This window comes from uncultured Cohaesibacter sp. (genome assembly GCF_963556055.3).
GTDB lineage: Bacteria > Pseudomonadota > Alphaproteobacteria > Rhizobiales > Cohaesibacteraceae > Cohaesibacter.
This window is the reverse complement of sequence record NZ_CAUVYE020000008.1, coordinates 230,686-346,028: the sequence shown is the minus strand read 5'-3', so window position 1 is coordinate 346,028 and position 115,343 is coordinate 230,686. Positions and strand designations below refer to the sequence as shown.

The 115,343-nt window shown below is 53.2% G+C and carries 97 protein-coding genes, 1 tRNA gene and 3 pseudogenes (2 of these 101 only partly in view); 38 read left to right on the top strand and 63 right to left on the bottom strand.

What is annotated here, in order from left to right:
• From ACHZB8_RS03710 to ACHZB8_RS03665, 10 genes are all read right to left on the bottom strand, one after another.
• On the bottom strand, positions 1-596 hold the 5' portion of the coding sequence (locus ACHZB8_RS03710; RefSeq protein WP_316858771.1) for a ribonuclease D. Its footprint begins 25 nt before the window's first position; 596 of the gene's 621 nt are visible here — the first part of the coding sequence; the start codon lies at positions 594-596; its stop codon lies beyond the left edge, outside the window.
• Positions 597-857: 261 nt separating this feature from the next.
• Entirely contained in the window at positions 858-1,196 is a 339-nt protein-coding gene (locus ACHZB8_RS03705; protein ID WP_316858770.1) for a hypothetical protein, read from the bottom strand.
• 120 nt (positions 1,197-1,316) lie between these two features.
• Positions 1,317-2,498 (bottom strand): cellulase family glycosylhydrolase, encoded by a 1,182-nt coding sequence (locus ACHZB8_RS03700; protein ID WP_316858768.1) that lies wholly within the window; start codon positions 2,496-2,498, stop codon positions 1,317-1,319.
• On the bottom strand, positions 2,498-3,256 hold the full coding sequence (locus ACHZB8_RS03695; protein WP_316858767.1) for a WecB/TagA/CpsF family glycosyltransferase: 759 nt from the start codon (positions 3,254-3,256) through the stop codon (positions 2,498-2,500). Before ACHZB8_RS03695 ends, ACHZB8_RS03700 begins: the two co-directional genes overlap by 1 nt.
• 51 nt (positions 3,257-3,307) lie before the next feature.
• Complete coding sequence (locus ACHZB8_RS03690) at positions 3,308-5,782, bottom strand: GumC family protein (RefSeq protein WP_316858766.1); 2,475 nt, start codon at positions 5,780-5,782, stop codon at positions 3,308-3,310.
• A 209-nt stretch (positions 5,783-5,991) separates the two neighbouring features.
• Positions 5,992-7,455, bottom strand: a complete 1,464-nt coding sequence (locus ACHZB8_RS03685; RefSeq protein WP_316858765.1) for a hypothetical protein — start codon at positions 7,453-7,455, stop codon at positions 5,992-5,994.
• Positions 7,456-7,508: 53 nt separating this feature from the next.
• Positions 7,509-8,711, bottom strand: a complete 1,203-nt coding sequence (locus ACHZB8_RS03680; RefSeq protein WP_316858764.1) for a glycosyltransferase family 4 protein — start codon at positions 8,709-8,711, stop codon at positions 7,509-7,511.
• A 13-nt stretch (positions 8,712-8,724) separates the two neighbouring features.
• Complete coding sequence (locus ACHZB8_RS03675; RefSeq protein ID WP_316858762.1) at positions 8,725-10,137, bottom strand: polysaccharide biosynthesis C-terminal domain-containing protein; 1,413 nt, start codon at positions 10,135-10,137, stop codon at positions 8,725-8,727.
• A 210-nt stretch (positions 10,138-10,347) separates the two neighbouring features.
• Entirely contained in the window at positions 10,348-11,145 is a 798-nt protein-coding gene (locus tag ACHZB8_RS03670; RefSeq protein ID WP_316858761.1) for a YdcF family protein, read from the bottom strand.
• 4 nt (positions 11,146-11,149) lie between these two features.
• A complete protein-coding gene (locus ACHZB8_RS03665) occupies positions 11,150-11,842 on the bottom strand; it encodes an SDR family oxidoreductase (RefSeq protein ID WP_316858760.1) in 693 nt (230 codons plus the stop codon).
• 339 nt (positions 11,843-12,181) lie between these two features.
• Here ACHZB8_RS03665 and ahcY point away from each other — a divergent pair, with 339 nt between their 5' ends.
• The 3 genes from ahcY (at position 12,182) to tsaE (ending at position 18,547) form a co-directional block, all read left to right on the top strand.
• Positions 12,182-13,573, top strand: a complete 1,392-nt coding sequence (gene ahcY / locus ACHZB8_RS03660) for an adenosylhomocysteinase (RefSeq protein WP_316858759.1) — start codon at positions 12,182-12,184, stop codon at positions 13,571-13,573.
• Positions 13,574-14,103: 530 nt separating this feature from the next.
• A complete protein-coding gene (locus ACHZB8_RS03655; protein WP_316858758.1) occupies positions 14,104-16,788 on the top strand; it encodes an ATP-binding protein in 2,685 nt (894 codons plus the stop codon).
• Positions 16,789-16,957: 169 nt separating this feature from the next.
• Positions 16,958-18,547, top strand: a complete 1,590-nt coding sequence (gene tsaE / locus ACHZB8_RS03650) for a tRNA (adenosine(37)-N6)-threonylcarbamoyltransferase complex ATPase subunit type 1 TsaE (RefSeq protein WP_316858757.1) — start codon at positions 16,958-16,960, stop codon at positions 18,545-18,547.
• Between the two features lie 93 nt (positions 18,548-18,640).
• Here tsaE and ACHZB8_RS03645 read toward each other — a convergent pair whose 3' ends face one another.
• Positions 18,641-18,844, bottom strand: a complete 204-nt coding sequence (locus ACHZB8_RS03645; protein WP_316858756.1) for a hypothetical protein — start codon at positions 18,842-18,844, stop codon at positions 18,641-18,643.
• Between ACHZB8_RS03645 and ACHZB8_RS03640 the strand changes: the two genes are divergently transcribed.
• The 4 genes from ACHZB8_RS03640 (at position 18,843) to trxA (ending at position 26,815) form a co-directional block, all read left to right on the top strand.
• Positions 18,843-19,526 carry a nucleotidyltransferase family protein gene (locus ACHZB8_RS03640; protein WP_316858755.1) on the top strand — a complete coding sequence of 228 codons (684 nt, stop codon included), beginning with the start codon at positions 18,843-18,845 and terminating at the stop codon, positions 19,524-19,526. The genes ACHZB8_RS03645 and ACHZB8_RS03640 overlap by 2 nt on opposite strands.
• A gap of 156 nt (positions 19,527-19,682) precedes the next feature.
• On the top strand, positions 19,683-22,805 hold the full coding sequence (gene addB, locus ACHZB8_RS03635; protein WP_316858753.1) for a double-strand break repair protein AddB: 3,123 nt from the start codon (positions 19,683-19,685) through the stop codon (positions 22,803-22,805).
• A gap of 2 nt (positions 22,806-22,807) precedes the next feature.
• Positions 22,808-26,368 (top strand): double-strand break repair helicase AddA, encoded by a 3,561-nt coding sequence (addA, locus tag ACHZB8_RS03630; protein ID WP_316858752.1) that lies wholly within the window; start codon positions 22,808-22,810, stop codon positions 26,366-26,368.
• 129 nt (positions 26,369-26,497) lie between these two features.
• On the top strand, positions 26,498-26,815 hold the full coding sequence (gene trxA, locus ACHZB8_RS03625; RefSeq protein ID WP_316858751.1) for a thioredoxin: 318 nt from the start codon (positions 26,498-26,500) through the stop codon (positions 26,813-26,815).
• Between the two features lie 404 nt (positions 26,816-27,219).
• On the opposite strand, the gene ACHZB8_RS03620 is transcribed toward trxA, so the two are convergent.
• The 15 genes from ACHZB8_RS03620 to aroA form a co-directional block, all read right to left on the bottom strand.
• Complete coding sequence (locus ACHZB8_RS03620; protein WP_316858750.1) at positions 27,220-27,375, bottom strand: DUF1127 domain-containing protein; 156 nt, start codon at positions 27,373-27,375, stop codon at positions 27,220-27,222.
• A gap of 560 nt (positions 27,376-27,935) precedes the next feature.
• Positions 27,936-29,246, bottom strand: coding sequence for a folylpolyglutamate synthase/dihydrofolate synthase family protein (locus tag ACHZB8_RS03615; protein ID WP_316858749.1), 1,311 nt, complete (start codon positions 29,244-29,246; stop codon positions 27,936-27,938).
• A gap of 273 nt (positions 29,247-29,519) precedes the next feature.
• On the bottom strand, positions 29,520-30,623 hold the full coding sequence (accD, locus tag ACHZB8_RS03610; protein ID WP_316858748.1) for an acetyl-CoA carboxylase, carboxyltransferase subunit beta: 1,104 nt from the start codon (positions 30,621-30,623) through the stop codon (positions 29,520-29,522).
• A gap of 413 nt (positions 30,624-31,036) precedes the next feature.
• A complete protein-coding gene (locus tag ACHZB8_RS03605) occupies positions 31,037-31,378 on the bottom strand; it encodes an acyl-CoA thioesterase (protein WP_316859188.1) in 342 nt (113 codons plus the stop codon).
• A gap of 286 nt (positions 31,379-31,664) precedes the next feature.
• Positions 31,665-32,495 (bottom strand): tryptophan synthase subunit alpha, encoded by an 831-nt coding sequence (trpA, locus tag ACHZB8_RS03600; RefSeq protein WP_316858747.1) that lies wholly within the window; start codon positions 32,493-32,495, stop codon positions 31,665-31,667.
• A 21-nt stretch (positions 32,496-32,516) separates the two neighbouring features.
• Positions 32,517-33,749 carry a tryptophan synthase subunit beta gene (gene trpB, locus ACHZB8_RS03595; RefSeq protein ID WP_316858746.1) on the bottom strand — a complete coding sequence of 411 codons (1,233 nt, stop codon included), beginning with the start codon at positions 33,747-33,749 and terminating at the stop codon, positions 32,517-32,519.
• Positions 33,750-33,793: 44 nt separating this feature from the next.
• On the bottom strand, positions 33,794-34,453 hold the full coding sequence (locus ACHZB8_RS03590) for a phosphoribosylanthranilate isomerase (RefSeq protein WP_316859187.1): 660 nt from the start codon (positions 34,451-34,453) through the stop codon (positions 33,794-33,796).
• A 272-nt stretch (positions 34,454-34,725) separates the two neighbouring features.
• Positions 34,726-35,133, bottom strand: a complete 408-nt coding sequence (locus ACHZB8_RS03585) for a LapA family protein (RefSeq protein WP_316858745.1) — start codon at positions 35,131-35,133, stop codon at positions 34,726-34,728.
• Positions 35,134-35,165: 32 nt separating this feature from the next.
• Complete coding sequence (locus ACHZB8_RS03580; RefSeq protein WP_316858744.1) at positions 35,166-35,459, bottom strand: integration host factor subunit beta; 294 nt, start codon at positions 35,457-35,459, stop codon at positions 35,166-35,168.
• An 85-nt stretch (positions 35,460-35,544) separates the two neighbouring features.
• Positions 35,545-36,510 carry a signal peptide peptidase SppA gene (sppA, locus tag ACHZB8_RS03575; RefSeq protein ID WP_316858743.1) on the bottom strand — a complete coding sequence of 322 codons (966 nt, stop codon included), beginning with the start codon at positions 36,508-36,510 and terminating at the stop codon, positions 35,545-35,547.
• A 183-nt stretch (positions 36,511-36,693) separates the two neighbouring features.
• Positions 36,694-38,394 (bottom strand): 30S ribosomal protein S1, encoded by a 1,701-nt coding sequence (rpsA, locus tag ACHZB8_RS03570; RefSeq protein ID WP_316858742.1) that lies wholly within the window; start codon positions 38,392-38,394, stop codon positions 36,694-36,696.
• Positions 38,395-38,732: 338 nt separating this feature from the next.
• Positions 38,733-39,356, bottom strand: a complete 624-nt coding sequence (gene cmk / locus ACHZB8_RS03565; RefSeq protein WP_316858741.1) for a (d)CMP kinase — start codon at positions 39,354-39,356, stop codon at positions 38,733-38,735.
• Between the two features lie 38 nt (positions 39,357-39,394).
• Entirely contained in the window at positions 39,395-40,147 is a 753-nt protein-coding gene (locus ACHZB8_RS03560; protein ID WP_316858740.1) for a helical backbone metal receptor, read from the bottom strand.
• A gap of 66 nt (positions 40,148-40,213) precedes the next feature.
• On the bottom strand, positions 40,214-40,912 hold the full coding sequence (gene plsY / locus ACHZB8_RS03555) for a glycerol-3-phosphate 1-O-acyltransferase PlsY (protein ID WP_316859186.1): 699 nt from the start codon (positions 40,910-40,912) through the stop codon (positions 40,214-40,216).
• Between the two features lie 56 nt (positions 40,913-40,968).
• The gene (gene aroA / locus ACHZB8_RS03550) at positions 40,969-42,318 is read right to left on the bottom strand and encodes a 3-phosphoshikimate 1-carboxyvinyltransferase (protein ID WP_316858739.1); all 1,350 of its coding nucleotides are present in this window, start codon (positions 42,316-42,318) and stop codon (positions 40,969-40,971) included.
• Between the two features lie 256 nt (positions 42,319-42,574).
• On the opposite strand from aroA, the gene ACHZB8_RS03545 reads away from it, so the two are divergent.
• The 3 genes from ACHZB8_RS03545 to ACHZB8_RS03535 all read left to right on the top strand — a co-directional run bounded on the left by ACHZB8_RS03545 (position 42,575) and on the right by ACHZB8_RS03535 (position 43,397).
• Complete coding sequence (locus tag ACHZB8_RS03545) at positions 42,575-42,952, top strand: TIGR02300 family protein (protein ID WP_316858738.1); 378 nt, start codon at positions 42,575-42,577, stop codon at positions 42,950-42,952.
• A 69-nt stretch (positions 42,953-43,021) separates the two neighbouring features.
• The gene (locus ACHZB8_RS03540; protein ID WP_316858737.1) at positions 43,022-43,261 is read left to right on the top strand and encodes a hypothetical protein; all 240 of its coding nucleotides are present in this window, start codon (positions 43,022-43,024) and stop codon (positions 43,259-43,261) included.
• A 60-nt stretch (positions 43,262-43,321) separates the two neighbouring features.
• Positions 43,322-43,397, top strand: a tRNA-Ala gene (locus ACHZB8_RS03535).
• A 447-nt stretch (positions 43,398-43,844) separates the two neighbouring features.
• On the opposite strand, the pseudogene ACHZB8_RS03530 reads toward ACHZB8_RS03535, so the two are convergent.
• Positions 43,845-44,595: pseudogene (locus ACHZB8_RS03530) on the bottom strand (IS5 family transposase); the annotation flags it as partial.
• Between the two features lie 73 nt (positions 44,596-44,668).
• Positions 44,669-45,601 (bottom strand): LysR family transcriptional regulator, encoded by a 933-nt coding sequence (locus ACHZB8_RS03525; protein ID WP_316858736.1) that lies wholly within the window; start codon positions 45,599-45,601, stop codon positions 44,669-44,671.
• Positions 45,602-45,922: 321 nt separating this feature from the next.
• On the opposite strand from ACHZB8_RS03525, the gene ACHZB8_RS03520 reads away from it, so the two are divergent.
• The 5 genes from ACHZB8_RS03520 to ACHZB8_RS03500 all read left to right on the top strand — a co-directional run bounded on the left by ACHZB8_RS03520 (position 45,923) and on the right by ACHZB8_RS03500 (position 50,844).
• Positions 45,923-46,825, top strand: a complete 903-nt coding sequence (locus tag ACHZB8_RS03520) for an alpha/beta hydrolase (RefSeq protein WP_316858735.1) — start codon at positions 45,923-45,925, stop codon at positions 46,823-46,825.
• Between the two features lie 109 nt (positions 46,826-46,934).
• Positions 46,935-47,396, top strand: a complete 462-nt coding sequence (locus ACHZB8_RS03515) for a tripartite tricarboxylate transporter TctB family protein (protein WP_316858733.1) — start codon at positions 46,935-46,937, stop codon at positions 47,394-47,396.
• A 12-nt stretch (positions 47,397-47,408) separates the two neighbouring features.
• A complete protein-coding gene (locus tag ACHZB8_RS03510; RefSeq protein ID WP_316858732.1) occupies positions 47,409-48,947 on the top strand; it encodes a tripartite tricarboxylate transporter permease in 1,539 nt (512 codons plus the stop codon).
• Positions 48,937-49,872: an alpha/beta hydrolase gene (locus tag ACHZB8_RS03505; RefSeq protein ID WP_316858731.1), complete on the top strand. Its 936-nt coding sequence runs from the start codon at positions 48,937-48,939 to the stop codon at positions 49,870-49,872. The genes ACHZB8_RS03510 and ACHZB8_RS03505 overlap by 11 nt, the downstream gene beginning before the upstream one ends.
• A 12-nt stretch (positions 49,873-49,884) precedes the next feature.
• Positions 49,885-50,844, top strand: a complete 960-nt coding sequence (locus ACHZB8_RS03500) for a tripartite tricarboxylate transporter substrate binding protein (protein WP_316858730.1) — start codon at positions 49,885-49,887, stop codon at positions 50,842-50,844.
• A gap of 802 nt (positions 50,845-51,646) precedes the next feature.
• On the opposite strand, the gene ACHZB8_RS03495 is transcribed toward ACHZB8_RS03500, so the two are convergent.
• Positions 51,647-52,765 (bottom strand): iron-containing alcohol dehydrogenase, encoded by a 1,119-nt coding sequence (locus ACHZB8_RS03495; protein WP_316859185.1) that lies wholly within the window; start codon positions 52,763-52,765, stop codon positions 51,647-51,649.
• A 401-nt stretch (positions 52,766-53,166) separates the two neighbouring features.
• Here ACHZB8_RS03495 and ACHZB8_RS03490 point away from each other — a divergent pair, with 401 nt between their 5' ends.
• The 6 genes from ACHZB8_RS03490 to pdxA all read left to right on the top strand — a co-directional run bounded on the left by ACHZB8_RS03490 (position 53,167) and on the right by pdxA (position 59,138).
• Entirely contained in the window at positions 53,167-53,628 is a 462-nt protein-coding gene (locus ACHZB8_RS03490) for a tripartite tricarboxylate transporter TctB family protein (RefSeq protein ID WP_316858729.1), read from the top strand.
• Between the two features lie 39 nt (positions 53,629-53,667).
• A complete protein-coding gene (locus tag ACHZB8_RS03485) occupies positions 53,668-54,633 on the top strand; it encodes a tripartite tricarboxylate transporter substrate binding protein (protein ID WP_316858728.1) in 966 nt (321 codons plus the stop codon).
• Positions 54,634-54,744: 111 nt separating this feature from the next.
• Positions 54,745-56,247, top strand: a complete 1,503-nt coding sequence (locus ACHZB8_RS03480; protein ID WP_316858726.1) for a tripartite tricarboxylate transporter permease — start codon at positions 54,745-54,747, stop codon at positions 56,245-56,247.
• A gap of 3 nt (positions 56,248-56,250) precedes the next feature.
• Positions 56,251-57,135 (top strand): dihydrodipicolinate synthase family protein, encoded by an 885-nt coding sequence (locus ACHZB8_RS03475; RefSeq protein ID WP_316858725.1) that lies wholly within the window; start codon positions 56,251-56,253, stop codon positions 57,133-57,135.
• Positions 57,136-57,182: 47 nt separating this feature from the next.
• Complete coding sequence (locus tag ACHZB8_RS03470) at positions 57,183-58,094, top strand: phosphoglycerate dehydrogenase (RefSeq protein WP_316858723.1); 912 nt, start codon at positions 57,183-57,185, stop codon at positions 58,092-58,094.
• A gap of 57 nt (positions 58,095-58,151) precedes the next feature.
• A complete protein-coding gene (pdxA, locus tag ACHZB8_RS03465; protein ID WP_316858722.1) occupies positions 58,152-59,138 on the top strand; it encodes a 4-hydroxythreonine-4-phosphate dehydrogenase PdxA in 987 nt (328 codons plus the stop codon).
• Positions 59,139-59,296: 158 nt separating this feature from the next.
• On the opposite strand, the gene ACHZB8_RS03460 is transcribed toward pdxA, so the two are convergent.
• The 9 genes and pseudogenes from ACHZB8_RS03460 to ACHZB8_RS03420 all read right to left on the bottom strand — a co-directional run bounded on the left by ACHZB8_RS03460 (position 59,297) and on the right by ACHZB8_RS03420 (position 69,735).
• A complete protein-coding gene (locus tag ACHZB8_RS03460; protein WP_316858721.1) occupies positions 59,297-60,037 on the bottom strand; it encodes a FadR/GntR family transcriptional regulator in 741 nt (246 codons plus the stop codon).
• Positions 60,038-60,065: 28 nt separating this feature from the next.
• Positions 60,066-61,097, bottom strand: coding sequence for a four-carbon acid sugar kinase family protein (locus ACHZB8_RS03455; RefSeq protein WP_316858720.1), 1,032 nt, complete (start codon positions 61,095-61,097; stop codon positions 60,066-60,068).
• Between the two features lie 900 nt (positions 61,098-61,997).
• Entirely contained in the window at positions 61,998-63,998 is a 2,001-nt protein-coding gene (locus tag ACHZB8_RS03450; protein ID WP_316858719.1) for a methyl-accepting chemotaxis protein, read from the bottom strand.
• 332 nt (positions 63,999-64,330) lie between these two features.
• A pseudogene (locus ACHZB8_RS03445) lies at positions 64,331-64,588 on the bottom strand (IS3 family transposase); the annotation flags it as partial.
• A gap of 271 nt (positions 64,589-64,859) precedes the next feature.
• A complete protein-coding gene (locus ACHZB8_RS03440; protein WP_316858718.1) occupies positions 64,860-66,377 on the bottom strand; it encodes a tripartite tricarboxylate transporter permease in 1,518 nt (505 codons plus the stop codon).
• 1 nt (position 66,378) lies between these two features.
• A complete protein-coding gene (locus tag ACHZB8_RS03435; RefSeq protein WP_316858717.1) occupies positions 66,379-66,828 on the bottom strand; it encodes a tripartite tricarboxylate transporter TctB family protein in 450 nt (149 codons plus the stop codon).
• A gap of 17 nt (positions 66,829-66,845) precedes the next feature.
• Positions 66,846-67,793, bottom strand: coding sequence for a tripartite tricarboxylate transporter substrate binding protein (locus ACHZB8_RS03430; RefSeq protein ID WP_316858715.1), 948 nt, complete (start codon positions 67,791-67,793; stop codon positions 66,846-66,848).
• Between the two features lie 41 nt (positions 67,794-67,834).
• A complete protein-coding gene (locus ACHZB8_RS03425) occupies positions 67,835-68,509 on the bottom strand; it encodes an RraA family protein (protein ID WP_316858714.1) in 675 nt (224 codons plus the stop codon).
• Positions 68,506-69,735: a pyridoxal phosphate-dependent aminotransferase gene (locus tag ACHZB8_RS03420; protein ID WP_316858713.1), complete on the bottom strand. Its 1,230-nt coding sequence runs from the start codon at positions 69,733-69,735 to the stop codon at positions 68,506-68,508. Before ACHZB8_RS03420 ends, ACHZB8_RS03425 begins: the two co-directional genes overlap by 4 nt.
• A gap of 308 nt (positions 69,736-70,043) precedes the next feature.
• Here ACHZB8_RS03420 and ACHZB8_RS03415 point away from each other — a divergent pair, with 308 nt between their 5' ends.
• Positions 70,044-70,952, top strand: a complete 909-nt coding sequence (locus ACHZB8_RS03415; protein ID WP_316858711.1) for a LysR family transcriptional regulator — start codon at positions 70,044-70,046, stop codon at positions 70,950-70,952.
• Positions 70,953-71,433: 481 nt separating this feature from the next.
• Here ACHZB8_RS03415 and ACHZB8_RS03410 read toward each other — a convergent pair whose 3' ends face one another.
• Genes ACHZB8_RS03410 through ACHZB8_RS03385 form a run of 6 tightly spaced genes read right to left on the bottom strand, consistent with a single transcriptional unit; the run spans position 71,434 to position 75,588 of the window.
• A complete protein-coding gene (locus tag ACHZB8_RS03410) occupies positions 71,434-72,201 on the bottom strand; it encodes an IclR family transcriptional regulator (protein ID WP_316858710.1) in 768 nt (255 codons plus the stop codon).
• Between the two features lie 26 nt (positions 72,202-72,227).
• The gene (locus ACHZB8_RS03405; RefSeq protein ID WP_316858709.1) at positions 72,228-72,617 is read right to left on the bottom strand and encodes a RidA family protein; all 390 of its coding nucleotides are present in this window, start codon (positions 72,615-72,617) and stop codon (positions 72,228-72,230) included.
• A 14-nt stretch (positions 72,618-72,631) separates the two neighbouring features.
• The gene (locus ACHZB8_RS03400; protein WP_316858708.1) at positions 72,632-73,399 is read right to left on the bottom strand and encodes an amino acid ABC transporter ATP-binding protein; all 768 of its coding nucleotides are present in this window, start codon (positions 73,397-73,399) and stop codon (positions 72,632-72,634) included.
• A gap of 8 nt (positions 73,400-73,407) precedes the next feature.
• Entirely contained in the window at positions 73,408-74,070 is a 663-nt protein-coding gene (locus tag ACHZB8_RS03395; protein ID WP_316858707.1) for an amino acid ABC transporter permease, read from the bottom strand.
• A gap of 5 nt (positions 74,071-74,075) precedes the next feature.
• Positions 74,076-74,738: an amino acid ABC transporter permease gene (locus ACHZB8_RS03390; protein ID WP_316858706.1), complete on the bottom strand. Its 663-nt coding sequence runs from the start codon at positions 74,736-74,738 to the stop codon at positions 74,076-74,078.
• Positions 74,739-74,763: 25 nt separating this feature from the next.
• Entirely contained in the window at positions 74,764-75,588 is an 825-nt protein-coding gene (locus ACHZB8_RS03385) for a transporter substrate-binding domain-containing protein (RefSeq protein ID WP_394706114.1), read from the bottom strand.
• Positions 75,589-75,760: 172 nt separating this feature from the next.
• Here ACHZB8_RS03385 and ACHZB8_RS03380 point away from each other — a divergent pair, with 172 nt between their 5' ends.
• The gene (locus tag ACHZB8_RS03380; RefSeq protein ID WP_316858705.1) at positions 75,761-76,816 is read left to right on the top strand and encodes a D-TA family PLP-dependent enzyme; all 1,056 of its coding nucleotides are present in this window, start codon (positions 75,761-75,763) and stop codon (positions 76,814-76,816) included.
• A gap of 521 nt (positions 76,817-77,337) precedes the next feature.
• Here ACHZB8_RS03380 and ACHZB8_RS03375 read toward each other — a convergent pair.
• Together ACHZB8_RS03375 and ACHZB8_RS03370 are read right to left on the bottom strand one after the other, a co-directional pair.
• Positions 77,338-78,135 carry a substrate-binding domain-containing protein gene (locus tag ACHZB8_RS03375; protein ID WP_316858704.1) on the bottom strand — a complete coding sequence of 266 codons (798 nt, stop codon included), beginning with the start codon at positions 78,133-78,135 and terminating at the stop codon, positions 77,338-77,340.
• Between the two features lie 60 nt (positions 78,136-78,195).
• Positions 78,196-78,339: pseudogene (locus ACHZB8_RS03370) on the bottom strand (LacI family DNA-binding transcriptional regulator); the annotation flags it as partial.
• A gap of 204 nt (positions 78,340-78,543) precedes the next feature.
• On the opposite strand from ACHZB8_RS03370, the gene ACHZB8_RS03365 reads away from it, so the two are divergent.
• The 5 genes from ACHZB8_RS03365 (at position 78,544) to ACHZB8_RS03345 (ending at position 85,163) form a co-directional block, all read left to right on the top strand.
• Positions 78,544-79,773, top strand: a complete 1,230-nt coding sequence (locus ACHZB8_RS03365) for an ABC transporter substrate-binding protein (RefSeq protein WP_316858702.1) — start codon at positions 78,544-78,546, stop codon at positions 79,771-79,773.
• A 92-nt stretch (positions 79,774-79,865) separates the two neighbouring features.
• On the top strand, positions 79,866-80,756 hold the full coding sequence (locus ACHZB8_RS03360; protein WP_316858700.1) for a sugar ABC transporter permease: 891 nt from the start codon (positions 79,866-79,868) through the stop codon (positions 80,754-80,756).
• Positions 80,749-81,666 carry a carbohydrate ABC transporter permease gene (locus ACHZB8_RS03355; RefSeq protein ID WP_316858699.1) on the top strand — a complete coding sequence of 306 codons (918 nt, stop codon included), beginning with the start codon at positions 80,749-80,751 and terminating at the stop codon, positions 81,664-81,666. The genes ACHZB8_RS03360 and ACHZB8_RS03355 overlap by 8 nt, the downstream gene beginning before the upstream one ends.
• A gap of 4 nt (positions 81,667-81,670) precedes the next feature.
• Positions 81,671-82,741 carry a sn-glycerol-3-phosphate ABC transporter ATP-binding protein UgpC gene (locus tag ACHZB8_RS03350; RefSeq protein WP_316858697.1) on the top strand — a complete coding sequence of 357 codons (1,071 nt, stop codon included), beginning with the start codon at positions 81,671-81,673 and terminating at the stop codon, positions 82,739-82,741.
• Between the two features lie 142 nt (positions 82,742-82,883).
• The gene (locus ACHZB8_RS03345) at positions 82,884-85,163 is read left to right on the top strand and encodes a glycoside hydrolase family 3 C-terminal domain-containing protein (protein WP_316858695.1); all 2,280 of its coding nucleotides are present in this window, start codon (positions 82,884-82,886) and stop codon (positions 85,161-85,163) included.
• 261 nt (positions 85,164-85,424) lie between these two features.
• On the opposite strand, the gene ACHZB8_RS03340 is transcribed toward ACHZB8_RS03345, so the two are convergent.
• From ACHZB8_RS03340 to ACHZB8_RS03315, 6 genes are all read right to left on the bottom strand, one after another.
• The gene (locus ACHZB8_RS03340; protein ID WP_316858694.1) at positions 85,425-86,579 is read right to left on the bottom strand and encodes a mannonate dehydratase; all 1,155 of its coding nucleotides are present in this window, start codon (positions 86,577-86,579) and stop codon (positions 85,425-85,427) included.
• Positions 86,580-86,767: 188 nt separating this feature from the next.
• Positions 86,768-87,763, bottom strand: a complete 996-nt coding sequence (locus ACHZB8_RS03335) for a DctP family TRAP transporter solute-binding subunit (protein WP_316858692.1) — start codon at positions 87,761-87,763, stop codon at positions 86,768-86,770.
• 33 nt (positions 87,764-87,796) lie between these two features.
• The gene (locus ACHZB8_RS03330) at positions 87,797-89,074 is read right to left on the bottom strand and encodes a TRAP transporter large permease subunit (protein WP_316858691.1); all 1,278 of its coding nucleotides are present in this window, start codon (positions 89,072-89,074) and stop codon (positions 87,797-87,799) included.
• A gap of 2 nt (positions 89,075-89,076) precedes the next feature.
• The gene (locus ACHZB8_RS03325; RefSeq protein ID WP_316858689.1) at positions 89,077-89,592 is read right to left on the bottom strand and encodes a TRAP transporter small permease; all 516 of its coding nucleotides are present in this window, start codon (positions 89,590-89,592) and stop codon (positions 89,077-89,079) included.
• Positions 89,589-90,338, bottom strand: coding sequence for an FCD domain-containing protein (locus ACHZB8_RS03320; protein WP_316858688.1), 750 nt, complete (start codon positions 90,336-90,338; stop codon positions 89,589-89,591). Before ACHZB8_RS03320 ends, ACHZB8_RS03325 begins: the two co-directional genes overlap by 4 nt.
• Positions 90,335-91,264, bottom strand: coding sequence for an SMP-30/gluconolactonase/LRE family protein (locus ACHZB8_RS03315; RefSeq protein WP_316858686.1), 930 nt, complete (start codon positions 91,262-91,264; stop codon positions 90,335-90,337). Before ACHZB8_RS03315 ends, ACHZB8_RS03320 begins: the two co-directional genes overlap by 4 nt.
• A gap of 434 nt (positions 91,265-91,698) precedes the next feature.
• On the opposite strand from ACHZB8_RS03315, the gene ACHZB8_RS03310 reads away from it, so the two are divergent.
• Together ACHZB8_RS03310 and ACHZB8_RS03305 are read left to right on the top strand one after the other, a co-directional pair.
• Positions 91,699-92,019, top strand: coding sequence for a GlpM family protein (locus ACHZB8_RS03310; protein WP_394706078.1), 321 nt, complete (start codon positions 91,699-91,701; stop codon positions 92,017-92,019).
• A 2-nt stretch (positions 92,020-92,021) separates the two neighbouring features.
• Entirely contained in the window at positions 92,022-92,867 is an 846-nt protein-coding gene (locus ACHZB8_RS03305; protein WP_316858684.1) for a hypothetical protein, read from the top strand.
• Positions 92,868-93,121: 254 nt separating this feature from the next.
• Here the strand turns inward: ACHZB8_RS03305 and ACHZB8_RS03300 are convergent, their stop codons facing one another.
• From ACHZB8_RS03300 to ACHZB8_RS03280, 5 genes are all read right to left on the bottom strand, one after another.
• On the bottom strand, positions 93,122-95,119 hold the full coding sequence (locus tag ACHZB8_RS03300) for a CocE/NonD family hydrolase (protein WP_316858683.1): 1,998 nt from the start codon (positions 95,117-95,119) through the stop codon (positions 93,122-93,124).
• 55 nt (positions 95,120-95,174) lie between these two features.
• Positions 95,175-96,806: an ABC transporter ATP-binding protein gene (locus tag ACHZB8_RS03295; protein ID WP_316858681.1), complete on the bottom strand. Its 1,632-nt coding sequence runs from the start codon at positions 96,804-96,806 to the stop codon at positions 95,175-95,177.
• Positions 96,799-97,626 (bottom strand): ABC transporter permease, encoded by an 828-nt coding sequence (locus tag ACHZB8_RS03290; RefSeq protein WP_316858679.1) that lies wholly within the window; start codon positions 97,624-97,626, stop codon positions 96,799-96,801. The genes ACHZB8_RS03295 and ACHZB8_RS03290 overlap by 8 nt, the downstream gene beginning before the upstream one ends.
• Positions 97,623-98,624 (bottom strand): ABC transporter permease, encoded by a 1,002-nt coding sequence (locus ACHZB8_RS03285; RefSeq protein ID WP_316858678.1) that lies wholly within the window; start codon positions 98,622-98,624, stop codon positions 97,623-97,625. Before ACHZB8_RS03285 ends, ACHZB8_RS03290 begins: the two co-directional genes overlap by 4 nt.
• A gap of 76 nt (positions 98,625-98,700) precedes the next feature.
• Positions 98,701-100,287: an ABC transporter substrate-binding protein gene (locus ACHZB8_RS03280; protein WP_316858676.1), complete on the bottom strand. Its 1,587-nt coding sequence runs from the start codon at positions 100,285-100,287 to the stop codon at positions 98,701-98,703.
• Positions 100,288-100,775: 488 nt separating this feature from the next.
• On the opposite strand from ACHZB8_RS03280, the gene ACHZB8_RS03275 reads away from it, so the two are divergent.
• The 4 genes from ACHZB8_RS03275 (at position 100,776) to ACHZB8_RS03260 (ending at position 103,763) form a co-directional block, all read left to right on the top strand.
• A complete protein-coding gene (locus ACHZB8_RS03275; protein WP_316858674.1) occupies positions 100,776-101,342 on the top strand; it encodes a transcriptional regulator in 567 nt (188 codons plus the stop codon).
• 66 nt (positions 101,343-101,408) lie between these two features.
• Entirely contained in the window at positions 101,409-101,531 is a 123-nt protein-coding gene (locus tag ACHZB8_RS03270) for a hypothetical protein (RefSeq protein WP_316858673.1), read from the top strand.
• 36 nt (positions 101,532-101,567) lie between these two features.
• On the top strand, positions 101,568-102,401 hold the full coding sequence (locus ACHZB8_RS03265; RefSeq protein WP_316858672.1) for a GNAT family N-acetyltransferase: 834 nt from the start codon (positions 101,568-101,570) through the stop codon (positions 102,399-102,401).
• 6 nt (positions 102,402-102,407) lie between these two features.
• The gene (locus tag ACHZB8_RS03260) at positions 102,408-103,763 is read left to right on the top strand and encodes an MATE family efflux transporter (RefSeq protein ID WP_316858671.1); all 1,356 of its coding nucleotides are present in this window, start codon (positions 102,408-102,410) and stop codon (positions 103,761-103,763) included.
• Positions 103,764-104,046: 283 nt separating this feature from the next.
• Here the strand turns inward: ACHZB8_RS03260 and ACHZB8_RS03255 are convergent, their stop codons facing one another.
• From ACHZB8_RS03255 to ACHZB8_RS03240, 4 genes are all read right to left on the bottom strand, one after another.
• Positions 104,047-105,159, bottom strand: coding sequence for a sn-glycerol-3-phosphate ABC transporter ATP-binding protein UgpC (locus tag ACHZB8_RS03255; RefSeq protein ID WP_316858670.1), 1,113 nt, complete (start codon positions 105,157-105,159; stop codon positions 104,047-104,049).
• Positions 105,160-105,248: 89 nt separating this feature from the next.
• Complete coding sequence (locus tag ACHZB8_RS03250) at positions 105,249-106,613, bottom strand: Xaa-Pro aminopeptidase (RefSeq protein ID WP_316858669.1); 1,365 nt, start codon at positions 106,611-106,613, stop codon at positions 105,249-105,251.
• Positions 106,614-106,621: 8 nt separating this feature from the next.
• Complete coding sequence (locus ACHZB8_RS03245; protein WP_316858668.1) at positions 106,622-108,109, bottom strand: M81 family metallopeptidase; 1,488 nt, start codon at positions 108,107-108,109, stop codon at positions 106,622-106,624.
• Between the two features lie 40 nt (positions 108,110-108,149).
• Positions 108,150-109,310, bottom strand: coding sequence for an ROK family transcriptional regulator (locus ACHZB8_RS03240; protein WP_316858667.1), 1,161 nt, complete (start codon positions 109,308-109,310; stop codon positions 108,150-108,152).
• 18 nt (positions 109,311-109,328) lie between these two features.
• On the opposite strand from ACHZB8_RS03240, the gene ACHZB8_RS03235 reads away from it, so the two are divergent.
• The 4 genes from ACHZB8_RS03235 to ACHZB8_RS03220 all read left to right on the top strand — a co-directional run bounded on the left by ACHZB8_RS03235 (position 109,329) and on the right by ACHZB8_RS03220 (position 112,724).
• Positions 109,329-109,541, top strand: a complete 213-nt coding sequence (locus ACHZB8_RS03235; protein ID WP_316858666.1) for a hypothetical protein — start codon at positions 109,329-109,331, stop codon at positions 109,539-109,541.
• Between the two features lie 95 nt (positions 109,542-109,636).
• A complete protein-coding gene (locus tag ACHZB8_RS03230; RefSeq protein ID WP_316858665.1) occupies positions 109,637-110,929 on the top strand; it encodes an extracellular solute-binding protein in 1,293 nt (430 codons plus the stop codon).
• A 68-nt stretch (positions 110,930-110,997) separates the two neighbouring features.
• Positions 110,998-111,903, top strand: coding sequence for a sugar ABC transporter permease (locus ACHZB8_RS03225; protein WP_316858663.1), 906 nt, complete (start codon positions 110,998-111,000; stop codon positions 111,901-111,903).
• Positions 111,900-112,724 carry a carbohydrate ABC transporter permease gene (locus tag ACHZB8_RS03220; RefSeq protein WP_316858661.1) on the top strand — a complete coding sequence of 275 codons (825 nt, stop codon included), beginning with the start codon at positions 111,900-111,902 and terminating at the stop codon, positions 112,722-112,724. The genes ACHZB8_RS03225 and ACHZB8_RS03220 overlap by 4 nt, the downstream gene beginning before the upstream one ends.
• Positions 112,725-112,989: 265 nt before the next feature.
• Here ACHZB8_RS03220 and ACHZB8_RS03215 read toward each other — a convergent pair whose 3' ends face one another.
• Positions 112,990-114,549 carry an ATP-binding cassette domain-containing protein gene (locus ACHZB8_RS03215; protein WP_316858660.1) on the bottom strand — a complete coding sequence of 520 codons (1,560 nt, stop codon included), beginning with the start codon at positions 114,547-114,549 and terminating at the stop codon, positions 112,990-112,992.
• A protein-coding gene (locus tag ACHZB8_RS03210; RefSeq protein WP_316858659.1) for an ABC transporter permease crosses the window boundary here: on the bottom strand, positions 114,549-115,343 show its 3' portion. It continues 36 nt past the right edge of the window; the window shows 795 of its 831 coding nt (coding positions 37-831); its start codon lies off the right edge, out of view; it ends in the stop codon at positions 114,549-114,551. The genes ACHZB8_RS03215 and ACHZB8_RS03210 overlap by 1 nt, the downstream gene beginning before the upstream one ends.

Here is a 115,343-nt window from a genome sequence, read left to right as displayed (position 1 = left end):
TCTTCCCAACCGGCCAGATCAAGCTTGGCACGCGTTGGCAGGAAGTCGAAGCAGGATTGCGCCAGATCCTTGCGGCCTTCCCGCGACAGACGAGCACGGAAGATGCCCATCAAGCCATGCAAATGCAGAACATCGGTCGCGGCATATCGCTTCTGGGCGTCGCTCAGGGTATCGGCACCCCAATCGGAGCTTTGCTGCTGTTTGGAAATATCGACATCAAGAAATTCGCGGCAGACATCCTTCAGACCATGGCGATCAGTATAGGTCCGGGTCAGCTTGGAAGCGATCTTGGTACAGAAAACCGGATCAGGCATCACCCCGAAGGTATGGTAGAGAACGGCAATGTCAAAGCGGGCGAAATGGAAAATCTTGGTAAGATTTTTGTTGCCAAGAAGCGTGCACAGATTGGGGGCCTCGGTCTGGCCCTTGGCGATCTGAATCAGATCCGCGCTCCCATCTCCGGGAGACAGCTGCACCAGACAGAGGCGATCCCGATGCGGGTTGAGGCCCATCGTCTCGGTGTCAATGGCAACAGCTGAAACATTGTCATAATTGTTGAGGTTGGGAAGATCTCCCTGATGCAGCCGAATAACCATTGATTTATAACTTCCTGGAATTTGACAAGAAACGCGCCCTTGAGCTTGCGCCCTTGTGAAGAGAAACAAAGTGGTACCGCCATCCCGGGGATCGCGATTTCTGGCGACACCATAGAAGGTTCGTTTCAGAGCTTCAAGCATTGCGGACGAGTTTGAGGCAATATGCGGGAATTGTCACACTGTTACACATGTTTGAACGCAAAGGGCATGCAATTCGTTAATAAATACCAACAAATTGAACATGCCCGCGATCTGTTCCGGTCAGTAACGATCCGGGCAGATGTAACGCTCGAAAACCCATCCTGAAGGATAATTGCCCCCTTGTGGGGCGGTCGGATAGGGCAGGACATCAACCTGACGCCACCCATTGGTGCCGTAGGGTTCCCAACTGAGCAGGGGCGTATCCGGGCCAAGACGCATGATTTCGGCGCATCGGGTGGATCCGCAGGTGCGCAGAGAGAGAAAATTGTCGCCGTGAGGATTGAGCCCACAAACAAAATAAAGCTCGCCGCTATAAGCCTGGGCCTTGCCGATAAACGAGATAGGCAGAAGAAGGAGCAAAAGCAGAGCGAGAATTGCTGTCTGCGATCTTGTTGACATTTCATGTCTCCTTGCGATGAAAAGGGATGGCAGCCAAACGCTTTTGAGCCTTCAGTCTATCATGGCCAGAAGCCCTGTCGCAAAGGGTGAGATGTACCGGTTCTACGCTGTTCAGGCTCGCTATTTTTCCCGATTCGACAATAGCGCATCCATGACGAACGGATCAGGCAGTGTTGTTTGCGGATTGACCATGGCGAACCCATCGGAGAAATCCCAATGGGCCCAGCCGATACAGTTTTTCTCGGCTGCTAGACGCACGGCCCGGAGCCAGTTGATCCGGGAGCGGCGATCGACATCAAAGTCCAGGACACCGAATTCATTGACGATAACCGGCACCTTGTGATGCTTTGACCATTGCCCCAGGGCTGCAAAATCTGTGGCGATGCGCGCCGCGTTCCACGGCTGTTGGAACGTTTCCTGAAGCGCCCTGACAAGATCGGGAGCCCCTCTTGCCTTCATGTTTTCGATCTGCGCCACAACTGCCGGGCTTTGTGCGTCCGCAGGAAAGGGCAGTTGACGAAGAAATCTGATCGCCGACCCCTCTTCCCAGGTCATCGCCTGATGGGTGAAGAGAAAAGGATCATAATAGTGAATTGCATAGACCAGATTCTCGCCATTGAGCGGTTCGGACGCAATCAGCACCTCGTGGCGCTGGAAAACCGCCGGGCCGATGATCAGCTTTCGCCCTTTCGCGATGCGATTGAGATGGTGAACAAGGGTCTGGGCCTGTGGCCACCAGACATCCTGATCCGGTATCGGCTCGTTGAGCAATTCGAAATATACGCTCTCCTGAGGCCAGCCTTCCGAGATTGCGGCAATCTTGTCCCAGGCTTCGACGAGATAGGCGAGACCGAGATCGGGCCGGTTTTTGTGCGTGATCTGAAAGGGCTGATCGGGAAGCAGGTCAACCGAGACCGCAAAGTCCAGAGCCACCAGCCTTGTGATCATTTGCCCAAGCGCCGACAATTGGGCTTCGATCCCGTCCTTTGAAGAATAGCGCCCCACCAGACTTTCCAGACTGACCGGCAGACGGATGTGTGAAAAGCCCATTTCACGCAATTGCCGCAGAAGACCATCGTCCGGTTTGTAACCTTCATAACCCGGATCCCAATTGGGCAGATTGAATCCCCTTGCAAACCGGGCATCCGAGCCATTCGGGGCAAAGGCATGGGATGGCCCGCACTGATCAAAGCCCGCCTTGAAAGGTGCGGCCATGGCGGCGAAGGTCAGAAAGCACAGCGCCAGCACGCTCGAAAGCAAGAGCGACCGAAATTGATGTTTGTATTTGCCAGACGCAGCCATTATCGGGTCCTTGTCAGCAGCAACCAGATGGCATGGGGGTTGGTCGTCAGATAGCGCCAGAACAGCCGTTTGGGTTCCTGACAGATGCGGAAGGCCCATTCCAGAGAAGCCTTTTGCATCCAGTCCGGGGCACGCTTGTTCTTGCCCGAAAGAAAGTCGAACAGGCCACCACTGGTCTTGATCACACCGACGCCCGTCAATCGTTCGCGATTGCGCACGACAAATTGCTGCTCTCTTGGCACCCCCATTCCGATCCAGAGAATATCGGGCGCGACCTTGTTGATTTCCTCAATGAGACCGGCCTCTTCATCCTCGGCAACATATCCGTTGCGATATCCGACGAAATCAAGATCGGGATAAAGCTGTTTCATGTTGGCAACCGCCTTTTCGATCCCGTCCTGTGTGGCTCCCAGAAAGTAGAAAGTCACCTTTTCAGCCGCCGCCATCCGGGCCGTGTCATGCACTAGATCTGTGGTGGCCACTCGCTCGGGCAAAGGGCATTTGGTCAGATAGCGGGAAGCCTGGACAAGGGGCCCCCCGTCGGCATGAATGATGTCGGCTTTCAGAAACAGCTCACGGATTTCCGGATTGCTTGCGCATGAAGAAAGCACCTGCCCGTTGGCCGAGGTGACATAGAGCGGCGGCTCCATTTTTCCCCGAGCGGCCACGGCATGGTCAATCATGGTCCGGGCTGCTTCGTCGCAAGTCTCAATCGCGATTGGCAGACCGCCCACAGTAATCACTGGAATGTCCTTCATCAGTCCCCTCAACTGGTTTGCACCCTGAAGAGAGGTTATATCAGGAAAGACTTAACTTTCAGTTTGATCAAAAATCAGACCGACCTTGGCTTCGCGAGCCCATTCCTGCCAGTCGGCAAGGTCTGCCTCGTCGCGATCCGCCTTGTCCAGCACCAGAAGTGATTGATCGGCCAGATCAATCAGATCTTCCAGAGTGCGCGGATTGAGAATCTGTCTGGCTTCCAGAATGACAAACCCGTAGGTCTCTCCGCAAATCCTGATCAGCTCGGACAATTCGCTCGACAGAATGTTGCTGAGACCTTCGGGACTGGAAAATCCCTGTTTGGAAACGAAGGGCACAAAGTCGAAATTCTCATATTCCTCGATGCGCGTTGCCTGCTCGGGAAGCTGGCTTGCTCCGGCAACACGGGGCCATTGGTCGGGACGGTCCTGAAGCGAGATGACAACCGGGTGGAACCCTTTTTCAATCGCGAAGTCCAGAATGATGTCGGATGCGATGGCCAAACCGTCACCGGGCTGGGCGGTGGTGATCAGCATCGTCAGGTTGCTATCGTCTGAAAGCTCGGTGCCGATGAACCTGTCGATGGCCTTGAAATGTGCCTCGGCACTTGCACTGGGGGCGAAGAGATTGCCCTGAGCGGGATTGCGGCGCGGTAGTCGGATGATGACCGGATCCTCTCGCAATCCTGTAACCCGCCGGTCGGGGGCATCATTCGGCTCGCGGCTCGCCGGTTCTGACGGGTGCCCGACATGCTCAGGTTTCTCGTCAGTCTGATCCGGTTGGGACATGGCAGCAACATCGGCAGTCGCGTCAAGTTCGGTCGGAGCGGAGGGCTGGTCTTCACCCTTGACACCGGCCTCGGCCTTGAGTGGCTCGCCTGCCCGAGCAGCCGGGGCTCTTTTCCTCGAAGGAACGGCCGGGAACTCGGCCCTGTCAAAACTGAAACGGGCCGAGACATGGGCATCATCGAGCTGCCGCGCTCCGTCAAATCCCGAGCGTGAAGAGGCACGGGATGCCGCGTCTCGCCCATGGTCTGCATGCTCCCATTCAGCATAGGCCGGCACGGCAGAGAAAGCCGTCTTGAGAAGCGCCACCAGAAGACCAAAGCCAAAACCAAGACAGATCAGACCAACCCCAACGATCTTGATTGTCGGTTTCGTCGAACGGACGGGAACCGGTGCTTCGGAGACCAGACGTGCTTCATTGAACTGAAACTGGCTCTGCTCATCGGTGATCTTGTAGCGGGCAAGAAACTGCTCATAAAGATTGCGGTTCGCGGTTGCCTCGCGTTCGAGATTGTCAAGTTCAACACGGGCCTTGTTCAGCTCGATGGAGCGTTGGCGGGCATCGGTGAGCTGGGCCTGAAGGGCCTGCTTCTTGGCCATCGCCGTTTCGTAAGACTGCTTGGCACGACCGACCAGTCGGTTCTGCTCCTTGCGAATCTGATTGGCGATAGTGGTTTGCTGCTGCCGGTTGGCCAGAATTCTCGGGTGGCGAGAGCCAAGGGTCTGGTTGAGCTCGGCGGCTTCACGACGCAGGCGGTTCTGCTCCTGCATCAATTGATCCAGATTGGCAAATTCGGCAGACTGGTAAGACGACGAAGAAGAAGGAATGCCATCCTTGCGGGCCTGATCATAACGGGCCTCGGCCTCAGCCAGTTCGGTGGTCGCAGCGGACAGCTGACTCACCAGAGAGGTCAATTGCTGATCATCAAGCGAGCCTTGAGCGCCTGCATCGACAAAGCCATTGCGAGCACGATAAGCGGCGACCGCCTCCTCTGATTTTTTGAGGTTCGAATGCAGTTCTTTCAGGCGTTCGGATAACCAGCGCGAGGCTTCCTGATTGGCGGAACTGCGATAGTTTTTCTGATCCCGGATAAAGGCTTCTGCCACTCCATTTGCATATTTGGCGGCATTTTCCCTGCTGCCGGATTTGAAATAGACCTCGACAATATAGGTCGCCCCCTGCCTGTTGGCAGCCAGATTGCTCTGGAACATCGAGATCAGCTCTGTCTTGTTCCGGGCCTTTTCATAGTCCGGGTCATCCTTGACATTCAACTCATCGACGACTTTAGAGAGAAAGCCGACGCTGTTCATGATCTGGACATAGCTCGTCAGAGCCGCTGCATCGCCACCGATACCGGCCAGAACATTTTCGCTATCCGTAACCCGTGGCTGACGCGGATCGACAAGAACGAGCGCGCTGGTGCCGTATTTTTCGGGCAGAAAGTGATAGATCGAGAGACCGGAAAGCGTCACGAAAATGGCAACGACGGTGATCAGCAGCGCCTGTTTGCGGATGAAGCGGATGATGGAGGCAGGGTGAATGAGCCCATTGCGCATGGCAAACTGGTCATTATCAGCCTGAGGAGACCAGGCAAGTGCGCCAGCTTTGTCCACCGGCTCGCTTTTGAGAGGTGGATCATGCCTGTCCACTTCACCGGACAGCATTTCCGTTTCAGGCGTTTCGTCTTCGAGATCCGGCGTCCAATCCAAATCCGATCTGGTTTTCCTGCGTCCGAACATTACCCATTCCTGCAACTGCATACTTATGCATTAATGGCGCATGGCCACATGTATCGATGCTTGCAGTATCAGGGGATGATATTGAGTTTTGGTTAACCATAAATCGGTTTTTGCGCACCGTGCCTGTAAAAAGATGCGGCCGACTGTCAGACCGGCGAACCTGCTCCCCCCCTGGACCGGCCTTCGGATCGCGCGACGTCTTTGGCGGGTCATTTCGGCCTGTAGAACCAGTTTGCAAGATGCTTGAGAGGGTTGAATTTCGGCCTCAGAATGATGCCGTCGATCACTTCGAGATTGCCTGCACGATTGAGCGTATGCAGGTTTCGACCGGGCCAGTGGCTGTTGGGTGCGAGCTTTGCCAGTGAGCGCTGCTCATAATGCTCCGGCGAGAGATGAGTGACCTCGACCAGTTGCATGGCTGCACCATATGAAATCGAGCAGTCTTGTACGGGGCGAAGCAGGCGCCCTTCCTTGCGGAGAAAATTGCCACCGGGTCTTGCGGTTGCCTTGTCAATCAGAACAGGATTTTGCGCGTGGGGCTGCCAGGGACCGAACAGGTCATCTGCATAATAGAGTGACAGACAATCGGAGTAACCGCCTGCTCCGTCCCGCGTTACGCAGAAGATCCACCAGAGGCCATCCTGTCTGGTAAGGGTCACATCGGCGGCATCGATATCACTCAGGATGACTTTGACCCGTTTCCAGCCAAAGGGAAAATTGGTTGCCTTGTAGATCGCAACATCCCTGTTCTGAGCGGTTTCAGGGATCATGTAGATCTCGCCCTCATGCTCTATCAGGAACGGATAGGATAGGTGAAACGGTTCTTCCAGACAAAGTCGGGCCGGACCGGTCGGTCCCTTGTCATCGAATTCCATCACAGAAATGACGCCCTTCTGGGTGGTGCGATCAAGATCTTCGAAAAACAGATAATAGCGATCTCCGACCTGCCATGGCACAGGATCCGCATAGAAGCGCAAATCGCGATCTGGCAGGACCGTCCACTTTTCGCCATCAAGAGAAAAGCGGCTCCAGACATCTTCATCAGTGACAAAGCGCCAACCCGTGCGCCAATGGCCAAAATGGAAGAAAAGGTAATAGCCTTTTTTCAGGTAAAAGATGAAAGCCGCTTTGGCCATGCGTTTGGTCACATGAGCCTGAGAAGGAAAATCTGCCCGTTTCTCGACAAGGGGCTGAAGCCAGCGGTCGGGATGGCCAAGATAGGCTCGCAAAAGCGTAATGACGCGGGCAAATGTCTGATCCATGGCCCCGAAGGCACCGGCAGCCAGCTCGCCCGAAGGCATGGCAGTCGCCACGATCTGTCCCTCATTGTCTCTCAAGGCAATCTGGGGCATGCCTGTCTGCATGATCGAGGCCAACAGGGCGGTTGCTCCGGGATAGCCATTGAACAGAATGGTCAAGTGCCGGGACGCATCAGGGGCATGACCGTCGCCCACCAGATCAATGACGAGATCGAACCTTTGGGCGCTCACAGTCTGAGCAAATTCGGTCTCCAGATCCCCAAGGTCGCAGCGCGTTGCCCCATTTGCCTTGTTGGCGGGATAGAGCCCTTCTTCGAAGGTCAAAAAGCGCTCGATATACGTCGGATAGGGTTGGGGTATTGAGCTGCGAATGGCAACCTGTGCTCCCGATTTTTCCTCCAGATCACGCGCCATTTGCCCAAGCCAGCGGCGGCAGTGGGCCGGATCAATATATAGGCAGCAAAGCATTAAACCGGCAACTCCCCAGATTCTTTCGTTGCCTCAGCCACATCCAGAATGAGCTTGTCATAGCGATCAATCATCGCGCTCATGGAATAGATGGCCTTGAGTTTTTGACCGGAAGAAACAAGCTGTCTGGCCAAGTCCTGATCGGTCAGCAGGGAGCGCACCTGTGTGACGAAGCTTTCGGGATTGTCGCTGTTTGCAAACAGGGAACAGGGGCCCTCACTGGTCTGGAGCACTTCCCTCAGAACCGGAATGTCATTGCTGACGACCGGCAAGCCTGCCTGTGCAGCCTCTACCGCCGCCAGACCGAAGGTTTCAGCTTCGGTCGGGAAGACAAAGATATCCATGGCAGCGAGGAGATCCCCGATCTCGTTCGATTCCATCTCGCCGGTAAAATGAACCCGGTCCTCGACGCCGAGCCCTTTCGCGATGCCCCGCAGGCGCATTTCATCGGGCCCCTGCCCTCCCAACACCAGATGCCAGCAGTCATTGTAAGGCAACATCTTGATGGCCACATCGAGCCGCTTGAGCGGATTGAGCCGCGCAACCGAGCCCAACAGAATGACGCCTTCAGGCAATTTGAATTTCTTGCGGGCCGCCAGTTTGGTGAGCTTCGAGCGCTTGTCCTTGAAACCATGGGGAACATGAATGATACGCCTGGTGTAGGCGGGCGGGAAATCGGCATATTCTCCGGCGGTATCGACGGAATTGACCGTAATGACATCGAACAGACCGATCTTGCCGAAAAACTTGTCAAACTTCCTTATGGTGTCATTCATGGTCGCCTGTGCGGAAACCTGATTGGCAATGACATGGCGGACGCCCGCAAGTCGCGCGGCAGGAGCCCCGAACAGATTGCCATAATGCTGGAATGTGAGGACGACATCGGGCTTGAGAGCGCGAATCTGAAAGACGAGCCTGATGAAAAAAATCAGCAGTGAAAACGGATTTCCCGGTCTTTTGTCGCGGCAGAATATCGTTTTGGGGGCAGCATCGAACGCGTCTGTCTTGCGATAGAAGAAAAGATGGTGGACATCATATCCGCGCGGTTCAAGCCCCTCCCCCAACAGGCGCGAAATCTCCTGCGCTCCGGCATTCTCGGCCTGCGTCTGGATGAAGAGGATACGGGGTCGTGGTTTCAGCCCGGTGAGCGGGGTCTCTGCAACATCGTCACGAGATGTTGCAACCTTGGCAAACTCGGTCATGTCAATCGCCCTTTCAGTTGCCTTCAGGGATGAGGTCAGGTGCTTGCGTTTCGGGAGGAGGCTTGTCCTTGCTCGAGACAAAGAAGCGCAAGATGGAGGGATCCATACCGGTGAATTTTCGGCATGTGTAATTGATGACCATCGACATGGCGATCATGACACCGCTTGAAACCGCAGCTGCGCCGTAGATTCCGAAATGCGGAATGATGAGGAAGAAGCCGACAATCCGGATGACCACTGCGGTGGTGACGATGGTTACATAACGGCCTTCGTAGCCGGTAAACATCAGGAAGCTGGGCGATGGACCGTTGGCTGCGTTGATGCCGGTGCCAACCGCAAGCATCAAGAAGACCCAGTGATATTGCGCATAGGTTTCGCCAAAGATCATCAGCATGTAATTGCCGACCGCGGCGACAGCCGCCAGACCGATCACGACAATGATCAGGCTCATGCCCGCCATCATGTCGAGGGTCTGCTTCAACTCGTCGACCTTGCGCGAGAAATAGAGATCGGGGACGCGGCGGGTGCCGAAGGTGTGCAGCCCACCGGCAGCAAGAGCAAAGGCATTGGCCAGACGCACGACGACGAAATAGGCTCCGGCGGCGATCGGATCGAGCAAGAGGCCGATCAGAAAGACTTCCATATATTGGTTGGACGATTCCATGACGGCAGCAAGCCATAGCCGGACAGAGCGCGGCGTCCATTCCCGCAATCGATATTCTGCCTTGGCATCGCCGACTTCCTTTTTGACATTTCGTACGACAAGATAGACTTGCGAGAAGACCACCAGAAAAAGACCGACGGCAAAAACGGCCAGGATTTCTGTTGTCGTGACGGCATGTCCAACACTCATGCAGGCGATCAGATATATGACGGCGATAGCACGCCAGGTAATTTCATAATTGGCATCCCCGGCATTGATCCCGACAATCGCCCTTGCCGCATGGGCACTGTAGAGCGTGAATGTGTTGAAGACCAGAAAGGCCAGGGCGGCTACGATCAAATATCCCGAATTGTCGATGATATCGGCCAGCGCCGACGGCTCGAAGCCGACGATGACGGCCAAGATCAGCGCGATTATGGCAGCCCCGCCGATGGTCACGAACCAGCCATATTGCAGGGCACCCAACGCAAGACCCGGGCTCTTTTCGGCCAGATATTCGCTCCAGGAACGCACGACCTGCATCTCCTGCCCGGCGACGGCAACGACCGAGAGCACGAAGAGCGCGGAAAAGAGGATGGAAAAGCGGCCGAACTCTTCAGCCCCTGCCGAGCGGGCCGCAAGCGAGAAGAGCGCAAAGGCAACGACCGCACTGCCAACCTTCAAGAGCATGGCCCAAATGATGCCTCTGACATCCTTGTTGCCAATCAACCGCTTGATGGTGGCAATCGCTGCATTTGGCGTCGAGGGAACCATATCTGACATTCAAATCAATACCTGCATTCACCCGCGAAACACGGGACATATGAGCCAATGGACCTTGTGAGGAGCGCATGGTCCTTTTGAACGCTCATGTCATCAATGGATCAATCCTGTCATATTTTAAGAAATTTTCGGTTACGCACTATGCTTAACAAATGCAAAATTTGATTTCAGCCAAAGGCTTCCGGCTCCGGACAGGAGACCGCCAAGCGCTCACCGTCCCGTCAGACCGTAGACGAAGAGCCCGACCAGTTCCTTGATCGTGAGGTCGGCACGGAGAAACTTGGTTTTCGGATACCAGCTAAAAGCGGTGTTTGCCAGATTGGTGCGATGATCCACCGGATAGGGGATAAGATTGGTAAAGCCCGCCCTTTCAAAACTGCGCACAGAGCGGGGCATGTGAAAGGCGCTGGTGATGAGAATCCAGCGTTTTGTCTTGTCATCACCGATCAAAGCGGCCGACAGTGTGGCATTCTCGGCGGTGTTGCGTGAGCCGGTTTCGATGAGAATGCGATTGGTGTCAAATCCCAGATCGACAAACAGGTCACGCGTGATTTCGGCTTCACTGCGCAACCGGCTTTGCCTGACGATGTCCAGAGGTGACGCACTGCCACCGGAAATCAGTATCTTTGCCTCGGGCAGACTGCGCGCCAGCCTTGCCGCTTCGATGACCCGCTCAACGGATGCATTGACCTCGATCTGATGCCAGCGTTCCGTGTGACTGGGGATGATGCTGCCGCCAAGGATGATGATGCCTTCGACCGGTCCGCCGTTGATGAGTTCCGGATTGGCGGGGTAAGCGGTTTCCAGGCGCATCATGACGATATCAGGCAAGGGCGACAGGATGATGACCAATAGAAGGAAGGTCAGGGACAGCACTGCCCTTGCCACGCCCAGTGCCCTGCGCCAAAGGGCAATCAGGGACACGAGAATACCGATGAACAACCAGCTTTCGACCAGCAGCAGCAAGGCCACGATTTTCGAAAGAACATAGAAAAATGTTGCGATCATTGCATTACCAGTCGTGTGACTCACCGTTCCACTTGAGAAACCGCCCCGTATCCTTGAGGCCCATGTTATCGGTCGTCGAAGCAATGCCCTCGGCGCTCTCGCGGGCCGTGATATCGGCTTGCTCGCCCCCCATGTCGGTTTTCACCCAACCGGGATGGAACAAGAGACACGTTATCCCCTCTGGCTTGAGGTCCCGCGCCAGAAGGGTCATGACCATATTGACCGCGCCTTTGGTCGAGCGATAGACGTAGCGCCCCCCACCGGGATAGCTGAGTGCTCCGAGCTGGCTGGAAATGGTCACGATCTTTGCATTGTCGGACGCCTTGAGATTTGGCAGCAGAGCCTGAACAACGCGCAAGGGAGCCATCGTGTTGACGGCAAAGACCTCGGCCCATTCCCCATAGTCGACATCATCAAGTGATTGCCTGTCGCTTCCCTTGATACCGGCATTGTTGATCAACAGATCGATGGGCTTGCCCTTCAGCGTCTCGGCCAGGGCAGCAACAGCGACGTCCTTTGTCACGTCAAGGCTATGCAGGGTCACCTTGCCAAGATTGTCGGCCACCAGTTGATGCAGATCCCCGGCTTTTTGCGGGTTTCGGCAACAGGCATGGATGTGCCATCCGCGCCTCAGATAGGAGCGAGCCAGTTCGAGCCCGATGCCACGGTTGGCACCTGTGATGAGGCACTGTTTCATTTTTCAATCTCCTGTCTGCGTCGCGCCGATTGGGCGGGGCGCTTTGTCATGCGCCTCTGAGCCAGCTTTTTCAGATCCATTTGCTATCATTGATCTGTCTGTAAATCGTAAAAATTGCCGGTATATGGTTCAAGCCAATATTTTGCCGTTCCCGGTCCGGTATTTTTGTTCTTATTTAATCATATAAAGATTTCTTTATATCCTTATTGCTTTATTGAGACCTGCACTGTATAGCTGTTGCAAATTCTCAAGGTCAGGCGGCCATGTCTCATGCCCTGACCGATATGGATGACTGGGTGTCACGTCAAGCGATACCGCAATGATATTTAAGGAGTCAGTATGGCCGATTATGTCGTCAAAGACCTGTCCCTGGCCGATTGGGGACGCAAGGAAATAGCCATTGCCGAAACCGAAATGCCGGGCCTCATGCAGACACGCGAAGAGTATGGCCCCTCCCAGCCACTCAAGGGCGCGCGCATCACCGGTTCGTTGCACATGACCATTCAGACGGCCGTGCTTATCGAAACCCTGCAAGCTCTGGGTGCCGAAGTGCGCTGGGCGACCTGCAACATTTTCTCGACCCAGGATCACGCCGCAGCCGCCATTGCTGCCAGCGGTACGCCTGTCTATGCGGTCAAGGGCGAAAGCCTTGAGGAATACTGGAACTATGTCGATCGCATTTTCGACTGGCCAGATGGTCAGGGTCCGAACCTGATCCTTGATGACGGTGGCGATGCGACCATGTATGTGCTGCTCGGTGCCAAGGCCGATGCCGGTGAAGACATCATTCCGAATCCCGAAAATGAGGAAGAGGAAGTGGTCAAGGCGCAGATCCTGAAACGGGCCAAGGCAACTCCGGGCTGGTTCACAAAGATCCGCGACGGTATTCTCGGTGTCTCCGAGGAAACCACCACTGGCGTTCACCGCCTCTATCATCTGGCAAAAGCGGGCGACCTGCCCTTCCCGGCCATCAACGTCAATGACTCTGTCACCAAATCGAAATTCGACAACCTTTATGGCTGCCGTGAATCGCTGGTTGACGGCATCAAACGCGCGACCGACGTGATGATCTCTGGCAAGGTTGCCGTGGTTGCCGGTTTTGGCGACGTGGGCAAGGGGTCAGCTGAAAGTCTGCGCTCTCAGGGTGCGCGCGTTCTGGTCACCGAGATCGACCCGATTTGCGCCCTTCAGGCTTCCATGCAGGGCTACCAGGTCGTGACCATGGAAGAAGCCGTGCCTCAGGGTGACATCTTCGTGACCACAACGGGCAACAAGGACGTCATCACCCACGATCACATGCGTGGCATGAAAGATCGCGCAATCGTCTGCAACATTGGCCATTTCGACAGCGAGATCCAGATCGGTGCGCTGCGCAATTACAAATGGCACAATGTGAAGCCGCAGGTGGACGAAGTGGAATTCCCGGATGGCAAGCGCATCATCGTGCTGGCCGAGGGCCGTCTGGTCAATCTGGGCTGTGCCACCGGGCACCCATCCTTCGTGATGTCCGCAAGCTTCACCAACCAGACCCTCGCACAGATCGAACTGTTCCAGAACCATGACAAGTATGGCAAGGACGTCTATGTGTTGCCCAAGCCGCTTGATGAGAAAGTTGCGATGCTGCATCTGGAAAAACTGGGTGTGAAACTGACCAAGCTCAGCAAGGAACAGGCCGACTATATCGGCGTCCCTGTGGAAGGACCGTTCAAGCCGGACCATTACCGCTACTGATGTCTCGATTAACAGAATGTTAAGGATTGGCGGAAAACCAAAGGGTTAGATGCCGGATCCGATCATTTGAAATGAAGCGCCCTTGTTCCAATGTGAAAAGGGCGCTTTTTTTTGCGGCAATTTTCCTCTGGACTCTTCTTTCCGAGTCCTGAAGAGGGTAACGTAAAGTGATTCGATTTGGAACGGAGGAGGCCCCGAACCAAATCACAGTGGCGTAGTTTCAAGCAGTATCCATAGCGTTTATTCCTGATCCATTTTGGCTGATCTTCTGTTGCGGGTCCGGGGTCGTCTGTTGGCTTTGGGAAAAGCCAAAGCCGGGATGAGGGAGGAGTCTCCGGGCTCACCAACTTCGCTTTCATGGCGAGGGGCGCATTGGAACCGGATGCAAGGTTTGAAACACCACTGTTGGCGTAGGCAACATAGCAAAGGCTGATCAGGGTGAGCAGGCGACATTCAACTGGTCCCCGAGTAATTGAGACAAGATCAACTGGTAAAAGCAGTTGATCTCAGCGGCGGAAAGGACGAGCAAGATGCCGGAGAGCGGCCTGTTCGGAGAAAGCAAGAAAACAAAACGTCTCGATTTGCACAAAGCCAGCCATGCCATCCCCGGCATTCTGGACAGGGGGGGGATGCCCCTGCTGATTTCTGCTGCACTTCTGGGTGGATTGCATATCCAGACGGCTCTTGCAGAAACGGGAGATGCCGGAAATGAGGCCGCAGACGCGCTTTTTTCCAAAACCGCCCCTGTAACAGATTCGTTGCTACCCTCGATCCCGGCCCTGCCCGAACCTGGGCAGGCAAGCCTGCTGTCCAATCTGGGCGAAAATCCCGACCTGATACAGATCATCGGCTTTGCCCTCATCTGCGCTTTGGCCTTGTTCTCATTGATCGCGGGATATACCGCCATTCGGGAGCGGCGTCGCAGCCGCAACCATCTGCTGTCCGCCATGGAAGCCATTCAGACCCTTCAGGCAAAGCTCGACCGCGCGGAAAGCCTGCTCACTGCCATGGATCAATTGATGATCATATGGAGTGGCTCGGACGAAAGCCCCACGGTGACCGGTCATCTTTCCGGCAAACGCCAGCTGCTGCCGGAAGGCAAGGCCATTCTGGCCTTTGGCAACTGGCTTCAGGCTGATTTCGTGCCAGAGATCGAAAAGGCTGTTATCCAGTTGCGGTCAACCGGTCAGCGTTTCGTTATGTCTGCCCAAACCCTTGAAGGCAGTCTTGTCGAGTTCCGGGGACGCACATCGGGTGCACGAGCGCTGGTGCAGTTGCGCATTCTGGAAGGGGACGAACAGGATCGGGCTCACATGGAGCATGAGGCTGCGCGGCAGGGCAAGGAACTGCAACGGCTCAGAAACCTGCTCAATGGCATGCCGATGCCTGCCTGGACCCGCGAAGATGATGGCCTGATTGCCTGGGTCAATCAGGCCTATCTCAAGGCGGTGGAAAGCGAGAGCCTGCAAGAGGTTCTCGAAAATCAGACCGAACTTCTCGATCTGCGGGGCCGCGAGGCCGTGTTGCAGGCCCATGACCGACATGCTCGCTCCAGCGGCAACAAGGATCTGACGATCAAGCGATTGCCAATCATCGTACAGGGGCAACGGCGGATTTTCGATGTCGCCGATATCTATCTGCATCCCGGCTCGGTTGGGATCGCCACGGACGTTTCCGAATTGGAAGCCGCTGAAAAGGCTCTCGACCGCATGCATCTGTTCCATGCCAACACCATGGATCAGCTCACGATTCCGGTTGCCATCTTCGATTCCGCCCAGCAATTGCAGTATTACAATGCGGCCTATAGCAGCCAGTTCAAGCTTGATCCGGCGTTTCTGGATACCAATCCGGATGAGAATACCATTCTGGAGAAGCTGCGGACCAATCGCTGTCTGCCCGAACAGGCGGATTTCCATAGCTGGAAAGCGGATTTTCTCTCCTCCTACCGGGATGTGGAAGCGCGCGAACAATGGTGGCATTTGCCAGATGGTCAATCCTTGCGGGTTGTCTCTGCCCCCAACCCCGATGCGGGCGTGACCTATATTTTCGAGAATGTCACCGAGCGGCTCGATCTGGAAAAACGCTACAATGCCCTTATCCGGATGCAGAGCGAAACGCTCGACCATCTCAATGACGGGGTCGTGGTGTTCGGCTCCGATGGCCGCCTGCGCATGTCGAACCCGGCTTTCTCCCGGCAGTGGGAGATCCAGCCCAAGCTTTTGGAAGAACAGCCTCATGTGGGTGCGGTGCTGGAATGGTGTCGCAGAAAATATGACGAGCAACCCGTCTGGGCCAAACTGATCGGCAGCGTTGTCGGGCTTGAGGACAAGCGCGAAGGCGTCATCGGGCGGATGGAATGTGCCGATGGTCGATTCCTCGATTATGCCTCCATTCCGCTGCCTGACGGTGCAACCATGATGACCTTTGTGGACATCACGGCCAACGTCACCGCAGAACGCAACCTTCAGGAGCGCAACGAAGCGCTGCTTGCAGCCGACCAGTTGAAGAACACCTTCATTCAGCATGTATCCTATGAGTTGCGTACACCGCTGACCAACATTGCCGGCTTCACGGACCTTCTGAATAACGAGGCCTTCGGGTCTCTGAACGACAAGCAACGCGAATATATCGATCATATCGCCACCTCCAGCTCATCGCTCAAGGTCATCATCAACGATATTCTGGATCTGGCCACCATTGATGCGGGCATCATGGCGCTGGACCTGTCGCAGGTGGATCCGGTTGATTCCATCCGCGCGGCTGCCGAAGGGCTTCAGGATCGCCTCGCGGAGAAGAATATCAAGCTCGACATTTCCGTGGCCGAGAATATGGGTGAGTTTACCGGCGACGCCCAGCGCGTGCGGCAGGTGCTGTTCAATCTCATTTCCAACGCCATTGCCTTTTCCGATCAAGAATCCTCCATTTCCGTTCTGGCGGATCGCAAGGATAACGACATTGTCTTCACCGTCAGCGACGAAGGCTGCGGCATGGCGGACAATTACAAGGATGTTGCCTTTGACCGGTTCGAAAGCCGCAATGCGGGCAACAATCGCGGCGGGGCCGGTCTTGGCCTGTCGATCGTCAAGAGTTTTGTCGAGCTGCATGGTGGTCATGTGACCATCACCAGCCATGAGGGAAAGGGTACGAGCGTTGAATGCAGCTTTCCCATCAAGCCCAAAATGATTGCCGAAAGCTCCGATGAAGCGGCTGAATAGGCTCCGACAGTCCGGGCTTTCCGCCTGTCTTTTCAGGATGCGTTTATCAAAAGAAAATGGAATTGCCTCCTGCCCCCCTGTTCGGGCTCGACAAAATGGTTGCGGCTGCTATATCAAGTGGCCTTGAAAGATGCATATCCAATAAGCAGACCTCGCTTCAGGATGGCCGATGCCCGACAATTTCCCCTCTTGCGATCAGAGTGATCAGCCTTGGCTGTTCACTTTCGATGCCCTCGATGAACAAGCCAGTCTGGCACTGGCCGCCGATCTGGCGCCCTTGTTGATCAGGGGCGATGTTCTTGCCCTTGATGGTGATCTTGGCATGGGCAAGAGCACCTTTGCCCGTGCCCTGTTGCGCGCACGGGCCGAAGATCCCTTGCTTGAAGTGCCCAGCCCGACCTTCACTCTGGTGCAAAGCTACACCATGTCAGGCGAACAGAATGAGCTGGAAATCCACCATTTCGATCTTTACCGGATCAGCGATTTCGAAGAGCTTTACGAAATCGGCTTTGAAGACGCCACCGAGACCGGCTGCGTTCTGGTGGAGTGGCCAGAACGTGCTGAAGAGCTGTTGCCGGAGGACTGCCTGTGGCTGCATTTCACCCCCGGAACCGAGGATACCCATAGATGCCTTGTCCTCTCTGGCTCCAGGAACTGGGGTGAGCGGCTTGAGCGACTTTGCCAGAAACGGCGTTTGCTGATCGCCTCGGGCTGGGGCGATGGTGTGAGAAAGCCGATTGCTGGAGATCTTTCGCCACGGCAATATGATCGCGTCTTGCGACCGGAAGAAACCGAGGGCCTGCGAATTCCGGACACTGGCAACGCCCCCTCCCCTTGTCGCGCAATCCTGATGGACATGCCGGAACGCAAACCGGGTCCCAGACTTGAAGATGGTCGGCTTTATGATCTGGTTGCCCATCGGGTCACCAGCCTTGCGCCCATGCTCTCCATTTGTGAAGGGCTGAAGAAACTGGGGCTGCACGTGCCCGATCGATATGGCGTAGCGCCAGATGAGGGGCTGATGCTGTGGGAGGATTTTGGAACGGAGACCCTTGCCAAGGGCCCCGAGGAGCCATTTGCAGAGCGCTATCTTGCGACCACCGAGGCGCTGGCGCGTTTGCATCTGTTGCCCTGCCCGTCTGTCTTTGAGGGATCAGGCGGCCTTCATCGCCTCGCGTCATATGACAAGGCGGCCTTCCTGGTCGAACTTGACGTCTTTCTCGATCATTATTGGCCTCATATCAAGGGAGTATCATGCCCATCGAGCAAACGGGAGGCATTTTCATCGCTTTGGCATCCTCTGCTTGAGGTGCTCTGCAATAGCGAGCAAGGCCTTGTGTTACGCGATGTTCAGGATCCCAACTGCTTCTGGCTCGAGACGGAGGCCGGGGTGCCTGATGTGGGCTTTATCGATTTTCAGGATTGCCTCATTGGCCCTGTCGCCTATGACCTGTCGGCTCTTGCGATGGATGCGAGAGTGACCATTCCTCCGGAGCAGGAACGGGCGATGCTTGCGCGATACCGGGCCATCCGTGGCTTTGACGAGGAGCAGACCACGCGCTTCATGATCGCCTATCGCCTGTGCGGGGCGCAGCGCATTCTCAAGAATATCGGAGCCTTTGCGCGTGCGGCCCATCAGGCCAACCGCCCCGTCTATCTTGAGCATATGCCAAGAAGCCTTTCCTATTTGCGCAGGCTGCTCGAAGCGCCTCCGCTTTCGGGGCTGGCGGACTGGCTCAAACGGGAAGACCTGATCTAGGGTCAGGAATCAGGCCTGCCGCAGGTCGGGAAGCGACAGGAAAAGCCAGTTAGCCACCATTCTTTTTCGAAAGGGTCTTCACACTTTTCCAGATTAGCGATAGACCCTTGGTGCCCACTCGGCGGAGATGATTTCACCACGCGCGCGGGGGCAAGACGCGCTAGCCAACAAAAGGCCTTTCCGAACCGCAACCAGCACCGGCAAGGCAGCAAGAAACGACAAACGGACGTCAAACATGAGCAATTTCAGTCGCCCCTCAACCGGAATGATCCTTGCCGCAGGGATGGGAAAGCGCATGCGCCCTCTTTCTGCTATCACGCCTAAACCGCTGATCCCGGTTGCCGGACAAGCGATCATCGACCGCCCGATGAAGGCTCTGAAAGAGGCTGGTGTCGCCCGCACGATCATCAATGTACATTATCTGGCTGATCTTATCGAAATTCACGCAAGGCAGTTTGACGATCTCGACATCGTGATTTCCGATGAGCGGGAGCAATTGCTGGAAACCGGTGGTGGCGTCAAGAAGGCCTTGCCGTTGCTTGGAGATGATCCCTTCTATCTGCTCAATGCGGACAGCTTCTGGATGGAAGGCTCGGTGAACAATCTCGATCTGCTGGCCCAGCACTGGGATGAAAAGGCAATGGACGGGCTCCTCTTGCTGGCGCCTACCGTTACATCGATCGGTTATCGCGGACGCGGCGATTTCCTGATGGACCCTTATGGGCGGCTACGCCGTCGCAAGGCGCACGAAGTCTCACCCTATATCTATAGCGGCGCGGCCATTTTCCATCCCCGTCTTTTCGAGGCCTCTCCGACAACGCCTCATTCTCTCAACGAGGAATTCAACAGGGCGATGAAGAATGGCCGGTTGTTCGGACTGATCATGGACGGGGTGTGGATGCATGTTGGCACTCCTTCGGACATCAGACGCGCAGAAAGAGCCCTTGAGGAAAGTTCAACCGGTGGACGGTACGACTGATTTTCAGTCCTGCCACCTTGAACTGCTCTCCATTCTGCTTTCAAATGCCGCAAAGTGAAATCCGTGTCGCGGGACTGATTCTGTCTGGACGTTGCTCCTGAAAATGCAGGAACCGGATTTTTCGAGACAAGCGATCTATGCAGGGAGAGCGCAAGAATGGAACCGGGAGCCAATGTCTTTTCAATCGCTCCATCGAGCCCGTTTCTTGCAACATTGATCGATGCATTGTCGGACGGCAGGCTTGTCTCCGGCTTTGACGCCAGTAATCCCTCGGACCTTGGCCGCGCGATCATCTATGTGCCGACGCGCCGGACAGCAGACGCCCTGAAAGCGGCCCTGTTGCCCCACTTCAGACAGCGGGGCTGGCAAAGCGTCATCTTGCCCAAAATTCACGTGATCGGCGATGTGGACGAGGATCTGATGCCCTTCAAGGTCGCGGCGGGTGCATCGGATGGCTTCTGGGATCTGCCCGTCGCCATGGACAATGTCGAACGCCGCCTGTCGATGACCCGGCTCGTGCATCATTGGGCCCAGACGCTCGCCCGCTCGGTCCTTGGCATTGGCAAGGACCAGCCTCTGCATGTTTCTTCCACACCGACCGATGCGGCCTATATGGCCATTGATCTCATCGCCCTTGTCGATGCGGTGCATCGGGAACGCTCAAACTGGGATCATCTCAATGATCTGGTGCCAGAGGACTATGGTGCCTTCTGGCAAATGAGCCTTGAATTTCTGAAGATCGCCACAGCGATCTGGCCCGAACATCTGAAGGAAATGGGACTTGTGGATCCGGTCGAGCGTCGCAATCTGGTCTTGCAGGCTGAAATCGGGGCGATCAAGGCGCATGACGGGCCTGTGATTGCGGCAGGTTCAACCGGTTCGGTTCCGGCAACCTCGGATCTGCTTGAGGCTGTCTCTCGCCATCCCAGAGGGGCGCTGATCCTGCCAGGTCTTGATTTCCACCTTGATGAGGCAAGCTGGCAGATGATCGGGCAATTGTTCCCCGAGGCCGGCGGAGTGGACCCCGTCGCCGGGCATCCGCAATTCAACCTCAAGCAACTGCTGGACCGTTTGGGACTAGACCGCGCCGATGTCATCAATCTTTCCGAACCGGATGCCTCGCTTGCCTTGCGCGAGACGCTGGTGAGCGAAGCCCTGCGCCCGGCAGAAAGTTCCGAGATTTGGGCACAAACGCTCGGCGACTTCTCAGACGAGACACGACATGAGGCCTTCTCTGGCGTCCTGATGGCAGAGGCTGCCAATGAGCAGGAGGAGGCACGGGTTGCCGCTCTTGCCTTGCGGGAAGTGCTTGAAGTCCCCGGCATGCGCGCGGCTCTTGTGACGCCAGACAGGGCGCTTGCCCGGCGGGTGCTGATCGAGCTCAGACGCTGGGGTGTCGAGGTGGAAGACACCGCCGGGATGCCATTGGCTGAAACGCCTCCCGCTCTTCTGTTGCGATTGATGATCGAGTGCCTTGTCGATACCTATGATCCGGTCAAGCTTCTGGCACTGTTGAAGCATCCTCTTGCCGCCCTTGGCATGCCTCGCAGCGACGTCAGGCGGGCGGCCCGTTTTCTCGAGGTCCATGTCCTGAGAGGCCCAAGACTTGGTGCGGGCTTTGATCCGCTCCTTGCGGAATTCGAGCGCAAACGAAACGTCGCGCAAGACCGTCTCTCCGACGGAATTTCTTTGCCCGACGTGTGGTCGCAGACTGCCGATCTGCTCACCCGGCTTCAGCTTGCCATAGCGCCTCTTGATGCTCTGATGAACGCGAGCGAGCCACCTTCTTTTGCCGAATGGATACAGGCAGTGATTGTTTCTGTCGAGGCGATCGCCACGGATCAGGAGGGCACGCCGGATCGCTTCTACGAGGAAGCGGCGGGCCGCTCCATGCGCAGCTTCTTCGAGCGGGCCAGTCAGGCCGGTGCCAACAGCTCTGCCCTCTCCCCTCGCGATCTCGAACCCTTCCTCGTGGCCATGATGAGCGGTGAGACCGTGCTTTCTCACAATGAGGGTGACCCGCGGCTGCAATTGCTAGGCACCCTGGAAGCGCGTCTTCTGGATGTTGATCGCGTGGTGATTGGCGGGCTCAATGAAGGATCCTGGCCTGCGGAAACCAAGACGGATGCCTGGCTATCGCGTCCGATGCGCGCCAAAATGAAGCTCGAGCCTCCCGAAAGACGGACCGGTCTTGCCGCTCATGACTTTGCACAGGCCATGGGGCGCAAGGAAGTTGTGCTGATCCGCGCCGTCAAGTCGGGCGGAGAACCCACCGTTCCGAGCCGCTGGCTGCAAAGGCTGGAAGTCGTAGCGGGCTCAAGGACGCGGGATGAAATGAAAGACCGGGGGCAGGTCTATGTCGATTGGGCAAGGCGACTTGATGCGCCCAAGCGGCAAATCAAGATCGAACGCCCCTGCCCGACGCCACCGCTTGAAGCACGCCCGCGCAATCTCTCGGTCACCGAAATCGAGACCTGGGTCAGAGATCCTTACGCCCTTTATGCCAAGCATGTTCTGGCTTTGCGTGAACTGGACCCCATCGGCACCGCTCCGGGCGGGGCGGAGAAGGGATCAATCATTCACGACATACTGGGCCGCTTTGCCGAGGAATGGCAGGGACCCTATGATGACAGCGCCGTTTCCTGCCTGATCGAGATGGGCCGGGAGGCCTTTCTTCAATGGGAGAATTTCCCGGATTTGCTTGCCTTCTGGTGGCCGCGCTTCGAGCGCATTGCCCATTGGTTCATCTTTGAATGGGAAGCCCCGCGAGCGGACAGCATCGCTCATCGCCATGCGGAGATTTCAGGGCGCATATCACTGCCCATGGCGGGCGGAGATTTCATCCTGCGCGGTCGGGCCGACCGGCTCGATATCGGATGCGACGACATGTTGCGTGTCATTGACTTCAAGACCGGCCAGCCCCCTACAGCCAAACAGGTTTTACCCGGCTTTGCACCCCAGTTGGCGCTTGAAGGCTATATGGCAAAAAATGGCGGCTTCAGAGACGTGCCCGCCAATATCGAAGTTGCCGACATGGCCTGGATCCGGCTTTCAGGCGGTCGTACTGCTGGCGAGGTGAAAACCGGGGTCGAGAAGGATTATGCCGCCGAGGATATTGTCGAACTCATTGGCAAACGCCTATTGGCGCTCATCTCCGCCTATGATGACCGGGAGCACGGCTATCTCTCCCGTGCGCGACCGATGTTCGAACGCTTTGAAAGCGCCTATGACCATCTTGCTCGCATCAAGGAATGGTCACAACATGGAGGGGAGGAATAGGCATGGCATTTGATATTCCCGCCCATACCAAAGACTCTCAGGCTCGTGCATCGGATCCGGCAAATTCGGCCTGGGTTAGCGCCAATGCCGGATCCGGCAAGACCTTTGTTCTGGCCCAACGCGTGACGCGCCTGTTGCTCGCAGGGACAGAGCCATCCAAGATCCTGTGCCTCACCTTCACCAAGGCGGCTGCGGCGGAAATGTCCAACCGGGTTTTCAAACAGTTGAGCGCCTGGACGGAACTCAGCGACGACGCTCTTGGCGATGTTCTTTGCGAGCTGGAAGGCAAGAGGCCGGAAAGAAGCCTGCTGAACCGGGCCAGACGCCTGTTCGCCCGCGCCCTCGAGACGCCCGGCGGGCTCAAGATCCAGACCATTCATGCCTTCGCCGAGAGACTGTTGCATCAGTTTCCGTTGGAAGCCAATGTCCCGGCACATTTCGAAATTCTCGATGATCAGCTGGCGAATGAGCTGCTGGCATCGGCTTTGGGCTCTGTAATGCGCAGCGCAAGGCTCAGAACGCGCCCCGACTGGTCCGAGGCTCTCGCCCGACTGATTGACCACATGGGCGACATGGACATTCAGAATGCCCTCATCTCTCTGGTGCGCGACCGGGAGGGCTTTGCACGCTTCATGGAAATGAGCGAGCAATCGCCTGCGGGCGGTGGAGCGGTGGCTCTGGAAGCCGCGCTTGCCAATCTTTCTGAAGCGCTGGGGATCGTGCCGGGGTCCACGCTTGAAGCGCTCAATGCGAGCATTCCTTTCGGGCCGGGCTTTGACAGGGCGCGACTTTCCGCGCTTTGTCCGCTTTTTGCCACAGGCGGCAAGAGAGACAAGGCTCAGGCAGCACTGATGCAAGAGCTTCTGGCAACAGGCAGCACGGAAGAGACCATTGCGCTTTGGCTTGCCCTTTTCAGGAAAAAGGATGGCGCGGCAAAGGCCCTCTCCTATATGGCGTCGAAAAAGATGCTGGAGGCAGAGCCGACCCTTGAACTCGATATCGAGCGGGAACAGGCACGGCTTGATGCGCTGTTCGAGACGAAAAACGCACTGCTCACTTTGGACATCAGCCGAGCCCTGTTCACCTTGGCTGAAGGGGTGATCAGTGCCTATCAAAGGGCGAAGTCTGCAAGGGGGCTGATGGATTTCGATGACCTGATCCTCAAGGCGGCCGATTTGCTGCGCCCGGTCAATGCTGCCGCCTGGGTGCATTACAAGCTCGATCAGGGGATCGACCATATTCTGGTTGACGAAGCACAGGACACCAACCCGCGCCAGTGGGAAATCATCCGTCAGCTCGGAGAGGAGTTTTTCGCCGGAGACAGCGCGAGAGACAACAATCGAACGATTTTTGCAGTGGGCGACGAGAAACAGTCGATCTATTCCTTTCAGGGGGCCGAACCGAAATGGTTCGCCGATATGCGGCGCTTCTTTTCCTCCCGCGCGCATGAAGCCCAAAAACCGTTTCACGATATCAAGTTGCGGCTGTCCTTCCGCTCAACACCCCATGTCCTGAAGTCTGTTGACGAGGTATTCTCCGTTGCGGCCACTTACGAAGCGCTGTCTTCGGACAAGGAGCAAACCGATCACGAACCGATTCGCAGTCACGATCCGGGCCTTGTCGAGGTTTGGCCACTCTATGAGAAAGTGGATCAGGATGTGGACGAGGACTGGGCCAAGCCGCTTGACGCGCAAGGAGATACCAGCCCCTCGGTGCGCCTTGCAAAGACGATTGCCAACACGGTCCGGTACTGGATCGATCAGGGCGAAATCCTGCAAGGGAGCGGGCGGAAAATCACGCCCGGCGACATTCTGGTGCTGGTGCGCAAGCGCGATGCTTTCGTGACCGCTGTCAACCGGGCACTGAAAGAGGCCGATCTGCCAGTAGCGGGGGCCGACCGTCTGGCGCTGCTCGATCATATCGCCGTGATGGATCTTCTGGCGCTTGGCGATGTAATGCTTTTGCCTGAGGACGATCTCTCGCTTGCCTGTGTCTTGAAAAGCCCGCTTTTTGGCCTTTCCGAAGATCGCCTGTTTGACCTTGCCCATGAGCGAGAAGGGCGGCAGCGAAGCCTGTGGGACAGCTTGCGGGCTCGGGCTGATGCGGCTTTGCCCGGAGACGAGGATTTTGTCGAGATCTTCGCACAGCTCAGCCGCTGGCAGGGGCGGATCGACTTTCAGCCTCCGTTTGACTTTTTCTCCCAACTCCTGGGACCAGAAGGCAAAAGGCAGTCTTTCATCGAGCGTCTCGGGCCAGAGGCAGACGAGGTTATGGATGAATTGCTGTCGCGAGCGCTCGATTTCGAGAAGAAGCAGACGCCGAACCTTCAAGCTTTTCTGCATTCCATGCGACAAGGTGGCGCAGAAATCAAACGCGATATGGGAGCAGCCGAAGGGCAAATTCGCGTCATGACCGTGCATGGCTCGAAGGGTCTCGAGGCTCCCATAGTCTTTTTGGTGGATGGCACCGGCCAACCGGCAAGCGCTCGCCACCATCCTCATCTGGTGCCACTTGCCGCCGAGGATGGCGGTCCGGACATGATGGCATGGAAGGCCCCTTCGGTTCAGCAGCCCGGCCCGGTCAAGTCCAGTCTGGCGCAGCTGGATGCGCAGGCCGAAGAGGAATATTTGCGTCTGCTTTATGTTGGCATGACGCGGGCGGAAGACCGCCTCTATCTGTGCGGTTTCACTGGCCAGCGTGGCCCGGCTGACAATTGCTGGTATGAGGTGACAAGGCGTGCGCTTGCGGACAATCTTGAGGAAGTAGCGCACCCGGTGACAGGTGATGGGATTCATCGCTGGCATCTGGATGGCGCTTTCACGGCCAAGGATCCAGGCGCTGCCGACAAGGCCTCAAATGCACCTCTCGAACGTCCACTTCCCGATTGGGCAAGGCGGCCCGCGCCTCAAGCTCATGGCCAAACGCCCCTCATCCAGCCGTCCAGGGCTGCGGAAAAAGAAGAACTGGAACAGAGACTTAAGGGCCCATATGCACAAGGGGGCAACCCCAGTCCCGTCCATGACTGGGAGCCAAGGCGGCGGGGCACCATCATCCATGCTCTGATAGAGCATCTGCCGCAAATAGTTCCAGCCGAGCGCAAGAAGATCGGCCTTGCCTATCTGGAACGCACCGCTACGGACATGCCCCTTGCCGCCCGTTTGGCACTGCTCGATGAGGTGTTCCAATTGCTGGACAATCCTGATCTGAGGGCGCTGTTCGGCCCGGGCAGTCAGGCAGAATTGTCAATCGGCGGCTATGTGTCCATAGAGGGCGACGAGCATATGGTATCCGGCCAGATCGACCGGCTGCTCGTTGAAGAGGAGCGGGTGATCGTGATCGATTACAAGACGAATCGTCTGGTCCCCAAAGATCCTCGTGATGTTCCCCTCGCCTACCAGACCCAAATGGCGCTCTATGCGGCCTTGCTGGCGCAGCTCTACCCCGAAAAAAGGATAGAGACTTATCTTTTGTGGACTGTTGAAGCCAACATAATGGAGGTTGACGCGATCCTGCGGCAGAATGCACTCAAACAGATTGGCATCAATCGACCTTTTGCGCCTTGACGTTATCGAGTTGAATACCTACTTTCAGAACAACACACTTATATTCAAGTATCAATGACTATTGATACAAACGCACCCATTCCGTTCGCTTTCCCGGGTTCGGGGGGTGGCAAAGCAAAGAGGCAAGATATGGCTATTGTAAATGCGACCGACGCAACCTTCGCTCAGGATGTTCAAGGGGATGTTCCTGTTGTCGTCGATTTTTGGGCTGAATGGTGCGGTCCATGCAAAATGATCGCGCCTATTCTGGATGAAATCGCATCAGAAAAAGCGGATTCCGTGAAAATCGTGAAGGTCAATGTGGATGAAAACCCGAATACCGCAGCCCAGTTCGGTGTTCGCTCCATCCCGACCCTGCTGCTGTTCAAAGGCGGCGAAGCGGTTGCCATGAAAGTTGGCGCAGCTCCTAAATCCGACCTCGTAAAATGGATTGAAACCGGCGCCTGATACGCCCGCTTCTCCTATTCGAGATTGAAATCGACCCGGTCAGCTCTCTGGCCGGGTTTTTTATTACCAAGAGGGAGATGTCAAAAGACCTGTTGCACTCCCTTTTTGCCACATCATGCCCGGATCCAAGCCGCGACTTGCGCAGAGATGCAAGACCGCCCGGACGTCCAGATGCCCGACGCCCAATCGCAGTTGCCAAGCGACGATGAAAACATGAAATAGACAGAAAGCTGGCTCAGAATACACGAAAGCCCACCGGGGGAGGAGGTCCGGTGGGCTTCGTTGGAGGATCCAAAACCGGGAGGAGGTAGTTTTGGATCGGATCAGGCTTTGGGAGGAGGTAAAGCCTGAATCTGAGAAACTCGTGGCTTTCGCTTGGGCCTCAGGCTTCAGCGAAAGACTTTTTATTTTGCAGTAGCGGCTTCGCGTGCAATTTCGTTGATGTCGCCGCGGGAAATACCCAAGTCGTTCAGGTCACGGGCGCTCAAGCGGTTCAGCTCGTCAACGGTGTCGCGATAGTTACGCCACTGACGGTAGTTTTTAACAACAGCATCGATCATCGGTGTCATTCCTTTGTTGCTATGTGGCTTCGTTCAGTTTCACTGCTTTTCAAAAGCGCTGGTCTGTAACTCGTTTTAAAGACCGTCATCGCTTTCATGAGTATGTATATAGATCATGGCTCAAACTTTTGCACCACCCAAGTTTGCATAGCTGTCTTGCTCGACATGCAATTCTTGCTTATCTCTTTTTTTGGTTATGCATATTCTGCATGTCGTTATTTTTCGCCTTAAATTATCTTTACAATTCAAATACTTAGAAATTTTTTTGATTTACGACTTTAGTCATATGAGTTCAGTCGGAGCATAGAACAAGCACCAAACCTTTCATTCGGATTAGATCCTTTATCGAGATTTAGCCACTTGAAGTATCCGTTTCGCGCATATTTCGTCGCAAATTTTTCTCTCTCAGCCGTCCAACATTGGATTGCAACGTTATAATTCCATTAACAATCTCTTCATCATGCGGCATGAGCATAGCGGCAGGAAGGCGCTCCTCATGGGTAATGAAAGAGCGCCAACGTCAAAACATATCAGCAAAAAGGAATGCGCCGGATGAGCGCCTAGTTTGGTGGGGTGCCATTATCCCGCAGGATATTCCCTGCAAGATAAAGAGAGCCGGCGATCAGGATGCGCGGAGCGGGTTTCAGATTTTGCAGGGACAGGCGCTTCAGGGCTTCCTCCACGGATGCAGCTGCTGACGCGGGAATGCCGGTTGCCTGAGCGATGCTTGAAAGCTCGACCGGATCAATTGCCGCTTCGCTGCCTTCGATAGGCACGGTGATGATGTCCTTTGCCAATCCCTTGAAAGGTGTGAAATAGCCTGTTGGATCCTTGGTGTTGAGCATTCCGACAATCATATGCAGAGGTCTTGGTGCCTTTTCCTCAAGATCCGCAAGTGCGGAGGCAACCGCCAACCCGGCATGAGGATTGTGTCCTCCGTCAAGCCAGAGCTCTGCATCTTTGGGCACAAACTGGAAAAGATTGCCTTGCGTCAAACGCTGGAGCCGCGCAGGCCAGTTGACAGATCCAAGTCCCTTGATGATGTCATCATCGCTGATCTCGGGCATCACCAGCTTTGCTGTCGCAATGGCCGACCCGGCATTGATCAATTGGTGCCGTCCCCCAAGACGCGGGATCGGCAGATCCATCAGGCTGGTCTCGCCCTGAAAAATAAGGCGGCCATGTTCTTCAAAGGCCATCCAGTCCTGGCCACCAATGGAGAGCGGACCTGCTCCCGCCTTAGCGGCTTCCTGCTCGAGAACATCCCTCACCTCCTGCTTTTGAGGAGCCCAGACAGAAGGAATGCCCTTTTTCATGATGCCCGCCTTTTCCCAGGCGATGCGGGAGATCTTTGTTCCGAAAAAGCCCTCATGATCATGGGCGATGGGTGTGATGACCGTCGCGACCGGGTCGGTGATGACATTGGTTGCATCATAGCGACCGCCAAGCCCGACCTCGAGCACCAGAAGGTCTGCCGGATGCTCCGAGAAAAGCAGAAAAGCGGCAGCGGTGGTGATTTCATAGAAGGTGATCGGGTCGCCGTTATTCGCCTTTTCACAACGCAGTAGGGCATCGATCAGGGTCTCGTCGGAAACCAGTGTTCCGGCGAGGCGAATGCGTTCGCGAAAATGGACCAGATGGGGCGAGCTATAGACATGGACCCTCTTGCCGGATGCTTCTGTCATGGCGCGAAGAAAGGCACATGTGGAACCCTTGCCGTTGGTGCCCGCAACATGGATGGTTGGCGGCAAGGACCGGTGCGGATTGCCCAGACGGGCCAACAATTGCTCGATGCGCCCAAGCTCCAAATCGATGCTCTTGGGATGGAGACCGACAAGGCGTTTCAATATGGCTTCAGTTTGTTCCGTCATCTGTATTTCGCAAAAAAACATTGGTGCAGCCATCGGCCGCTTCATGTCCGGGATTGTTTGATCAGGCTTTGGACAGCCGTAAAGGCCTTGTGCAACAGACTGACCAAATTGGAAAGAGAGTGGAATCGCGACCTCGTTCACCTGCAATCAGGTAAAACGCACCATCTGCAACGCCCCCCCCAAGAGAGGCCATCCTTTCCAAAAGACTGGAAAGGATCGTTTCAAGGCTCAAACAGCACCCGAGCCTCCCAGTTGGCCGAGAAGAAAGACGCTTCAATGCGCCTTCTTCTTGTCCTTGTCCGTACCAGCCTCTTTGGCAGCATTGGAACTTTTGGTAGCCTTCTTCTCTTCGCCCTGAGCCTCGCTTGCACGATGCTCGCCGACACGGGATTTTTCAGAGCCGTGCTTGTGGTCTCCGGCAGCCAGAGCGGATGCAGCAGCATTCTCGACTTCCGAGGACACTTCGGCAAGCGCGGCTTCCAACTCGCGCTGCTCGGGCAACAAGTCCGGCTCAACAGCTTCCGGCAGATCGCTTTTGGTGAAGAAACGGCACAACCGGGCGATGACCTTTTTGAGATCATGGCGGTGGACAACCATGTCGACCATGCCATGTTCCTTGAGATATTCGGCGCGCTGGAAGCCTTCGGGCAGCTTTTCACGAATGGTCTGCTCAATCACTCGCTGGCCAGCAAAGCCGATCAGGGCGCCGGGCTCGGCCAGATGCACATCCCCGAGCATCGCATAGGATGCCGTCACGCCACCGGTTGTGGGGTCGGTCAGGACGACGATATAGGGAAGGCCGGCCTCGCGCAGTTCCTGCACAGCGATTGTCACGCGCGGCATCTGCATCAGCGAGAAAATGCTCTCCTGCATGCGAGCACCACCGGACGCGGAGAAGAGCACGAATGGGGTCCTGTCCTCAACCGCCTTCATCATGCCCTTGATCAGCGCTTCACCTGCGGCCATGCCCAATGTGCCAATGAGAAAGTTCGGATCCTGCACGGCGACGGTTATAAGCAATCCTTCCATATCGCCCTGTGCAACCTGAACCGCGTCCTTGTAACCGGTTTTGGTGCGCGCTTCCTTCAGGCGATCGGAGTAGCGCTTGATATCGCGAAATTTCAGCGGATCTTCCGCAACTTCCGGAGCTTCCAGTAGCGAGAAGTCACCATTGTCGAAAAGATATTTGAAACGCTGCATCGCGTTGATGCGCATATGGAAATTGGAATTGGGAACAACATACTGATTATTCTCGAGATCCCTGTGAAAAACCATTTCCCCGGTAACCGGGTCCTTGATCCAGAGATTTTCCGGGACATCCCGACGATTCAAGAAAGACCGAATTTTCGGGCGAACGACAGTGTTAATCCAGTTCACGAACCAATTCCTGATTTGAGCCTAAGTGCGGCCGCCTTTGAGGCGAAGCCATCAATCTCACCCTGTCATAAAGCATTGCGGGGCGCGATGCAATCTGAAGGCTTATGGTCAATATCTTCAAGGACCCGTTTGGCCAGCCCGCCATTCAAGGATTGATGTCAGTCCGGAGTTGGACCATCCCAAACGGATTCCGTTCAGCCTTCAGACCTAGCATTCAATTGTGGTCATAGCACGAGATAATTATGCTCGCGTCACATATTTCTGCGACAGGCTCAATGGGGCAATCTCCGAGCCCCAAACCGCTCATGCAGCCGATCAGACCACATGTTTCATCGCTGAGCTGCTTCCCTACGGGCAATATCCAAGACAACCAGACCCCGGATATTGTGACGCATGAAGGGGCCGGTGCGGTTTCATTCCCGGCCTTGCTTGACCGGTCGCGGTTTACCCTCATCATCCAGAGCGACACAGACAAAGTCGGCTTCGGTCACAAGCACTGCCTTTTCAATGAAGTTGGCGCGAGACCAGGCTTTGACATGAAGACGAATGGAGGTGCGTCCCAGCCTGTTGATGGACCCGTAAATGGTAACCTCATCGCCGACATTGACCGGATGGTGAAACTGCATGCCTTCAACGGCGACGGTTGTCACGCGGCCCAGAGCGACGCGAGCGGCCATGTTGCCTGCCGCCAGATCCATTTGCGACATCAACCAGCCTCCGAAAATATCACCGGCCGGGTTGGTGTCTGCCGCCATGGCAATTGTGCGGATAACAAGGATCTCATTTCCCCTCTCCTCGCATTCATTATCCTCACATTCCTCAGACCGTCTTTTGTCTGCCGGGGCTTTATTGCTCATATTGTTCACTCCTAATGAAAAAGGTGGAGCTGTCCAACATTTGACAACTCCACCCGTCCATAGAGTAACGGCAATATTGACAGGTGTCACCTGTTATTGATCACGCTCGACCAAAGTCATGCGTGCAATGAAAAAAGCCCCTTTACGGGGCTTTCTGTCTTTTGTCGAGATCAGCACAGTGCCATCAAGCGCGTGCCTTCTTGCATCCCTTGGCAAGACCGGAAACGATACTGGTCACCGCGGAGATGGTTGCCTGCGTGGCCTTGCCATCCTCGGTGAGGCTTTCCTTGATGGCGTTCACCAAAACAGATCCCACTACGACACCGTCGGCATTGCGCCCCACAGCCTCAGCCTGTTCAGGGGTCTTGACGCCAAAGCCGACCGCGACGGGCAAGTCCGTATGGTCCTTGATCCGGTCCACGGCAATGGCAACCTTGTCGGCATCAAGGGCCGCCGAGCCGGTGATGCCGGTAACCGAGACATAATAGACAAAGCCCGAGGTGTTTTCGAGCACCTTGGGCAGACGCTTTTCGTCGGTGGTTGGCGTTGCCAGACGAATGAAATTGAGGCCCGCGTCCTTGGCCGGAATGCACAGCTCATCATCATGCTCGGGCGGAATGTCTACGACAATCATGCCATCGACACCGGCCTCCTTTGCATCTACAACAAAGCGTTTGGGATCCCGCACATAGATGGGATTGTAATAGCCCATCAGAATGATCGGGGTTTCGTTGTCCACCTTGCGGAATTCCCGGACCATCTGGAAGGTCTTTTCCATGGTCTGGCCGCTGGCCAGTGCACGTTGGGTGGCGTGCTGAATGGGAATGCCCTCGGCCATCGGATCTGAGAAAGGCATGCCAAGCTCGATGAGATCAAGCCCGGCCTTGGGCAGAGCCTTCAGAAGTTCGAGAGAGGTGTCGTAATCCGGATCACCGGCGGTGATAAAGCCCACAAGGGCTGGTCTGTTCTGAGCTTTGCAGGCAGCAAAGCGGGTATCAATGCGTGTTTTTTCCATTGTCCTGATCCTTGCTGCTGCTTATTCGGAAATCGGCCCTTGGCCGAGATGCTTGCTGACCGTGTTGACATCCTTGTCGCCTCTGCCGGACAGGTTGATCACGATGATCTGGTCCTTGTCCATTTTCGGCGCGCGCTTGATGACTTCGGCCACAGCGTGGGAGGATTCCAGAGCCGGAATGATGCCCTCTTTCAGGCATAGAAGCTGGAAGGCGTCGAGCGCTTCCTTGTCCGTTGCAGAAACATAGTCCACGCGTCCGGTATCCCTGAGATAGGAATGTTCCGGCCCGATGCCCGGATAATCGAGTCCTGCGGAAATGGAATGCCCTTCCAGAATCTGGCCATCGTCATCCTGAAGCAGATAAGTGCGGTTGCCATGCAGAACGCCCGCCTTGCCAGCATTGAGCGAGGCACAATGCTTGTCGGTATCAAGGCCGTAACCGGCCGCTTCCACGCCGACAATCTGAACCTTCTCATCATCAAGAAACGGATGAAACAGGCCGATGGCGTTGGAGCCTCCCCCAAGACAGGCACAGATCATGTCTGGCAGACGACCTTCCTGAGCCATGATCTGTTCTTTCACTTCCCGGCCGATGATCGACTGGAAATCGCGCACCATTTTCGGGTATGGATGCGGGCCAGCAGCAGTACCGATGATGTAATAGGTATTCTCGACATTGGTCACCCAGTCGCGCAGGGCTTCGTTCATGGCATCCTTCAAGGTGCCAGCCCCGGCGGTTACCGGATTGACCTTGCCACCCAACAAATTCATGCGGAAGACGTTCGGAGCCTGACGCTCGACATCCGTAGCCCCCATATAGACCTCGCAAGGGAAGCCAAAGCGGGCGCAGACAGTGGCCGTCGCCACCCCATGCTGACCAGCGCCGGTTTCGGCAATAATGCGGGTCTTGCCCATCCGCTTGGCAAGCAGGATCTGGCCAAGGCAGTTGTTGATCTTGTGGCTGCCGGTGTGGTTGAGATCTTCGCGCTTGAGATAGATCTTCGCGCCGCCAAGATGCTCGGTCAGGCGCTCGGCAAAATAGAGCGGGCTCTGGCGGCCGACATAATGCTTGTGAAGATCTGCCAGTTCCGCATGAAAGGCGGGATCATTTCTGGCGGCCTTGTAGGCCTCATTCAGCTCGAGAATGAGTGGCATCAGGGTTTCGGACACGAAGCGCCCGCCGTAAAGCCCGAAAAAGCCGCGATCATCTGGGCCCTGGCTGACGCTGTTGGGCAGGATTGTCGGGTCAGTCATATCAGTTTCCTTTTGCAAGGTGTCCATGCCCGACCGCATTATCCCTAAAGATCCTTGGCGGCCCCTTTGGCAGCATGGACGAAATCCATGATTTTTTGCCGGTCCTTGATACCCGGCGCACTTTCGATACCCGAAGAGACGTCGACCCCTTGCGGGCGGGTCAGGCGGATGGCCTCGGCAACATTGTCCGGATTCAGGCCACCTGACAGAACGAATGGCTTTTTGAGCTTGAGATTTTGAATAAGGCGCCAGTCGAAGGTGATGCCGTTACCGCCGGGAAGCTCGGTATTCATGTCCCGCGGGGGTTTGGCGTCGAACAGAAGAATGTCGCAAACCGCCTCATAGAGAGGAATGGGGGCGAGATCTTCCTTGTCCCTTATGGAAAGCGCCTTCATGACCGGTCGGCCATAGCGCTTCTTGATCTGCTGGATGCGTTCGGGTGTCTCGGCACCGTGCAATTGCCAGATATCGGGATTGATCGACTGGTCGATGGCCTCAAGCTCATCGTCACTCGCATTGACAGTGAGGGCGACTATGGACGCTTTGCCGCGTACCGGACCCACCAATTCCTTCGCTTTCCCATAATCTACATGCCTCGGGCTTTTCGGAAAAAAAACAAATCCAATCCAGTTGGCACCACATTGCAGGCCTGTTTCAATCGTTTCTGGCGTCGACAGACCGCAGATCTTTACATACATGGCAATCGCTCTCCTTGCAATGGATTTGTCGCTGACCTCTGGCTGCCCTCGTGGCAAGGAGGGGTGTTGGGCGCTGCCTCCCACCTTTTCTCTTGCTGGCTGTCATCTTCCTGTCTGTCCCCCTCGTGCGATATCATGCCGACAGGCAGAGCAGAGCAGGCCAGATATAGGAGGTACTTCCGGCAGCATCGAGAGGCTCGGAAAGACACGCAAAAAGCTACGGGCATGCTCTCCCTTGCGGCAGGCCACCCGCACCCCGGTCCTTGAGCGAAATGCGCCTAGAAGGCCACGGAGGATTGCTTTTTATCCGGGGCCATGGGCAGTGCAGTCAATTCCTGCCGGCCAATTGCAACGGGCTTGTCTTCGGTCGTCAATTTCTCGACCCGCTGCTGTTGACGGTCCGCCTCGCTACGCCATTTCTTCGCTTCGCTCTTGTGTTGACGCGCTGCGCGGCGATGGCGCCCCTGTTTTACCCAGGCCATGAAACCACCAATGAAGACGCCAATCAGAAGCGCTCCGAAAATGATGACATAGAGTGGCACCGAGAAATCCAGAACCGGCTGTTCTGGCGAGAATGGATCAAGAGCAAGCTTGACCTCGTGGCGGTTGGCAACCGCCAGAGAGACAAGAACAACACCAATAGGCAGCAAAATGATGAGCTGCAGAAAACGTTTGATTGTTCTCATGTTCAAAACATATCCGATTTAAAGCGACGGCGTCACTCGCTGGCGTCGCCATTATTGAGACGCTCGCGCATTTCCTTGCCGGTCTTGAAGAACGGGACGAATTTCTCGGCCACAGGAACTTTTTCACCGGTTCGTGGGTTTCGCCCGATACGGGCTGGACGATTTTTAACTGAAAAAGCGCCAAATCCGCGCAACTCGACCCGATCTCCGCGCGCCAGGGCGTCAGAAATTTCATCGAGAATGGCATTCACAATATGTTCGACATCCCGTTGATAGAGATGTGGATTTTGTTCTGCGATATGTTGTACCAATTCGGACTTGATCATCGTCCGCTCCCCTTCATTGCTACGCTTACAGATCTGTTTTCAGCCGTGAGCCGGTCTCCGCATGTAGAATCTGCGTAAAACGCTCTTATTGTTCAATTTTTTGAGCCTGCCAAACTGAAACCAGTCCGTCAAGTTTCCCGGCCAGTTTTCGCTCTTCAAAAAGATCAATAATTGGTTGTGGAAGCAAATTTGTGAGCAAAGAGCTCGCAAATCCGAACGGGAAATCGTTGGAAATCGGTTCGGGCTTCCATTCAATCATTTCGAGCTTGGAATCAAGATTGTGCTTTTTAATCAACCAGTTCATGGCTGCGTCAGGCCCTCCGATCTCGTCGATCAGCTGTAATTTGAGGGCTTGCCCACCGGTTGTAACGCGTCCATCGGCAAGTTCCAACGCCCGTTCCCTATCAAAAGGGCGATGTTTGGCAACAAGATCAACAAACCATTGATAAGAATCATCAATCATGCGGGCGATCATCGCTTCGGCTTCCGGATTCCGCTTCGAAAAAGGATTCGGTTCGGCCTTGAGCGGGGCGCTTTTGATCGACCGCATTTCGACTCCGACCGTCCCCATCAACTCGGTGATGTCGGTATATTGATAGAGAACACCGATGGATCCGGTGATGGTTGAGCGACGGGCGAAAATGCGCTCGGTGGGTAGCGCGATCATGTAACCGGCAGAGGCGGCAACGCCATCCATGCTGGTCACGACCGGTTTCGTCTGGCCAAGCTCGGTGAGGGCTTCATAAATGGCCTCACCGCCAGAGGTGGCACCGCCCGGACTATTGATCGAGACCACAACGCCTTTGACCGCCTTGGTCTTGGCGAGCTTCTTGATCAGCTTGATCTTGCGCTCCTGCCCGAGAATGGTACCAGTGAAGGAAATCTTGGCAATGTGATCCTTCTTCCGGTCAAGATCAGCATCCTCAAGAACATAGGTCAGGGCAGAGGCGACGACGAGAATGATGAGCACCACAATGGCAATCATGCGCCAGATGGAAAGCTTGCGCTTCAATTGCCGTCGTTCGACCAGGTGGTCCAGTTCAAAAGACATGGTTGTAATCCTCTGCGCGGTTTCTCATTAAGGGTTATCGCCCGTTACGTCAAAATTTTCAACGGCAATATAGGGCGCGTTTCTAAAAAGAGTTTGAAACACAACATAAAAAAACCGCAAGTGACGAACACTCGCGGTTTTTTACAATGTTTAGGTCTGGCTTTTGCCAGCTTGGCAAAAGGCTTATTCTTCGTCGTCGCCGCGCGCTTTGAGGGCTGCGCCGAGAATGTCGCCAAGGGATGCACCGGCATCGGAAGATCCGAACTGTGCAATAGCTTCTTTCTCTTCTGCAACTTCCAGAGCCTTGATGGAGACGCCGAGTTTGCGGTTCTTCTTGTCAAACTGGGTGACGCGCGCATCAACGGTTTCACCAACCTGGAAGCGGTCGGTGCGCTGGTCGCCACGGTCACGGGCCAGATCGGCACGGCGGATGAAGGAGGTAAGGTCGGAGCCAACGACTTTGACTTCAAGACCGTTTTCTTTCACTTCGGTGATCTCGCAAGAGACAATCGAGCCGCGTTTCATTTCGCCCGAAGCATCTTCGAACGGATCGGCTTCAAGCTGTTTGATGCCAAGGGAGATACGTTCTTTTTCGACATCCACATCAAGGATGACGGCTTTGACCATATCGCCTTTGTTGTATTCTTCCAGCACCTGCTCGCCAGGACGGTTCCAGTCCAGATCGGACAGGTGAACCATGCCGTCGACTTCGCCTTCGAGGCCAATGAAAAGACCGAATTCGGTTTTGTTCTTCACTTCGCCTTCGACGACGGTGCCCGATGGGTGGTTGTCGGCAAAGACAGCCCATGGGTTGTCGAGGGTCTGTTTCAGGCCCAGAGACACGCGGCGTTTGACCGGATCGACTTCCAGGATCATCACTTCCACTTCCTGAGAGGTGGAGACGATTTTGCCCGGATGGACGTTTTTCTTGGTCCAGGACATTTCGGAAACGTGGATCAGGCCTTCGATGCCCGGTTCCAGCTCGAGGAATGCACCATAGTCGGTGATGTTGGTCACGCGGCCGGTGAATTTGGAGCCGACAGGATAACGCTGTTCGATTTCTGACCATGGATCAACTTCAAGCTGCTTCATGCCCAGAGAAATACGATGTGTTTCCTGGTTGACGCGAACGATCTGAACCTTGACGGTCTGACCGATGGTCAGCACTTCGCTCGGATGGTTGATACGCCGCCATGCGATGTCGGTGACATGCAACAGGCCATCGATACCACCCAGATCGACGAATGCGCCGTAATCGGTGATATTCTTGACGACACCCTCGACGGTCTGGCCTTCCTTGAGGTTCTGAACCAGCTCGGTGCGCAGCTCGGCGCGGGTTTCTTCCAGAATAACACGGCGGGAAACAACGATGTTGCCGCGGCGCTTGTCCATTTTCAGGATCTGGAAAGGCTGCGGGTTGTGCATCAGTGGGGTCACGTCGCGAACGGGACGGATATCGACCTGGGAACGAGGCAGGAAGGCAACGGCGCCATCCAGATCGACGGTGAAGCCACCTTTGACCTGGTTGAAAATGGTACCCATGACCTTTTCTTCTGCTTCGAAAGCTTTTTCCAGCTTGCCCCAGCTTTCTTCGCGGCGGGCCTTGTCGCGCGAGAGCACAGCTTCGCCCATCGCATTTTCGATACGCTCGAGGTAGACTTCGACCTCGGAGCCAATCTCAAGACCACCGTCTTTTGCCTGTGCACCAAACTCCTTCAGTGCCACACGGCCTTCCACTTTCAAGCCAACATCGATGATAGCCATGTCTTTTTCGATGCCAACGATGGTCCCTTTGATCACAGTGCCTTCATGGGGCTCTGCTTCGCTGAAGGACTCGTCAAGAAGGGCGGCAAAATCTTCCATGGTCGGATTAAGATCGCTCATAAAATCTCCTAAATAAACCCGTGGACGGGCTTCTTCGCGCCAATTGGTTTGTGTTTCACCATGCTCCTTTCCCGACCATGTCTATTAACAAGACAAGTCCATCCTTTGGTATAAAGGTATGGTCCGGCGCGTATGCGATCGGTGGGGAGCTCAATTTTCAAGATATTCCGCAACCGGCTGCGTCCAAACCCGAACATGTCCGACGAGTGATAGTGGCCCCGCCTTTCCCATTCCTGACTTTTTCGTAACCAACTGATAGAGAAGAGAAAACACAGCGACAATGAAAATAATCGACGAACAAGACGAATCCTCAGGTTCCTTGTCGCCGCGACACCTCGCTACCCCCGAATTTCCTCAACAATGCTAACAGCTTGCTGGAATGCGCTTTCTATATCCAATTTTGATGTATCAAGCAAGTGGGCATCTTCAGCTGGTACAAGCGGAGCAACCGCCCTGTTGCTGTCGCGTTCATCCCGTTTCCTGACATCGGCGAGAATTGTCTCGAAATCAGCCCGGCCACCCTTGCCAAGAATTTCGTCGGTGCGGCGCTGGGCCCGCACTTCCGGACTTGCGGTGACGAACAGTTTCACATCTGCATCGGGACAGACCACCGTGCCGATGTCACGCCCGTCAAGAACGGCTCCGCCAGGCTGGCTGGCAAAGCTGCGCTGGGCCTCCAGAAGCGCCTGTCGCACCCTTGGCATGACCGCAACCCTGGACGCCGCCTCACCAATCTCATGGGCAGAAAGGACAGAACGATCCAGAGCACCCAGATCGAGACTTTGTGCGGCAGCCTCTGCCAGATTTTCATCATCAAGGGGCTGTTCTGCAACAAGCAGGGCATGGGCAACCGCGCGGAACGTCAGCCCGGTATCGAGATGGGGCAAGTTGAAATGCTCGGACAGCAATCTTGCCATGGTGCCCTTGCCCGATGCGGCGGGGCCGTCAATTGCGATGATCATTTTCTTTCCTTCACTGCGCGGCTCCGCTTGCCCTTGCATCAGGCCTGACGTGCCAGCGCTTTCTCCAAAAATCGCAAGGATCTTATCCCGTACCAGCTTATGCTTTCGCCATCAACAAAGGCATGGGGAAATTGCAGCTCGCATAGCTCCTCTTTCTTCTGCCAGAAAGGATAGGGTTCCGAAGCAAGAAGTAGCAGGGTCGTCTCCTGATCAAAATCACTAAGCTCTATTCGGGGATAGTGGGTCTCGAAGCGCCCTATGTCCAGATCAAGCAAGCCAAGCAGGCTGCCGATGAAGGTATCCCGGCTGACAGCCACCCACGGCTCACACCAGACCATGTAAAGTATCCGATCTATCCGCCTTTGCGGCCTTTTGCCCCAGCCCAGCAATCCGGGAAACGGATCGCCGAACGCTCGCCTTCGTGGCTTTTGGGCAAGAACTGCTCGCCATCGGCTCGCCATATCCTCAAGACCATCAGAGGCGAAAAGCTCCGCCAGCTCGGTGAGTGTTTGCGGCATGGAGTGGATGGAGGTCACATGGGTTGCAAACCAGTCTATGTCCGTCTGCTCGCTCATGAAGCTGACATTCTCTTCCCTGTCGAGCAGCAACAGATCAGGCTCAAGAGCGACAATTTTCTGCCAGTCCCAATCCTTGGTGCCACCAACTGCCGGAATATCGGCAACAAGATCTGCGGGATGAATGCAATAGCGTGAGCGACCGACAGGCGTAATGCCAGCTGCCAGCAGGGTTTCGGTCCAACTGGGAACAAGAGAGATCACGCGCTTCTTCATCCGCCCCTCCATTGCCGATCAATGACAGACCGAGGCCCTGCCTCACAGCCTCGCGCTCACATCACCCTAATTTGGGTTTTTCTGACCCGGATTCTTTTGATCTGAACTCTTCTGGCCGACGCGCGGTTCGGTTCCGGCCAAAAGCCGCTTCACATTGGCCTTGTGGCGCCAGATGACATAGAGGGCTCCGAGATAGACCAGAATGAGATAGGCCAGTGGCAATGCCAGAAGGGTCGCAACGATCATCACGGTCAGTGCCGCAAGAATGGAGCTGAGTGAAACGATCCGGACAATTGCAAGCACAATGATGAAGACAGCCAGACCGCTCAACCCCACGGGCCATGAAATCGCCAGCAGCATCCCCAAGCCGGTGGCGATGGATTTGCCTCCTGTGAAATTGAGCCAGAGGGAGCGGCTATGGCCGACAATGACCATCAGTCCGGCAAGAGCAATGATCCAGGATGCCCATTGATCAGGATCATTGGCGGCACCTTGCACAGCCCCGGTCTCGCCTCCCAGAAGCCACTGACACAGCCAGCGAGCCAACAGGATGGCGGCGACGCCCTTGCCCACATCAAAAAGGAAAACAGCGAGCGCCGGCCCCTTGCCCAGAGTGCGCAGCACATTGGTGGCACCCGTGGACCCCGATCCATGCTCGCGGATATCAATGCCCTGAAGCAGTTTTCCCGCCAGAAAACCGGCAGGAATGGAGCCGAGCAGATAAGCGGCACTCGCGGCTGTGGCCATTGCGATCCAGACATTCATCATCGCGTTCTACCCTCCCCTTGTATTTGCTCTTGTGATGCAACTGGTCTCAAACGCTATTCTACAGCCTTTTGAAAGTCCGCGCCCAGATCCTTCATCAGATCGGCAAAGCCGGGGAAAGATGTGTTGATGATGGCGGCATCATCAACGCTCACGGGCTTGTCAGAGGCCAGTCCGAGCACCAGAAAGCTCATGGCGATGCGGTGGTCGAGATGGGTGGTCACCCTGCCGCCACCGGTTTTATTGGCTCCGCCCTTGACGACCAGATAATCCTTGCCCTCTTCGTGGGGCACGCCATTGGCCTTGAGACCGGCGGCAACAGCGGACAGGCGATCACTTTCCTTGACGCGCAGCTCTCCCAGACCTTCCATGCGAGTCTCACCGGAGGCAAAGCTGGCGGCAACGGCGAGCACGGGATATTCGTCGATCATCGAGGGAGCCCGCTCGGCGGGAACGGTCACTCCCTTGAGACAAGAGCTTCTGACGCGCACATTGCCAATACGCTCGCCGCCGCTGTCGCGTTCGTCTTCTATAGTGATGTCCGCCCCCATCTCCAACAATGTGGTCAGGAGTCCGGTGCGGGTTTCATTGAGCAGAATGTCCTCGATCAAAAGATCGGAGCCTTCAGTGACGAGAGCGGCAACAATGGGGAAGGCTGCGGAAGACGGATCGCCCGGAACCGTCACATCCTGAGCCGTCAGGTCCTGAAGTCCTTCGATGGTCAGAACGGTTTCCCCCTGTTCATTGACCTCTTCACCGAGGGTTGCGCCGAACCCGCGCAGCATTTTCTCGGTATGATCGCGGGTCTTGACCGGCTCGATCACCGTAGTGGTACCGGCCATATTGAGCCCGGCGAGCAGGACACAGCTTTTCACCTGCGCCGAGGCCATCGGTACACGGTAGGTGATGGGCGTGGCAGGATCGCTTCCCCTCAGCGTCAGCGGCAGGCGGTCTCCAGACCGGGAAAGAACCTCGACACCCATCTCGCGCAAGGGATTGAGCACGCGGGCCATCGGACGCCCGGACAGCGAGGCATCGCCCATGAAGGTGGTGGAAAACGCATGGGCACCTGCGATGCCCATGACAAGGCGGGCTCCGGTTCCGGAATTGCCGAAGTCAAGCACATTGGAAGGCTCGACAAGCGATCCGGTGCCCAACCCCGTGACATGCCAGATCTCGTCTTCGTCCTTGCGCACAATGGCTCCGAAGGCGGCCATCGCCTTGGCGGTGTTCAAGACATCTTCGGATTCGAGGAGACCGGAGATTTTCGTCTCACCGCGCGCCAGAGCCCCAAAAATCAGGGCCCGATGGGAAATGGACTTGTCGCCAGGCACGCGCATGCGCCCCTTGAGGCCTTGTGACTTACGGGCAGTCAGCGGAGACAATCGGGTGGTATCGTGAGCCATTTCAAACCTTGCAGCCAATTCGCTTGACGATCCGATCAGAAATTTGCGTTATGACAAACCTCAAAGGGACCCAATATGTTGAAGTAAAATCGGCATCGACTTACACCATATTAACCTCTGCGTCACGCCGCCATCCAAAGAAAAGCGACAATTGACCGGTTTTTCATTTTAGGTTTTGACAGGCAAGAAAAGGTTAGCTAATGGAGTTGGTCAAAATCATCCGAATCGTCAACCCTCTAGGTGAAGAGGCAAAGCTGTGGCACGACCAGAACTAGGAACAAAACGCGTCTGTGCGGAATGCGGCGCTAAATATTACGACTTGAACCGCGATCCAATCACATGCCCCAAATGTGGCTCGATCTTCGAGATTGCCAAACCCGCTGCTATTGAAGTGGCCGATGTCGATGAGCCGGAAGAAGAAGCAGCCGCTTCTGTTTCCAGCACCGAAGAAAATGCGGACGTCATTTCTCTGGAAGATGCAGATGCCGAACAAGCATCTGATATCGATGTTCCGGATCTTGATGATGACGACAATTCCGACGATGCCGACGTCTTCCTTGATGATGAAGAAGACGAAGAAGCCCTTGATGCGATCGGCCTTGATGTCGCGGTTCCGAGCGAAGACGAGGAATAGACCAGATAACGGTCTTGAGGAAAAGCACAATGCTTTTGCTCATGCTCTTTGGCCCGAATGACATTGAAAGTGCGTGATTTCAAAGCGCGGTCAACATTGGCCGCGCTTTCTTGTTTTGTCTGGACAGAGCGACGCCAGAAACGCAAAAATGCCGCAGGGGCGGTGCCTTCCTTTCAGATTTCCCTGACCAAGATCACAGCTTTAACAAAGCCGCAGGCAAAGAAACGGGCAGAACACACATCGCCTGCTTTGGTGTTGCCTGTTCGAAACTGGGGAAAGAATCCACAGATTCATAAAGAGGGGTATTGATTTCACACAAGTGCTTCAATATGTTCCGCTCACCATCGGGCCACCCTTCGGCTTGAATATGGGGCTATAGCTCAGTTGGGAGAGCGCGTGAATGGCATTCACGAGGTCAGCGGTTCGATCCCGCTTAGCTCCACCATTTTTCTCTTAAGTAACTATAATCTCAAAGAATCGCAGAATTCAGCCATATAAGGCGGTTTTGTGTCGAACAGGCGCATCTGCTCGACACGAAAGGGTCTTGCCCGTTTCTGGCACCGCATTTCCCGCGCTTTCACAATCTCGAGAAATGCTCCGGTTTACCGAACTTGGATACATTCCTTGGATGTATTTCGGTATGCAACACATGGCAAAGCACCCTTATTTACAGCAAGTAAAATCCGGCATCTTTTCCTATAAAAGACGCTGGAAAGCCGAACACGCGCATCTGTTCTCAGGCACGTTTTTCCGCAAATCACTGAAGACCAAAGTCAGGGACATCGCTCTCAAGGAATATTGGAAGTTCGAGGCTTGGTATCAGAGTGAATGTGACAAGGCTGACGAGGCGCTCAAAGAGGAAAAGCTCTAGATCGTAGACACATAAACTTCTGATCCAGTTAAGTGCAGCGACGAGTTTGATGGCCACCAGAAAGTTCAGTGGATTCTTTTCATATCGGTTGGAGATAACACGGAACTGTTTGAGTTTATTGAAGAAACGCTCGACAGCATTACTCTGTTGATAGACCCACTTTGAAAAGGTCACGAATGCCTTGAGATTTCGCTTTAGCGGGATGTTTGCCCAAGCACCCCGTTCGTTGGCCTTTGCCCGGATGGCGTTGCTATCATAAGCCTTGTCCGCAAGGATGATTGTGTCGGCTCGCATGATGTCGAGCATATCATCAGCAGGACAGCTGTCATGAACTTGTCCGGCAGTCAAGCGTAGGTCAATTGGTCAGCCTTCAGCATCAACCAAAGCGTGGATCTTGGTGGTCAAGCCGCCCCGGGAACGTCCCATGCAACCATCATCCTTATCCCCTTTTTGCAGTGGCGCCATGCTGATGGACCCGAACAGTAGACCAATCGATCATGATGATAGCTCCGTCATAAGCTCTGGAAATTGCTTGAAGAAGTCAATCTCAGATACAGGCCTTGCGCCAGCAAACAAAGCGATTGTAGCAAGTCCTATAGGGGTGGTATCGCTCTGGGATGTCGGCCTAGGGTGAGCTAGTGCGAAAACGCCAAAGGATCCGATTTAGCACCCGGCGATCATCAACACGGGCAACGCCTCGCAACTTGTTGGGTAACAATGACTCAATGATAGACCATTCGAAATCAGTCAATTCATAAAGTCTGTGTGTCATTCGAGTCTCACTATTCTGGAAACCTTGAATCATGAAATTCAAAGAAATCAAACAACCTTTATGAGTTTACAGCCTAAGAAAGATTATCAAGCGCCTCAACGAATAGTCGAGTTGCAAAGCCCGCACGCTTCGCATTCCATAAATATCCTAAAGGTTCTAGTTTTAGGTCTAGATTGATTCTCAAATCGTGAAGCAGTCCCTGACCAAGCCACGGAGAAACGACACTACGGGGAATTAACACGACATAGTCATCGCCGCGTAGCATGGCCCAAATTGTTTCCGCCAACTGGGAGTGAACATGCACTTCTTGGGGATTGTCCCAGCCCTCCCGTTCACAAAGCTCTTCAAATAGCCTGCGAGCCATCGTTGACACATGGTCTTGCAACCATATGCAATTTTTCAAATCACGAATCGCGACATTTGTTTTGGATACCAAGGGATGATTTATGCCGCAGATAATTGCCATCTCATCACTCGCAACAGGCGAAAAACACCAACCGTCCGGAATGACTTTGGGAGCTCGGCAACACACGATCTCAAATTCATCCCAGTCAAAACCGGCATCGAGTGAAAGCCCGTGTGTGACGTTGATTTGCAGCTTTATCTGAGGGTGATTGGCAACGAAAAGCGGCAGCAGCTTGTCCAAAATTGCTCCTTGCGCGGCAGCCGTAGCACAGATTTTCAAAAAACCACTTTCCCTTGTCATCCGCGATGCGATCCTCTCGGCCGCTTCTTCTGTGGCTCCTATTATTCGCAATGCGATGGGATATAAATCTTGCGCAGCTAATGTCGGATCGACACCCTTTGAATGCCGTAAAAACAAGGGAGTTTCTAGTAACCTCTCCATTTCTGCTACGAGATTGGACATTGCAGGCTGAGAAATTCCGAAGGCTTGTGCCGCACGTCCCATACTACGTAAATCGGTTAGAGCGATAAGCGCTTGTAGATGCCGCAAGCGAAGGCGAGATTTCATTCGTGAAAGAAGTGTGGTTGCAGAAAGTGTCAAGGCATAACCATTCTTTATGAGAACAGGGAAAATTGTATTTCTAAATTATAAAACAAACTTATATTCTTTGCAAAAGGAAGGATAGCTTATGGGAGTGAGCAGTGAGCAATAGGCGAACCTTGGAGAAAGGTCTCAGCCATCGACTCAAGTTGAGCTTAGGGCAGCGATGTATCGTTTTGCCTAAAAATTGGCAGTTCGAGCACATTAGTCAAATAAAACTTATATAACCAACTCTACTCAGGCTTCTCGGAAAGCTTATTTTTAGGCTAGCCGCACGCATAGCTATGTTTCTTTCTATACAATTTGGAAGGAAAACGATAAATGGAATGTAACTTTGATACTTCACAAGAAGACCGTCTAAAAATTGCGGAAGAGTTGCGCGAAAATACAATTATCCCACCAACCATTACTGAAGCGATGCAAAATGATCTTACTTCTGTTGATGTGGAAGAGATCTCTGTACCAACCCAGGTTGGCCCATCCAGAGTATTAAAGGTATCGCAGCACGAAAGACAATCCAGCAGCCCACTATTTATCAATTTCCACGGCGGCGGCTTTGTGCGCGGCTACCATGTTCGAGACACCATTTTCTGTGCACAGCTCGCTCTTGCTACAGGAGCGCTTGTCTTGGATGTGGACTACAGACTGGCCCCTGAACACACATTTCCGACTGCAATCACCGAATGCTATGACGTTGTCGCTTGGGCATTCAAAAACGCCGAAATGCTGGGGGTAGATCCTTCTCGCATTTGTATTGGCGGCCATAGCGCCGGAGGCAACATCGCAACAGTTGTTAGCATACTGGCGATAGAAAAGAATTCTTTCAAACTCTGCGGTCAGGTGCTGGACTATCCTTTCCTCGATGCCGCCACGCCAGCAGAGCAAAAGGTTGAGCCAAACAGCTTGATCCCGGCCAGCCGGATGCAGGCATTCAACGTTCTTTATGCAGGAACGCCTGACAACCTGTCCAACCCACATGTTTCCCCTGTCTTCGCGGACGCAGGCCTTCTAAGCAAACTTCCCAGAACGCTCATGCTGATAGCAGGGCTTGACCCTCTCAGACACGAAGCACACGAGTATGCAGGCAAGTTGGTAAAGGCGGGCGTTGATATTGACGTGAAGCAGTTCTCCGAATGTGACCATGGATGGGTCGTTTCTGCAAAACCCGGGTTTGAAGAAGCCAGGCAATTGATTTTTAATTGGCTGAAACGCCTGTTTAGCTAGTTGCGTCAGGGAGAAATCCAATGACACCAAAGGAGCGCACTCAAACAATAAAGAAGCTGCTGAGCGAGCCCAATTCGTTCTCTGCCGTGTTTCTTTTGATGAGGAGGAAATGATGAATAGCGACAAATCACTTGGTCTGGGATTAATTGTCCTTGGCATTGCGGGCATTTGGCAAACAATGCAGATTGATGTCTTCACCTTCAGCGAAGACCCCGGCCCAAAACTATTTCCGATCCTAGGATTTTCCGTGTTGGTTTTTTGTGGCGCCGGAATTTTGCTATTCCATAAGCGTAAACAGATAAAAGACGGCGAAGCAAAACTCGACCTCACACAACAGATACGAGGGCTAACCATTTCAGGCCTGTTGATAGCCTACTCTCTGGGTCTGTGGTTGTTCGGATATTACCTGACGACCCCTATCCTCACCTTTGCATTTTACTATGTCATTGCAGGGTCCAGCCGTCGTGTGTGGTGGAGAGGAGTGGTCTATTCAGCGGCAGTGACAGCCGGCGTTCACTTACTTTTCTCACAATTCCTGAACACGCTTCTCCCTTCTGGCATCTTGTTTTGAGTAGGCAATCCCATGCATGATATACTTGCTAGCTTCGGCATACTTCTTCAACCAGCGACCTTTGCCCTCATAACCATTTCGACTGCACTTGGTATAGTCCTTGGTGCTATTCCTGGTCTTTCCGGAGGGTTGGGGGTTGCTCTTCTTTTGCCGCTCACATTTGGCATGGAACCTGAAACAGGTCTTGCGATGCTTATCTCCATATGGGTGGGCGGCATTTCAGGGGCCATGATTGGTTCGATCCTTCTTGGTATTCCTGGATCGCCTTCATCGATAGCAACAACCTTTGACGGCTATCCGATGACCCGCAACGGACAGGCCGTCAAAGCACTCGGCGCTTCCATCACGGCCTCCTTTTTCAGCACGGTCCTATCAATCTTGATAGCACTGGTACTCAGCCCGCTTATGGCTCGTCTCGCTCTGAAAATGGGCCCTTGGGAATATTTTTCACTCGGCTTCTGCGCGATTTCGCTTGTCGCTGCTTTGGCAAGGGACGGGGTGTTTCACGGGTTGGCCGCCGCAGCCTTCGGCTTGATTCTCGCATCAGTCGGCTTCGCTCCGATCGATGGCAATCCCCGCTTCACTTTTGGAAACCTCTACCTCAATAGTGGATTTGATCTGGTCTCTGTGATGCTTGGTCTATTTGCGTTCAAGCAAATTGTTGTCGACTTTGCCAAAGGCGAGCAGCAAATCCCGCAAGTGGATTCCAGCGACATAAGGGGATTTGGTGTCACCCTGAAGGAATATAAGGATAATATTTGGAACATCTTCCGATCATTCTTCATCGGACTGTGGATCGGCTTTTTACCAGGTATGGGCTCTTCCCTTTCAAATATGGTCGCTTACGCTCAAGCCAAATCTGCTTCAAGGCATCCTGAGAAATTCGGCAAAGGATGTATTGACGGGGTATTTGCATCAGAAGCTTCCAATAATGCCGCCGTCGGTGGGTCTCTTATCCCCATGGTCGCACTAGGAATCCCCGGAGATGGTGTAACAGCCATTTTGCTTGGCGGACTTATGATCCATGGCGTTCAGGCCGGACCGCTTCTTTTTGATAACAATCCAGAGATTGTATATGCCCTATTTCTCACCTCATTGATTGCGGCAGTCCTTGTTTTGATCATGCAGTTCTGGGGCATGAGACTGTTCCCTGCGATCCTTAAAATTCCATACCATTACCTTTATCCAGCAATTATCGTTCTGGGCTTCATGGGTGTTTTTGTCGGTTCTTCAACTGCCTTCAACTATATCCTGTTGCTTGGATTTGCGGGCCTAGGCCTAGTAATGGACCGCTTCCGTCTACCGGTTGGACCGTTTTTGCTTGCCTTCATTTTGGCGCCGATGCTTGAACTCAACCTGAGGCGCGGTTTGACCTACACCGATGATGGCATTCTGCCTTTCTTCACACGGCCGGTTTCGACCCTACTTCTGGCAGCGGCCTTCTTTAGCATCGTGTCCCCATACCTCCTGCCATGGCTTAAAGCTAGGAAAGTGAAGAAAGCAGAAGCAAACGCCCAAACAAGCAGAGAAAGTGGAGCCAATGTCAATTAACTTAGACAGTGTGGACTTTGTTCCAAATTACGAGTTGAGCGCTGCAGACCGCGCAGAGTTGGCTCATCTTCTACGCACATCCAATTTAATGGAAACCAATTTGACGGAACAAGCGCGCGAAGAACTTGACTCTGTCTCAATCGAGGAACTCGCGGTTCCCACCCGTGTCGGCCCAAGCAGAGTGCTGTCCATCACACCGACTAACCATCGGGATAATGGACCGCTCTTCATCAACATCCACGGCGGAGGATTCGTCCGAGGCTATCAGGACAGAGACACCGTGTTCTGCGCCCAAATGGCAAATCGGCTTGGATGCAAGATATTGGATATCGACTACAGGCTGGCTCCAGAACATCCCTTTCCTACGGGTGTAACAGAGTGTTACGACGTCGTTTCCTGGGCATTTGAAAATGCCAAGGCTTTGAATGTTGATCCTGAAAAAATTGCCCTTGGAGGACATAGTGCTGGAGCAAATTTCACTGCAGTTATTTCTCTAATGGCAATCGACAACAACAGTTTCAAACTGAAAGCACAACTTCTCGACTACCCGATGCTGGACGCAACCGTCAGCAGCAAAGAGAAAATCGAAAAGGGAGGAAAGTTCTTTCCTTACAATCGGTTGGAAAGCTTCATGATTCTTTATTCAGAAGTGCCAGAAAACCTTTCCGACCGCTATATGTCACCGATGAAGGCTTCTGATAGCGATCTTGAAAAAATGCCCCCCGCAATGATCAACATAGCCTTTCACGACCCACTACGAATGGAAGCTTGGCGATATGCAGCACGCCTCATCGAGAACGGTGTTGATGTTGCCGTTCGCCAATTCAGGAACAGTCGTCACGGCTTCATTCTGGCTTCCACTGATGAAAGCAACATAGCCAGGGAAGGAATTTTTCGTTGGCTTGACGAACAACTGAACAATTAATAGGAGGATATGATGCTGTTCAGAAAAATGATGCTAGCCGCTCTAGCAATAGGCATGTCTCTGAGCACCGCCGTTGCTCAGGACTGGCCAAATGGCCCGATCAAGATGATCGTTCCAACAAGACCAGGAGGTGGGTCTGACATCTCGGCAAGAATCTTTGCTGACTATATGCAAAGAAAAACAGGGGCTTCTATTGCAGTTGTCAATCAACCTGTCGGTGGTGGCAACGTGGCATTCGAAGAACTTTTGCAAGCCAAACCAGATGGCCAGACTTTGGTTTTCTACCATATCGGCATTATCATCAATTCCAATACCGGGCGCTACAATCGTTCCCTTGATGAATTTACTACAATCATATCAGGTCAGGTCTACCCGCCTCAGGTTCTTGCTGCCTCGGGCGACGCTCCTTGGAACAGTCTTGAGGAATTTGTAGAAGCCGCCCAAAAAGATGGACCTGGCAAACATATCATGGGTGTGACATTTGGCAGCGCATCCCATTTGGTCGCCGCCGAAGTCATGAAGGCATCCGGCATTAAGCTCAAACTTGTTGAAGCATCATCGGAGGTTGATAAAGTTGCAGCCCTTCAGGGTGGTCAAATCGATCTTGGTATTATGGGCATAACTTCCGCAAAACAGTATGTTGATGCAGGGCAGCTGAAAGTACTGGCTATTCTTGCGGACAAAAAACACGCAAAGTACCCTGATTTCATCCCAGCCAAAGACCAAAATGTACCGATGAGTGACTGGACTTCACCGACTTTCCTTTGGGGACCTCCAGGTATGGATCCGGCTTTGGTGAAAAAAATCAACGAATCCATGAAAGATTTCGGAAACGACCCTGTTTCGAAAGAGCGTTTGGCGAAATCTGACAGCTCTTTCACTTACATGACTGTCGAAGAATCCAACGCTTTGATGCATGAAAAAGACAAGCTGTATAGTGAATTGGCCAAAAGCGTTGGCCTGAAGCGCTAGACAGAGACTGTTCTCCGCTGTTCTAGCTAGCAAAACTCCTGCTGTTGTTTTGAAAAATAGCAGCAGGATAATTGTTATTTAGGTTTAAACTTCTAAATCAGCAAGGTCCATGGCTTCAGCCGTCTCCCCGAAATGCTTTATGCAACCAGATCGGCAGGAGTGATTAGCATGACGACCGCAAAAACACTCACCGCAGTTATCGCAAGACTACTCTTTGCTAGCAATATTGCTTGAGACATCCATAGATAATAACGGGTAAGATAACAATTAATTACCCCAAGGATAGAAATTGCCGTTTGAATTCAAAGTGGCGGCAGGAGAAGAAGTTCCACGCTTCTTTCTAAAGAACCTTTACCTTGCCGGTTGTGGCTGCCCGAGCTGTATTGCCAACAAGGCGCTTCTTGCCCACTTCCAAAATTTTCTTCAACCTTGTGTATGAGAAGCTCACCGAGATCCCCTCTCTGAGATTAAGAGCGGCAATGCAATCTTCGCCTCGCAGCCCTTCAAGCACTGATGAGAATCTTCTCTTCGGCGAAATATCGCGTGCCGTGTTTCGGCGGGTATCTTTGATCGTTTTCAACCAACGGCTTGCCCTGCACGGATTTTTGTTTCATCGTCGCTTCCTTGGATAGAGCGAAAATCAGCCCAAACCCTCCTTTATCCATGTTCCCTAATCTGTCTCATAGGCGTTGAGACGAACAGGGACATTCAATAAAAAACGCGCTCTCTGTCTTCTGGAGGACTGAAGAGAGCGCGGAACAAACTCGCCAGAGAAGTAGTGGTTCCAGGTCTTTATTCAAAATTAGTATGCAGCACGATAGATCGCTTCGATGTCTGCAACAGACAAATCGACTGGATTCCAATCCAGCAATCGACGAATATCGTGCGCTTCCTGAGCCATTGAAGCTAAATCCTCTTCAGGTACACCATAAGCACGCAATCTCATATCTAGTCCCAAAGATTCGCAGAATCTTTTCGCACCAACCGAGACTTCTTCAACAGTCGAGCTGGAGAACCCGAGAGCAGCACAAATCTTTGCCGTTTTCTCTGGGGTAGCAGGCATGTTTGCAGCAAGCGCGTGCGGAAATATCAGAGCATTTGCGATGCCATGAGCCAACTTGTAACGCGTACCCAGAGGGTAAGAAATCGCATGCCCTGACGTCGTGTTTACTGGTCCAAGGCAAACACCACCATAGAAAGCAGCAAGAGCAAGACCCGTACGAGCCTCTGTATCGGAACCATCCTCAACAGCGCGTTTGAGGAACTTCCCCACAAGTTCAATCCCCTGGAGCGCATAGCTATCGATGACAGGATGAGAGCGCTTTGAAGTAAAGGCCTCAACACAGTGAGCCATAGCGTCAACACCCGTCGCAGCGGTCACTTTTGCGGGAACGGTCATTGTCATTGCTGGATCAATGATTGCCAAGTCTGCGAGCATAAATACGCTCTCGGTTGCCACTTTGCTCATCGTTGCGGGGTCCGTCACCAGAGCGCGCGTACCGACTTCAGAACCAGTACCAGCAGTGGTTGGAATCTGCACCAATCCAACTTTACGATCAAACACCCGGTGGGGCCCTGAAATGTCAGAGAATTTAACATCCTGCCAGACCTGAACGGCTACGAGCTTGGCTAAATCCATTGCGGATCCACCACCAAAGCCAATCACAACATCGCAACCGGCGGCAGCTTCTATAGCTTCGTTCATATTTGCAATATCGGGCTCTGGCACAACGTCACCAAAACATTTGACATTCTTGAGACCCAACAGGTCAAGGCGAGCAACATTGACTGCATCAGCTACAACAAATGGCTCGTTATAGCCCTTTTTCTCTATCCAGTCTGCCAAGGTACCAATGGTGCCTTCACCAAACTTAATGACAGAGGGAAACTGCATTTCCAACGGAGATGTAAGACTTAACATTGTTTCATTGCTCCCAGCGTAGCACTTTTGGACAAATTTATAACTACAAGGCAAAGTGCTTAACTTTATACCGAATTCAGCAATCAAACTGACCCTAAATGTGATATTTGTCAATCTAGTATTTACATGTAAATTTTCATCGAATGAAAAATTCGCTCAATTTTGCACACATGAGAATATGGAAATTCATCCTAATTTTTTCTTTAATTTTAGCAAGTTAAAGAAAATTTTCAGTTTTTAGAAAGCCCGCCAAGCAACTCGTGCACCATTAAATCTCATCGCAGTTGGTATAATATTGCACAATTTAAGTTGACAAATTATCAGTTTGTAATCATGGTGTTGTCAGAGGTCAGGGGAGACCTTTGGGGCTTATCTGCCTCGCGCCTATTTCGGAGGACTCAATGTCGACAGTATCGGAACCCAAAAGCGATATGTGGATTGGCAGTGGTTTGCTGGTTTTTTGCGCCATCTCAGCTTGGTTGACGCTGGATATCAAAAATGGAATGAGCAGTTCGGTCGCCGGCCCATCCATGGTCCCATGGATTATGATTGCAGGGACGGCTTTCCTTTCACTTATTTTGATATCTCGCGCCAAAGCAAAGCAGGGAGGCACAGAAACGCGAACCATTTCAATGCCTGATGTGCATACTTTGCTCATCATGCTGGCGTTCGTGCTCCTGTTGGTAGCTTACGCACTAGCGTTCTATCCAATCGGCTATATTCCAGCCACACTCGTGACCTTTTTCATTGGTCTCTGGTTGCTTGGCGAAAGGCGTTGGCCCGTCTTTGCCCTGTTCCCGGCGATCATGACACTCGCCGTGTACTATGGTTTCACAGTTCTGCTTTCAGTCTGGCTACCATAGTTTGTTCAGCAAAATCATTCATTCTCGGGAGGATAACGAATGAAAAAAACTCTATTGTCACTTTCCGTTGCAGCCGCCGCCATGATGGTTGCAGGTAGTGTATCCGCCGCAAGTTTTCCTGCACGTCCAATTCAGGTGATTGTCCCTTACTCTGCTGGTGGCTCCACTGACCTTTCTCTGCGCGTATTTGCGGATGTTTTTGAAAAAAATTTCGAAGGCAAGCAGATGGTTATTCGTAACCAGCCGGGTGGAGGCGGTTCCATCGGAACATCGGCTGCTGCCCATGGACGCCCAGATGGCTACACGATCGGCGCTGCTGCGCAGGGCCCAATTGCTATCAAACCTCATATTGGCGGAACAGACTACGAAGTCGGCTCCTTCAACTATGTTGGTCTGTTTGCGCGTTCTCTGCAGGTAATGGTTGCTTGTAAAGACGCTCCATTTGCCGATTACGACTCCTTCGTCGAATATGCAAAATCCAACAAGCCACAGGTTGGCAACTCTGGTGCGGGTGGTGCAAACCAGATTTCTGCTGAAGCATTTGCAGAAGCAGCTGGCATCAAAATTGAGTCCATTCCGTTCGAGGGTTCTTCCAAAGCGCGTACAGCTTGCATTGGCGGACACATCGACGCAATGGTCGCTTCACCAGCCGAAGCCAAGGCTGCATCAGAAGCCGGACAGATGACCCCATTGTTCGTGATGGAAGATAAACGTATCGATCTGTTCCCGGACACTCCAACTGCTGTTGAAAAGGGTGTCGACTTCACATGGTCATCCTGGAAAGGCCTGGTCGCTCCGAAGAATGTAGATGCCGATGCTCTGGCATGGCTTCGTGATGCAGTTAAAACTGTTGCGACCGACCCTGCATTCATTAAGAAAATGACCGATATGGGCGAATTCGTAACCTACGAAGACGCAGCAACCTTTGAAAAGCGCGTTCAGAATGACGCTGACGTCGCCAAAAAGGTTCTTGAAGATCTCGGCATGCTCGGCATGAACAAATAATCAGAATCCCTTTCGGACAAAAACTGAAGCGCGGTAGCTGCGCTTCAGTCATCAACAAAAACTGTTATGTCTGAAGACGAAGACTTCAGCAAATTTGCCTGAAAGTTGACCATGGACACGCTCTCCTATCTCGCCCCTCTGTTTCAACTCAACGTACTCTGGACCATCGCTCTAGGCACGTTGGGTGGTCTCATAATCGGCGCCCTACCAGGTCTGACTGCGACCATGGGTGTTGCACTGCTCATCCCACTCACATTCAGCATGACACCCGTTATGGGTCTTAACATGCTGATTGGTATCTACATTGGAGGTATCTATGGTGGGTGTGTTTCGTCCATTCTCCTCAGAACTCCGGGTACTCCAGCTTCTGCCGCAACCGTTCTTGACGGGTATCCACTCGCACAGAAAGGGCAGGCAGGAAAGGCGCTTGGCATGGCAACCATCGCATCAACTATTGGCGGCCTCATCGCTGCTGTAGTTCTTGCCACTCTAGCCCCTCAGCTCGCCAGTATTGCTCTCGAGTTCGGTGCTCCTGAGTATTTTGCCCTCGCTCTTTTTGGCCTGACGATTATCGCATCCCTTTCGGGAGACCTCGTCAAAGGAGCCATTTCCGGGTTGCTTGGTATTTTGATCTCTTGCGTTGGTGCTGACCCGATTTCTGGCGTCATGCGCTACACGTTTGGTATCAACGGCTTTGCCTCAGGCTTTGCCTTCACTCCAGCCCTTATCGGCTTGTTCGCTCTTTCCGAAGTATTCACACAGCTTGAGCGCCTGACGGTGAAAGATGCTTCCATTATCACCCACGTGACCGGCCGCTGGCCAACAATGCAGGAAATGAAGGAAAGCGCTTCAGCACTGATCCGCGGATCCATTATCGGCACATTCATCGGCATCGTTCCGGGAACGGGGTCAGGTACCGCATCTTGGATTTCTTACAACGAAGCCCGCCGCTCTTCCAAAACTCCTGAAAAATTCGGCACCGGCTATGTGCCTGGCGTTGCCGCAACGGAAAGCGCCAACAACGCAGTTTGCGCATCGGCTCTCATACCTCTCTTGGCACTCGGTGTGCCAGGTGATGTCGTGACGGCAGTTTTGATGGGCGGATTGATGATCCAGGGTTTAGCTCCCGGACCAATGCTCTTCCAGACCAACCCTGATATCGTTGTCGGCATCTTCGGTGGCACCTTTATTGCTACCATTTTCATGTTCATCTTCGGCATGGCTCTTATTCCGCTCTTCTCGAAGATCCTCATGGTTCCCCGCAGAATGCTGACCATAGCAATCGTAATCTTCTGCTTTATCGGCTCCTTCTCGATCAACCTGAATCAGGTCGACTTGCTGACCATGGTAGGATTCGGCGTTCTCGGGTGGGGCATGCAGAAATTCGGTTTCAGTCAGGCCGCTCTTTGTATTGCGCTTATCCTCGGCCCAATGATGGAGTCCAATTTGCGCCGCGGTCTTCTTCAGACTGGTGACAACATTTTCCAATTCGTTTCCAGCCCAATTACAATCTTGTTTCTTGGCCTGACAGTCCTGTCACTCGCCTGGCCATTCATTTCTCAGGCTCGCGCAAACTCCAAAAAGTCCAAGCAAGCCACAAAACCAATGGAGTAAACCATGACCAAAGAGGCATATGTTGCTCTCGTCACTTGCTTTAACGAAGACGAGACACTGAATTACGAAGCAACCCGCGCCCAGGTACGCCGCCAAATTGCAGCAGGAAACAACATTCTTTGCGCCGGAACAAACGGCGATTTCTCGGCACTGACTTTTGAAGAAAAAGTCAAGTTGACCGAAGAAGTCGTTGCAGAATCTCAGGGTAAGTGCAAGGTCATAGTAAACGCTGGCATGCCTGCCACTTTTGAAACAGTTAAACTGGCTAGAGAATTTGACCGTATCGGTGTTGCTGGTATCGCAGTCATCACTCCATTCTTTATTGCTTGCACCCAGGATGGTCTGGAACGTCACTATCTTTCGGTTGCTGACGCGGTAAATACCCCTATCTATCTCTACGATATCCCCGCACGTACTCAGAACCACATTGAACCAGAAACCGCACGCAAGCTTTCTGCTCATCCGAACATCGCTGGCATCAAAGATTCCGGTGGAGCACAGGAAACACTCGAAGCTTACATGCAGGTTGGTAAAGAAGTCGAAGGTTTCGACGTTTATTCCGGTCCTGACCACCTCGTTCTTTGGGCACTTAAGAACGGCGCCGCTGGCTGCATTTCCGGTCTTGGTAACGTTATGCCTGAAGTTCTTGCCAAAATCGTTTCTTGCTTTAACGCTGGCGACGAAGCGGGTGCTTCAGCCGCCCAGGAAATCTATGGCAACTTCCGCAAAGACCTCTATGGTCTGGGCTTCCCTCCAGCCATGGTAAAACGCGCTCTTTGGGTTATGGATCACTCCGTTGGAGCTTCCCGTCAGCCAGCACTTCTGCCGGATCCTGAACAGGACAAACAGGTAGAAGCCCTTCTGAAGAAATACGAGCTGATCAAATAATGGTTAAAGTACTTACAACCTCACCCGGCTTTGGCAAACATGGTCGGGTGCCAGATGAAATTGCAGCTCACGGATGGAATCTTGTGCGTTGTGATGACACATCCAAACCAGATGGTGGTGTTTCCGAGCAAATCGCAGACGCTGACTTTCTTGTCGTTGGTCTAGTTCCAGTATCAACTAAGACACTGGTCGGTGCAAAGAACCTTAAAGCCGTCATCAAACACGGCGTAGGGGTCGACAATATCGACATCCCTGCTTGCACAGCAAAGAAACTTCCGGTTTGCAACACGCCAGCTGCGAATGCTGATGCAGTTGCCGAACTGGCTGTTGGTTTCATGTATGCCATGGCACGCTTCATCCCTCAGGGTCATGTTTGCGTAACATCAGGCAAATGGGAACGCCGTGTTGGCACTCAGCTTGGCGGTAAAACACTCGGCATCGTAGGACTGGGAAACATCGGTAGGCGTCTGGCCAAACTAGCCATAGGCCTTGGCATGAAAGTTGTTGCAACCGACCCATATGCTGATATGGCCTTTGCATCTGAACATAACATCGAAATCCTCACTTTCGATGACTTGCTGGGTAAAGCTGATTATGTTTCTCTGCACATCTTCGGCGGCAAAGACAATGCGGCTCTGATCAATCCAGAAACGATCTCCAAAATGAAACCAGGAGCAAAATTGATCAATCTTGCTCGCGGTGAAGTTGTCGACCTGGATGCCATTGCTGCGGCTTTGGAAAGCGGCCAACTCGGTGGTGTAGCCATCGACGCTTACGTGACCGAACCGCCAGAAACCTCACATCCTGTCTTCGGTCATCCCAATGCTATCTTCACTCCGCACTCTGGTGCAGACACCAAGGAAGCCGTTGAGAATGTGGGATTGATGGTTATTGAAGACATCGCGACCATTCTGGACGGGGACATGCCGAAACGCTGCCTGAACGCTAAAGACCTGTAATAGGTAAGCAAATAGGAGAGGGCTGCAAAGCCCTCCTTTTTTCCCAAGGAGAGAAACATGTCTATTAGTCCCGTTGTAATCACTATGGGCGATCCTTCCGGCGTCGGCGCAGAAGTGACTGTAAAAGCAATGGCAGCGCTTTCTGCCGACCAGAGAGCCCAATATGCTGTTATTGGCGACATGGGCACGCTGGAGCGAGCAAAAAAGGTTTGCGGCCTTGATTTGCCGTTACATGCCTATGGCACAGAAGGTGCTGAAGGCTCTCTTGCTGTTATCCATGTGGACGTTGAAGGTCTTCCCGGAGAATTCGGTGTGCTGTCCCCAGCATGCGGTGAAGCTTCCTTCCGATTTATCAAGAAGGCAGTGGACATGGTGGGAGCAGGCGAAGCCGCTTGCATCGTAACAGCGCCGATCAACAAGGCTGCTCTCAATACCGCTGGCCACCATTATGACGGTCATACCGGCATGCTGGCTCACCTGACGGGGTCAAAAAACTCATGGATGCTGCTGGCGTCCGAGACGCTTAATGTTCTTCATGTTTCAACCCACGTTTCACTCAAGACTGCAATTAATCGGGCTACCCCAAATCGCATTCTTGAAACAATCCGGATGGGTTACAAGCACTTCAAGCGGATGGGGTACGAAAATCCACGTATTGCCGTTGCTGGTATCAACCCCCACTGCGGGGAAGGAGGCCTCTTCGGCAATGAAGACGATGATCAGATACTGCCAGGCATTCAAATGGCACAAAAAGAAGGCATTGATGTTGTCGGGCCTATTCCAGCTGATACCGTCTACTACCGCGCCCATATGGGTGCATTTGATCTGGTGATCGCCCAATATCACGACCAGGGACACATTCCGATCAAGATTATTGAATTTGATTCCGCTGTCAATGTTTCCCTCGGTCTACCAATTGACCGTTGCTCCGTTGACCACGGCACGGCCTTTGATATTGCGGGTACTGGCAAAGCAAATCATGTGAATATGCTCAGTGCTCTCAATTACGCAAGCAAGCTTGCGGCAACCAAGGAAAATAGGTAACACGCCAGTTCTCCTGATATCTATTCAAACAGTCCACCTTCAGGGAGCCCTCCGGCTCCCTTTTTTTGTGCAAATACCAAGATAAGTCGTGAGACAACAACAAAAAAGCCGACCTCAAACCAAGAAATCGACTTTAAAACTTAACAGGCTTTGCATTCTTAGTCGTGCATCTTCAAGTCGATGAGACCGCCACCAAACAAGCGATCTCTGGAATGCTCAAGATGCGCACGCATAAGTGAAGACGCCAAGGAACTGTCTTTGTTCTTAATTGCCTTGAAAATTTCACTATGCTCTTCAAAGACATGGATGAGAGCCTTGCTGCCTTCATTCAATAGCGACTGGCCATGCATTTGCATGCCAACATAAATGTGCTCTCTCAACGCCCGCATGGCTGTTTCGAAATAATGGTTATTGGTCGCTTTGGAGATAGCAATGTGAAACGCGAAGTCGGCGTCTTCTCGATGCATCAGACTTCCCGTGGCTGTGCGCATCATTTCGAGCGCTTCTTCCATTTCTTTAAGCAATGAACTGTTGTGGCGCTCTGCCGCCAAAACTGCTGCCGTAGTTTCAAGGTTGAGACGAAACTCATAGCATCGTTGAATATCGGAAAGGGTTTCAACTCTAGCAAAACCGACCGGAGAAACAGAGGGAGCCCTTACGAAATTGCCAGCCCCCTGTCTCGCATAAATCAGGCCTTCTTTGCGCAACTTCTCGAGCGCATTGCGAAGAACTGGCCGAGAAACACCAAGTTCTTCAGATAGTTGATGTTCAGATGGCATGCGCTGATTAACCGGATAGTCGCCATGTGAAATGCGGTTAAACAAAGTATGATAAATCTTGTCAGCTAGAAGCCTCCTTGGACGGCTCTTGTTTTCACTGGCTTCACTATTCTGAGTCACGACTTCAAACCTACGACATTAAACAATTCTACATTCTTACAAGTTTTTGGGTCAAATTTTCAAGTGTATCCTTACCCCCAAACCCACCTGATTTTGTGATGATAAACAAATCATCATCAGCACCTATAGATTTTGACATTGGCAAACCTGGTAGCACCTCACCAAGAACTTGCAAGATTCCTATATTGAGCTTGGCACAAATAGCGGCTGCACTTTCTCCACCACATCCAAGAAACGTCTTAGGCCTGGTTTCAGAAATCCAATTTGCAACTCCTTCAGCAAAGCATTCCCCCGCTTCTTGACCAGACACCACAGTTTTGCCTGGTGTCATTTGTAAAACTTTTACATCGCCAGACCAATTCTGAGGAACAGGAACAACACCATTGGGCGCTCCAACACATTCGAAATCTTCAAGCTGAGCCAAGGTAACAGGATCTCTTGATCCGATAGCGAACAAGGCTGGGGCAACAGGAGCAAGCAAACCTTCACTTGTAAAAACCGGAGTGATTTTCTTGGCCAAAGCTTCAGCCAACCCGGCGGCTCCGACGAACAAACCGTCTTGCGCAAAATCTTTGATCGCATTTTCAATGTCTGCTTGCGAATTCGCATCGACAGAGCATTCCTGCGACAAACCAGAAATTTGAACCACATCGATTGGCTCATCGACCCCTTCACCAACGAGCTTTCCGTTCTTCACATAACGGCCGAGCCTTGGAATCGCAGGGCAAATGAGAGTCTTTTCCTGAGCAACATCCAGCGCCTTGATTTCTTCAGCGACATGACCTTTGAGCCGACTGTCCACTTTCTTGAAAACCCGAACCTTATTACCATCTTCATGAGCGTAAATTAGATCAAGCACTTGCTTTACTCGAGACACAGCTTCTTGTTCGGCAATCTCTCTGGATCCGGAAGAAACGGCAACGACATCGGCTCCACTCTCCATAGCCTCTTTCAACCTGGAAACGGTCAGTGCACAAAGCACTGTCAACCCACGTTCTGAAAAAGCAACTGAACTATCAAGAGCCCCAGTTAAATCATCCGCAACTACTACTAACTTCACCTTACAGCCCACACATTTGTCAAATATAAAATTCAAGTGTCATAAAACACCAATTTGCGGAAAAATGTAACATAGTTAGCAAGTTAATCCAATCTATCTTTATCCAAGAACGCTTTACATTGCGAATTTGTTTTACAAATTATCAAGTTTAGTTCCACCGAAAAACGCGCACATCCAGATATAAATCCTTACGATATTGAAGATTTGGGCAACTTCAAAACGACAAATAGGATTATCAGCCGCTCAATCGTGTAGTGGTTCTGAAAAATCAGACAGAATGGAAAGGTCTATCGAGACCTTCGGAAAAGAAACGCGATGATAAACGTCGGCGATTTGCAGACCAGTTCAAAGCCAAAGTGGCAATTGAAGCTCTGCGGGGCGATAAGTCGATCCAAGAAATCACAACCAAGTATTAGGTTCATCCAAACCAGATAAGCACAAGGAAACGGCAAGCTGCTGAAGATACGGCCGATATTTTCTCCTCAGAAGAAAAGGTAGCCGGGGCAAGTGAAGTCGAGATCAAAGAACTCTAAACTAAGATCGGAATGCCGACTATCGAGAATGACCTTTTGTCACGAGGGCTCAAGAAATGAGCCCCTCCGAGAAGAAAGTCACGATCTGCGCTAAACATCCTCATCTGAGCATCACACAGTAATGCCGGCTAGAGCATCTAAGCCGATCCAGTTTTTATTACACACCAGTTGGCATCGACCCAAAGAGGCTGAATCTGATGAAAACGATTGAACGCACCTTCACTGTTGAATGTCACTGAGAAGTGACTTGCAAAAAGGTATTGAATTTGCAACAGTTCTGCCTTTGCGGCATGTCTGCGAATAGAAATCCCGACTTCATTCCCCATCCGGGAGCAAAATCGGGACTTCCTGGTTTGGTTTTGCCTGATCAGGCTGTGCGCACTTTTGTGAGGAAGTCTTCCACCGTGCTTTTCAGATCAATTGCCTTTTGATTCAACTCGTCGGCGACAGCTCTAGCATGGGAAGACGCTTTCTCTGTCTCTTCGACAGAATGGGCCACGTGGGTAATGGTGTCGGACACGACCTGGGTGCCTGTTGAGGCCGCTTCCACATTGCGAGAAATCTCGCCTGTAGCAGCGCTTTGCTGCTCAACGGCCGAAGCAATGCTGGCCGAGACAGAGTTGATATTGCTGATGGTTCCACTGATCGCCTGAATGGCTTGTACAGAAGCTTCCGTTTCCGTTTGAATTTCAGTGATTTGCTGGCCGATTTCCTCTGTGGCCCGGGCGGTCTGGTTGGCAAGATTTTTCACCTCCGCGGCGACGACTGCGAAGCCCTTGCCGGCATCCCCAGCTCTTGCGGCCTCGATCGTTGCGTTCAGAGCCAGCAGATTGGTTTGCTCTGCGATGTCGGAGATGAGACTTACGACTTCGCCAATGCGTTGGGCCGAAGATTTCAGGCCTTGAACCTTGCTGTCGGTTTCCCCCGCCTGACCAACAGCATGGGCTGCGATTTGAGATGAATGTTCGACCTGACGGCTGATTTCCTGAATAGAGCTTGTGAGTTCTTCCGTCGCAGATGCAACGGTCTGCACATTGGAGGAGGTATGCACGGCTTCCTTGGCAACCTCTGCGACCTGACTGTTGGCACTGAGGGTCATTTCGGCCATGTTTTTCGAGGACTGCTCCATCTCGTCTGCCAGCGTCAGCAAGCGGGAAATCATCTCTGAGATACTGGAGTCGAAATTCTCGGTCAAATGCTCGATGAGTGCACTGCGTTCATGCTGTTCCCTCGTGGTGTTCGCTTCACGCACAGAAAGCTCATCCGCCTTGAGCATGTTTTCCTTGAAGACCAGCACTGCGGCGGACATGGCACCCACCTCATCGCCCCGGTCCCTGTGTGGAATTTCGACATCTTTCTTCCCGTCGGCAAGCGTGCGCATGGTTTCCGTCAAGGTCTTGATCGGACGGGAAACATTGCGTTGAATAATCCATGCGGCAAACAGACCGAGCAAAATGACCATCATGACAACGGGGACCGTCAACCAAATAGCCTGTTGGATATTGTTCGTTGTTTCAAGCTCATAGCGTTTTGCCGATGCAGCGAGTTCTTTCTGAAAAGAGCGCAGGTTTTCCGCAACGCTTTTCTCGATCGGCGTCATCGTATCGGAAATCATCTGCATGCGCGTATGTGCAATTTCGATGGATTCTTTCAAGGCCGGCACAAAGCTTTCGCCAGCTTCAGCCATTGCCAAAGCCTGTTTGCGTTGCTCACCATGAAAGGTGTTTGGAAGATCCGAGAGAGCCTTGTCAAATTCGGCCAACGCATCAAGCGATATTTGGTAGAAATCTGTCCGACCTGCGGAAATGAATTCGGTGCTGGATGCCCGTATGCCCGCAAGCATGTTTTCAAGGCCACCGACCTTGTTGAGAGTGTCAATGACACCGCTGCGCAGGGCGAACGCTTTCAGGCTGCCCAGATTTTCGCCGATAATCTGGCTTTGCGGATTCAGGACGTCGGATTTGACCGTTTCGAACTGAACCTGCATCTTCGCTATTTTCTCAAAGGTTTGCCCATAGAGCTCCATGGATTGAACATTCTCGGTGACGGAACCGGCTGCGGCTGCCATGGTCTCGATATCCTTGGCCATGGATGTCATTTGCGAGATTGTTGTCTGGATCTTTTGAGCAAGCTCATGAGAAGAGCTCTGGGCATAAGTGGTGACGTTCTTTTCCGTTTCCGTCATGGAAAGAATCATCTTTGCGGCCAGTTGATTGGCTTCAGAAGCTTTTTGGTAATTCTGAAAATTACTTTCATTGTCAAGAAGCGTTACAACAAAATAACCACCAAGAAAAAATACCAATGCCATGATTGAACCAAAACCGATCAACAGCTTTTTGGCAATGCTGACATTCGATAGCTTTATCATATATCCCTCCCTGAAAAACAAATGAAAATGGAACATTTCAAATGTAAATTTTCACTATTTTTGAGAATTTCAAATTTAAATCCTCAATATTCAAGTCAATTTAATATTCAATGTTTTAAGAACATGTAAATTCAATAATAAAATCGTTTATATATTATACGAATATTTGTTATGTCGAAAATGAATAACAGATATTCTACAGTATTTGAACTATTTCGCCATCCAATTAAGTAAATACGGAATATTGCCAATACTCCCTGTCCGTCGCCGAAGGATTTGGGGCTGATGTCGGCGGTTATGACTGGAAGCTTCAGCGCATCGGTGTTTGCGATTTAGGCGGCTTGAGACTGGCTTTGCAAGCGGCGCAGTTGGATGGCCTTCTGCTTGACCCTCTCACTTTGTTCCAGAATTGCCTGTCCTCTTCCGAAGGAGACATCAACCGGTGCGAAGTTTCTCAGGCTCTCATGGCTGCGGTGATGATCATAATGGTCGATAAATACCGCGATCTCATTTTTCAGATTGGTGGGAAAGAAGTCATTTTCCAGCAGAGCCCGGTTCTTGAGCGTCTGATGCCAAGGTCTCCGCTTGCCAGCCAGCCCTACACGCGCATTGCAATGCGCCAGAGGCAGGAAACGGGATTGGAAAATATCTAAAATCTCATAATGCCAACCACCCTAAACCGCCATATCCGCAGTTCCGCCTGGAGCAATTATCAAATTGGGCTTCTTTGGTGGGGCCACCGCGCTTGATGTGAATGGCAGCAAACGGTTTCTTCGTTGGGAATCTCCCTTATGCAGGCGCCGCCCTGTGTCGGCTTTTTGGTGCTCCGACAGGGGCGGCTCCCACACATCTGTTCTCGTCTTACTGCTTGTTCATCATTTGCTTTTCCCTGCGAAGGACAATTTGCTTCCAGATCGGCGGGAGCACCGTTGTGATGATCAAGAGAGCTATCAGAACCATGCAAATCGGACGCGTGAATAGAATATATTCACCTCTCACATCAAGCAGCAGAGATAGCCTCAGATTGCTTTCGATCAGGGGACCAAGGATAACGCCCAACGCAACGGGCGCCAAAGGCAGACCGGTCTTGCTCATGACATAGCCGAGCAAGCCAAAGCCGAACATCAACCAGACATCAAATATCGAATTCTGGACGCAATAGGCACCCACGATGCTCAGACAAAGAATAAGCCCAACCAGCATTGCCCTTGGAATGCGGAGAACCTGCGCAAACAAGTTCGTCGCAAACGATCCGCCCAGAGGAATCAGGATCAGCGATGTCAGGAACATCTGGATCATGAAACCGTAGATAATATCTGCGCTGTTGCGGAACAGATCAGGGCCAGGCTGAAGTCCGTGAACCAGAAGCCCACCCATGATGACGGCAGCGACAGAGCTTCCCGGAATGCCGAGGGTGACCGTAGGGATGAGGGCCGCAGCATTGTCAGCGTTGTTGCCGAATTCCGAGGCGGCGATGCCTTCCGGATTGCCCTTGCCAAAGGTCTCAGGTGATTTCGAAATCTTCTTGGCACGCTCATAAGCGAGAAAGGAGACGAAACTGCCGCTGGCACCCGGAAGCAGTCCAATGATGATGCCGTAGAGATATGCCCAACTCCAAACTTTGAAAAACTTGGGAGTTTCCCGAATGGTTTCAAGGAAGGGAGAAAATTTGAGCTTCTGGCCATGCTTGGCTTTCAGGAGTGTCTCTTCCGCCATCTCCAGACATGGCGGAATGGCATAAAGCCCGACCATCAGGACGACAATGTCGATCCCCGATTCCAGCTCCAGTTGACCAAAGGTGAAACGGTCGGTGGACATGACGGGATCGAGCCCGATCATGCCGATGAACAGCCCCATGAGGGCTGCCAGAAAGCCTTTTGGCAAATCTTCGCCAAGGAAAACCGATACAGCGGCCATGCCAAAGACACCGACCCAGAAAACCTCGGGCGGTCCGAAGGAAAGGGTCACGAGAGACAGGGGTGGCGCGACGAGCATCATGGCAACGGCACTTGCCATGCCGCCGAATGCCGAGGAAAGCAAGGCGATCTGTAGCGCGTATCCCGCCTTGCCCTGTTGCGCCAGTGGATAGCCGTCAAAGGTGGTCACGATGGCAGCAGGGGTGCCGGGAATGCGCAGCAGGATGGCAGGAATGGCCCCACCATACATGGCACCGTTATAGATGCCAGCCATCATTCCGAGCGCGACCAGCGGATCCATTGTGAAGGTGAGCGGCAGCAGCACGGCGATGCTCATTGTGGCGGTCAGGCCTGGCAAGGCTCCGACAATGATGCCAGCCAGAACACCCCCGATCATTGCCAGCAGGTTCGGAAAAGTCAGGACTGCCGGGATTGCAGACAAAAGAGGAGCGAAAAGATCCAAATCAACCTCCAATTCTCGTCCAGATTTCGTGAGGCAGAGGGCGCGACAGGATCTGAATAAAAACGATGTAGACAATTGTCAGGAATATGAATGTCGTCGCCAACACGGGCAGAGGCTTGCGGTAGCCGAGCAGGTAACTCATGACGGGAATGACAATTGCCGAAGTGGTCAGGAAACCGAGATAGTCCAACCCGATGAGAGCGAGCACCATCACAGCGGCGGCGAGGAAGAAACGTGATGGGCTTGTAAAGAAGTTCGGATTTTCCCCTGACTGGATGAGCCGCATCTGCCCGCGAACGGCGATGATGATGCCAACCGGTACGGCTGGACCCAGCACAAGAAGGGGAAACACACGGGCTTCAGGACTGAAGCCCGTGGCGAGCCAAAATCCAAGCGCGGCAAGAATTGCCACGCTTGAACCCAAGACGACATCAGTGTGAATGGATTTCACGATGCACCTCTAATCAGTTATTTCAACCAGGGAGACTTTTCCCAGATAGCTCTCATATTCTTGTCGAACGCATCAAGGCCCTTGGCAAATTCATCGCCATTCTGGAAGTTCAAGACAACACCCTGTTTTTTCGCATTTTCCTGGAACTCAGGATCTTCCAGAGCCTTGAGCAGTGCACCCTGAAGGGCTTTCACGGCTTCTTCCGGCATGCCTTTGGGCCCGGCGAAACCGCGCTGCGAAGAAGCGATAATATCATATCCCTGCTCTTTCAAGGTCGGAACGTCGGGGGCGAGTTCCGAGCGCTCTTCAGCCATGATGCCCAGAATGTCGACGCTGTCCTGATAATTGACGGCTTCACCAAGGTTGAAGCTGCCCACGGCAACATGGCCGCCCATCGTGGCGTTACGCGCAGCGGCACCCGGGAAAGGCACAAAGGTAAATTCGGCACCGGTCATTTTTTCCAGCTGCAACCCGGCCAGATGGTCGTCGCCACCGAAGTTGCCCGTCGCCATCGTCACGATTTTCGGGTTTGCCTTGGCATATTCGACCATGTCCTTGACATTGGTGAACTCACTGTTCTTTTTCACGTTCAGAGCCGCAGGGTCGGTCACCATGTTGGCGATGATCGTGAAGTCCTGCCAGGTGAATTTGGCTTTGCCTTCGATCGGCTTGGTCACAATCGAAGGGGTGGTGATGATACCGATCGTGTACCCATCCGGCTCGGCATCATGCAGCGCAGTCCATCCGACCACACCAGAGGCACCGGTACGGTTCTCAACGACGACGCTGGCATCGTTGCCGAGATATTTTTCGATGAATGGGGCAACCGTGCGCACCATGATGTCGCTGCCGCCACCCGCGCCATAAGGAACGATAACGGTGATTTTCTTCTCTGGATATGCAGCCTGAGCAGCTGTGCTGAGGCACAAGCCAGCGAAGATAAGAGGCAATAGAGCTTTTTTCATTTACATCTCCTGTTTATAGCCAATGTCCAGAACTGAAGCGTTCAAGCCGATGAGGCTTGCCACTTTTCAATCGCACCCGGCAGCCATTTGGGTTTTGGCGAGCCAGCGTTGATATTTTCAATCCTGGTTTTCTCTGAGGTGATTTTGTTGAGACAGATTGGCAACAGATCTTCGGCATCGCAGGCAGGAACTACCATGATACCGTCGTCGTCGCCGATAATTATGTCGCCGTGGTTAACGACCACATTTCCGCAGGCCACGGGAATATTCATGTGCCCCGGTCCAACTTTCCGGGATCCGCGAGCGCATGTGCCCCGCGCAAACACTGGAAAACCGCTGTTGCTGATCCAGTCGCTGTCCCTGCACATGCCATCGAGCACCAGCCCGCCGATTTTTCGGCTGATGGCAGCTCTCGTCATGAGTTCGCCCCATACGCCTGAATGGCGATCATTGCTGGTATTGGCGACGATGATATCGCCGGGCTCGGCGGAATGCAGAGCAACATGCAAAAGCAAATTGTCATCAGGTGGCAGCTGCACCGTGACCGCACGACCAAGAATGCGCATGCCATGACGAAGGGGCTTGATGCCTGCATCCATGATGTTGCGCCGACCGTAGCAGTCATTGGCCAAAGGGGATGTAATGTCCCGAAATTTCTCCACGAACTCAATTGTCAGGGGATGGTTGATGTCGGTATACGAGAAGTCAAAACTCATTGTGGCTCTCCTGATGCAGAGATTTCCAGTTTGGCAATTGCTGCCCGCAATTTGAGAATTGCTTGTTCGAGGTCTTCGATGGGACAGGCAAAAGAAATTCGAAAGAATGGGGACATGCCGAAGGCAGCGCCGGGAACGCAAACCACTTCCGCCTCTTCGACAAAATAGCGGGTCAGGTCTCCATCGCTTCTGATGACTGCGCCGCTCGGCGTTTTCGCACCCATCAGGTCCTTGCAGGAAACAAAGAGATAGAAGGCGCCGTCCGGAGTATGGCAGGACAACCCGTCCGTGTCATTGATCAATGCGGCACCGAGATCTCTGCGGCGGCGGAACTGGGCCAGATTGTCGGCCATGAAATCGCGCGGCCCATTGAGCGCTTCAACCGCGCCATATTGGGCGGGATGCATGACACCACCCGTAGACTGGCCCTGATAGGTACGCATGGCATCGATCAAGGCCTTGGGCCCGGCGGCAAAGCCGATACGCCAACCGGTCATGCACCAGGATTTCGACACGCCATTTGCCGTCAGTGTGCGGGCGTAAAGGGCATCAGACACCTGCGCTATCGTGAAATAGTCTTCGTCGGAGTAGCGGATATGCTCGTAGATATCGTCACTCAGAACGTAAACATGCGGGTGGCGCTCCAGCACTTCGGCAATGGCCCGCAGCTCTTTCTCGGTCATGACCGCACCCGTGGGATTGGACGGATTATTGAGAATGAGCCAGCGGGTCTTGTCGGTGATCTTTGCCTCCAGCGCCTCGGGAGAAATGCAAAAATGCTCCTCATAAGAGGTCGGCAGTTCGACGGGCACCCCGTCATTGAGCCGCACCATTTCCGAGTAGCTCACCCAGCCTGGTGTTGGGATGATGACTTCCTCACCCGGCTCCAGACTGACAGCCAGCGCATTGAAGATAATCTGCTTGACACCGTTGGCAACGATGACCTGAGCGGGATCGTAGTCGAGATCATTGTCTGATTTGAATTTCTCGCAGATTGCCTTTCTGAGAGCAGGAATTCCCTGAACGGGAGGATAGCCCGTGTGATTGGCCTGAAGGGCGTCGATCAAGGCCTGTTTGATTGGCTGAGGAGTTGGAAAATCCGGCTCCCCGGTCGCCAATGAAATCACCTTGTGCCCCTTGGCGCGCATGTCGCGAGCTAATTGTGCAGCTTCAAGTGACGCTGATGGCTGCGTCGACTGGAGCTTCATATTTACTATTGCGGACATTTTATCTTTCAACTGATTATTGCTCATAGGTGTCCGTTTCCAGGAAGCATGCTTTGTCCTTGAACAGAGCTCTTCATGGATTGGGCCGTTTGAATTGTTTCTAGAGGATCTTGAATAGACTCTCTGCGGGATTGCTTTTTTTGGAATGCTAATTGGTCAAACAAACTTTACGCAATCTAGAAATTTTTAACGTTACGTCAATTTATTATTGACAATTTGCGACGCAACGCTCTCAATGCTGCTTATAAATTCAGCAAATGCTTCAAATGGCTATATTTTACGCTCCAAACTTGCAGCAGGAGATCAGAGTGTCCTTTCGCCGATTAAAGACCTTGGTGGCAGTTTTCCAGCATGGCAGCCTGTCGGCTGCTGCAGCAAACGAGAATCTCACCCGAGCCGCCGTGTCGCTGCAAATGAAGCAGTTTGAAGCCGATCTGGGCGTCGAGCTTTTCGACCGGCGCGGCCGGATTCCCGAACTCAATGCGCGCGGCAAGGCCATCGTCCCCAAGGCGATAGAACTTATTGAATCCTATGATGAATTGCGCCGAACAGCCCGCGGCGAAAGCAAGATTACGGGTGAGCTCAATATTGGCGCCATGTTCACCGCCATGACCGGAGTGGTTCCCTATGCCATCAAGCAAATGAGAGCCATTTACCCTGACTTGCACATTCAGGCTGCTCCCGGACATTCGGCAAACCTGGTCGCTCCGGTCGACCGTGGATTAATTGACGCGGCTTTTATTGGTCGACCTCCTGTTTTGGGGTCACAGCTCATCTTCCACCCGATTGCGGAAGAGCCTTTCCACCTCTTGCAACCTCTGGACTCTCCGCTCTCGGATGTGCGGGAAATTCTCGAAACCTATCCTTTTATCCGAATTAGTCGATCGCTTTGGTCTGGCCAGTTGATTGATGATTGGCTTGTAAGAGAGAATATCAATGTTGATGAAGTCATGGAACTGGACGGAATTCAGATGATTTCAACGATGGTTTATCATGGATTGGGAGTGTCCGTCGTCCCCAAACGCTGTGTTCCAGCACCCAACCCCGTACCCGTTTCCGAAGTGGCAATTGATTCAATTGCCTCTCGACAGGTCGGGCTTCTTGTTCGGTTCGACAATCCCAAAAGCAACTTGATAGATGCACTTTGCACTCAGTTGAGAAAAGTGGTCGAGGGTGTCGCCTCCCCCCAGTTTAAACAGACTGGGGATCCTGTTTAGTGAACTCGACAATGGATTCCTCCGTCTTGACCAGCTCCCTCAAAACTCCTCCGAAGTTATGAAGGCAGAGTGTTCCGTTGACCGCAGATTTCCTGAAACAGCAAGGTCCAGACGCCCTCGCAAGCGTCAGCTTTGACGTAGAACTGAAGTTGGGCTGAGCTCAAATGTTGCAGCTTGCTCAGTGTGAAGGAATGCGGAAATCCATTTGTGGAACATGCTGGCTGGAGAACGGCAAGAAAGGGCAGAACAGGTCTCTAAAAAGCCCTCTCATGAGAAGTGGTTCCGTTTATCAAGAGCGACGCTTGGAGACCAAGATTGTTACTCCCATTTGTCGTAACATACGGAATGGAAATTGAGGCCCGAAGCCACGTTTGGAGGAAAATCTGCAAAACCAAAACGTCAACTGAGTTGCGCACAAGTCCAACCCAAGTGGGAAATGCAATCCTGCAAGTAGAATTTCAATTTCTGTCTCAACAGATCCCTACTTACCGCTTAGAAGTTTTGCCGCCAGGAGATCTGCCCCGTCTTTCAACGCGTTTTTGTAATCGTCATAGTGAGTCGCTGCGTCCTCTTTTGGGGCGATGATGCATAACGTATGTCTGCAAACCGTATCGTGCCCAAATACCGGCGCAGCAAAGCAATGCGTGAATGTATCTGCGATACTATCAAAATCAAAGAATTTCTCGTCCTGCGCTTGACGAACGCTCATCAAGAAATCGGCGGGATCCAGTCGCGACCCGTCCGGCAATTCAAAATCTTCCTGCGGAATGAAGTCCAGAATCTCCTGGTCAGACATGTGCGACAACAGTAACCGGCCCGACGCCGTCCAGGGTATGGGGACCCTCTCACCAATCTCGGCACTGATGCGAAATGGCCTGCTTCCTTCATTCATCATTGCCACATAGTATTTGTTGCCGTCCAAGGTGCAAAGCTGGGATGTTTCTTTTGTCCGTTCAGTAATGCGTTGCAAGATTGGCCGAACGGTCGAGCCGAGGTCAAAGTGTTTCTGGTAATTGATGCTCCAGAAATTGAGTTTCGGTCCAAGAAACACTCTGCCATCGCCGTCGATTTTTTCAAGAACGCTAGATGCAACGAGCAAAGCGACCAGATCATAGATAGAAGATTTCGGCGCGCGAATGGCTTCTGCGATTTCGATAGGCCTCTGAGGTGCACCAGCCTGACATAGATGATCCAAAATGTCGAAGGCGCGATCCAATCCTCTAGCTTTCGTTTTGCCACTATTGGTCATTGCTTAGTGCTCGTTCCATCTTTTTGTCAGGCTGCTTTGCGATATGCGATGCAGTCCACTTCCACTTTACAATCTACAACCATTGCAGACTGAACACATGCGCGAGCGGGTGGGTTGTCACCAAAATACTGAGCGAAGACCTTGTTGAAGCTCCAGAAGTCGCGTGGATCATCCAGCCAGACCCCTATCCGCATTATGTCGGCCGTAGAGTATCCTGCCTCTTCGACGATTGCGATCATATTACGAATGGCCTGATGGGCTTGTGGAACAATACCCCCATCAACAACTTCTCCGTTCACCATTGGTGTTTGCCCAGAGACATAGAGCCAGCCGTCTGCCTCGGTCGCCTTTGCAAACGGCAGCGCTTGCTGCCCAGACCCTTTTGACTCATTCAGTCCATGTCTCTTGATTGTCATATATCTTACCTTTCTTAGAACTTCGAGCTTTTTAGGAACTCCGACAGTCGTTCCGTTTTCGGGTTTTTGAACATTTCCTGAGGGGGGCCTTCTTCTCCGATCCGACCGTCCTGCATGAAGATCACGCGGTTGGAAACGTCATGCGCAAATTGCATTTCATGGGTCACCAGCAACATGGTCATACCCTCTTTTGCGAGATCGAGAATGACCGCCAGCACTTCGTTGACCAGTTCGGGATCGAGAGCTGACGTCACTTCATCAAAGAGCATCAGCTTGGGGTTCATGGCGATTGCACGGGCAATTGCCACGCGCTGCTGTTGCCCACCGGACAACTGACCGGGAAAGTGGTCCTTGCGCTCCAGCATCCCCACACGCCCGAGCCATTTCTCGGCTATGGCGTAGGCCTCGTCCTTGGCCATTTTCTTTGTCTTGACCAATCCCAACATCACATTTCGGATCGCCGACATATGGGGGAACAGATTGAAATGCTGAAAGGCCATGCCGGTCATTGCCCGTTGCCGTGCGATTTCTTTTTCGGGCAATCGAATACGCCTTCCAGCCTTATTCTTGTAACCAATCTGCTCGCCTTCAACCGCGACAACGCCTTCCTCATAGTCTTCAAGCAAGTTGACGCACCGCAGGAGTGTGGTCTTGCCCGAGCCACTGGAGCCGATCAGGCTGACGACATCACCGTGCTTCATGGTCAAATCAATTCCCTTGAGCACCTCAAGGTCGCCGAACCGTTTGTGCAGGTTCTTAATTTGCAGGAGTTCTGATGACATTCGAGACCTCAATTTGGTATTGCAACCTTGCGTTCGATGTAGCGCCCACCTTTTTCGATCGCGAAGTTGATTAAGAAGAATACAAAGCCTGCGAAGAAATAGAGTTCGAGGCTGAGGAATGTGCGTGAAATGATCTGTTGGACAGAGAGCAGCAGTTCGACCACACCAATGATGGACAGGAGTGTGGAGGCTTTGACGATCTCGGTCGCCGTGTTCACCCATGTTGGCAGAATCTGGCGTAGGGCCTGCGGGAGAAGCACCGAGAAGAAGGTCTCCGAGAAGGTCAGCCCGATTGACATGGCCGCTTCCGTCTGGCCTTTCGGAATTGCTTGAAGGCCTCCCCGCACGATTTCTCCCACGTGGGAACTACAGAACAGTGTCAAGGCGAATACTCCGGCCTGAAATGCAGACAGGTCAACGCCAATAACCGATAGGATGTAGAAACAGGCCAGGATGAGAACAAACACCGGGGTACCACGGAGGAAGTCGGTGTAGATCCTGATAACAACCCGAACAGCAATGTGCCCGTAAGTCAGAATGAGTCCAACGACGACGCCAAGAAGGGTGCCCAGGAAAATCGACAACAGGGATATCTGAATCGTGTTCCAAATTCCGTCCAGGATTGCAAATCGGGTTGCCCAAATGGCATTTAGAGCTTGAGTTATTTCCATTACACCTACCTCGGAATGGCCAGACGAGCTTCCACTTTTCGCAAGATTGCCGCGATGACATAGCAGGCAACAACATACAACAGGCTGGCAATCATCCAGGTTTCAATGACCCGAAAAGACTCGACATTGATTTTTCGAGCGTAGAAAGTCAGCTCCGGGACAGCGATCGCCGCCGCCAGAGATGTGTCCTTGAACAGCGAAATGAAGTTGTTGCTGAGTGAAGGCAAAACATTTCGGAGCATCACCGGTATCGTAATGAACAGCTTGGTCCTGAATTCGGTTAACCCAATCGTTAATCCGGCCTCCCGCAGACCGCTGGGAAGAGCGATAAGACCAGCACGGAACACTTCCGTCAGATATGCGCCAGAATAGATGGACAATGTCACGATGAAGGATTCAATTTTGCCAAATCTAATCCCGAGTTGTGGAAGAGCAAAGAATGTGAAAAGGATCAAAATCAGAATTGGCGTGTTTCTTATTGCCGAAACGTAAGAAACCGATAACCACCTGATTGCTCTATGCTTGGACAACATCCCAAAAGCAGCCAACAGACCAATCACACATCCGATAGCAATCGAAACCACTGCCAGAAAGAGACCAAGCCCCAAGCCCGACAGCAACAGGTCAAAGTCGCGCCACACTGCTGCAAAGTTAAAGTTATAATCCATTGGCTACTCTTGATAACATGCTCGTTTATTTGAATTCGACCGGGAAACCGATCTGTGGCGGGGTCAGTTCCACTCCAAACCATTTTTTGTAAGATGCTGCATAGCTATTGAACTCGACACCGGTCATGGCTTCGTGGAATACGGAATTGACGAAGTTGAGCCAGCGTTGGTCACCTGGTTTAACAGCACAGCTGTAGCTCTGCGGGTTCCAGCCAAAACCGGCATCAGCATAGCGGCCGGGATTTTGCGCCATGAACCAGCTCAGGGAAGATTGGTCAGTTGCGGCAGCATCGGAGCGTCCCGAGTTCAGCGCCTGATACATCAGATCGACGCTTTCATATTGGTCGACCTTTGCCTCGGGCAATGCTGCATGCACCATTTCTTCAGCATACACATTCTGAAGAACGGAGATCGTGACATCGCCACCAGCAGCTTTCAAAGCGGCATAATCGGCGTAGTCTCCGCCTTTGAGCAGCATAAGGCCAACACCTTCCCGATAGTAGGGAACGGTAAATTCGACCTGCTGAGCACGGCCAGCAGTTACGGTCATAAACTGGCAGGTTACATCGACCTTGTCAGTCGCGAGGTTCGGAATGCGCGCGTCTCCTGACTGATTGACGAATTTGATCTTGGTCGGATCATCGAAAAGCCCCTTCGCAACGAGCCGCAACATATCGATATCAAAGCCGACCAGTTCATTCTTTTCGTCTATGAAATGCCAGGGAGCATTGGTGCTGCCAGATCCTGCGATCAGATACCCGCGGTCAAGAACGTCCTGGAGTTTGTCAGCAAATGAGCTTCCGGTAGCTGCACTCAAAAGAGTCGCGGCCAGAAATGAAGTTTTGAAAATTTTCAATGGTAAACCCTCTCTATTTGAAGTTGTCAATATTCCGGTATACCGGAATCCATTTTGGTGTTGCGGAATTATTCATTACACGCTAAAACCATGTTGTCAACGAGAATGTTGGAAATCGGTCAGCGCCTGTTGGCCAGACAAGGTGAAAGGTTGGAGGGTTCGTATCATGTTTGCGCAAATTGACACGCCATCGGTCATTGTGGATCTCGATATCGCAGAGGCAAATATTGCGAAGTTTCAGGATTACTGTGACTCGCACGGTCTCAAGGTTCGCCCTCATATCAAGACACACAAATTACCGGACCTCGCAAAGCTTCAGATCTCAAAGGGGGCGATTGGCATTACATGTCAAAAAGTAAGTGAAGCTGAAGCCATGATCTCAGAGGGTGGAATCGAAGATGTGCTCATCACCTACAATATTCTTGGCTCGAAAAAGACAGCCAGACTTCGCGCCCTCGCCGAGACGGTCAAACTGAGCGTCGTTGCGGATAATGAAACCGTCGCGCTCGGCCTAAACGAAGCATTCAAAGACGCTCCTTCGCGTCTTTCGGTTCTTGTTGAATGCAATACAGGAGCAGACAGATGTGGAGTTGCAACACCCGAGGAAGCCTCCAAACTTGCAGCCATCATCAATGCGTTGCCGAATTTGACCTTCAAGGGACTGATGACCTACCCGCCCATTGGCAGGGCCAAGTCTGTAAATGCGTGGCTTGAACAGGCGAATTCGCTGATCAAGTCTCGCGGTATTGATGTCGAGGTCATATCCTCCGGTGGATCGCCCGATATGTGGGTAGCTCATGAAACACCATTGGCAACAGAATATCGAATTGGCACATACGTTTATAACGACCGCTCGCTCGTCATGAGAGGCACCTGCACATGGGACGATTGTGCGCTCAGTGTGCTCGCAACGGTCGTTTCTGTACCAGCCGAAAATCGTGCGGTCATCGACGCAGGCTCCAAAGTGCTGACATCGGATTTGCTGGGCCTGAACGGTCATGGCCATGTGCTTGGGCGAGACGATCTCACCATTGATCAATTGAGCGAAGAGCATGGGCGCATCGTGGCGTCCGGTCCCATAAATCTCACTGTGGGTGAGCGGGTACGGATCATTCCCAATCATGCTTGTGTTGTTTCCAATATGCTCGATCATGTAGAGATGGTGCGAGGAACCAGGTATTTAGGTCCCAAACCAGTCGCAGCACGAGGATGCGTTTGGTAATCAAGTGCGTTGCTGTCAATATCCTCTTTCCGGTGGTTGGATGACTGACGTCACGGGCCCAATGAAATCACGGCATCGGGATCAATATCCCGAAGGCCCGCTCAGTTGCCTCCTTCATCAGGAAGGCCTACCTTCAGCCTCCGCAATGTCCCGCCGACTTCTGCCCATCCACTCCCTCCTCAACGCGACATCAAGAAGGTCTGAGACCCACTGAAACTCGTTAGGAGATGGGCCCCGTGAACTTGAGGACGATTTCTTTGAACTTGGTGCGAGAGAGCGTGCCTGAGGGGACTTCAGTGGAGAAAAGCTTTGCGGGGTCGATCCGAAGGGCTCCTGCGATTTTCCCAATCAACGTGAAACTGGCCCCAGCTGTCCCACCTTCCAGCTTCCGAATAGCGTCGGCACTGGCCGGGGAAAGTGACCCTGATCAGGACATGATCAGAGTCTTGGTTGGGGCGATTTTGGTTTGCCGTGCAATGCTTGAAAGCTGTCTCTCAAGTGCAATTTCGATTTGAAAATCCCTAGGGATTTTGCATTTTCCTAATTGCTTGCATTGGTGACGATTCAGGGTTTTTGATTGCCTGAACAACCGCTTCCGCAAGAAATCGCCCTGCTGTGGCAGGATCGTCTTGAACCGTAAAGATCCCGGCGCGGAATATTTGAAGGAAAGGCGAAGGTTCCTTTGCGTACAGATCAATGTCTTCACCCACGTGCCTGCCAACTTTTTCTATTGCCATGACAGTGGCAATCGCGGCCGATGTTGAAGGCACGATTACGGCATCAACAAGGTCTCGATCTGTCCGCTTGAATCGATGCACGAGAGCATCGCAAATATCTTCATTTGATTGATGGCTGTCCACGCCTTTCAGCAATTCCAGTTCCTGCCCGGTTTTTCCAAGTATTTGCTGAAGACCCGCTATCAAATGGTACCGATAGCTAAGTTTTTCTGGTGGGGGAACCAGTAGAAAGGACTTTCTGCCTCGCCTCAGAAGGCTTTGAGCGGCAACGATTCCAAAACTCTCATTATCGAAATCGAAGTAGGGATGTTCTTGAGCCCTTTTTGAACGGCCAAACGTCACAAAGGGAAAATTCTGCGCGAGCAAATACTCAACGCGCGCATCTTCAGTTTCCACTTGTGAGAGGATAACGGCATCCACAGATCGATTTTCAACCATCTGCCGGATCGGAATCAACCGATCTTCGTAATCCAGATCGGGCGTTACAATGAGATTGTAGTGGGAGTTGTGAAGCGTCTGCGCTATGGCACCAATCAAACGGCCTGAGTGATCGTCTTGGCCTGCCAGTTCATTGCCAAGCACAATGGAGATGACATTCGTCTCGCCAGTTCTGAGCCTGACACCAGCCCTGTTGGGAGTGTAACCCACCTCCTGCGCGATTTTCCGCACCTTTTCCTTTGCTGCTTCTCCTATGTCCGGAGCATCCTTGAGTGCTCGGGAGACGGCGGTTACCGAGTAACCAGTCATGTCAGCAATTGTCTTGAGTGTCGCAGGTTTGGATTTCACCAAGGGGGTAACCTTGCTCAATTGATTTCACAATATTGATCGTAACGATACCGGGGACCAATTCGCAAATATGGCCAGAGAGTTAGACGGCAGTCATTTTCGAACCGACGATTGGTCTCTTTCGATCATAAAGCAATTTCCTTGACATTCAAACTTTAACGTTATAGTTTTTTACTGTAACGTTAAAGTTACTGGGAGGAAAGTATGAAATTAACAGTTAGTTTTATCGCCGCAGCCCTGCTTGCGGGTACATCAATGGCGTCGGCCGCTGATTTGGAAGTCATGCATTGGTGGACTTCTGGCGGAGAAGCCAAAGCTGTTGCAGAATTTGCAAAGGCGTTCAACGCGACCGGGAATCACTGGGTCGATGCCGCATTTGCGGGACCTGGCGAACAAGCACGCGCAATCATGGTGAGCCGGATCACAGGTGGCGATCCGATGGGCGCTTTTCAGTTCAACCATGGACGACAGGCAGAAGACCTGATCGAAGCTGGCTATTTGCGCGACTTGACCGATATCGCCGAAGAAGAAGGTTGGAAAGATATCATTACACCGTCTTCATTGCTTGACGCCTGCACTGTAGACGGAAAAATCTATTGCGTTCCGGTGAACATTCATTCGTGGCAATGGCTCTGGCTTTCAAACAAGACATTCAATGACGCCGGCATCGCCGTTCCAACCAATTGGGATGAGTTTGTCGCGGCAGCTCCCAAGCTGGAAGCTGCGGGCAAGATTCCGATGGCCATGGGAAAACAGAGCTGGCAACAGACCGGAGCCTTCAATGTTCTTTTGGCAACGCTTGTTTCCGATGACATCTATAACAAGGTCTTTGCAGACAAGGATGCCGAAGTGGCCGCCGGGCCGGAGGTGTTCCGGGTTTTCAAAGCTGCGGCTGATACCCGTGAGCTGACAAGGGACTCCAATGTTCAAGCCTGGAATGAAGCGACCGAAATGCTCATCAAGGGCCAGGCCGGTGGCCAGATCATGGGCGACTGGATCCAGGCCGAATTCCGTCTGGCTGGAATGGAAGCCGATAAGGATTATGGCTGCTTGCCAGGTCTTGGAATGCGTGAGGTCTTGAGCGTTGGTGGCAATGCATTCTACTTCCCCAAACTGGAAGATCCCGAGCTTCAGAAAGCCCAGGCTGACCTGGCGAGAACCCTCTTGAAACCGGACGTTCAGGTTGCCTTCAACATGAACAAGGGATCTTTGCCTGTACGCTCTGATGTCGACATGAAAACCGCCAATGCCTGCATGCAAAAAGGGCTGAAGTTACTGGCTCAAGGAAGGGTCCTTCAGGATCCGAATCTGTTGCTGACGCAAGACACAATCACTCAGATCGATGATCTCTTCGCGCAGTTTTTTGCAGATACGACAATGTCCCCTGAATCGGCTCAAGAACAGTTCGCCGATATCATCGCCGAAGCGGAATAATCTCCTCCCGCTTGGCTCGTGTCGGGCTGCCATCAGATGGCAGTCCGACCCACCAATCCATTTTACAGATCTGATTGCAAAAGGGGGGACCAGTGGCTTCAAAACGCCCTAACCGGCTTTTCCGCAACCTGTCATCCAAGATAGCAGCCATTCCGATGGCGTTGACTGCCTTGGTCGTATTTGTTGGAGGGACAGCTTGGACCATTACATACTCTTTCACCAATTCCAAAATGCTACCGAAAGCAAAATGGGTTGGAATGGACCAATATGAACGACTATGGCAGACCAAGCGCTGGATTGTTTCGATTGACAACTTGTTGATCTATGGCCTGTTCATGCTGTTTTTCAGCTTTTTGATCGGCTTTCTGCTGGCCGCCCTTATGGATCAGAAAATCCGGTTTGAAAATACGTTCCGCACGATCATCCTCTATCCTTATGCACTGTCATTCATTGTCACCGGCCTTGTCTGGCAATGGATTCTGAACCCTGAATTCGGTGTTCAGAATATCGTTCGCAGTCTGGGTTGGGAGAGCTTTGATTTCAATCCGCTCTATAGCCCCGAGATAGCCATTTTTGGTGTCATGCTGGCGGCGCTCTGGCAGGGATCCGGACTGGTCATGGTTTTGATGCTGGCCGGTCTGCGAGGCATTGATCAGGAAATCTGGAAAGCTGCCAGAGTAGACGGCATTCCCATATGGAAAACCTATCTGTTTGTTGTCATCCCGATGATGCGAGCCGTTTTCGTGACGGCTCTCGTGCTGATTACCAGCGGCATCATCAAAGTCTATGACCTCATCGTCGCTCAAACGGGAGGCGGGCCGGGGCTGTCGACGGAAATGCCAGCCAAATATGTTTATGACTACATGTTCCGCGCCCAGAATCTGGGCCAGGCCTTCGCTGGATCAACCATGATGCTGCTGGCCGTGCTGATAATTGTTGTTCCGTGGGCGATGATGGAATTCAGGAGTAACAGACGTGGCTAATTCCCTTTCTCAATCCACTCCGGTCGCTCAAACAGGGCCAGCCGGTCCCAAACCCAGGAAAGCCTTTTCCAGACGAAACATCTTTCTTTATGGAACCCTCATCATCATAGCGATCTACTATACGATTCCTCTTTATGTGATGATCGTGACATCGCTCAAGGGAATGGCAGAAATCCGTCTTGGCAATATATTCTCGCCACCGATTGAAATCACATTTCAGCCATGGATCAAGGCCTGGTCGCAGGCCTGCACGGGCCTGACATGCAATGGCCTGTCACATGGATTCTGGAACTCGGTGAAAATCGTCATTCCATCGGTCTGTGCTTCAATCGTGATTGCTTCAGTCAACGGCTATGCTCTGGCTAACTGGCGCTTTCGCGGTGCCAACTTTCTTTTTACAATTCTGATCTTCGGTGCCTTCATTCCTCATCAGGTCATGCTCTACCCACTTGTGATCCTGCTGCGCGAAATCGGGCTATACGGATCCCTCCCGGGCTTGATCCTTGTCCATACGATTTTCGGCATGCCCATATTGACTCTTCTTTTCCGCAATTATTTCAGTTCCTTGCCAGAGGAACTCTTCAAGGCGGCAAGAGTCGACGGGGCAGGCTTCTGGGGAATCTATTTTCAGATCATGTTGCCAATGAGCCTGCCCATTTTCGTGGTGGCAATGATCCTGCAAGTCACCGGCATCTGGAATGATTTCCTGTTTGGCGTTGTCTACACAAAGCCCAATATCTGGCCCATGACGGTTCAGTTGAACAATATCGTCAACTCTCTACAGGGGGTGAAGGAATATAACGTCAATATGGCCGCAACTGTGCTTACAGGTTTGGTTCCTCTGGTCATCTATTTCATCTCAGGCAAGCTGTTTGTGCGCGGTATCGCGGCGGGCGCCGTGAAGGGGTAAACTCATGAATTCTGTTTCAATACGATCTCTTGACCTTCAGTTTGGGGCGGTAAAGGTTTTACAAAATCTGGATCTTGATATCCGGGATGGCGAATTCTTGGTTCTGCTGGGTTCATCAGGATGTGGCAAGTCGACCCTTCTCAACTGCATTGCCGGACTCCTTGACATAACTGCGGGGCAGATTTTTATCAAAGAGCGGAATGTGACCTGGCTCGAACCCTCCGAGCGGGGCATTGGGATGGTTTTTCAATCCTACGCTCTTTATCCGCAAATGACCGTTGAGGGAAATCTCTCTTTCGGGCTGAAAAATTCGAGAATGCCTCGAAAAGAAATAGCCGAACGCGTCGCCCGAGCTGCAAAGATATTGCAAATTGAATCCTTGCTGAAGCGCAAGCCAGGGGCTCTTTCAGGTGGGCAACGCCAGCGTGTCGCGATCGGTCGTGCATTGGTTCGCGATGTCGACGTCTTCCTGTTTGACGAGCCACTGTCCAATCTGGATGCCAAATTGCGTGCCGATCTGAGGGTTGAAATCAAACGTCTGCATCAACAGCTCAACAACACCATGATCTATGTGACGCACGATCAGGTGGAAGCCATGACACTGGCAGACCGCATCGCCATCATGAAAGGGGGTCAAATCATGCAGCTGGATTCGCCCTCCGAAATCTATAATCGCCCGAAAAACCGCTATGTCGCCGATTTTATCGGATCTCCCTCGATGAATTTCATCGAAGGCAGCCTCGACAATGGAGACTTCATTGTCGCGGATCAGCGATTTGACGTTTCCTCCTATCCATTCACTGAAACCAGGAATGGTTTGGCAACAATGGGTGTCCGACCGGAGCATGTGGTAACCGGGCATGATCTGGAAGGGCTTCCAATTGTCAGGGAGATCAATGTGGAGTTGGTGGAGCCGATGGGATCAGACACGCTTGTCTGGACAACACTGGCTGGCCAAGCCTTCCGTTTTCGCCTTGACGGTCAAACCAGTGTGCGCATCGGAGATAGCCTCAAGATCGGCATTGATCCAGCGAACTCATCTTTCTTTGACAAGGAATCTGAACTCCGCATCTGAGTGAAGATCCCGCATGCATTTGAAAAACGAACAGGCAAACGAGACGGTGTGCCAGCTGTTTCGTATGCCAGCCTGTTCCCTTCTCCACTTAACCTAATTGAAGTTGTTTGACCTTCTGACGATTTCCTTTGGAATAATAGACATGACCGACAATCCCAATCCAACAGATCAGGCTGCCAATATCAGAAGAGCCGAAGACGGCCTCACCTTCGCTACGGGCAAAGACTTCTGGACAACGCAAAAGGATAGCGCTTTTGGAATGCGCAGCTTGCGATTTGCGGATGGTCCCCATGGTTTGAGAGTGCAAAATGACGAGAATCCGGACCATCTGGGACTAGAGCGCAGTCTTCCCGCCACCTGCTTTCCTCCTGCTGTAACGCTTGCTTCGTCTTGGGACGAGACCCTGGTAGAAAGCGTTGGTGCAGCTCTCGGGTTGGAAGCAAAGGTAGCTGGCGTTGATGTTTTGCTCGGCCCGGGCCTAAATATAAAGCGTAGCCCGCTATGTGGTCGGAATTTTGAATATTACTCGGAAGACCCACTTCTGTCCGGTTCTCTTGCAGGAGCAGCTGCAAGGGGAATCCAGTCGCAGGGAGTGGCGGCATGTCTGAAGCACTTTACTGCAAATACTCAGGAAACTGATCGGCACCGGATCAGCGCCAATATGGACGAGAGAACGCTCCGGGAAATCTATTTGCGCAATTTCGAAATTGCGTTGGATGTCTCTGGTGCGTGGTCGATCATGACGTCCTACAACCGGATCAACGGTACTCATGTATCTCAGGATCCGGTATTGCTGACAGACATTCTCCGAGACGAATGGAAGTTTGACGGAGTTGTCATTTCGGATTGGGGTGGCGTTTACGAGCCGGTTGCCGCTTTCAAGGCCGGTATGGATATCCGCATGCCTGGTCGTCCCGATGACATGCGCCTGAAAGAAGCATTCAGGGCCGAGGAAATCGACGAAGCCAAGGTCGACCAGCTGTTGGGCCGCGTTCGAAAACTGGCTGACAGGACCAAGGGCCCCGCTCCTGACAAGGCTGTCGATTACGAGGCCCATCACGCGCTTGTTCGCCGTGCGGCAGCTGAGTCGGCAGTGCTTTTGAAAAATAATGGCTGTCTGCCTGTGGAGTTTTCAAAGGGCAAAAAAATCGCCGTTCTGGGTGCGCTCGCGGCCAAACCACGATACCAGGGAGCAGGCAGCTCTCGTGTCAATTCGATCAGGCTGGAGACATGTCTTGATGCCTTGACACGTCGTGCGGAGTTGGCTGGTGCCTCGATCAAGTTTGCGCCTGCCTATAGTCTGACAGAAGAAGGGCCTCAGACAGAGCTGATCCAGACAGCCGTGAGTTGCGTTCACGATGCAGACATCGCGCTGATTTTTCTGGGTTTGCCGGATGCATTCGAAGCGGAAGGGACTGATCGAACCCATATCGATCTGCCTCAATGTCAAATCGCCCTGATCAACGCTCTCAAAGAAACAAACAGTCCCAAGATTGTGAGCCTGATGAATGGTTCGGTTGTGCGGACAAGACCATGGAGCGATCACGTCGACGCTGTTCTGGAATTATGGCTGACCGGTCAGGCGCAGGGCGAAACGGCTGTAGATCTGCTGCTTGGTGACGCAGATCCCGGCGGTAGGCTCGCAGAGACCATCCCCTTGAAGCTGGAAGATACACCGGCTTATCTGAATTTCCCCGGTGAATACGGCAATGTCACCCATGCTGAAGGCATTTATCTTGGCTATCGTTTTTATGACGCAAGACAGATCGAGGTCGAATATCCTTTTGGGCATGGCTTGTCTTATACAAAATTCGCGTATCAGGACCTGCAAATGGAGGTGCATCCCTCAGACAGTCCGATTGCGTTCACTGCACGGATTACAATCGCGAATATCGGACTTCGCTCCGGCAGCGATGTCGTACAGCTCTATGTCGAACATTCCGATGGAGATACCCTGAACCCGCCAAGAGAATTGCGCGCTTGGAAAAAAGTCAAGCTGACAGCCGGTGAGGCGAGAGTTGTTCGTCTGGAAGTGAAAAGGAAATTCCTTGAGCATTGGAACAGCGGTTCTCATTGCTGGTCATTTCCCGGCGGCAATTTATACGTCCATATAGGCGCGTCGTCTCGCGATATTCGGCTGACAGAATGCATAAAGATTCCAGGAGACCCCGTCCCTGTGCACTTGAATCCCTGGTCCTGCTTTGGGGAATGGCTGGACCACCCCATTATGGGAAAACGCATTCAGGCCCTTCTTGAGGAACGCGGCGGGACCAAGGGACGAGCAGCTGACTTGCTAAACGATCCTGTTGGCCGGAAGTCAATAGGTGCAATTCCCTTTGCCTCAATCGCCGAATTTCCCGGAATCCCAATTTACCCATCGGATTTGGGCTGGCTTTGTGATGAAGCGACCAGCGCATGTTAGGCCGTGCGGGAAACCAACCAGAGCCGAACCGTTCATTGCGTATCGGAAGTGATCCACATATCGCCTCAGAGGTGGCATGAGGCCATTGATGTCGCTCTATGCAAGGCCTTCTACTCTAGCCTGGATGCGGGTAAACAGGCCACCGTCAGAGACAGGACAAGGGAGCCTCAATCGGGGTTTGCGATGCTGTTCGGATATGAAGCCAGGCGACAGAAACCGTCGGCAGGCTTCACATGTGTGTCATCAGACGCCCTGCCCCGGTCAAGCCGTCTGCAAAAGCGCCTTGGTGTAGCCCAGACAATAGGCAAAGAAGCGCTCGCGTTCGGGATCCTGCTCCGAGAGCGGAACATGGTCAGGGCAGAGAACGCCTTCATAACCAACCTCACGATAGGCCCGGATTGCCTGAGCCATGTCCACACTGCCCTCGTCGGGCATGGCTTCCCGGAAATCCAGAAACCCGCCCTTGATATTGCGGAAATGCACCATGAATATCTTGCCCATCGGCCCAAAGGTGCGAATGGCCTCCAGAACCGCTGCGTTGGGATCGCTGGACATTTCCGCAATCGTCCCCTGACAGAAATTGAAGCCCAGATATGGACTTTCCGGCGCAAGCGAAAGGAACTGCTTCATCCCCTCGATCGAGCCAAGCACATGATGCACCCCGTTCAGCCCCTCGGCAGGATAGGCAGGATCATGGGGATGGCAGGCAAGGCGAACGCCTTCTTTCTCAGCCGTTGGCAGAAGTTGCTCGACAAGGAACTGTATCGCTTTCCAACCCTCTTGCGCACTGATGCCTCCAACCTCGCCGGCCAGACGCTGACCGCCTGTCTCTTGCTTTTTCGGATCATAGACCGCTTCGCTCGGCTTGGTTTTGCCATCTTCTGGCAAGACCGTGCCCCAATAGGAAAAGCGGGCGTCCGTCTCGGGATGATAGTCTCTGGCCCTGAAGGTGGAACATTGCATGCCGCCGCGCCCCTCAACGACACCGGTGCGGGTGATCCCCACCATGGCCACGGTGAATTTGACCAGATCACAGCCGCCTTCGGCCGCGGCCTTGATATGCTGGCGCAATTGGACGGCCCGGGCCTTTGCCTTTTCAGGGGCACGCAAGCTGTCCAGAAGCAGAGCCCCAAGATCAAGCGCCATCCCGTCCAGCTTCATGCCATAATTCTCAATTCTCTTGCGTTCACAGGCGATCTTGGCACCACTCCAAAGCCCCGCCTCATCCAGCACGGCATAGTTGGGCCTTGTGTCTATGATGACAGCCTCACTGCCGAGCTGCGCTGAAAGACGAAGGCGGTCATCGCTTGGATTAATGAGTTGTTCGCCGATATACATGGCTTTCCTTCTGATTTTCTGAGCGGTCTGATCAAGACCATAGGTGACTGAAGCAACAGGCCCGGCCTTCCCTTCCACCGGCCTTGCGTCAGACGCCTCGATGGAAGAGAAAAGGCTGACACACCTTGGAGGTAGGAGGGCGTGTCAGCCTCAGGGAGAGAGCGAGGACTCGCTTTCTTCTGACTGGTTTGGTGTCTCAGACACAAACAAAGGACTGCGCAGGTCATGCCGCGCAGATCCCTCTTGTTGTTTCGCCAAGGTCAGGCCTATTTTTTCAATGCGGCATCCAGCGCATCAAGGGTATCCTGTCCGATGACTTCTGCATTGGCTTTATAGACACCGGCAGTTGCCTTGCGCATCTCGGCCAGTGCTTCGGGAGAAAGCTTGTTGACCTTCATTCCCGATTTTGACAGTTTTTCGATCGTGTCTGCTGTGCGGCCACGCAGTTCCTTGCGCTCGGCCTGTTTGCCTTCATCGACACAGGACTGAATCAGGGCCTGCTCTTCACCAGAGAGTTTTTCCCAAAGAGCCTTGGAATAGGCGACCATCAACGGTGCATAGACATGGCCGGTCAGAGACAGATAGTCCTGGACTTCATAGAATTTGGCGCTGTCGATAACAGCGATCGGATTTTCTTCGGCGTCGACTGCTTTGGTCTCAAGTGCAGCAAACAATTCGCCCCAGGCCATGGGAATGGCATTGGCTCCCAAGGCATCAAAGGTATCCAGGAAGATCTTGTTCTGCATGACGCGGATCCGCAGACCTTTCAAATCATCAAGCGACTGGATCGGTTTGCGCGAGTTGGTAATGTGACGGAACCCATGCTCCCAGAAGCCCAAGACGACGAAGCCCTGAGGATCCATTTTTTTAGCTATGAATTTGCCAAAATCACCATCAAGTGCAGCATCGACTGCCGTTTCATCTGAAAACAGAAACGGCAAGTCGAAAACGCCTAAAGAAGGCTCAATGCCGAATAGGGCAGACGGGGGTTCGATCATCATTTCCTGAAGGCCTGCGCGCAGGGCCTGTCCGGCTTCTGTTTCGCTGCCCAGAGCGTGGGACCAATATGGTGTCACTTTGATTTTGCCGTCTGATCCGTTTTTCAGGCAGGCATTCATCACCTCGACACCGGTTCCAATCGGATGATCGGCTGTCAGGCCATTGGACATGCGGATATTCAATTTGCCCATGTCAGCGCATGCTGTTCCTGCGGTTACCATAAGGGCCGTGGCGCAAATCAGTGATTTTATTCTAAGTGTCATCTTATCCTCCCATAGATGTAATGATGACTGTCTTCAACGCAGTACCGAGAGTGGTACAAGGACCAGCTCGGGAAATGCCACGAAGACAAAAAGCAGAATGGTTTCTGCAACAAGGAAGGGGAAGATCCCCTTGATAACCTGCCCCATAGGCACCCGGGCAACGCCGGAAACCACATTGAGGACGATGCCGACCGGCGGCGTGATCATGCCGATGCATGCATTCATGATGAACATCACACCAAAATAGATAGGATCAATGCCGGCCTGTTTGATGATTGGCATGACAACCGGGGTCAGGATCAGTACGCTGGCAGACAGATCCAGAGCGGTTCCCATCAACAACACGAGCAGCATGAGCAGCAGCATCAGAAGCTTGGGTTTGTCGATGAGCGGTTGAATGACGGAATTGAGTTCTGCGGGGATATTGGCAAGTGTGATGAGATAGGCCGATACCATGGCCGACGCGATCAGAAACAGGACAACGGATGTTGTTTTTGCGGCCTGCAAGAAGACGCCGTAAAGTGCGCGTATCGGCAATTCCTTATAGATGACGGTGCCAACGAACAGGGCATAGACTGCGGCAGCAATCGCAGCTTCCGTCGGCGTAAAGACACCAAACCGAATGCCACCGATGACAATCACGGGCATGAACAGAGCCCATCCAGCCTCACGCGCGGCAACCAGTTTCTTTGACCATGGCTGACGTGGCAGCAACTCGACCTCTTCTTTGCGGGATACCAGCAACCAGGAGATCGTCAAAGCAACGGCCATGATGAGACCAGGCACGATCCCGGCCATGAACAGACCTGTGATCGACACGTTGGCGGCAACGCCGAAAATGATGAAGGCGATAGAGGGTGGAATGACCGGAGCAATGATGCCACCCGCAGCCATGAGACCTGCGGCTCTGGGAACATTGTATCCTGCATCTCTCATCATCGGGATGAGGATCGCGGCAAGGGCTGCGGTGTCTGCCGAGGGCGACCCGGACAGCGACGCCATGATGATTGCTGCAAATATGGTAACCACCCCGAGGCCGCCACGCACATGACCAACACCGGTCACGGCGAAATGAACGATGCGGCGCGACAGTCCCCCCGCGTTCATAACCTCTCCAGCCAAGAGGAAAAAGGGAACGGCGAGCAAGGTGAAGCTGTCGGCTCCGGCCACCATCTTGGCTGCCACGATTTGCGGATCCGTCATACCCATGAAGACCATGAGGGCCAGTCCGCAAAAGATGAGGGCAAAGGCAACGGGAACACCGATAGCCATCGTGCCCACCAGTACTGAAAGAAAAATGAAAATTGTCATGATCAGGCCTCCGGATGTCCCTGGCCAGCGAAGGCGCGTATCTCGTCTTCAGAAATTCTGCCCGTGAGAATGCCAAACAGTCTGGCAAGTGCGATGAAAGCAAAACAAATGCCGGTAACACCCAAGACATCAGAGACCCAATTCATCGGAATTCCACTGACAGTTGCCAGCATTGTCGAGTTCAAGGGATGCAGCTTCCAGGTCCCCCATGTCATCGCAATGGCGCAGACAAAAATGATGACCTGCGTCAGCGCCATGCAGACAAGGCGTCCTCGCCGCGAGAGCATTGCGACCACTGTTTCGATGTTGACGTGGGAGTTGTCACGCAATGTCAGGACAGAGCCCAGAAAGGTGAGCCAGACAAATGCGTAACGCGATAATTCATCGGACAGGTGAAGCCCTGAATTGAAGACATACCGCAAAACAACATTTGTAAAAACGACCACAACCATGAAACCCATCAAGGCCGTTATCGTCACTTCAATGGTTCGTATTGCCCAGGAAACAAGGTGTTTCATGATCGATCACCTCTTAGTAGATCAATGCGTTGCAAGGTATCGTCTCGCGCTTCGCCGACAAGAAGCAGCATTCGCTCTCTTGCAGCAGCGGGATCACCGGCGGCTATCGCCTCTGCGACGGCGCGGTGACGGGGCAAGGTTCTGCGCATGTTGTCCTCAACGAGCACGTCAGGCGAGAACAGCGCATCGAAGAGATTTTCCAGCATGGGTGTCAAATGAGCCAGGAAGCGATTGCCCGCCCCTGTCAGCAAGAGGCAGTGAAAGTTAAGATCGGCCGCGAACCAGTCTCCCTTGCCTTGCAAGGCCAAAGCCATGGCATCACAGCATTCCAATAACGGGGTTGCGTCATAACCGGGTGTGCTTGCACAAAATTCCGCAGCCATGGTTTCCACGCCGGCACGGAAACGAAAAAGCTCCTCAAGAAAATCCTCCGAGACACCATATCGAAAGCGCCAGGCCAGCAATTCCCGGTCAAACATGCTCCACTGATCTTCGCCCAGCACAACGGTACCGTTGCGCCGCCTGACCTGTAGCATGCCTTTTGCGACCATGGTTCGCACGGCCTCGCGCACGATGGTTCGACTGACCCCCAGTCGCTCGACAATTTCAACTTCGTTGGGCAGGAGATCCCCTGCCACAAGGTGACCTTCAATCAACCATCGGGCTATTTCCTCAACGACTTCGGAATGAAGTGAACGCGCGGGTCTGGGAAAGCTGGTTGTATCGGGAAGTTTGCCAGAACTCATAGGATATCTCCGTCTTTGAAACGGGGAGAGGCAAAACCGGGACGCTGCATTTCGATAGAAAGCAATCGCCCGGACAACGGGCTTTTGACAAGCTCGGCCTCAGACATGCTCCGTCTGTGAGAACTCAAATAGAGCGTTTTGAAATCTTCTCCGCCAAAGCAGGGCATGGTGGGATGAGGAACAGGCAGCTCAAGGCGCTGATTCAGACTGCCGTCGAGCTTGTAGCCATTCAAGACGCCCGCAGAAACACCGGCGCTCCAATATGTCCCGTCCATATCCATGCTTGCACCATCGGGACGCCCATCTGCCTCACCTGGCCTGCAAATGATACGCCCCTCATCAATCGTTCCGGTGCTGTCATCAAAGGCATGTTTTCTCACCCATAACCCGACAGAATCCGAGCGAAGCATCATTTTTCCATCTGCGCTGAAAGCAAGTCCATTGGAGCATTTGATACCGCCGACCACTTGTTCTGCGCGATCTGCGGTAAATCGCCAAAGCGCTGCGATCGGCTTCATATCTTCAAAGCCCACCTCATGCAGCGTACCGACCCAGAAAGCACCATCAGGCCCTACACGTCCATCATTGAGACGGCATGGAAAGTCGGGTTTTTCGAGCTTGTGAACGGGAGTAATGTCACCGCCATCAGGATCGACGATGAGCACGTCCATGCCGCACGCGACAATCAGGCGACCGCTCTCACACAGACCAAGGCAACCAATCGTGTCGTCGAATTGCATGCAAGATGTTTGGCCGGTTGACGGCGCATGGCGCCAGATTTTTCCCGCAGGGATGTCACACCAGAATAATTCTGCTCTGCGCTCATCCCAGACAGGCGACTCTCCCAACTCACAAACAACATCCGTAACCGGGCGTATAGGGCCGCACTCTGGACTGGCTATGGCCTTGTCCAAACCGTGATTCATTTATGATTTTCCTCCTGGCGAAAAGATATTACGTCATACATATTATGTAAAGTACACGTAAGTGGTCCTTTAGTATTAAGTACCCACCCCAGCACGGCCCGAACCGAATTGCTGTTGGCTCTTGTCTGAAATTTGTTGATGGAATTGGAAACACCAACCCACTGCCTGCTGGCCTTCGTGAACCATTAAGTGGGCGGAAAAGATGGGGCATCAAAGGTGAGGATTTTTCATTCAATCCATGGCGGCAGCTTGTGCGCGGTCTCAACAACAGATCCAACTCAACTCGCCATTCTTCAATAACGATCTTTTGCGATAAAATACGTATTTATCTTTTCTGTTCTTACCTGTTATATCACTCTTAGTGTGTAGAAATTTGGCATTTTCATTATCTTTTATATTCTAAATATGAATGTAATTCTTAAAAATTCGAACGTATGTCATTAGTATTAAAAATTCTATTATCCGTAATATTGGTTGTTTCTATTGATTTCGTTGGAAAAGGGAAGTTCGGATATCTTACTTCTATGCTGCCTTTATTTCCAACTTTTGGAATAATTGCCTTTATTTCCGTTGATCACTCCACAAATGGCTTAACTAATAGATTTGTACTGGCGGGGATACTTTCTCTTGCTGCCTACGCTACATTTCTGATCGTATCTTCAATTTGCGTTCAGTATTTCTCCGTTTACACAAGCGCAATGATTGGCATCATTGGCTGGATTTTAATCGCTTTTTGTATTGTGCAATGGGTTTGAAAATGAAAAAGCATCTGGTTTTCATTCGAGAGAATTTGGTTGATATAATAGTTTTGTCCGTTTCTATACCACTGGCAATCTTGGACCTAATCCCCTCGGATTTACTATTCTTTGAGCCAAGCACGGACCACATGATAGCATTCTTGCTTCTTGCCGTTTCAGGCCTGGTATTTTCCCAAATGCGCAACGACCCGAAGCGCATACATGAGAGATTTAGTGAAACCAACCAGATTCTATCGAATTTCACCTTTTTCCAATCCGCTCGAACCACGTCCGTTGCCCCAACCGAGCATCCAGAAATCTGGGAAGGCTTTATCGGAAATTACTTCGCTGTCAATGCTCCATGGCTCCTCGAAACTTCGGATGACCAGCAACTTGAGAGCATGGTAGAGGTGCACGCCGCCAGATACAGCGAACCTCAGTTTGGCAAGGCATTCTATGTGTTTTATTCCAAAGGAGCTCGCGGATGCTATTTCCCAAAGGCCGTTTCGAGATTTGTCATGTTCGGCAAGTGCTTGATGGAAAAGAACCCCGAAGTATCCTCAAAAATCAGAGTCCTCTTGCTGGATGAGGATGCTCCGGCATATACGCTGTTTTTGGGCGACAAAATGCTCAGTTTTGAAGGCTCCCTGCACAAAGAAAAAGTCAGTGTTTTTTATGTTAATCAAAAACCGCTTGTGAGAGAAACAGGATTTCCCAATATCGCCTTCGTATCAATTGACACCAAGCTGAATTCCATTTTTGAACAGGACGCAAACCGGATCATTCAGGAGAACCTGGAATCCTTCATCGATTTGCCGACATTTATATCTCAGAACGATAGGGAAGACATTGCTCCTCAGCCCTAGAAAGGAGCCCCCTTTGTGGCTTGGACAATGGCCTGTCCTTCAGAAAGATCGCTTCTGATGCCGACACTCTTTCTCCGATCTTCATGGATCGCGCCCTGCCCAATCGGCCTCTTGCCGAAAAGGACTTTCAATGCGGGCAGACCCTCACGCACCGGACGTTGACGCCCCGACCCGCATCGAAATCATTCAAGCACGGCGCCCTTTCCTGCGATTGCGAAATCTTGGCAAGGAACAGAAATGCCGCCATTCGAGATTCACATGAAATCTCTTTTCACGCGCTTTTTGAAGCATTTGCTGAAAATCTGCTCGCCCCCTTCGAATGCGGTGACCGAAGCGGACAGGAACCATTCGTCCCTGGAACAGGTTAGCTCTGTCTCAGTTCGGGTGCTGACGTTCCAGCCGTCTTCCCGCTCGTAATAGGTGGTCCCTTCGCAGCTTCCCTTCATGGACAGAGGATCATATGCATTGATGGACCAGCATTCCTTGCGTGTTTCCTGACTGCGCAATTTACTATCGGGATGCTCTTCCAGTCCGGTATCTTCAAAAATGTGATAGCAGGTCATGCCATCCATCAGATCCTTCTCCACCCAGCGCTTTGTAACCGCCGGTTTGAGAATGATATAATCAGGGAGAGGATCGGGATTGCCCGGTTCGGGAATGTCGACCCGCTCATGATCTCCGATGAGCGGCATGTCCAGACGGACAGAGCCGGTGTCGATGGTAACGCCGGGCGCATCGGGCGACGGCAGGATGAGTGGCCAGCTTGCGGTGGCCAGCGACAGCCGGATGCGATGACCCGGAGCAAAGCGATAACCACAGGCATCAAGGACCATTCTGATCGTCGTGACTTTTCCCCTCGGCATGGCCATGGGATGGGCATTTCCCTCTCTGTGCGCCAAGTTCAGTACGCCGTAGGCAACGCGGGTCGCCGTGCCATCCGGGTGAACATCGACGATACGAGCCACAAAATTTTCCCAATCTGCCTCACAAGACAGATCAAGGCTCAGCTCCGGACAGCCGAGATAGACTGCTTCTTCTTCCAACGGACTGGTTTGGTAGACCAGTGCTCCGGCGTCGTCTGCCCGCTGATCACCAGCCATTTCAGCATCCGGTTTCAGAGTGAACCACTCGCCTGAATGCACGCCGCTATCGAGCGGTGAGCGCAAATAGAGAGAGCCAACTCCTCCACCATCCGGGACAGAAACGAGTGCTCCGTTGGAGGCAATCGAATAGCGTCGCATTTCCGGTTTTTCCCAATTCTGCTTCGCCACCCAATAGCCGGGATCCCGCTCTCGTCTTGCCGCGGGTTTGGCTCCATCTAGAATGAAGGCACGGATTTGCGGGATCGATTCTGCACCATTGGCCTCATCACGAAGCCAACGATTCCACCATGCGATTGCTTCTGCGTGGAAATCGGCGCGAGGCTTCGGCCATGCGAAATGCGGATATTTATGGATCCAGGGGCCCATCAGTGCCTTGGCTCTGGGGCCAAGACCTTCCACTGCCTTGAGTGGCGTATTGCGATAGCCATCGGCCCAGCCGGCAATGACCAGCGCAGGCGTATCGAAATGGTCGAAATCCTCGCAGATCGAACCATGCTGCCAAAACGCATCGCGTGTCTGGTGCTCCATCCATTCCTCGAGGAAAAAGGGTTCACCCTCAAGGCGTTCCAGCCACATGTCTTTCCATCTGTCACCCACCAGAGCCTTATCAGGTGTCCGCGACTGATAAGTCAGCATCGTCGAGGCCCATGAAAGATTTGCATAAAGGTGACAGCCATTTTTGTAATGTATGTCATCATTGAAGCGGTCTACCGTGGAAGCGATGGAAATGACGGCCTTGAGTGCTGGCGGATGCAGTGCTGCTGTCTGGAGACAGTTGAAGCCGCCCCATGAAATCCCCATCATGCCGACATTGCCGTTCGACCAGGGCTGAGCCGCGATCCATTCGATAACCTCGCAGGCGTCTGACAATTCCCGTTCCGTATATTCGCCGTCGATAACACCATCAGATTCACCCGAGCCGCGTATATCCACGCGGATACCGGCGATGCCGGCTTCGGCAAATACAGGATAGGTGCTTTCATCGCGCGGAGATGTTCCATCGCGCTTACGGTAAGGCAAATATTCAAGAACGGCAGGCACCGGCTCGGCATCGGCCCCTTCTGGCATCCATATGCGGGTCGCCAGTTTGGTGCCATCCTTGAGCGGAATCCAGACTTCTTCGGAAACGCTGTAGCCTCGTTTCGACATTTTGTATTTCTTTCTCATTGTCAGTTGAATGGCGGCGGCTCATCGCTGCACTTGGTTAGTTGCCTGCTGATTCAAGCTTGCGCGTTAGCAGAACCTCTTCAAGCCAGCCCAAACGCATTTCGGGAACCGACTTGAGCAGAAGATCGGTATAGTCATCAAACGGCGGAGCAAGAACTTCCGATTTCGGCCCGAATCTCACCAGCTCGCCCTGATACATCACCGCAACACTATCGGCGATGGCGCGCACAATGGCGATGTCGTGGGTGATGAAGATGTAAGAGAGCTGACGTTTCTTCTGAAGATTCAGCAGGAGATGCAGAATGCCGTCCGCCACCAGAGGGTCCAGCGCCGAGGTCGGTTCATCGCAAATGATGATTTCCGGCTTGGCGGCCAGAGCACGGGCAATCGCGACGCGCTGTTTCTGACCTCCAGAGAGTTCTGCCGGATAGCGATCCATGTAGCCATCGCCCATTTCGATGCTTTCAAGCAGTTCCTCAACGCGCCTGTCGCGTTCCTTGCCTCTCAATCCTTCATAAAAGGCAACGGGGCGGCCGATGATCTGCCCGACGGTCTGACGCGGATTCATGGCTGTGTCGGCCATTTGATAGATCAGTTGCATTCGGCGCAATTGTTCTCTCGAACGCTGTTTGAGCTGTTTCGGCAAAGCTTCACCATCGATGCGAACTTCGCCTTCCAAAGGTGGCAACAATCCCGTTGCGACACGTGCCAGAGTCGACTTGCCCGAACCGGACTCACCGACAATGGCCAGAGTTTGCCCTTTGGGGACATGCAAGGACACGTCCTTGAGAACCTTCTGCCCGCCGATATAGGCGGCATGAATGCCTGTCATTTCGAAATATTTGCGGCTTTGTTCGGTGGCTTCGGCGTGCTTGATACTGCGCACATTGACCAGTTCACGGGTATAGACTTCACTGGGATTTTCAATGATTTTTGCCGCGGTGCCATATTCGACCATGCCACCATCCCTGAGCACCATGATGTCGTCAGATATCTGGGCAACAACAGCCAGATCGTGGGTGATGTAGAGGGCGGCCGTGTCGGTTTCCTCGATGGCATGCTTGATCGCAGCCAGAACGTCGATCTGAGTGGTCACATCGAGTGCCGTTGTCGGTTCGTCAAAGACGATGAGATCCGGATCAGAACAAAGAGCCATGGCCGTCATGGCGCGCTGCAATTGGCCACCGGAAACCTGATGGGGATAGCGTTTGCCAAAATTCTGCGGATCGGGAAGTCCCAGAATGTCGAACAGATGGGTTGCTCTTGCTTCGGCTTCGGCCTTGCTCATCAGTTTGTGCAGCAGGGTTGCTTCAATCACCTGAGCCCCGAGACGATGGGCGGGATTGAACGAAGCTGCGGCGGACTGGGAGACATAGCAAACGCGGTCTCCACGGACTGCCCTGATTTGTTTGCGATCCATGGCGAGCAAGTCTTTGCCATTGAGGCTGACTTCACCGCCAGTGATTTCGACGCCTCCCCTTCCATATGCGAGAGCGGCCAGACCGATTGTCGACTTGCCGGCGCCGGATTCACCAATCAGCCCGAGGACCCGGCCCTTTTGCAGCGTGAAGTCGATATTTTCCACGATGGTAATGCGCTGTGGCGCTTCACCCGGCGGATAGCTGGTCGCTTCAATCTTGAGATTCTTGACTTCCAGAAGATCAGGCATCGCCACGTCCCCCTTTCAAACTTGAGGTACGACGCAAAAGCCAGTCCACCACCATGTTGACACAAATCGTCAGAACGGCGATGGCCGCTCCGGGCACCAAGGCAGCAGAAATGCCAAATATGATGCCGTCCTTGTTGTCCTTGACCATGCCTCCCCAGTCCGCAGATGGCGGCTGAATGCCAAGCCCAAGGAATGACAGGGTTGAAAGGAACAGGATGGCAAAGGCGAAGCGCAATCCAAATTCGGCGAGCAAGGGGGACAGCGTATTGGGAAGGATTTCCTTGAAAATAATCCAGATCGTCCCCTCACCGCGCAACCGTGCCGCTTCAACGAAATCCATGACGGCGACATCCAGAGCAACAGCACGTCCCAGTCTGAATACGCGCGTGCTGTCGAGCACTGCCATAACGAGAATGAGCGTCGGCAGGTTCTGTGGCAATGTAGCCAGAACGACCAGAGCGAAAATCAGCGATGGAATAGACATCATCAAATCATTGATGCGGGACAATCCCAAATCAATCCAGCCTCGATTGGTTGCCGCAATGAAACTCATCACAATGCCGAGGGAAAAGGAAAGCAGCGTTGCACTCAAAGCGACAAATATCGTGGTTCGCGCTCCGAAAATCAGCCTTGAAAGAATGTCACGGCCCAAATTGTCCAACCCAAACAGAAACTCTGCCGACGCAGGTCCCCAGACGTCTCCGACGACTTCCGTCTCGCCATAAGGGGCGATCCATGGAGCAAAAAGCGCACAAATCACGACAATCGCTATGCCGGTGACACCAATCCATACTGAAACAGGTATTTCTTTTAGTCTCATCTTGGATGCCTCAAACGTGGATTGGCCAGAATAGCGAGAATGTCGGCGATCATGTTGAGCGAGATATAAATGGCGGCAAAGATCAACCCACATGCCTGCACGACCGGCAGGTCTCGGACCGTTACCGCATCGACCATATATTGCCCCATTCCCGGATAAACGAAGACCACCTCAACAACGACAACCCCGACAATCAGATATGCCAGGTTCAGCGCGACAACGTTGATGATGGGTGCAAGAGCATTGGGTGCAGCATGTTTTATGATCATGCGCAACCCATCCAGTCCCTTCAGCTCGGCGGTTTCCATATAAGCCGATGACATGACCTGAATGATGGCCGCCCGTGTCATACGCATCATGTGCGCCAACACGACCAGAACCAGGGTCGTGACAGGCAAAGCGATTGCCTCGAGCCGGGAAAGGAAATCCATGTCATCATAGACCGTGGACGGGAACATGGCCGTCGGAAACGTGACCACGAAAAGCATGATCAGAAGATAGCCGACAAAAAATTCGGGCAGGGATACCGCCGCCAGTGACAGAATATTGATGACCTTGTCAGGAACCCGGTTTCTGTAGCGGACGGCGATCACACCAAGGCTGACCGAAAGCGGAACCGCGATCAACGCGGCAAACAGGGCCAGAAAAAGCGAATTGCCCAATCGTTTTTCAATTTGGTCACTCACGGACTTTCCGCTGGCCCAGCTGTTGCCGAAATCACCCGTGACCGCATTTGCGAGCCAATCCCCGTAGCGCGTCAGAAGGGGCTGGTCCAACCCGAGATCCGAGCGAATGTTTGCGACAGCTTCCGGCGTGGCCGCCTGCCCCAGATAAGTGGTTGCGAAATCACCTGGAAGTGCTTCCACTCCAATGAAAATCATGACTGTTACTGCCCATAGCAAAACAACCGAAAGCAGTAATCTCCGTATAATATTCGTTGCCAGTGGAAAGCGTCGTGCAAACGCGATGAATGGCCCGAACATGTTGGAAAGATTCATCCAACAAACCTCTTGTTATTGGCAAGAAGGACCGTGGTGATCCACGGCCCCATTTTCAGTTGACACCTGAGGTCCATCAGGCATCCAGCCAGACTCTGCTGGCAATCTGTCCATTGGAGATATCGTTGCCGATATCGTGAACAAAGCCTTTGAGCGACTTGGACGATGCATTGAGGAAGTCGTTGAACACCGGAATGATGCTGCCACCTTCATCGCGCACCATGACTGCCATCTGACGATAAATCGCCTTGCGCTTGTCGCTATCAAGTTCGGTACGCGCTTCGAGCAACATCTTGTCGAAATCCGGGCGCTTGAAACGGGAGTCATTCCAGTCCGCAGTCGACAGGTACGAGGTTGCATAGCGCAGATCCTGTGTCGGGCGACCGCCCCAGTAGGTGGCACTGAATGGTGTTGCATTCCAGACATTTGACCAGTAGCCGTCTGCGGGTTCACGCTTCACTTCGATATCAATGCCTGCTTTCTTGGCATGCTGCTGATAGAGCACGGCGGCGTCAACGGCTCCCGGGAAGGCCGCATCAGAGGTGCGCAGCAAAATGGACCCCTCATGTCCAGACTTCTTGAAATGGAACGCCGCCTTGTCAGGATCATACATGCGCTGTTCGATATCGTCTGGTGCCAACTGGTAGGTGCTGTTGACCGGATAGTCATTGCCGAGCGAACCATATCCGCCAACAACACGATCAAGGATCTCTTGCCGGTCGATCGCATATTTCAGGGCCAGACGCAGATCGTTGTTATCAAATGGAGCGGTGTCACAGAACATCTGGAAGCTGTAGTAGCCTTTGGCATGTGTCTGCAAAATTTCCACATTCGGAGCACGCTTCAGCAGATTGACGGTTTTGGGCTCCACGAAGTTGATGAAGTGAACCTGGCCAGAGGAAAGAGCGGCGATACGCGCGGTATTGTCATTCATGACGATGATTTCAACGCTATCGACATGACCACGGCTGTCATCCCAGTCACTTTCGTTCTTGACGAAGGTGGCGCGGATACCGGCTTCATAGGATTCCAGTTTATATGGTCCCGTACCGATCCCTGCATTGGCATCATCATAACCGCCATTGGGCTGTACCATGAGATGATAGTCGGTCAGCAGAAGCGGCAAATCCGCGTTGCCTTCTGTCAATGTGATGACCATGTCGCCAGCTTTTTCCTCAACCGACTTGATGGAGCGAAGAAGGCCCAGAGCACCGGACTTGGCGTCTTTGTCGGTATGGCGTTTCAGGGTCTGAACCACATCATGAACCCCCATGGTGGAACCATCATGGAACGCGACACCTTTTCGGATCTTGAAAGTCCAGACGGTTGCGTCCGGTGTAGATTCCCAGGATTCGGCAAGAGATGGCAGTGGTGCACCGGTTTCAGGATCCGAGCCGACAATTTTGTCACCCCACAGATGGTTGCTGAGGAAGGCAACGGAGCCTGCCGCAAGAGCCGGATCGATGACATCGGTCGCCGCACCGCCTTTGATGCCCAATTTCAGGCGACCACCTTTTTTGGGCGTATCAGCTGCAAAAGCAGTGTTCGGCAAAAGCAAGCCTGAAGAGCCAAGAACGAAACCACTGGCAGCAGTGGCTCCAAGAAAATGTCGGCGAGACAAGCCTTTCCCCATGAGGGATGTGTCGGAAGGTTTTTTAGTCATATTACTCTCTCTTGGCTAATTGCTGAACATATCGAATAGACCGCTCGGCAAGCAAGCAGAGCGGAAAAGAAGAAGTCAAATAGCAGGCAGGTCGGACAAATCATTGATTTGCGGATCGCAATTCAAGCCTTGTTGTCCGCACAAAAGCAGCGTTGCAAGGAACGTAAAGTCGACAAAGGGAGGAAACAAGTTCGCGACTTTATGCATTTTTATGCTATTTTACGCTAATACTTCCAAAACCCCATGAAACGAGCCCTGAAGAAGCAATGGAACAAGACAATTTTTCTGAAAATCTTCGATTCGCCTGTAGTCAGAGACATTCCGTTTCTCAAATCTGCCGCGACATTGGCCTGAATCGGCAGCAATTCAACCGGTATATCAATAGCGGAGCTCGTCCCTCGCCGTTCAATCTGGGTAGAATTGCGCAGTATTTCTATATCCATCCATCCGACTTTGAGGCTTCCTCTTCCGTTTTCAAAAGCCGGTTTTTGAAAGCACAACAAGGCAACGCAAGCAAAGACCGCATAAATGAAGGCTTTCCGGGTGACATCCGTACATTGCGACGCTATCTGGGCTATTATCAGACCTACTATCTGTCTCCGTCCTGGCCGGGGACCATCGTCTGTTCTTGCGCATTTCTGGAGGAAAAGAATGGGCTGGTGGTTTCCAAATCGCTTGAGCGGATCAGTCACCATCAATGGCGCATCAAGAAAATCACCAAATATAATGGCAAGGCAACGTTCCTGAGGGACCGCATTTTCGTGGTTGAAACGGAATCCACCGGCGATCCAATCGTAACGCAAATCATTCTCAAGCCCTTTCAGGACCAGAAGGACAAATATCTGCGAGGGCTTTGCACTGGAATATCATGGAGAAGCAATGATGTACCTTATGCGACGCGCATGATTTGGCGACAGCTGGGATCCAGCCCGGATAAACGCGAAATGCTAAAGAAATGCGGTATTCTTCCACAGCGTTCCCGGCGCATTGCCCCGACAGTGAAGAAATATCTTGTTCCACCTGAAGGAGCGGAAGCAACAGTCATCACATCCTAAGACATACCACAAACATGCAAACACTTGCGGACGACCCCTCCAGCGATCAAATCGCACATCAAGCCGATGACTGCTGGCAGAACGGATGGCGGAACGGGACAGAAGCTTGATGGTGCCGGGTTGATCGGCAATCTGGGCGAAACCGGATATCTGTCCACCTATAGCAAGATCGATGAAGCGCACCTTTGACGTTTGGGCTATTGATAGCTTGCAAGGATCAATAGAATGACACCCCAGACCATCACCATCGCAACGATCAGCCATATCGAAGACTCTCTGAACGAAGCCCTTTCGCTAGAGGCTGTCGCCAGGCGGGTCGGCTATTCTTCCTTTCATCTCCACCGGGTTTTCTCGCAAACGGTCGGAATGCCGATGCATGCCTATATCCGGAGGCGACGTCTGACAGAAGCAGCCAAACGGATTGTTCTGTCTGATGATCCCATCATGGACATCGCTTTTGCAGCTGGTTACGAAAGCCAACAGTCCTTCACCATGGCATTCAAGGCCATGTACAAGCATCCTCCCAGCCAGTTTCGGCGAATGGGACGCTACTATCCCTTGCAATTGCCCTTCCACTTCTGCTCGGACACTTCGGGACGGGCGTCATCGGAGGGGACCGCCACATTGCTGGCCCAAGGGTCGGATATCAATGACTGGATGCGGCTTGTCCGGCTGGTGATTGACGGGTTTCCCGGCCTTGACGAAGAAGAGCATGCCACCACATTGAAGCGCTATATTGCCGGGCGAAGCGCCTTCATCATGAAAGATCGGGGCGAGGCGATTGGCCTGATGATGCTCTCTCCGTCCAAGTCATGCATCGATTTTCTGGGCGTTCATCCTTTTCACCGGCGCGGCAACACTGCGGCAGCACTGGTGACCGAGGCGATCCGCCTGATGCCCGGCAAAGACACCATCAGCCTTACCACCTTTCGCAAGAATGATGCGGCGGACACCGGGCACCGCAGACTTTTCGAATCCCTGGGCTTTGCCGAAAGGGATCTGCTGATCGAATTCGGCTATCCCACCCAGCGCATGTCTCTGCCTATCCGTCGGTCTTGAACAGCCATGACATCAAATATTTCAATTGCTCCCTCGCCAGAGAATGGTCTGGCGACAAAGTTCAGCGCGGCCAAATTGCTGCGCTTTGCGTTCCCCACCATCCTCATGATGATCTTCTTTGGTCTTTATACGATCATCGACACGATTTTCGTTGCGCGCTATGTCGGTACCGATGCCCTCTCTGCCATCAATATTGTTACCCCCGTGATCGGCCTCATTGTCGGGCTGGGCACCATGATGGCCGCTGGCGGCAGCGCCCTGATCGCCTGGGAGATGGGCAATGGACGAAATGACACCGCACGCCAGATCTTCTCATTGATCGTTCTTGTTACCAGTGTAGCCGGATGCATCATTGCGCTTGCCGGACTGATCTGGATTTCTCCCCTGCTGCATCTTCTGGGGGCCTCCGAGCTTCTGATGCCATTGGGGCGCGACTATCTGGGCACGCTTTTTGTCTTTGTCCCGGCCAACATGATGCAGGTTCTGTTTGCCAGTCTGCTGATCACGGCCGGTCGGCCCGGCCTCGGAATGCTGGTTGGCGTGGCGGGCGGGTTGGCCAACATCCTGTTCGACTATCTGTTCATCGTCGGCTTTTCCATGGGTATCCGTGGTGCCGCTCTGGCCACAGGGATCGGCTACCTTGTTCCGGCAATTGCAGGCCTCCTCTTCTTCTGGCTCAATCGTCGTGGAACCCTGTTTTTTTGCAGGCCCAAGCCTGATGTCCGCGCCCTGCTCAAAAGCGCCTACAACGGCTCTTCCGAAATGATTGGACAGGCCTCGACTGCAATCACCGTTTTTCTCTTCAACATGGCCATGATGGATAGGCTGGGAGAAGACGGTGTGGCGGCTATTACCATCATGATCTATTCCCAGTTTCTGCTTTCGTCCGTGTTCATCGGTTTTTCCATGGGGGTTGCACCGGTCATCAGCTATCTGCATGGTCAGGCAGATCGCGAGGCCTTGAGACGCGTTGTGGCCATTTGCCTTCGCGCTGTCGCCGCTGTTTCCATTGCGGTCACCATGCTTTTGCTGTCCCAAGGCTGGTTTGTCGTCGGCCTCTTTGCGCCAGAGAGCAGCCATGTCCATGCGATCAGCCGAGAGGGCTTCCTGATCTTTCCCTATGCATTTCTCTTTATCGGAACCAACATTTTCTTCTCGGCCCTGTTCACGGCCCTTTCGAACGGAACCTTGTCTGTGCTGCTGTCTTTCTGTCGCAATCTTCTGATCGCATGCAGCATTGTTGTCATGCCCCGGTTTCTTGGCGTGTCCGGTCTCTGGCTCGCCGTCCCATTTGCCGAATGTGCCAGCCTGGGCCTTGCTGTCTGGATCGCCGCCATGAACAGACAGCGCTACGGCTATTGATCCGCAGCGATATCAGCATTTACCAATGATCTCTCCCGCGTTCTGCGCTTCGTCGGGGTGAGATGACTTGCAAGGTGGGAAACGGTCTCTTCGCCTTTCAAGGCCTCATGACCAGCTTTGGCCTTGAAGACTGGCAACAGTTTCCTCCGCATCGACATTCCGGGTCTCCATTTCATCGAAGATCGCCTGATCAAGTCCTGTGGCTTGTGTCACTGTGCCGTATATCGGGTGTCGTCCGGCCCAACGCTGGTTGCAAGGTTGGAGCCGAGATATGTGACCGGCACTAGTCTGCGGCAAATTCCGATGTAACAACGCGTTCGGTCTGTGGATCGATGAGATGAGCCTGTGTCATGTCCGGATAGAGCGTGAAGGGCTGCTTCGGCCTGGCTTCGGCGGTCGGTGCGATGCGTGCACAACAGTTTGCCTTGCCATGTCTGAAATAGACGAAGGTTTCGAGCCCGAGAGGTTCCACCACATCGACATCCACGGTGAGCGGAGAGGCCGTGTCAGGAAGGCTCGCCGTCTGGAGATGCTCGGGGCGGATGCCGAGCAGCATCTGTCGGTTGGCGTGCTGACGGTAGACCGCTTTGCGACTTTCGGGAATCTCAAGCCGCGCGCCGGTTTCCAGTTCGACGAAACAGGCTTCACCTTCAGTGACAACACGGACTTCGAACAGATTGGTTGCCGGTGACCCGATGAAGGTGGCAACGAACTTTGTTGCCGGGCGATGGTACAACTCTTGTGGAGCGCCAACCTGCTCAATGAGCCCCTTGTTCATCACGACCACCTGATCGGCGAGCGTCATGGCCTCGATCTGGTCATGGGTCACATAGATCGTAGTGGTCGGCCGGACTTGATGAATCCGCTTGATCTCGGTCCGCATCTGCACGCGCAACTTTGCATCAAGATTGGACAACGGCTCATCGAACAGAAACACCTCGGGGTTGCGCACCATTGCACGAGCCATGGCGACACGCTGGCGCTGGCCACCGGAAAGTGCACGCGGTTTGCGCTCAAGAAGGGTATCGAGTTCCAGCATGCCGGCGACTTCTGCGACGCGGCGATTGCGCTCGTCCTTCGGACATTTGCGTTGTTTGAGGCCAAACGCAATGTTGTCTTGAACGGTCATGTGCGGATAAAGCGCATAATTCTGAAAGACCATGGCTATGTTCCGCTCGCCGGGGGGCATGTCGTTGACCACCTCGTCTCCGATCAGAAGCTCGCCCTTGGAAATATCCTCGAGGCCCGCAATCATGCGCAGGGTTGTCGACTTTCCGCAGCCAGAGGGACCGACGAGAACGACAAACGCATTCTCTTCGATGCTGAGATTAATCCCACGCACGGCATGAAAACTGGAGTAGATCTTTTCAATATTTCTGAGAGATACGGTTGCCATTCTGTTGTCCTCTGGTCTTTTTTCGTCCCGGAGAGCTGACAGCGCTGTTCTCCGGGCTTTTTGTCTGACAATGATCGCTTTCTATGTGGCTAGTCGCGTACAAGCAGCCGGTCTGCTGTCAGCCAGAACGGAGGCAGGCAGAGCGGAGTATTCGAGAGCGGCAGGATCGATTCCTTGAGGTCGACACCAAGCACGTCCTTCATGAAGGCGCGACGCGCCTCAATGCGGGCATGGACTTCAGGATATAGCCGCTTGAGCTCGCTGCGCAGCGCTGCGTCGGCGATGGTGGCTGCGTCCTCGTTGTTCAGTGCCCAGCCGTCGGGTTGAGGAACCGGAATGATGTCGACCTGGAAGGGCATGCCGGACGCGATCTTTTCGTCCGAGTTGGGCCGGAAAGGAGTGCTGATCCACTCATCATGACCGACCAGATGACCCGGGTTGAGAGCAGACTTGAGATTGCCCTTTGCCAGTTGAGCCACGACGGCGTCATGAACCACGCCTCCGGCTACACCGATGTCGACAGTCTCATACCATGCGATCAGCCCTTCAAAATAGGCCTTGGCCACGGAGAGAAACGCGTCATCTTCCTCGGCCAGAAGGCCTGCGCGCGAGGAAAGCCCGCCCCAGTAGCTAACCGCAGTCGTAACGCCATCACCCTTGACCAGCGTACGGGCCCGCGGACTGCGCAACCCGACCACAGGCGTGCCTTTGGGGGAGGAGGCGAACATCAGGTGGGCGCTAAGCTCTTCACCCTCGTAACCCATGCGGGAAGCTGCCTGATATTCGGTCTCGCCTGGCCGGGCTCCGGTCACGATCCGCCAGACGGCGGCAGAGGCGCGGGCGGCTCCCCACTCACCGGCGGCAATCTGGTGCACATCGACAACCGCACGCAGACCAGTTTCCGGATGCATCAGAACGGCGGTCGCGTCGCTGACGGCCTCATTCGAGCCAGCGATGCGACGCAGCGTGTCGGCAACCAGAGCCGAAGCCTGAAAGGTTGGATAGGAGCCTGCCCATTCTTCTGACGAGAGATATTTCCAGCCAATCAAGCCGATGCTGTCACCCTTTGCAAGACCGATATCGCGCAGTACAGCCTCAAGGTTTGGTTTGGAGCTCCGATCCTGGCCGAGCAAGCTCAAGGTCTGGCACAGAAACAGCTCAAGGTCCGGCAGGGCGGCAAGTGCTGCATAGCTTATGCTTTCGTTGCCGACAACGAGGGCGCGACGGTTGTCCTTACCCAGAACCAGCAAGGCTTCCTCGAAACGTGGCTCGAAACCGGTCAGGAAGGCGATGTTGGCAAGATGCTCGCGGTCGGCATAGACCACGAGCCAGTCGCAGCCCGCCGTCTCGAAGGCGGTACGGACACGGGCTTCATAGATCTCGGCAGGAATGACCGGCATCTCAGCCGGGACGCCGAAATCCGGGATGGAAACAGAGCGGAGGGAAATTGGCATGGTTGGCCTCATAGGGGGGTGGTGTAGGTGTTGGGCTCGGGTGTCCATACGGCATCCGCATCGACCGGGTAGGCAGGACGGGGAATGCGGGACCAGGACAAGCTGGCAACATCAAGGTTGGATGCGCCATCACTGACCATCAGGATGTAGCGCGGACAGATCGTCTTGAGATGGGGGTGCAGGTAGCCCAACTTGACGACATAGATTCGATGTCCGGTCGGATCGATGCCGAACAGCCGGAAATGATCCGGTGTATTGACCCCGATTGCATCGGAATGGAAGGTGGCGATGACATGACCGATACGAACCCTGCTCCATGCGCTGCCAGCCCTGATATATGTGGTGGCTCCTGTCGGGTCGAAGCGGTCGGCGCAGGCCTCGACCACAGCCTCGACTTGCATGGGCTGTCTGGGGGCAGAGACATGCTCATCGCCAAGCGTGAGAGTGATGTGAGCCCCTTCTCCGGCCTTGCGGCACTGTTCAACGATTCCCGGCGCGGTTATGCCGGCCACGACCACATCCTCAAGCTCAGGACGGGCCAGTATGGCCTGGAGTACGCTGGTCAGATCGCCGTAGGCTCCAGCTGTCGTGTTGTCACCGGAATCGGTCAGGAATAGTGGCCGCTCGGCACTCCGGGCAGCCCTGTCGAGGGCACCGGAGACGCTGTCATGCTCCATTTCAAGGCGGAAATCCTTACGTCTTTCCCAAACCTTTCGGGCGATCTCGGTTGCCGCGTCCTTCGCACATTCAACAGAGACATCAGAGGTGGCGATCGCGGTCATGCCGATCCATGGCCGATCGTTCCATGCAAAGCCGACGAGCAGGTTGGTCTCTATGATGCCGGGTCTGCTGTCGAGGTCGGGCAGCATCTTGTACAGGCTTCGGGCCGGTTCATTGTCGGTGACCGACAGCTCACCGGGGACCAGAATGGGGATGCGAACGGCTGCGATCTTTGGTTTTCGTCCGGTCTTGATCACTGCAAGCAACTGGTCGAGGGCGCGATAGCCGGTTTCAAGATCGTCCCGGTGCGGTGCGGTGCGGAAGGCGCTGACCGCACAGACGATCTCCAGAATGCGTGGCGAAATGTGGCCATGCAGGTCGAGGGCAAGAGCGATCGGTATTTCATCGCCAACCACCTCACGAACGGATTCAACAAAATCGGTGTCGGCATGACGGTCCAGATCATGCACTTCCATCGCACCATGGTTGAGTAGCAGCACGCCGTCGACCTGTCCCGCCTCATGCAAGAGCGTCATGGCTTCCGCCTTGACCTGATCATAGATTTCTCGGGTAAAGCCGCCACCGGGAAGAGCTGTCGCCCAGAGAAGAGGAATCAATTCGACATCGTCCGCTTCGGCGGCCCTTTTCTCGGCACCTCTTACCATCCAGACATTGTTGCCGATCATCTCGGAGCCGCGTCGGACTTCCATCTTTCTTGTAGGAACCGGAGAGCGGAGTAGAGCCTCATAGGAGATGCCAAGGACTGCAATTCGCATTTTCTTATTATTCTCTCTGTGTTTTTTCGGAAGGGATGCCTCACCAAGGCATCGATTCTGCGGGATCAAGGCTGGAAAAGCCCTCAAGAGCCAGAGCAACGCCACCCCATGGGACCTTCGCGTTGCTGATTTTCGAAACCAGAATTTCGGTTTGTTCGCGAGGGGCCTGCATGGCCTCGCGCTCGATGACGCGGGCGGTTCTGGCCGAGATGTAGGGCCACATATCCGCAAGAACGCCACCAAGCACTATGGCTGGTGGGTTGAAAATGTTGATCAGACTCGCGAGGGCCGTGCCGAGAAATTCTCCCGATTCCTCAAGAACCAGAAGCACATCGGAATCACCCGAGGCTGCAAGGGCCAGAATGTCGGCCAGCGTCTGAACCTCCGTTGTGCGTCGGACACGGGCTATCATTGCCGGGGCGGAGAGATAGGCGGACAGGCAACCCGACGAGCCGCAGCCGCACTGTCGCCCATCCTTGACAACCTTGATATGCCCCAGCTCGCCGGCAAACCCATTCTTGCCGCGATAGAGCCTGCCGTCGATGAAGACGCCGCCGCCGATGCCGCGGCCACCATCAAGCATGATGAAATCGGACAGTTGGGAGCATTCACCGAACAGGAACTCTGCCAACGTTGCGGCATTGGTGTCATTGTCAACATAGACAGGCGCGCCGAGCTTGCTTCTGAGCAGTTCCGGCACTGCGACTTTGCTCCAACTGAGGTTGGAGGACTGGGCCAGTCCACCCGTCTGCCCGACCAGGCCCGGCAGGGCAATGCCGATGGCGCGAATCTCGGAAAGATCTCGTCCGATCTCTGCACACAATTCAACAATTCCAGCCCGTACATTGTCGGCAAGATCCTCAGGAGCTTGCGGCAAGGGAGCATCCTTTGAAGAAAAAGGCTGGCCGTCGAGATTGGCGGCGACGAATCTCAGGCATTCAAATTCAAGATGCACCCCCATCAAAAGGCCGCTCATTTCTGAAATCCGCAGCATTTCCGATGGGCGGCCGCGTTTTCCGGCGGATGTTCCGGTGATCCGCTCAACCAGCCCGATTTCTTCGAACCGCTTGATGATGACCGAAATGGTCGACTTGTCACAGCCTGTCAGATCTATCAATTCCTTCTGCGAAACCCCCGGACTGGTGCGGATGGCATGAAAGATCTGCGATGCGTGAAACTGACGTAGATAGGAGGGATGCAAGGATGAACCTCTTTAAATTTGAGTGACAAACAAAATGATTTCAAAATTCCCGAAAGACGTCAACTAATTTATTTGATTATAGGAATAAATATTGGCCACAACACACCACAACCACCCCTTCCCCAGAAGATTTTCCGTCAAGCTGGTGTCATTTGCGGATTTTATCGTGATTTTATTTCAATATTATCAATTTCAAAGAAATTTAATTTCATCGGTGAATTTTTTCATTGAGGATGTTGACGAAGAAATCCAAAACTGTCACGATTTAGTTTGTGAATAAGAATAACTAGCAAACCGCTAAAACCAACGCACCTGGAGTATGGAATATGTTGAGACGCACATTTTTGGCATCGTCTCTTGTCGCCCTCGGACTGTCCGTCGGCGCACTGACACCCCCCGTAATCGCTCAGGAAAAGCCCCAGATCTGGAGCTACTGGACATCCGGCGCAGAAGCTGATGCCCTTTCCGCCCTCATGAACACCGCAAAGGCAGACAACAAGGAAGCCGATCTTGTCCACCGACCAATATCGGGCAGTGCCGCTGAAATGCGACAGGCCTTGCAGGTCGCATTCCTGGGCGGCAATCCCCCCGCTGTTTTTCAGAGTGGCATGGCGCTGGAGCTCAAGAGCTTTGTCGACTCTGGGCGTCTTGCCTCCATTGATGATGTCTGGGCCGAGATCAAAGGGGCCGAGAATTTTGCGCCAGGCATAACCAAGACCGTAATGGTCGACGGCAAGGTCTACGGCATTCCTCTCAATGTGCATATTATCAATAACGTTTTCTACAATAAGAAGATTTTTGCAAAGCTCGGACTTACGCCACCGAAAACATGGGAAGAATTCAAGGCCGTAGCAAAGACCCTCAAGGACAATGGTATCCAGCCGCTTGCGAATGCCAGCGGTCCAGCCTGGACCTTGTACAACACCTTCCCTGCCATTCTCTCTGTGCTTGGGGACGAAGGCTTCTACAAGCTCGCCTCCGGTGACATGGCCTTCAATGGACCGGAGATGCACAAGGCCATGCAGCTCTTCACCGACACCTATGTGGCCAACTACATGAAAAACTGGAGTGGTTATACCTGGTCGACCGCTGCCGACCAATTCGTCAAGGGCAATGTCGCAATGTATCAGATGGGTGACTGGCTCTCCTCCTATCTCAAGGATGCGGGCATGAAGCCTGGCGAGGATTATGATTTTTTCCCGGCACCTTCAGGAAAGAACCAGGTTGTTGTGCAGCTTGACGTTCTTGCCTTCACGTCCACGGGTGATGACGCCGCTCAAAAGGCTGGCAAGGCCTTCCTCAAGGTCTCCGGTTCGCCGGACGGACAGTTGGCCTTCAACCTGAAAAAGGGCTCGATCGCTCCCAACAAGACCGCGTCGGCCGACAAGTATGATGCCTACGGAAAACAGGCTTTCGAAAATCTCAAGACAGCCACAGCTGACAACGAGGTCATTCCAAACCTCAAGAAGCTGTTGCCGGTCCAGCTTGGTGCCGAATTCGGCAACCAGATCGTCGCCTATTCGCAGAATCCAACGCCGGAAGCGCTCGACGAAATGCTGAACCTGCTCGAGGACATGCATAAGGACATGATTGACCAGAACGCTTTCGTGAAATGGTGATCCCTCGGGGGAGGCGGCCTTGTCGCCTCCCCATACATTCTGTGAAAACAACAAACCCGATGGCAAACATGAAAGCGAAGCACCAATCCATGCAGGCGCAGCGGAACAGGGTCTATGTCCTGTTTCTGGCAGGACCGGTGGTCCTGTTTCTGATCGCCTATGTCTACTCGGTAGGCTATACAGTCAACCTGTCACTCCACAGCTGGGATGGCCTCTCCCCTGTCAGCAAATTTGTCGGATTTGACAATTACATCAGCCTGTTCAAGTCTGCTCGCTTCGAAAATACTGTCATCAACAATCTCAAGTGGCTGGTCTTCTATCTGTTGGTCCCGACGACCCTCGGTCTCTCGATTGCCCTTTTGCTGGATGGCAAATTGAAGGGCGAGGGAATTTTCAAGACGATCATATTCTTGCCCTATATCATTACCCCTGTCGCGGTTTCGGCAGTCTGGCGCTGGCTCTATGTTCCCGACGGAGGGCTATTCAACACTCTGATCACGCTCGTGGGCTTTGAAGATCTGACCCAGAACTGGCTTGGCGACCGTGGCGTCGTCAATTTCTCGGTCATGCTTGCTGCGCTCTGGTGTGCCACCGGTTTCTCCTTTCTGGTCTTCTATTCTGGCCTGAAGAGCATTCCGCAGGAATATATAGAGGCGGCCCGCATCGACGGAGCGTCTCCGGTCTCGATTTTCTGGAATATCGTTCTGCCTCAGCTCTGGCCCTCAACCATTCTCGTGGTTGGGCTGTTCGGAATTGATGCCATGCGCATTTTCGACATTGTCTGGTCGATGTCAGGCGGAGGTCCGGCCCGCGCTTCCGAAGTGCTGGCAACCCAGCTCTACGACGTCGGTTTTTCCACTTTTCGCATGGGCATGGCCAGCGCTATCGGCGTTTGCCAGTTGATCATGGCTGCGGTGCTGATCCTGCCCTACATCATGTACATTGCTCGGCGTGTCGAGGATCACGGAGAATGACCATGCACAGATCCGTTCCCTTATTGCGTGCTTGTCGCTATGTCGCCGCAATCCTTATCTCCCTCATCTTCTTTGTCCCGATGCTGGTAGCCATCGTCAGCGCGTTCAAGACACCAGCCGAACTGACCGATGTTCTTTCGCTGCCGGCCCATCTCGATACGCAAAATTTCACCACCGGCTGGCAACAGGTTGGACGGGGCGTGCTCAATAGCCTGATGATCACTGTTCCGGCCGTCATCCTGTCGGTTTTCATTGGATCGGTTGCCGCCTATCCCTTGTCGATGATGAATGCTGCTCGCAGTCGGTTCGTCTATTTCTTTCTGCTGTCCGGTATGTTCGTACCGTTTCAGATTGTCCAGATTCCGGTCTTCTACATCATGCGTGCGGTGGGGCTCTACAACACCATTCCCGGATTGTGGGTGGTGCATATAGCCTATGGCATTCCGATCTGCACATTCTTCATGCGCAATTTCTTTGCCACAGTGCCCCGTTCGCTGTATGAAGCAGCCCAGCTCGACGGGTGTGGTCCGGCAGGCTATTTCTTCAAGATCTTGCTGCCTGCTTCGATGACAGGAATAGCAGCCCTCTCCATTGTGCAAAGCCGGTCGGTCTGGAACGACCTGTTGTTCGCCATGACCTTGACCAATAGTGGCAACACGATGCCCGTGACTGCGGCACTCAATGGGTTTGTTACTGCGATCCAGGTCCAGTATGGCCCCCTGATGGCATCGTCGATCATTTCTGTGATCCCCATGCTTCTGGTCTTCCTGCTGTTCCAGAAGGCTTTCGTTCGAGGCCTGTTGGGTGGAAGTTCAAAATAAAAAGGCTCTGTTCAGGCGGCATCGGTCAATGGTCACGAGATCAAGCGCCGTGCCGCCAAACCGGCCAGCGCCAGCCGAGACGCATGATAAAGGGAGCGTTCGTCTGTCACCTCACTCCTGACGCATATCCTGCCCTGGCAAAACAGCATGCAACGGGTCTTCTTGATCCGTTTCGTCCAAGAAGAGCAAAGAGACACCTTCCTGTGGTCTTTGTATCGAGCCCGCTTCTGACATAGCCGGCGAGCGAATGAAAGCTCGAGAGGCGCTATCGCATCGTCACTCTTTCGGGACGTCCATTTACAATCGTGAGAATTTGATCCGCCAAAAAATGAGCGGCGTCGTGATCGTGTGTGAAAATGACAGTGGTAAGAGACTGCCTTGAAATCAGATCTGCCAATAGAGACAAGATCTGCGACCGCGCACACATATCAAGAGCCGATGTTGGTTCATCAAGAACGAGATAGCTGGGCCTTGTCGCCAAAGCGCGTGCAATAACCAGACGTTGCGCTTCTCCGCCTGAGAGCGCGGCCGTTTTTCGTGAAAGAAAGTCCGGCTCTTGCGGCAGTCCAACCTGTTGCAGGAGCTTGCGAACATGGTTGGCAATCGAGTGATGATCGGTGCGGTCGGCCTTCTTGTTCCTTTTGCCTTCCAGCTTCAGGGCTTCTTGAAGAACATCAGAGACCGAGAAGTGATGCGCCATCGCGCGATGAGGATGTTGGGACACAAGAGCAGATCGCGTTCTTGCAGGAGAGGTCGCATCCCGTCCTTCGTCCCAGAAAATCGCTCCCTGCTGCACAGGCTCGAGTCCGACCAGAAGTCTCGCCAGGGTCGACTTGCCGCAACCGCTCGGGCCTACAAGGCCAAGGCAGCTCCCTTTGGGAACCAAAGTGGACACATCATTCAAAACGAAATGACTGCCATATCGATGGAAAACATGAGAGATGAACAGGCCTTGCCGAGTAGGCTCGCTTCTGGTGGTGCGAGCTGTCTTTTTGCAAACGGGGCATGTGCTTCCGTTCGCCGCGTTTTCATCGGCCTTGCATCTTGGATGTTGATGGCAAACCTGAATGAGCGAGCCGGTATATGTCTTTTTGGGGCACTGAAAGATCTTTTCGGTGTCTCCTTCTTCAATCACCTCGCCTTTATACAAAACAGCGACCCTGTCAGCCAACCGTTGGGCGAGTGCCAGATCGTGGGTAATGAGGATTTGTCCGCGCCGCCGAGAACCGCTTGAAAAGCCTTGAATGGCGATTTCCCGGTTTTCCGGATCCAGAGAAGCCGTTGGTTCATCAAGGATGAGATAGTCTGGCTGTTTCGCAAGTGCCAGCGCTGACAAGACCCTTTGAATTTCTCCTCCACTCAAGCGTGATGGATATTGGTCATGGAGCTGGGCGGGAATATTGTAGCGACAGAAGATCTCTTCTACCGTTTGATCCTCAAAGCTGCCGTCGTTCAAAATCTCTTCGATATGCTGGGCGATTGTGAGATGGGGGTTCAGCGCATCAGAAAGGGCCTGCGCAATCAGACCCACCTTCTGGCCCCGGATCTGCCGTATTTCTCCTGGCTTTGCGTGTAGTATGTCGAGCCCGTCAATGCGGGCTGAACCTGACCAGTAAAATCCCTTTGGCCGATTGGAAAAAACCTGCTCTTTTACACCAATCGGCTTCCCGTCAAACAGCCTCAGCAACAGGCGTGCAAGGGATGTTTTTCCGCCGCCGGATTCACCTATGATCGCGAGGGTTTCGCCTTTCTTCAGGGAGAAAGAGATATTGTGAAGGATACGCTGGTTGGAAAAGTGAAGGCAAAGATTGCTGACTTCAATCATCAAGGCTCCTTTCCGTCGGCCATGGAATAGACCTCCAGCCCACGCCCAATGAAAAGAACGGAAAGCAGGAACAACGACAGGCAAAGGCCGGGAGGCACCAGAAGCCACATCCATGCCGGGCTTTGAAGATGATCAAGGGCATCCTGCATAAGACTGCCCCATGTGACCAGTTGCGGATCGGTAAGGCCCAGAAAACCGAGACCGGCAACCTTCATTGCAGCCTGACGGATCTGCTGCACAAAGAGCCCGAGAACGGAGGGCAGTACCGCGGGCAGAATATGACGCGTGGCGCAATAGAACCATGACGCACCCATTCGGCGGGCATAAAGCACATTTTCTCTCGTCAGCTCTCGCAGGAAAAGCGCTCGCAAGACGCGGACCTCATCGTGCCAGGTGGTTAGCGCCAGCAAGAGGATCGTACCCCAGAAACTGGGATGCACCAGGGCTGCAAGGAACAACAGAATGAGAATGGATGGAATAACCTGAATGATGTCTACCAGTCGCAAAATGGCGTTGGAGACGAACCCGCCTGCAATCGCCGCAGTTGCTCCCAGCATGATGGAAAGAACGATGGCCAGAAAAGAGGTGGCAATCGCAATGGAAACCGTGTTGGGCGTCGCCTTCAACGTGCCGATCAGGACATCCTGTCCGATATCATTGGTCCCCAGCCAATGGGCAAGGCTGGGCGGCTCGAGGCTGTCCAGTCCGGTGTCATAGGACGGCACGACCATGCTGACGAGCGAAATCAAGACGAAGACCAGTAGAAACAAAAGGCTCTGCTTTTGCCAGCGGGT

Coding starts and splice junctions, on each gene's coding strand:
- ACHZB8_RS03515 (WP_316858733.1), top strand. CDS start 46,935: ATGATGAATAGCGACAAATCACTTGGTCTGGGATTAATTGTCCTTGGC.
- aroA (WP_316858739.1), bottom strand. CDS start 42,318: ATGGCTCACGATACCACCCGATTGTCTCCGCTGACTGCCCGTAAGTCA.
- ACHZB8_RS03615 (WP_316858749.1), bottom strand. CDS start 29,246: ATGACGGAACAAACTGAAGCCATATTGAAACGCCTTGTCGGTCTCCAT.
- trpA (WP_316858747.1), bottom strand. CDS start 32,495: ATGGAAAAAACACGCATTGATACCCGCTTTGCTGCCTGCAAAGCTCAG.
- ACHZB8_RS03485 (WP_316858728.1), top strand. CDS start 53,668: ATGAAAAAAACTCTATTGTCACTTTCCGTTGCAGCCGCCGCCATGATG.
- ACHZB8_RS03705 (WP_316858770.1), bottom strand. CDS start 1,196: ATGTCAACAAGATCGCAGACAGCAATTCTCGCTCTGCTTTTGCTCCTT.
- ACHZB8_RS03325 (WP_316858689.1), bottom strand. CDS start 89,592: ATGAAACACCTTGTTTCCTGGGCAATACGAACCATTGAAGTGACGATA.
- ACHZB8_RS03695 (WP_316858767.1), bottom strand. CDS start 3,256: ATGAAGGACATTCCAGTGATTACTGTGGGCGGTCTGCCAATCGCGATT.
- ACHZB8_RS03290 (WP_316858679.1), bottom strand. CDS start 97,626: ATGAGACTAAAAGAAATACCTGTTTCAGTATGGATTGGTGTCACCGGC.
- ACHZB8_RS03680 (WP_316858764.1), bottom strand. CDS start 8,711: ATGACCGAGTTTGCCAAGGTTGCAACATCTCGTGACGATGTTGCAGAG.
- ACHZB8_RS03655 (WP_316858758.1), top strand. CDS start 14,104: ATGCCGGAGAGCGGCCTGTTCGGAGAAAGCAAGAAAACAAAACGTCTC.
- rpsA (WP_316858742.1), bottom strand. CDS start 38,394: ATGAGCGATCTTAATCCGACCATGGAAGATTTTGCCGCCCTTCTTGAC.
- ahcY (WP_316858759.1), top strand. CDS start 12,182: ATGGCCGATTATGTCGTCAAAGACCTGTCCCTGGCCGATTGGGGACGC.
- ACHZB8_RS03400 (WP_316858708.1), bottom strand. CDS start 73,399: ATGTCATCAGAACTCCTGCAAATTAAGAACCTGCACAAACGGTTCGGC.
- ACHZB8_RS03250 (WP_316858669.1), bottom strand. CDS start 106,613: ATGCCAATTTCCCTCCGCTCTGTTTCCATCCCGGATTTCGGCGTCCCG.
- ACHZB8_RS03490 (WP_316858729.1), top strand. CDS start 53,167: ATGTCGACAGTATCGGAACCCAAAAGCGATATGTGGATTGGCAGTGGT.
- ACHZB8_RS03645 (WP_316858756.1), bottom strand. CDS start 18,844: ATGCGCTTTCCCATCCCTGCGGCAAGGATCATTCCGGTTGAGGGGCGA.
- ACHZB8_RS03365 (WP_316858702.1), top strand. CDS start 78,544: ATGAAATTAACAGTTAGTTTTATCGCCGCAGCCCTGCTTGCGGGTACA.
- ACHZB8_RS03225 (WP_316858663.1), top strand. CDS start 110,998: ATGAAAGCGAAGCACCAATCCATGCAGGCGCAGCGGAACAGGGTCTAT.
- ACHZB8_RS03265 (WP_316858672.1), top strand. CDS start 101,568: ATGACACCCCAGACCATCACCATCGCAACGATCAGCCATATCGAAGAC.
- ACHZB8_RS03480 (WP_316858726.1), top strand. CDS start 54,745: ATGGACACGCTCTCCTATCTCGCCCCTCTGTTTCAACTCAACGTACTC.
- ACHZB8_RS03245 (WP_316858668.1), bottom strand. CDS start 108,109: ATGCGAATTGCAGTCCTTGGCATCTCCTATGAGGCTCTACTCCGCTCT.
- ACHZB8_RS03500 (WP_316858730.1), top strand. CDS start 49,885: ATGCTGTTCAGAAAAATGATGCTAGCCGCTCTAGCAATAGGCATGTCT.
- ACHZB8_RS03585 (WP_316858745.1), bottom strand. CDS start 35,133: ATGAGAACAATCAAACGTTTTCTGCAGCTCATCATTTTGCTGCCTATT.
- trxA (WP_316858751.1), top strand. CDS start 26,498: ATGGCTATTGTAAATGCGACCGACGCAACCTTCGCTCAGGATGTTCAA.
- ACHZB8_RS03215 (WP_316858660.1), bottom strand. CDS start 114,549: ATGATTGAAGTCAGCAATCTTTGCCTTCACTTTTCCAACCAGCGTATC.
- ACHZB8_RS03330 (WP_316858691.1), bottom strand. CDS start 89,074: ATGACAATTTTCATTTTTCTTTCAGTACTGGTGGGCACGATGGCTATC.
- ACHZB8_RS03670 (WP_316858761.1), bottom strand. CDS start 11,145: ATGATCGCAACATTTTTCTATGTTCTTTCGAAAATCGTGGCCTTGCTG.
- ACHZB8_RS03620 (WP_316858750.1), bottom strand. CDS start 27,375: ATGATCGATGCTGTTGTTAAAAACTACCGTCAGTGGCGTAACTATCGC.
- ACHZB8_RS03430 (WP_316858715.1), bottom strand. CDS start 67,793: ATGAAAAAAGCTCTATTGCCTCTTATCTTCGCTGGCTTGTGCCTCAGC.
- ACHZB8_RS03380 (WP_316858705.1), top strand. CDS start 75,761: ATGTTTGCGCAAATTGACACGCCATCGGTCATTGTGGATCTCGATATC.
- ACHZB8_RS03295 (WP_316858681.1), bottom strand. CDS start 96,806: ATGCCTGATCTTCTGGAAGTCAAGAATCTCAAGATTGAAGCGACCAGC.
- ACHZB8_RS03450 (WP_316858719.1), bottom strand. CDS start 63,998: ATGATAAAGCTATCGAATGTCAGCATTGCCAAAAAGCTGTTGATCGGT.
- ACHZB8_RS03505 (WP_316858731.1), top strand. CDS start 48,937: ATGTCAATTAACTTAGACAGTGTGGACTTTGTTCCAAATTACGAGTTG.
- ACHZB8_RS03300 (WP_316858683.1), bottom strand. CDS start 95,119: ATGTCGAAACGAGGCTACAGCGTTTCCGAAGAAGTCTGGATTCCGCTC.
- sppA (WP_316858743.1), bottom strand. CDS start 36,510: ATGTCTTTTGAACTGGACCACCTGGTCGAACGACGGCAATTGAAGCGC.
- ACHZB8_RS03230 (WP_316858665.1), top strand. CDS start 109,637: ATGTTGAGACGCACATTTTTGGCATCGTCTCTTGTCGCCCTCGGACTG.
- ACHZB8_RS03345 (WP_316858695.1), top strand. CDS start 82,884: ATGACCGACAATCCCAATCCAACAGATCAGGCTGCCAATATCAGAAGA.
- ACHZB8_RS03335 (WP_316858692.1), bottom strand. CDS start 87,763: ATGACACTTAGAATAAAATCACTGATTTGCGCCACGGCCCTTATGGTA.
- ACHZB8_RS03560 (WP_316858740.1), bottom strand. CDS start 40,147: ATGAAGAAGCGCGTGATCTCTCTTGTTCCCAGTTGGACCGAAACCCTG.
- ACHZB8_RS03675 (WP_316858762.1), bottom strand. CDS start 10,137: ATGTCAGATATGGTTCCCTCGACGCCAAATGCAGCGATTGCCACCATC.
- ACHZB8_RS03260 (WP_316858671.1), top strand. CDS start 102,408: ATGACATCAAATATTTCAATTGCTCCCTCGCCAGAGAATGGTCTGGCG.
- ACHZB8_RS03395 (WP_316858707.1), bottom strand. CDS start 74,070: ATGGAAATAACTCAAGCTCTAAATGCCATTTGGGCAACCCGATTTGCA.
- ACHZB8_RS03665 (WP_316858760.1), bottom strand. CDS start 11,842: ATGAAACAGTGCCTCATCACAGGTGCCAACCGTGGCATCGGGCTCGAA.
- ACHZB8_RS03270 (WP_316858673.1), top strand. CDS start 101,409: ATGACTGCTGGCAGAACGGATGGCGGAACGGGACAGAAGCTTGATGGT.
- ACHZB8_RS03520 (WP_316858735.1), top strand. CDS start 45,923: ATGGAATGTAACTTTGATACTTCACAAGAAGACCGTCTAAAAATTGCG.
- ACHZB8_RS03390 (WP_316858706.1), bottom strand. CDS start 74,738: ATGGATTATAACTTTAACTTTGCAGCAGTGTGGCGCGACTTTGACCTG.
- ACHZB8_RS03410 (WP_316858710.1), bottom strand. CDS start 72,201: ATGACCAATAGTGGCAAAACGAAAGCTAGAGGATTGGATCGCGCCTTC.
- cmk (WP_316858741.1), bottom strand. CDS start 39,356: ATGATCATCGCAATTGACGGCCCCGCCGCATCGGGCAAGGGCACCATG.
- ACHZB8_RS03255 (WP_316858670.1), bottom strand. CDS start 105,159: ATGGCAACCGTATCTCTCAGAAATATTGAAAAGATCTACTCCAGTTTT.
- ACHZB8_RS03510 (WP_316858732.1), top strand. CDS start 47,409: ATGCATGATATACTTGCTAGCTTCGGCATACTTCTTCAACCAGCGACC.
- ACHZB8_RS03700 (WP_316858768.1), bottom strand. CDS start 2,498: ATGGCTGCGTCTGGCAAATACAAACATCAATTTCGGTCGCTCTTGCTT.
- ACHZB8_RS03685 (WP_316858765.1), bottom strand. CDS start 7,455: ATGGCGCGTGATCTGGAGGAAAAATCGGGAGCACAGGTTGCCATTCGC.
- ACHZB8_RS03285 (WP_316858678.1), bottom strand. CDS start 98,624: ATGAATCTTTCCAACATGTTCGGGCCATTCATCGCGTTTGCACGACGC.
- ACHZB8_RS03405 (WP_316858709.1), bottom strand. CDS start 72,617: ATGACAATCAAGAGACATGGACTGAATGAGTCAAAAGGGTCTGGGCAG.
- ACHZB8_RS03420 (WP_316858713.1), bottom strand. CDS start 69,735: ATGTCCGCAATAGTAAATATGAAGCTCCAGTCGACGCAGCCATCAGCG.
- ACHZB8_RS03220 (WP_316858661.1), top strand. CDS start 111,900: ATGACCATGCACAGATCCGTTCCCTTATTGCGTGCTTGTCGCTATGTC.
- ACHZB8_RS03640 (WP_316858755.1), top strand. CDS start 18,843: ATGCGCCCTCTTTCTGCTATCACGCCTAAACCGCTGATCCCGGTTGCC.
- ACHZB8_RS03495 (WP_316859185.1), bottom strand. CDS start 52,765: ATGTTAAGTCTTACATCTCCGTTGGAAATGCAGTTTCCCTCTGTCATT.
- ACHZB8_RS03320 (WP_316858688.1), bottom strand. CDS start 90,338: ATGAGTTCTGGCAAACTTCCCGATACAACCAGCTTTCCCAGACCCGCG.
- pdxA (WP_316858722.1), top strand. CDS start 58,152: ATGTCTATTAGTCCCGTTGTAATCACTATGGGCGATCCTTCCGGCGTC.
- ACHZB8_RS03305 (WP_316858684.1), top strand. CDS start 92,022: ATGAAAAAGCATCTGGTTTTCATTCGAGAGAATTTGGTTGATATAATA.
- tsaE (WP_316858757.1), top strand. CDS start 16,958: ATGCCCGACAATTTCCCCTCTTGCGATCAGAGTGATCAGCCTTGGCTG.
- ACHZB8_RS03425 (WP_316858714.1), bottom strand. CDS start 68,509: ATGAGTTTTGACTTCTCGTATACCGACATCAACCATCCCCTGACAATT.
- ACHZB8_RS03315 (WP_316858686.1), bottom strand. CDS start 91,264: ATGAATCACGGTTTGGACAAGGCCATAGCCAGTCCAGAGTGCGGCCCT.
- ACHZB8_RS03580 (WP_316858744.1), bottom strand. CDS start 35,459: ATGATCAAGTCCGAATTGGTACAACATATCGCAGAACAAAATCCACAT.
- ACHZB8_RS03690 (WP_316858766.1), bottom strand. CDS start 5,782: ATGTTCGGACGCAGGAAAACCAGATCGGATTTGGATTGGACGCCGGAT.
- ACHZB8_RS03310 (WP_394706078.1), top strand. CDS start 91,699: ATGTCATTAGTATTAAAAATTCTATTATCCGTAATATTGGTTGTTTCT.
- addA (WP_316858752.1), top strand. CDS start 22,808: ATGGCATTTGATATTCCCGCCCATACCAAAGACTCTCAGGCTCGTGCA.
- plsY (WP_316859186.1), bottom strand. CDS start 40,912: ATGAATGTCTGGATCGCAATGGCCACAGCCGCGAGTGCCGCTTATCTG.
- ACHZB8_RS03475 (WP_316858725.1), top strand. CDS start 56,251: ATGACCAAAGAGGCATATGTTGCTCTCGTCACTTGCTTTAACGAAGAC.
- addB (WP_316858753.1), top strand. CDS start 19,683: ATGGAACCGGGAGCCAATGTCTTTTCAATCGCTCCATCGAGCCCGTTT.
- ACHZB8_RS03280 (WP_316858676.1), bottom strand. CDS start 100,287: ATGACTAAAAAACCTTCCGACACATCCCTCATGGGGAAAGGCTTGTCT.
- ACHZB8_RS03605 (WP_316859188.1), bottom strand. CDS start 31,378: ATGGCGGCAGACACCAACCCGGCCGGTGATATTTTCGGAGGCTGGTTG.
- trpB (WP_316858746.1), bottom strand. CDS start 33,749: ATGACTGACCCGACAATCCTGCCCAACAGCGTCAGCCAGGGCCCAGAT.
- ACHZB8_RS03350 (WP_316858697.1), top strand. CDS start 81,671: ATGAATTCTGTTTCAATACGATCTCTTGACCTTCAGTTTGGGGCGGTA.